This window comes from Bradyrhizobium sp. UNPF46 (genome assembly GCF_006658625.1).
GTDB lineage: Bacteria > Pseudomonadota > Alphaproteobacteria > Rhizobiales > Xanthobacteraceae > Bradyrhizobium > Bradyrhizobium nitroreducens.
This window is the reverse complement of sequence record NZ_LFJB01000049.1, coordinates 1-92,211: the sequence shown is the minus strand read 5'-3', so window position 1 is coordinate 92,211 and position 92,211 is coordinate 1. Positions and strand designations below refer to the sequence as shown.

Annotated in this window: 107 protein-coding genes, 2 tRNA genes and 2 pseudogenes; 62 read left to right on the top strand and 49 right to left on the bottom strand. The window is 63.8% G+C overall.

All coding sequences use genetic code 11. The features are described 5' to 3' along the window. The 7 genes from UNPF46_RS20935 to UNPF46_RS20905 all read left to right on the top strand — a co-directional run. A partial coding sequence (locus UNPF46_RS20935; protein WP_181770034.1) for a SufD family Fe-S cluster assembly protein occupies positions 1-576 on the top strand: 576 nt, incomplete at its 5' end. A 289-nt stretch (positions 577-865) separates the two neighbouring features. Further along, the gene (sufC, locus tag UNPF46_RS20930; protein ID WP_142251263.1) at positions 866-1,621 is read left to right on the top strand and encodes a Fe-S cluster assembly ATPase SufC; all 756 of its coding nucleotides are present in this window, start codon (positions 866-868) and stop codon (positions 1,619-1,621) included. A gap of 11 nt (positions 1,622-1,632) precedes the next feature. Then, positions 1,633-2,937 carry a Fe-S cluster assembly protein SufD gene (gene sufD / locus UNPF46_RS20925; RefSeq protein WP_142251262.1) on the top strand — a complete coding sequence of 435 codons (1,305 nt, stop codon included), beginning with the start codon at positions 1,633-1,635 and terminating at the stop codon, positions 2,935-2,937. Next, a complete protein-coding gene (locus UNPF46_RS20920; protein WP_142251261.1) occupies positions 2,934-4,181 on the top strand; it encodes a cysteine desulfurase in 1,248 nt (415 codons plus the stop codon). Before sufD ends, UNPF46_RS20920 begins: the two co-directional genes overlap by 4 nt. Further along, positions 4,178-4,549 (top strand): SUF system Fe-S cluster assembly protein, encoded by a 372-nt coding sequence (locus tag UNPF46_RS20915; RefSeq protein WP_100180412.1) that lies wholly within the window; start codon positions 4,178-4,180, stop codon positions 4,547-4,549. The genes UNPF46_RS20920 and UNPF46_RS20915 overlap by 4 nt, the downstream gene beginning before the upstream one ends. Before the next feature lie 63 nt (positions 4,550-4,612). Then, positions 4,613-5,023, top strand: coding sequence for a HesB/IscA family protein (locus UNPF46_RS20910; protein ID WP_100180411.1), 411 nt, complete (start codon positions 4,613-4,615; stop codon positions 5,021-5,023). Between the two features lie 159 nt (positions 5,024-5,182). Beyond that, positions 5,183-5,620, top strand: a complete 438-nt coding sequence (locus UNPF46_RS20905; protein ID WP_142251260.1) for a TfoX/Sxy family protein — start codon at positions 5,183-5,185, stop codon at positions 5,618-5,620. 123 nt (positions 5,621-5,743) lie between these two features. On the opposite strand, the gene fabA is transcribed toward UNPF46_RS20905, so the two are convergent. The 4 genes from fabA to UNPF46_RS20885 all read right to left on the bottom strand — a co-directional run bounded on the left by fabA (position 5,744) and on the right by UNPF46_RS20885 (position 10,375). Further along, positions 5,744-6,274 carry a bifunctional 3-hydroxydecanoyl-ACP dehydratase/trans-2-decenoyl-ACP isomerase gene (gene fabA / locus UNPF46_RS20900; RefSeq protein ID WP_142251259.1) on the bottom strand — a complete coding sequence of 177 codons (531 nt, stop codon included), beginning with the start codon at positions 6,272-6,274 and terminating at the stop codon, positions 5,744-5,746. A gap of 100 nt (positions 6,275-6,374) precedes the next feature. Beyond that, on the bottom strand, positions 6,375-7,442 hold the full coding sequence (locus tag UNPF46_RS20895) for a GGDEF domain-containing protein (RefSeq protein WP_100180409.1): 1,068 nt from the start codon (positions 7,440-7,442) through the stop codon (positions 6,375-6,377). A gap of 157 nt (positions 7,443-7,599) precedes the next feature. Then, on the bottom strand, positions 7,600-9,117 hold the full coding sequence (locus UNPF46_RS20890) for a DEAD/DEAH box helicase (RefSeq protein ID WP_100180408.1): 1,518 nt from the start codon (positions 9,115-9,117) through the stop codon (positions 7,600-7,602). A gap of 298 nt (positions 9,118-9,415) precedes the next feature. Then, positions 9,416-10,375 carry a helix-turn-helix domain-containing protein gene (locus UNPF46_RS20885; RefSeq protein ID WP_100180407.1) on the bottom strand — a complete coding sequence of 320 codons (960 nt, stop codon included), beginning with the start codon at positions 10,373-10,375 and terminating at the stop codon, positions 9,416-9,418. 201 nt (positions 10,376-10,576) lie between these two features. On the opposite strand from UNPF46_RS20885, the gene UNPF46_RS20880 reads away from it, so the two are divergent. The 6 genes from UNPF46_RS20880 to UNPF46_RS20855 all read left to right on the top strand — a co-directional run bounded on the left by UNPF46_RS20880 (position 10,577) and on the right by UNPF46_RS20855 (position 16,836). Further along, on the top strand, positions 10,577-12,091 hold the full coding sequence (locus tag UNPF46_RS20880; RefSeq protein ID WP_181770033.1) for a caspase family protein: 1,515 nt from the start codon (positions 10,577-10,579) through the stop codon (positions 12,089-12,091). Between the two features lie 148 nt (positions 12,092-12,239). Further along, on the top strand, positions 12,240-12,626 hold the full coding sequence (locus UNPF46_RS20875; protein ID WP_142251257.1) for a hypothetical protein: 387 nt from the start codon (positions 12,240-12,242) through the stop codon (positions 12,624-12,626). Between the two features lie 333 nt (positions 12,627-12,959). Next, on the top strand, positions 12,960-13,211 hold the full coding sequence (locus UNPF46_RS38315) for a hypothetical protein (RefSeq protein ID WP_246668704.1): 252 nt from the start codon (positions 12,960-12,962) through the stop codon (positions 13,209-13,211). A 444-nt stretch (positions 13,212-13,655) separates the two neighbouring features. Continuing rightward, positions 13,656-14,903 (top strand): FAD-dependent oxidoreductase, encoded by a 1,248-nt coding sequence (locus UNPF46_RS20865; protein ID WP_142251255.1) that lies wholly within the window; start codon positions 13,656-13,658, stop codon positions 14,901-14,903. Positions 14,904-15,082: 179 nt separating this feature from the next. Then, the gene (locus tag UNPF46_RS20860) at positions 15,083-15,856 is read left to right on the top strand and encodes an outer membrane protein (protein ID WP_142251254.1); all 774 of its coding nucleotides are present in this window, start codon (positions 15,083-15,085) and stop codon (positions 15,854-15,856) included. 260 nt (positions 15,857-16,116) lie between these two features. Then, complete coding sequence (locus UNPF46_RS20855; protein ID WP_142251253.1) at positions 16,117-16,836, top strand: outer membrane protein; 720 nt, start codon at positions 16,117-16,119, stop codon at positions 16,834-16,836. A gap of 166 nt (positions 16,837-17,002) precedes the next feature. On the opposite strand, the gene UNPF46_RS20850 is transcribed toward UNPF46_RS20855, so the two are convergent. The 4 genes from UNPF46_RS20850 to parE form a co-directional block, all read right to left on the bottom strand. Then, positions 17,003-17,773, bottom strand: a complete 771-nt coding sequence (locus UNPF46_RS20850) for an SDR family NAD(P)-dependent oxidoreductase (RefSeq protein WP_100180402.1) — start codon at positions 17,771-17,773, stop codon at positions 17,003-17,005. Between the two features lie 21 nt (positions 17,774-17,794). Then, complete coding sequence (locus UNPF46_RS20845) at positions 17,795-17,980, bottom strand: hypothetical protein (RefSeq protein ID WP_025036050.1); 186 nt, start codon at positions 17,978-17,980, stop codon at positions 17,795-17,797. A 424-nt stretch (positions 17,981-18,404) separates the two neighbouring features. Continuing rightward, entirely contained in the window at positions 18,405-19,187 is a 783-nt protein-coding gene (locus UNPF46_RS20840) for an outer membrane protein (RefSeq protein WP_174719227.1), read from the bottom strand. Between the two features lie 453 nt (positions 19,188-19,640). After that, positions 19,641-21,683: a DNA topoisomerase IV subunit B gene (gene parE / locus UNPF46_RS20835; RefSeq protein WP_142251252.1), complete on the bottom strand. Its 2,043-nt coding sequence runs from the start codon at positions 21,681-21,683 to the stop codon at positions 19,641-19,643. 273 nt (positions 21,684-21,956) lie between these two features. Here parE and UNPF46_RS20830 point away from each other — a divergent pair, with 273 nt between their 5' ends. The 5 genes from UNPF46_RS20830 to UNPF46_RS20810 all read left to right on the top strand — a co-directional run bounded on the left by UNPF46_RS20830 (position 21,957) and on the right by UNPF46_RS20810 (position 26,040). Further along, positions 21,957-22,487 (top strand): DedA family protein, encoded by a 531-nt coding sequence (locus tag UNPF46_RS20830; RefSeq protein WP_100180399.1) that lies wholly within the window; start codon positions 21,957-21,959, stop codon positions 22,485-22,487. Between the two features lie 225 nt (positions 22,488-22,712). After that, positions 22,713-23,381 carry an FMN-binding negative transcriptional regulator gene (locus tag UNPF46_RS20825; RefSeq protein ID WP_100180398.1) on the top strand — a complete coding sequence of 223 codons (669 nt, stop codon included), beginning with the start codon at positions 22,713-22,715 and terminating at the stop codon, positions 23,379-23,381. Next, complete coding sequence (gene argC / locus UNPF46_RS20820; protein WP_142251251.1) at positions 23,378-24,361, top strand: N-acetyl-gamma-glutamyl-phosphate reductase; 984 nt, start codon at positions 23,378-23,380, stop codon at positions 24,359-24,361. The genes UNPF46_RS20825 and argC (UNPF46_RS20820) overlap by 4 nt, the downstream gene beginning before the upstream one ends. A gap of 26 nt (positions 24,362-24,387) precedes the next feature. Next, positions 24,388-25,434 (top strand): N-acetyl-gamma-glutamyl-phosphate reductase, encoded by a 1,047-nt coding sequence (gene argC, locus UNPF46_RS20815; RefSeq protein WP_142251250.1) that lies wholly within the window; start codon positions 24,388-24,390, stop codon positions 25,432-25,434. A gap of 12 nt (positions 25,435-25,446) precedes the next feature. Further along, positions 25,447-26,040 carry a class I SAM-dependent methyltransferase gene (locus UNPF46_RS20810; protein WP_142251249.1) on the top strand — a complete coding sequence of 198 codons (594 nt, stop codon included), beginning with the start codon at positions 25,447-25,449 and terminating at the stop codon, positions 26,038-26,040. 43 nt (positions 26,041-26,083) lie between these two features. On the opposite strand, the gene UNPF46_RS20805 is transcribed toward UNPF46_RS20810, so the two are convergent. The 3 genes from UNPF46_RS20805 to UNPF46_RS20795 all read right to left on the bottom strand — a co-directional run bounded on the left by UNPF46_RS20805 (position 26,084) and on the right by UNPF46_RS20795 (position 29,243). Then, entirely contained in the window at positions 26,084-26,950 is an 867-nt protein-coding gene (locus UNPF46_RS20805) for a Rossmann-fold NAD(P)-binding domain-containing protein (RefSeq protein WP_142251248.1), read from the bottom strand. A 24-nt stretch (positions 26,951-26,974) separates the two neighbouring features. Beyond that, positions 26,975-27,373, bottom strand: a complete 399-nt coding sequence (locus tag UNPF46_RS20800) for an MAPEG family protein (protein ID WP_100180393.1) — start codon at positions 27,371-27,373, stop codon at positions 26,975-26,977. A gap of 64 nt (positions 27,374-27,437) precedes the next feature. Then, positions 27,438-29,243, bottom strand: coding sequence for a PHA/PHB synthase family protein (locus UNPF46_RS20795; protein WP_174719226.1), 1,806 nt, complete (start codon positions 29,241-29,243; stop codon positions 27,438-27,440). A gap of 252 nt (positions 29,244-29,495) precedes the next feature. On the opposite strand from UNPF46_RS20795, the gene UNPF46_RS20790 reads away from it, so the two are divergent. The 4 genes from UNPF46_RS20790 to glpX all read left to right on the top strand — a co-directional run bounded on the left by UNPF46_RS20790 (position 29,496) and on the right by glpX (position 33,716). Next, entirely contained in the window at positions 29,496-29,771 is a 276-nt protein-coding gene (locus UNPF46_RS20790; RefSeq protein ID WP_142251247.1) for a hypothetical protein, read from the top strand. Between the two features lie 216 nt (positions 29,772-29,987). Beyond that, on the top strand, positions 29,988-31,208 hold the full coding sequence (locus tag UNPF46_RS20785; RefSeq protein WP_100180390.1) for an LL-diaminopimelate aminotransferase: 1,221 nt from the start codon (positions 29,988-29,990) through the stop codon (positions 31,206-31,208). 29 nt (positions 31,209-31,237) lie between these two features. Then, a complete protein-coding gene (locus tag UNPF46_RS20780) occupies positions 31,238-32,554 on the top strand; it encodes a homoserine dehydrogenase (protein ID WP_100180389.1) in 1,317 nt (438 codons plus the stop codon). A 160-nt stretch (positions 32,555-32,714) separates the two neighbouring features. Beyond that, entirely contained in the window at positions 32,715-33,716 is a 1,002-nt protein-coding gene (gene glpX, locus UNPF46_RS20775) for a class II fructose-bisphosphatase (protein WP_100180388.1), read from the top strand. A 160-nt stretch (positions 33,717-33,876) separates the two neighbouring features. On the opposite strand, the gene UNPF46_RS20770 is transcribed toward glpX, so the two are convergent. Beyond that, on the bottom strand, positions 33,877-35,076 hold the full coding sequence (locus UNPF46_RS20770) for a hypothetical protein (protein WP_100180387.1): 1,200 nt from the start codon (positions 35,074-35,076) through the stop codon (positions 33,877-33,879). Positions 35,077-35,232: 156 nt separating this feature from the next. Between UNPF46_RS20770 and UNPF46_RS20765 the strand changes: the two genes are divergently transcribed. Continuing rightward, entirely contained in the window at positions 35,233-35,961 is a 729-nt protein-coding gene (locus UNPF46_RS20765) for a haloacid dehalogenase type II (RefSeq protein WP_142251246.1), read from the top strand. Positions 35,962-36,040: 79 nt separating this feature from the next. On the opposite strand, the gene UNPF46_RS20760 is transcribed toward UNPF46_RS20765, so the two are convergent. Continuing rightward, complete coding sequence (locus UNPF46_RS20760) at positions 36,041-37,024, bottom strand: MBL fold metallo-hydrolase (RefSeq protein ID WP_100180385.1); 984 nt, start codon at positions 37,022-37,024, stop codon at positions 36,041-36,043. Between the two features lie 328 nt (positions 37,025-37,352). After that, on the bottom strand, positions 37,353-38,018 hold the full coding sequence (locus UNPF46_RS20755; RefSeq protein ID WP_142251245.1) for a GntR family transcriptional regulator: 666 nt from the start codon (positions 38,016-38,018) through the stop codon (positions 37,353-37,355). Positions 38,019-38,136: 118 nt separating this feature from the next. Here UNPF46_RS20755 and UNPF46_RS20750 point away from each other — a divergent pair, with 118 nt between their 5' ends. From UNPF46_RS20750 to UNPF46_RS20725, 6 genes are all read left to right on the top strand, one after another. Then, positions 38,137-38,931: an enoyl-CoA hydratase/isomerase family protein gene (locus tag UNPF46_RS20750; RefSeq protein ID WP_100176843.1), complete on the top strand. Its 795-nt coding sequence runs from the start codon at positions 38,137-38,139 to the stop codon at positions 38,929-38,931. Positions 38,932-38,941: 10 nt separating this feature from the next. After that, positions 38,942-40,195 (top strand): CaiB/BaiF CoA transferase family protein, encoded by a 1,254-nt coding sequence (locus tag UNPF46_RS20745; protein WP_142251244.1) that lies wholly within the window; start codon positions 38,942-38,944, stop codon positions 40,193-40,195. Positions 40,196-40,260: 65 nt separating this feature from the next. Further along, positions 40,261-41,253: a Bug family tripartite tricarboxylate transporter substrate binding protein gene (locus UNPF46_RS20740; RefSeq protein WP_142251243.1), complete on the top strand. Its 993-nt coding sequence runs from the start codon at positions 40,261-40,263 to the stop codon at positions 41,251-41,253. Between the two features lie 164 nt (positions 41,254-41,417). Further along, positions 41,418-41,900, top strand: a complete 483-nt coding sequence (locus UNPF46_RS20735; RefSeq protein ID WP_100176840.1) for a tripartite tricarboxylate transporter TctB family protein — start codon at positions 41,418-41,420, stop codon at positions 41,898-41,900. A gap of 11 nt (positions 41,901-41,911) precedes the next feature. Next, on the top strand, positions 41,912-43,450 hold the full coding sequence (locus UNPF46_RS20730; protein ID WP_100176839.1) for a tripartite tricarboxylate transporter permease: 1,539 nt from the start codon (positions 41,912-41,914) through the stop codon (positions 43,448-43,450). Further along, positions 43,447-44,457, top strand: coding sequence for a 4-hydroxythreonine-4-phosphate dehydrogenase PdxA (locus tag UNPF46_RS20725; RefSeq protein ID WP_142251242.1), 1,011 nt, complete (start codon positions 43,447-43,449; stop codon positions 44,455-44,457). Before UNPF46_RS20730 ends, UNPF46_RS20725 begins: the two co-directional genes overlap by 4 nt. Positions 44,458-44,460: 3 nt before the next feature. Here the strand turns inward: UNPF46_RS20725 and UNPF46_RS20720 are convergent, their stop codons facing one another. After that, complete coding sequence (locus tag UNPF46_RS20720; protein WP_142251241.1) at positions 44,461-44,877, bottom strand: cupin domain-containing protein; 417 nt, start codon at positions 44,875-44,877, stop codon at positions 44,461-44,463. A 38-nt stretch (positions 44,878-44,915) separates the two neighbouring features. Further along, positions 44,916-45,659: an SDR family oxidoreductase gene (locus UNPF46_RS20715; protein ID WP_142251240.1), complete on the bottom strand. Its 744-nt coding sequence runs from the start codon at positions 45,657-45,659 to the stop codon at positions 44,916-44,918. Between the two features lie 32 nt (positions 45,660-45,691). On the opposite strand from UNPF46_RS20715, the gene UNPF46_RS20710 reads away from it, so the two are divergent. Continuing rightward, positions 45,692-45,922 (top strand): hypothetical protein, encoded by a 231-nt coding sequence (locus UNPF46_RS20710; RefSeq protein ID WP_142251239.1) that lies wholly within the window; start codon positions 45,692-45,694, stop codon positions 45,920-45,922. Positions 45,923-46,124: 202 nt separating this feature from the next. Here UNPF46_RS20710 and UNPF46_RS20705 read toward each other — a convergent pair whose 3' ends face one another. Then, positions 46,125-47,201: a methyl-accepting chemotaxis protein gene (locus UNPF46_RS20705; protein WP_142251238.1), complete on the bottom strand. Its 1,077-nt coding sequence runs from the start codon at positions 47,199-47,201 to the stop codon at positions 46,125-46,127. Between the two features lie 279 nt (positions 47,202-47,480). Between UNPF46_RS20705 and recJ the strand changes: the two genes are divergently transcribed. The 3 genes from recJ (at position 47,481) to UNPF46_RS20690 (ending at position 51,119) form a co-directional block, all read left to right on the top strand. Further along, a complete protein-coding gene (gene recJ / locus UNPF46_RS20700) occupies positions 47,481-49,322 on the top strand; it encodes a single-stranded-DNA-specific exonuclease RecJ (protein ID WP_142251237.1) in 1,842 nt (613 codons plus the stop codon). A gap of 91 nt (positions 49,323-49,413) precedes the next feature. Then, positions 49,414-50,223 carry an SDR family NAD(P)-dependent oxidoreductase gene (locus tag UNPF46_RS20695; RefSeq protein ID WP_142251236.1) on the top strand — a complete coding sequence of 270 codons (810 nt, stop codon included), beginning with the start codon at positions 49,414-49,416 and terminating at the stop codon, positions 50,221-50,223. Between the two features lie 98 nt (positions 50,224-50,321). Beyond that, positions 50,322-51,119, top strand: a complete 798-nt coding sequence (locus UNPF46_RS20690) for an aldolase (protein WP_142251235.1) — start codon at positions 50,322-50,324, stop codon at positions 51,117-51,119. Positions 51,120-51,196: 77 nt separating this feature from the next. On the opposite strand, the gene UNPF46_RS20685 is transcribed toward UNPF46_RS20690, so the two are convergent. After that, a complete protein-coding gene (locus UNPF46_RS20685; protein WP_142251234.1) occupies positions 51,197-52,426 on the bottom strand; it encodes a lytic murein transglycosylase in 1,230 nt (409 codons plus the stop codon). A gap of 124 nt (positions 52,427-52,550) precedes the next feature. Here UNPF46_RS20685 and UNPF46_RS20680 point away from each other — a divergent pair, with 124 nt between their 5' ends. Both UNPF46_RS20680 and UNPF46_RS20675 read left to right on the top strand, forming a co-directional pair. Then, on the top strand, positions 52,551-52,805 hold the full coding sequence (locus UNPF46_RS20680) for a hypothetical protein (protein ID WP_142251233.1): 255 nt from the start codon (positions 52,551-52,553) through the stop codon (positions 52,803-52,805). A 59-nt stretch (positions 52,806-52,864) separates the two neighbouring features. Next, entirely contained in the window at positions 52,865-53,116 is a 252-nt protein-coding gene (locus UNPF46_RS20675) for a hypothetical protein (protein WP_142251232.1), read from the top strand. A gap of 15 nt (positions 53,117-53,131) precedes the next feature. Here the strand turns inward: UNPF46_RS20675 and UNPF46_RS20670 are convergent, their stop codons facing one another. Continuing rightward, positions 53,132-53,653, bottom strand: coding sequence for a MarR family winged helix-turn-helix transcriptional regulator (locus UNPF46_RS20670; protein WP_142251231.1), 522 nt, complete (start codon positions 53,651-53,653; stop codon positions 53,132-53,134). Between the two features lie 54 nt (positions 53,654-53,707). On the opposite strand from UNPF46_RS20670, the gene UNPF46_RS20665 reads away from it, so the two are divergent. Together UNPF46_RS20665 and UNPF46_RS20660 are read left to right on the top strand one after the other, a co-directional pair. Further along, positions 53,708-54,187 (top strand): carboxymuconolactone decarboxylase family protein, encoded by a 480-nt coding sequence (locus UNPF46_RS20665; RefSeq protein ID WP_142251230.1) that lies wholly within the window; start codon positions 53,708-53,710, stop codon positions 54,185-54,187. A 21-nt stretch (positions 54,188-54,208) separates the two neighbouring features. Continuing rightward, positions 54,209-54,712: a cupin domain-containing protein gene (locus UNPF46_RS20660; RefSeq protein WP_142251229.1), complete on the top strand. Its 504-nt coding sequence runs from the start codon at positions 54,209-54,211 to the stop codon at positions 54,710-54,712. A 107-nt stretch (positions 54,713-54,819) separates the two neighbouring features. Here the strand turns inward: UNPF46_RS20660 and UNPF46_RS20655 are convergent, their stop codons facing one another. After that, positions 54,820-55,776 (bottom strand): Tle-like phospholipase domain-containing protein, encoded by a 957-nt coding sequence (locus UNPF46_RS20655; RefSeq protein ID WP_142251228.1) that lies wholly within the window; start codon positions 55,774-55,776, stop codon positions 54,820-54,822. A gap of 167 nt (positions 55,777-55,943) precedes the next feature. On the opposite strand from UNPF46_RS20655, the pseudogene UNPF46_RS38735 reads away from it, so the two are divergent. Further along, positions 55,944-56,070: pseudogene (locus UNPF46_RS38735) on the top strand (cupin domain-containing protein); the annotation flags it as partial. Between the two features lie 42 nt (positions 56,071-56,112). On the opposite strand, the gene UNPF46_RS20650 reads toward UNPF46_RS38735, so the two are convergent. The 3 genes from UNPF46_RS20650 to efp form a co-directional block, all read right to left on the bottom strand. Then, the gene (locus tag UNPF46_RS20650; RefSeq protein ID WP_142251227.1) at positions 56,113-57,099 is read right to left on the bottom strand and encodes a DUF808 domain-containing protein; all 987 of its coding nucleotides are present in this window, start codon (positions 57,097-57,099) and stop codon (positions 56,113-56,115) included. Between the two features lie 83 nt (positions 57,100-57,182). Further along, on the bottom strand, positions 57,183-58,805 hold the full coding sequence (locus UNPF46_RS20645; RefSeq protein ID WP_100176825.1) for a peptidase M23: 1,623 nt from the start codon (positions 58,803-58,805) through the stop codon (positions 57,183-57,185). Positions 58,806-58,828: 23 nt separating this feature from the next. After that, on the bottom strand, positions 58,829-59,395 hold the full coding sequence (gene efp, locus UNPF46_RS20640) for an elongation factor P (RefSeq protein WP_100176824.1): 567 nt from the start codon (positions 59,393-59,395) through the stop codon (positions 58,829-58,831). Between the two features lie 162 nt (positions 59,396-59,557). Between efp and epmA the strand changes: the two genes are divergently transcribed. The 3 genes from epmA to UNPF46_RS20625 are packed head-to-tail and all read left to right on the top strand — an operon-like array spanning position 59,558 to position 61,991. Next, entirely contained in the window at positions 59,558-60,610 is a 1,053-nt protein-coding gene (epmA, locus tag UNPF46_RS20635; RefSeq protein ID WP_142251226.1) for an EF-P lysine aminoacylase EpmA, read from the top strand. Beyond that, on the top strand, positions 60,607-61,701 hold the full coding sequence (locus UNPF46_RS20630) for a lysine-2,3-aminomutase-like protein (protein WP_100176822.1): 1,095 nt from the start codon (positions 60,607-60,609) through the stop codon (positions 61,699-61,701). Before epmA ends, UNPF46_RS20630 begins: the two co-directional genes overlap by 4 nt. Positions 61,702-61,739: 38 nt before the next feature. Next, positions 61,740-61,991, top strand: coding sequence for a hypothetical protein (locus UNPF46_RS20625; RefSeq protein ID WP_100176821.1), 252 nt, complete (start codon positions 61,740-61,742; stop codon positions 61,989-61,991). Positions 61,992-62,049: 58 nt separating this feature from the next. On the opposite strand, the gene UNPF46_RS20620 is transcribed toward UNPF46_RS20625, so the two are convergent. From UNPF46_RS20620 to UNPF46_RS20595, 6 genes are all read right to left on the bottom strand, one after another. Next, positions 62,050-63,135, bottom strand: a complete 1,086-nt coding sequence (locus UNPF46_RS20620; RefSeq protein ID WP_142251225.1) for a 3-deoxy-7-phosphoheptulonate synthase — start codon at positions 63,133-63,135, stop codon at positions 62,050-62,052. 235 nt (positions 63,136-63,370) lie between these two features. Further along, positions 63,371-63,949: an HdeD family acid-resistance protein gene (locus UNPF46_RS20615; RefSeq protein ID WP_100176819.1), complete on the bottom strand. Its 579-nt coding sequence runs from the start codon at positions 63,947-63,949 to the stop codon at positions 63,371-63,373. A gap of 70 nt (positions 63,950-64,019) precedes the next feature. After that, positions 64,020-65,060 carry a PrsW family glutamic-type intramembrane protease gene (locus tag UNPF46_RS20610; protein ID WP_142251224.1) on the bottom strand — a complete coding sequence of 347 codons (1,041 nt, stop codon included), beginning with the start codon at positions 65,058-65,060 and terminating at the stop codon, positions 64,020-64,022. A 514-nt stretch (positions 65,061-65,574) separates the two neighbouring features. After that, positions 65,575-65,817, bottom strand: a complete 243-nt coding sequence (locus tag UNPF46_RS20605; RefSeq protein WP_100176817.1) for a hypothetical protein — start codon at positions 65,815-65,817, stop codon at positions 65,575-65,577. A 202-nt stretch (positions 65,818-66,019) separates the two neighbouring features. Further along, positions 66,020-66,646 (bottom strand): PilZ domain-containing protein, encoded by a 627-nt coding sequence (locus UNPF46_RS20600; RefSeq protein WP_142251223.1) that lies wholly within the window; start codon positions 66,644-66,646, stop codon positions 66,020-66,022. A gap of 214 nt (positions 66,647-66,860) precedes the next feature. Beyond that, positions 66,861-67,631: a hypothetical protein gene (locus UNPF46_RS20595; RefSeq protein WP_246668702.1), complete on the bottom strand. Its 771-nt coding sequence runs from the start codon at positions 67,629-67,631 to the stop codon at positions 66,861-66,863. Positions 67,632-67,939: 308 nt separating this feature from the next. Here UNPF46_RS20595 and UNPF46_RS20590 point away from each other — a divergent pair, with 308 nt between their 5' ends. Both UNPF46_RS20590 and UNPF46_RS20585 read left to right on the top strand, forming a co-directional pair. Next, on the top strand, positions 67,940-69,391 hold the full coding sequence (locus tag UNPF46_RS20590; protein WP_142251222.1) for a bifunctional class I SAM-dependent methyltransferase/glycosyltransferase family 2 protein: 1,452 nt from the start codon (positions 67,940-67,942) through the stop codon (positions 69,389-69,391). Between the two features lie 61 nt (positions 69,392-69,452). Beyond that, positions 69,453-71,090 carry a hypothetical protein gene (locus UNPF46_RS20585; protein ID WP_142251221.1) on the top strand — a complete coding sequence of 546 codons (1,638 nt, stop codon included), beginning with the start codon at positions 69,453-69,455 and terminating at the stop codon, positions 71,088-71,090. On the opposite strand, the gene UNPF46_RS20580 is transcribed toward UNPF46_RS20585, so the two are convergent. Continuing rightward, a tRNA-Glu gene (locus UNPF46_RS20580) sits at positions 71,078-71,152 on the bottom strand. The two genes, UNPF46_RS20585 and UNPF46_RS20580, sit on opposite strands and share 13 nt — an antisense overlap. Before the next feature lie 217 nt (positions 71,153-71,369). Between UNPF46_RS20580 and UNPF46_RS20575 the strand changes: the two genes are divergently transcribed. The 3 genes from UNPF46_RS20575 to UNPF46_RS20565 are packed head-to-tail and all read left to right on the top strand — an operon-like array spanning position 71,370 to position 72,093. Then, positions 71,370-71,624, top strand: coding sequence for a PilZ domain-containing protein (locus UNPF46_RS20575; protein WP_100176812.1), 255 nt, complete (start codon positions 71,370-71,372; stop codon positions 71,622-71,624). Positions 71,625-71,680: 56 nt separating this feature from the next. Next, positions 71,681-71,926, top strand: a complete 246-nt coding sequence (locus tag UNPF46_RS20570) for a hypothetical protein (protein WP_142251220.1) — start codon at positions 71,681-71,683, stop codon at positions 71,924-71,926. After that, positions 71,926-72,093, top strand: a complete 168-nt coding sequence (locus UNPF46_RS20565; RefSeq protein WP_097662679.1) for a hypothetical protein — start codon at positions 71,926-71,928, stop codon at positions 72,091-72,093. The genes UNPF46_RS20570 and UNPF46_RS20565 overlap by 1 nt, the downstream gene beginning before the upstream one ends. A 126-nt stretch (positions 72,094-72,219) precedes the next feature. Here UNPF46_RS20565 and UNPF46_RS20560 read toward each other — a convergent pair whose 3' ends face one another. The 9 genes and pseudogenes from UNPF46_RS20560 to UNPF46_RS20530 all read right to left on the bottom strand — a co-directional run bounded on the left by UNPF46_RS20560 (position 72,220) and on the right by UNPF46_RS20530 (position 79,236). Next, on the bottom strand, positions 72,220-72,858 hold the full coding sequence (locus UNPF46_RS20560; RefSeq protein ID WP_142251219.1) for a glutathione S-transferase family protein: 639 nt from the start codon (positions 72,856-72,858) through the stop codon (positions 72,220-72,222). 370 nt (positions 72,859-73,228) lie between these two features. Next, the gene (locus UNPF46_RS20555; RefSeq protein ID WP_100176808.1) at positions 73,229-73,681 is read right to left on the bottom strand and encodes a VOC family protein; all 453 of its coding nucleotides are present in this window, start codon (positions 73,679-73,681) and stop codon (positions 73,229-73,231) included. A 301-nt stretch (positions 73,682-73,982) separates the two neighbouring features. Beyond that, positions 73,983-74,453, bottom strand: a complete 471-nt coding sequence (locus UNPF46_RS20550; protein WP_142251218.1) for a hypothetical protein — start codon at positions 74,451-74,453, stop codon at positions 73,983-73,985. A 406-nt stretch (positions 74,454-74,859) separates the two neighbouring features. After that, on the bottom strand, positions 74,860-76,461 hold the full coding sequence (locus UNPF46_RS20545) for a GmrSD restriction endonuclease domain-containing protein (protein ID WP_210248344.1): 1,602 nt from the start codon (positions 76,459-76,461) through the stop codon (positions 74,860-74,862). Between the two features lie 222 nt (positions 76,462-76,683). Continuing rightward, a complete protein-coding gene (locus UNPF46_RS38730) occupies positions 76,684-76,755 on the bottom strand; it encodes a CGNR zinc finger domain-containing protein (RefSeq protein ID WP_142251265.1) in 72 nt (23 codons plus the stop codon). A gap of 115 nt (positions 76,756-76,870) precedes the next feature. Further along, complete coding sequence (locus UNPF46_RS38725; RefSeq protein ID WP_502705495.1) at positions 76,871-77,329, bottom strand: tannase/feruloyl esterase family alpha/beta hydrolase; 459 nt, start codon at positions 77,327-77,329, stop codon at positions 76,871-76,873. Positions 77,330-77,416: 87 nt separating this feature from the next. Next, positions 77,417-78,301 (bottom strand): annotated as a pseudogene (locus UNPF46_RS38720) (tannase/feruloyl esterase family alpha/beta hydrolase); the annotation flags it as partial. 532 nt (positions 78,302-78,833) lie between these two features. Beyond that, positions 78,834-78,986, bottom strand: coding sequence for a hypothetical protein (locus UNPF46_RS37605; RefSeq protein ID WP_181770031.1), 153 nt, complete (start codon positions 78,984-78,986; stop codon positions 78,834-78,836). Between the two features lie 58 nt (positions 78,987-79,044). Beyond that, positions 79,045-79,236 (bottom strand): DUF3072 domain-containing protein, encoded by a 192-nt coding sequence (locus UNPF46_RS20530; RefSeq protein ID WP_142251216.1) that lies wholly within the window; start codon positions 79,234-79,236, stop codon positions 79,045-79,047. A gap of 95 nt (positions 79,237-79,331) precedes the next feature. Between UNPF46_RS20530 and UNPF46_RS20525 the strand changes: the two genes are divergently transcribed. The 4 genes from UNPF46_RS20525 to UNPF46_RS20515 all read left to right on the top strand — a co-directional run bounded on the left by UNPF46_RS20525 (position 79,332) and on the right by UNPF46_RS20515 (position 80,525). Next, complete coding sequence (locus tag UNPF46_RS20525; RefSeq protein WP_142251215.1) at positions 79,332-79,565, top strand: hypothetical protein; 234 nt, start codon at positions 79,332-79,334, stop codon at positions 79,563-79,565. Beyond that, positions 79,562-79,786, top strand: coding sequence for a hypothetical protein (locus tag UNPF46_RS20520; RefSeq protein WP_246668700.1), 225 nt, complete (start codon positions 79,562-79,564; stop codon positions 79,784-79,786). Before UNPF46_RS20525 ends, UNPF46_RS20520 begins: the two co-directional genes overlap by 4 nt. A 183-nt stretch (positions 79,787-79,969) precedes the next feature. After that, entirely contained in the window at positions 79,970-80,137 is a 168-nt protein-coding gene (locus tag UNPF46_RS37600; protein ID WP_181770030.1) for a hypothetical protein, read from the top strand. Positions 80,138-80,147: 10 nt separating this feature from the next. Then, positions 80,148-80,525 (top strand): hypothetical protein, encoded by a 378-nt coding sequence (locus UNPF46_RS20515; RefSeq protein WP_142251213.1) that lies wholly within the window; start codon positions 80,148-80,150, stop codon positions 80,523-80,525. Positions 80,526-80,580: 55 nt separating this feature from the next. Here UNPF46_RS20515 and UNPF46_RS20510 read toward each other — a convergent pair whose 3' ends face one another. Together UNPF46_RS20510 and UNPF46_RS20505 are read right to left on the bottom strand one after the other, a co-directional pair. Then, a complete protein-coding gene (locus UNPF46_RS20510; RefSeq protein WP_142251212.1) occupies positions 80,581-80,883 on the bottom strand; it encodes a hypothetical protein in 303 nt (100 codons plus the stop codon). Positions 80,884-80,995: 112 nt separating this feature from the next. Then, positions 80,996-81,487 (bottom strand): hypothetical protein, encoded by a 492-nt coding sequence (locus UNPF46_RS20505; protein WP_100176800.1) that lies wholly within the window; start codon positions 81,485-81,487, stop codon positions 80,996-80,998. A gap of 352 nt (positions 81,488-81,839) precedes the next feature. Between UNPF46_RS20505 and UNPF46_RS20500 the strand changes: the two genes are divergently transcribed. After that, a complete protein-coding gene (locus UNPF46_RS20500; RefSeq protein WP_018323108.1) occupies positions 81,840-82,136 on the top strand; it encodes an HU family DNA-binding protein in 297 nt (98 codons plus the stop codon). 49 nt (positions 82,137-82,185) lie between these two features. Here the strand turns inward: UNPF46_RS20500 and UNPF46_RS20495 are convergent, their stop codons facing one another. Beyond that, positions 82,186-82,593: a hypothetical protein gene (locus UNPF46_RS20495; protein ID WP_142251211.1), complete on the bottom strand. Its 408-nt coding sequence runs from the start codon at positions 82,591-82,593 to the stop codon at positions 82,186-82,188. Between the two features lie 263 nt (positions 82,594-82,856). Between UNPF46_RS20495 and UNPF46_RS37595 the strand changes: the two genes are divergently transcribed. After that, complete coding sequence (locus UNPF46_RS37595; protein ID WP_174718893.1) at positions 82,857-82,994, top strand: hypothetical protein; 138 nt, start codon at positions 82,857-82,859, stop codon at positions 82,992-82,994. A gap of 197 nt (positions 82,995-83,191) precedes the next feature. Here the strand turns inward: UNPF46_RS37595 and UNPF46_RS20490 are convergent, their stop codons facing one another. Further along, the gene (locus tag UNPF46_RS20490; protein ID WP_142251210.1) at positions 83,192-83,371 is read right to left on the bottom strand and encodes a hypothetical protein; all 180 of its coding nucleotides are present in this window, start codon (positions 83,369-83,371) and stop codon (positions 83,192-83,194) included. Positions 83,372-83,562: 191 nt separating this feature from the next. Here UNPF46_RS20490 and UNPF46_RS20485 point away from each other — a divergent pair, with 191 nt between their 5' ends. Beyond that, positions 83,563-83,784 carry a hypothetical protein gene (locus UNPF46_RS20485; RefSeq protein WP_142251209.1) on the top strand — a complete coding sequence of 74 codons (222 nt, stop codon included), beginning with the start codon at positions 83,563-83,565 and terminating at the stop codon, positions 83,782-83,784. A gap of 344 nt (positions 83,785-84,128) precedes the next feature. Beyond that, positions 84,129-84,326, top strand: coding sequence for a hypothetical protein (locus UNPF46_RS20480; protein WP_142251208.1), 198 nt, complete (start codon positions 84,129-84,131; stop codon positions 84,324-84,326). A 15-nt stretch (positions 84,327-84,341) separates the two neighbouring features. On the opposite strand, the gene UNPF46_RS38555 is transcribed toward UNPF46_RS20480, so the two are convergent. Continuing rightward, positions 84,342-84,464 carry a hypothetical protein gene (locus tag UNPF46_RS38555; RefSeq protein ID WP_142251207.1) on the bottom strand — a complete coding sequence of 41 codons (123 nt, stop codon included), beginning with the start codon at positions 84,462-84,464 and terminating at the stop codon, positions 84,342-84,344. Positions 84,465-84,542: 78 nt separating this feature from the next. Next, positions 84,543-84,773: a hypothetical protein gene (locus UNPF46_RS20470; RefSeq protein WP_100176796.1), complete on the bottom strand. Its 231-nt coding sequence runs from the start codon at positions 84,771-84,773 to the stop codon at positions 84,543-84,545. Between the two features lie 285 nt (positions 84,774-85,058). Here UNPF46_RS20470 and UNPF46_RS20465 point away from each other — a divergent pair, with 285 nt between their 5' ends. After that, entirely contained in the window at positions 85,059-85,346 is a 288-nt protein-coding gene (locus UNPF46_RS20465; RefSeq protein ID WP_100176795.1) for a hypothetical protein, read from the top strand. A 67-nt stretch (positions 85,347-85,413) separates the two neighbouring features. On the opposite strand, the gene UNPF46_RS37590 is transcribed toward UNPF46_RS20465, so the two are convergent. Then, a complete protein-coding gene (locus UNPF46_RS37590) occupies positions 85,414-85,578 on the bottom strand; it encodes a hypothetical protein (RefSeq protein WP_162832225.1) in 165 nt (54 codons plus the stop codon). A gap of 242 nt (positions 85,579-85,820) precedes the next feature. On the opposite strand from UNPF46_RS37590, the gene UNPF46_RS20460 reads away from it, so the two are divergent. The 6 genes from UNPF46_RS20460 to UNPF46_RS20435 all read left to right on the top strand — a co-directional run bounded on the left by UNPF46_RS20460 (position 85,821) and on the right by UNPF46_RS20435 (position 89,641). After that, positions 85,821-86,582, top strand: a complete 762-nt coding sequence (locus UNPF46_RS20460) for an SIR2 family NAD-dependent protein deacylase (protein WP_181770029.1) — start codon at positions 85,821-85,823, stop codon at positions 86,580-86,582. A 198-nt stretch (positions 86,583-86,780) separates the two neighbouring features. Next, positions 86,781-87,443 carry a cold-shock protein gene (locus UNPF46_RS20455; protein WP_174718891.1) on the top strand — a complete coding sequence of 221 codons (663 nt, stop codon included), beginning with the start codon at positions 86,781-86,783 and terminating at the stop codon, positions 87,441-87,443. 152 nt (positions 87,444-87,595) lie between these two features. Further along, the gene (locus UNPF46_RS20450; RefSeq protein WP_142251206.1) at positions 87,596-88,081 is read left to right on the top strand and encodes a DUF192 domain-containing protein; all 486 of its coding nucleotides are present in this window, start codon (positions 87,596-87,598) and stop codon (positions 88,079-88,081) included. Positions 88,082-88,155: 74 nt separating this feature from the next. Next, positions 88,156-88,232 (top strand) — tRNA-Pro (locus UNPF46_RS20445). A gap of 160 nt (positions 88,233-88,392) precedes the next feature. Next, on the top strand, positions 88,393-88,767 hold the full coding sequence (locus UNPF46_RS20440; protein ID WP_142251205.1) for a hypothetical protein: 375 nt from the start codon (positions 88,393-88,395) through the stop codon (positions 88,765-88,767). A 679-nt stretch (positions 88,768-89,446) separates the two neighbouring features. Continuing rightward, the gene (locus tag UNPF46_RS20435) at positions 89,447-89,641 is read left to right on the top strand and encodes a hypothetical protein (protein WP_100176791.1); all 195 of its coding nucleotides are present in this window, start codon (positions 89,447-89,449) and stop codon (positions 89,639-89,641) included. A 58-nt stretch (positions 89,642-89,699) separates the two neighbouring features. Here UNPF46_RS20435 and UNPF46_RS20430 read toward each other — a convergent pair whose 3' ends face one another. Then, positions 89,700-90,098 (bottom strand): translational machinery protein, encoded by a 399-nt coding sequence (locus UNPF46_RS20430; protein WP_142251204.1) that lies wholly within the window; start codon positions 90,096-90,098, stop codon positions 89,700-89,702. 169 nt (positions 90,099-90,267) lie between these two features. Then, positions 90,268-91,443 (bottom strand): OpgC domain-containing protein, encoded by a 1,176-nt coding sequence (locus UNPF46_RS20425; protein ID WP_100176789.1) that lies wholly within the window; start codon positions 91,441-91,443, stop codon positions 90,268-90,270. A gap of 255 nt (positions 91,444-91,698) precedes the next feature. Here UNPF46_RS20425 and UNPF46_RS20420 point away from each other — a divergent pair, with 255 nt between their 5' ends. Further along, on the top strand, positions 91,699-92,004 hold the full coding sequence (locus UNPF46_RS20420) for an ETC complex I subunit (RefSeq protein ID WP_014495449.1): 306 nt from the start codon (positions 91,699-91,701) through the stop codon (positions 92,002-92,004). A gap of 4 nt (positions 92,005-92,008) precedes the next feature. Here the strand turns inward: UNPF46_RS20420 and UNPF46_RS38120 are convergent. Beyond that, the coding region (locus tag UNPF46_RS38120) for a hypothetical protein (protein ID WP_210248343.1) at positions 92,009-92,211 on the bottom strand (203 nt) is incomplete at its 5' end.

Genomic DNA, 92,211 nt, shown 5'->3' with positions numbered 1-92,211 from the left:
GGCGACTGCCGCGGCGACCGCTCCAAGATTTCCTGGACTCAGGTCGAGACCGGGTCCGCAATCACCTGGAAATATCCGAGCTGCATTCTGCGCGGTGACAATTCCAGCGGCGAGTTCTATTCGATCGCGATCTCGAACGGCTTCCAGCAGGTCGATTCGGGCACCAAGATGATCCACCTCGGCAAGAACACGTCGAGCCGGATCATCTCCAAGGGCATCGCCGCCGGCAAGTCGCAGAACACCTATCGTGGCCTCGTCACCGCGCACCGCAAGGCGACCGGCGCGCGCAACTTCACCGCCTGCGACTCGCTGCTGATCGGCGACAAATGCGGCGCGCACACCGTGCCCTACATCGAGGCCAAGAACTCCTCGGCGACGTTCGAGCACGAAGCGACGACCTCGAAGATCTCCGAAGACGTGCTGTTCTACTGCATCCAGCGCGGGCTCAGCCAGGAAGAAGCGGTCGGCCTCGTCGTCAACGGCTTCGTCAAGGACGTGCTGCAGCAACTGCCGATGGAATTCGCGGTGGAAGCGCAGAAGCTGATCTCGATCTCGCTGGAGGGCAGCGTAGGCTAGTTGCGATGTTCCGAAATGTCCCGAGGCCTGTGCTGGTTGGACTGTTCATCCTGGTTCTGTTGCCAATGGGTGCCGGAATCGGATGGGGACTAGCCAGACTGCTCGAGCACATCTCGGGACTTTCGGTTGGATATATAAGTGCGGTCGTGGGGGGCGTTGTTGGCACTCTCGGGGCCGTTCTGTGGGGGGGCGGAGAGGCGGGCAATTTGCTGGGCCTCGGGATGATCTTCACCGAAATAAGGATCCCGCCGCGGCCATCTTGGCTGCCGCCCGATCAAAAGGAAGAATGATGACTGTTCTGCTTGAAGTGAAAGACCTCCAGGTTCGTGTCGAGGAGCGTGAGATCCTCCACGGGCTGACGTTGACCGTGAACGAGGGCGAGGTGCACGCGATCATGGGGCCGAATGGCTCCGGCAAGTCGACGCTCTCGCACGTCATCGCCGGCAAGCCCGGCTATGAAGTCACCGGCGGCCAGATCCTGTTCAAGGGCGAGGACCTGCTGGAGATGGCCGCCGAAGAGCGCGCCGCCAAGGGCGTGTTCCTGGCGTTCCAGTATCCGGTCGAGATTCCCGGCGTCGCCACCATGAACTTCCTGCGCACGGCACTGAACGCCCAGCGCAAGGCGCGCGGCGAGGAAGAATTCTCGACCCCGGACTTCCTCAGGAAGGTCCGCGAGGTCTCGAAGTCGCTGAACATCCCGCAGGACATGCTCAAGCGCGGCGTCAATGTCGGCTTCTCCGGCGGCGAGAAGAAGCGCAACGAGGTGCTGCAGATGGCGTTGTTCGAGCCGAGCCTGTGCATTCTCGACGAGATGGATTCCGGCCTCGACATCGATGCGCTGCGCATTGCGGCCGACGGCGTCAACGCGCTGCGCTCGCCCAAGCGTTCGATGGTCGTCATCACCCATTATCAGCGGCTGCTGAACTACATCGTGCCCGACGTCGTGCACGTGATGTCGAAGGGCCGTGTCGTGAAGAGCGGCGGCAAGGAACTGGCGCTGGAGCTGGAAGCGTCCGGCTACGCCCAGTTCGAGGACGCCGCATAAGGAATTTTGCAATGAACGTTGCTGTGGCAAAGACCGGAAAGGGCCGCGCGGTGAGCGATCTCTTCACCAGCGCCGAGGGCCGGCTGCCGGGTTCGCCCGCGATCACCGCCGTGCGTCGCGAGGCGTTCGAGACCTATGAGCGTCTCGGCCTGCCGCACCGCCGGATCGAGGAATGGAAATACACCGACCTGCGCGCGCTGGTCGGCGAGGTGCTGCCGCTGGCCGCCGCGCCCGATGCGGCCGCGCTGAAGCGCGCCGCGGACGCCGTAAAGGCGCATGCGATCGACGGCGCCCACAAGCTGGTGCTGGTCGACGGCGTGCTCGCGGCCGATCTCTCCGACGTGAAGGCGCTTGCTTCCGAGGCAGGCTTCAAGACTCTGCGAGAGACGCTGGAGAAGGACGCAGGTCTCCTGAAGACCGCGACCGTTGACGCCGTGATCGCGCTGAACGCGGCGATGGCGACCGACGGCGTCGTGCTCTCGATCGCCGACGGCGTCCAGTTGTCCGCGCCGATCCAGATCATTCACATCGCAACCGCCGCATCGGCCTCCGCGTTCAGCCGCTCGCAGGTCGCGGTCGGGAAGGGCGCGCGCGCCACCATCGTCGAGACTTTTGTCGCGGCGGGCGCCAGCGCCTACCAGGTCAACGACGCCGTCATCGTCTCGGTCGGCGACAATTCCGACGTCGCGCATATCCGCCTGATGGACGACGCGCCTGACGCGGTGAACGTGACCTCGCACTTCGTCACCATCGGCGCCAACGTGAAGTACAATTTCTTCAACATGACCACCGGCGCTGCGGTGAGTCGTCTGCAGGGCTTCATCACGTTGGCAGGCGAGGGCAGCGAGCTCTCGGCCAATGGCGTCAATTTGTTGCAGAAGACCGAGCATGGCGACACCACGCTGGTGGTCGACCACGCCGTGCCGAACTGCATCAGCCGCGAAGTTTTTCGCGCGGTGATCGACGATCGCGCTCATTCGGTGTTCCAGGGCCGCATCATCGTCCGTCCCGACGCGCAGAAGACCGACGGCAAGATGATGACCCGCGCGCTGCTGCTTTCGGATGAGGCCGAGGCCGACAACAAGCCCGAGCTCGAGATCTTCGCTGACGACGTCTCCTGCGGCCACGGCGCCACCGCCGGTGCGCTCGACGACAGCCTGCTGTTCTATCTGAAGGCGCGCGGCCTGCCGGAGAAGCAGGCCCAGGCGCTGCTGATCCAGGCTTTCGTGGGCGAGGCGATCGAGCAGATCGCCGACGACAATCTGCGCGAGCACGTGATCGGCATTGCCGAGCGCTGGCTGGAGCGGCGATCATGAGCACGCATCCGGCAGTCAAGAACGGCGCCTATGACGTTGCGCGCGTGCGCCAGGATTTTCCGGCGCTCGCCTTGCAGGTCTACGGCAAGAACCTGGTCTATCTCGACAACGCCGCCTCGGCGCAGAAGCCGAGCGCCGTGCTCGAGCGCATGACGCTGGCTTACACCAGCGAATACGCCAACGTGCATCGCGGCCTGCATTACCTCGCCAATGCCGCGACGGAAGCCTATGAGGGCGGCCGCACCAAGGTGGCGCAGTTCATCAACGCTGCCCGTACCGAGGAAGTGATCTTCACCCGCAACGCGACGGAGGCGATCAATCTCGTCGCCTCGTCCTGGGGCGGGCCGAACATCAAAGAGGGCGACGAGATCGTCATCTCGATCATGGAGCACCACTCCAACATCGTGCCCTGGCATTTCCTCAGGGAGCGCCAGGGTGCCGTGATCAAATGGGCGCCGGTCGACGACGAGGGCAATTTCCTCATCGACGAGTTCGAGAAGCTGCTGACATCGAAGACCAAGCTGGTCGCGATCACGCAGATGTCCAACGCACTCGGCACCATCGTGCCAGTCAAGGACGTCGTCAGAATCGCCCACGCGCGCGGCATTCCCGTGCTGGTCGACGGCAGCCAGGGCGCCGTGCATCTGCCGGTCGATGTGCAGGACATCGGCTGCGACTTCTACGTCTTCACGGGCCACAAGGTCTATGGCCCCACCGGCATCGGCGTGCTCTGGGCCAAGTACGACCATCTCGTCGCGATGCGTCCCTTCAACGGCGGCGGCGAGATGATCCGCGAGGTCTCGCGCGATGTCGTCACCTACGGCGATCCCCCGCATAAGTTCGAGGCCGGCACGCCGGCGATCGTCGAGGCCGTCGGCCTTGGCGCGGCCATCGACTACGTCAATTCGATCGGCAAGGAGCGCATTGCCGCGCACGAGGCCGATCTCACGGCCTACGCCCAGGAGAAGCTGCGCGAGATCAACTCGCTGCGGCTGATCGGCACGGCGCGGGGCAAGGGCCCGGTGATCTCGTTCGAGCTCAAGGGCGCGCACGCCCACGACGTTGCCACCGTGATCGACCGTCAGGGCATCGCGGTGCGCGCCGGCACCCATTGCGTGATGCCGCTTTTAGAGCGGTTCAACGTCACGGCCACCTGCCGGGCCTCGTTCGGCATGTATAATACGCGGGAAGAAGTCGATCATCTGGCACAGGCGCTGTTGAAGGCGCGGGATTTGTTCGCATGAGTGACACGGCCGAAATCAAAGCAAGTCCAATGGAGACCCATTCGGCGCTGCCGCCGGAGGAGACCGAGCGCTTGACCCGCGAGATCATCGCCGGGCTCAAGACCGTGTTCGATCCGGAAATCCCGGCCGACATCTACGAGCTCGGCCTGATCTACAAGGTCGAGATCAAGGACGACCGCTCCGTCGACGTCCAGATGACGCTGACGACGCCGAACTGTCCGGCCGCCGGCGAGCTGCCGACCATGGTCGAGAACGCCGTTGCCAGCGTGCCCGGTGTCGGCGTGGTCGACGTCAAGGTGGTCTGGGAGCCGCCGTGGTCGCCCGAGCGCATGAGCGACGAGGCCCGCCTCGTCCTCAACATGTGGTGACGCGTAACGCCTGCTTTGAATCCTCGGCATTGAATTCGCGCCGCAACGGACCACATCATTGACATGACCCAGATCTCCTCAGGCTCGACCCCAGCATCCGCCCCGAAGCCGCGGCGTCCGCGCCCGCAGGTGATGCGGCTGACGGATGCTGCTGCCCAGCGCATCACCGAGCTGACCCAGCGCGCCGATTCCGAGATCGTCGGCCTGCGCGTCGGCGTCAAGAACGGCGGCTGCGCGGGTCAGTCCTATACGGTCGAATATGCCCACGAGATCCGCCCGACCGACGAGGTCGTCGAGGACAAGGGCGTTAAGATCCTGGTCGACCCCAAGGCCGTGCTGTTCCTGCTCGGCACCGAGATGGACTACAAGGCCGACAAGATGCAGGCCCAGTTCGTCTTCAACAACCCCAACCAGATCTCCGCCTGCGGCTGCGGCGAGTCGGTCGAGCTGCGCCCGGCCAAGATCGACGGGTAAGCGGCTTCTCAATACTCTCGTGTCCCGGACGCGCTGCAGCGCCCTTGCGCTGCTGCGCAGAGCCGGGACCCACGTTATAGTCATCGGTGCAGAAGACTGGGCCCCGGCTCAGCAGCGCATCGTTACACGCTGCGCTGCGTCCGGGGCACGAGGGTGCCCATGGACCGCGAATTCCTGACCGATCTTTTCGCCGATTTCGGCCCCGTCACCATCCGCAAGATGTTCTCCGGCTACGGCATCTCCGCCGACGGAATCAATTTCGCGCTGTCGCTGCGCGCCGGCCTGTTCTTCCGCGCCGACGAGGCGACCATTCCTGATTTCGAGGCGGAAGGCTCAAAACCGTTCCAATATTCGACCCGCGCCAAGACCGTGGTGGTCAACTCCTATTGGGAGCTGCCGGCGCGGCTGTTCGACGATTCCGATGATTTCGTGCGGTGGGCGAGGGCGGCACTCGCCGCCGCCCAGCGCGCCAAGGTGAAGGCGCGGCCGAAGGCGAGGAAGGCTGCGGTGAAGAAGACGGCGAGCAGGCCTGCGAAGAAGATCACGCCGAAGAAGCCCGTAGCGAAAAAGCGGTCGGCCAAGAAGAAGGTCTCGTAGCGGTCGGCCAAGAAGGCAGCCAAGAAGAAGGTCTCGTAGGCTGGGCAAAGCGCAAGCGTGGTGCCCACCAATTGTTAATGTCGTGGGCACGGCGCTTCGCGCCTTTGCCCACTCTACGAGACCTTACTCCACGGCCTTCGTCAAACCGACCCTCATATCCTTGGCCGTGAATACGCAGACGCCATCCGCGAGCACGCGTCCGTCGGCAATTCCGAGCACCAGCTTGCCGCGCCGGACCATGCGCATTGCGACCTCATAGCGCACGCGGCGGACGTTTGGTGTGATTTCGCCCGTGCACTCGACCTCGCCGACGCCAATGGCGCGACCCTTGCCCGGTGAGCCCGACCAGCCGAGCCAATAGCCGACCATCTGCCACATGGCGTCGAGCCCCAACGTTGGCGGCATCAGCGCGTCGCCGCGGTAGTGGCAATCGAAGAACCATTGATCAGGCGCGATGTCGAGCTCGCCGACGACATGGCCCTTGCCGAATTCGCCGCCGTCCATGCTGATTTCCGTGATGCGATCCATCATCAGCATGGGAGGCGCCGGCAATTGCGCATTGCCGGGGCCGAAATAGCCGCCGTCGCTCGATCTCAGCAGCTCGTCCCGCGTGTAGGACGGTTGCGGCGAATGGAAATCGTGGGGGTTGGGCAAGACGACAGGTCCTCGCGGTCAGGCGCCGTGGGCGGCGAGGACCATGTCGTTCGTCAGGTTGGAAAGTCAAGCGCGAGCAATTTGCGGCGAGCTGCGTCCGTCACGCCACCCGGCTGTGGGTCTCGACTGCGTATTCCGGATCGGCTTCGCAGATCACGCGGTTGCGGCCGTTGCGCTTGGCGGCGTAGAGGCAGGCATCGGCGCGCTCGATCAAGGCGTCGGGGTCGTCGCCCGGCTTGAGCATGGAGACGCCGACCGAGATGGTGACGCGGCCGAGGATCTCGCCGGTGGACTTCTTCTTCAATTCCTTGGCCATCACCGCGCGGCGGATGTGGTCGGCCACCGTGAGGGCCTGACGCAGTGCGGTGTTGGGCAGCACGACCGCGAATTCCTCGCCGCCATAGCGTGCGGTGATGTCCTGGCCCTTGATGGTCTGCTTCAGCGACAGGCCGACGAGCCGCAGCACCTGGTCGCCGGTGAGATGGCCGTAGGAATCGTTGAACGACTTGAAGTGATCGATGTCGAACAGGAGCAGCGACAGCGGCTCGCCCGAGGCGAGCGCGCTCTGCACGGCCATGCCGATCATGCGGTCGAAATATTTGCGGTTGCCGAGGCCGGTGAGCGGGTCGGTCAGGCTCTCGGCGCGGATCGCCTCCAGGCTCTGCTGGAGATTGCTGATCTCGTTCTTCGACAGCGTCAGGCGGTCTTCCAGCGCCTTGTTGGTCTCGCGCATCTCGGTGGTGGAACGCAGCAGCGTTTCGACGATCGCCTTGATCTGTTCGCGGCTCTTGGCCGACGACAATTTCGCGGTCGCGCCGGACAGGCTGGCATCGTACGAGCCGGTCATGCCGAGTGCGTCGCTCAAGACCCTCATGACGTCGTCGATCTCGCCGATGACGCGCGCGCCGACCTTGTCGATGCGATCGGTGGTCTTGATGTGGGAGAGATAGGTCTCGTAGATCTGCTCGAGATCGGCTTCGGTCAGCTTGCCGCTGCGCGCCAGCGTCTCGTTGACGATCTTGTTGAGCGGCGCGTTGTAGCCGGTGGCGTAGACGTACCAGATCTCGTAATTGCGGGGAATCGCCGTCTGGCGAAGCGATCGGATCTGACCGAGCGCCACTTCGGCGAACGCCATCGTGCGTTCGTGTTCGTCGAGAACCTTGACCACGGAACATACCCCACAGCGGTCGGTGCGCCGACGACCGCAGCAATGCTTAAATTATGTTCGTAGGCTAACGGACGATCGTGAACGCCCCGTAAATATACGTTCACGAAGCGTCTAAAAACGTGTACTTCCCATTTCCGCAACTGAAACCTGGCGCGCGTCAGGCGCCGGCGGGGGACGAGCGCACGGGCCGGAGCAGGAACGCCGGCAGATGCGAATGATCGCCCGGCTCGGTATCGGCCTCGCGCTGGCGACGGGGCTCGGGACGGCCGATCGAGGGCACATGCGACGGATTGGCCTGCTGGCGCGCGCCGTGACGTGGCTCGGATGATTGCCTGGCTTCGCGGGTGGGCCTTGCCTCGCGCGCGGGCCGTGCTTCGGGGGCGGACCGTGCTTCGGCTGAAGGCTGGGCCTCGCCGCGCGCCTCGCGCGGCTCGTGGCTGCGCTCACGCCGCTCGCCGCGCAGCGGCTTGCCGCGTCCGCCGCGTGAACGTTCGCGGCCACGCGCCTCGCGCGGGCGCTCGGTTCCGTTGGAGGATTCAGTGTGGATTTCAAAATCGCCTTCGGCGCGCGGAATGCTCTGGCCGATCAGCTTTTCGATCGCCACCATCGACTTCTGGTCGAGTGGCGTCACGAGCGAGATCGCCATGCCGGTGCGGCCGGCGCGGCCGGTGCGGCCGATGCGATGGACGTAATCGTCGGCGTGATGGGGAACGTCGAAATTGAAGACGTGGCTGACCTCGGGAATGTCGAGGCCGCGGGCGGCGACGTCGGAGGCAACCAGCAGCGGCAATTCACCCTTTCGGAACTGTTCGAGTGCCGCCGTGCGGGCCGACTGGTCCATGTCACCGTGCAACGCGCCGACACTGAAGCCGTGCTTCTGCAGCGATTTGTGAACGATCGCGACTTCGCGCTTGCGATTGCAGAAGATGATCGCGTTCTTGAGGTCCTTGGCCTCGCGCAGCAGGCGGCGCAGCAGTTCGCGCTTCTCATGCGCCTCGCGCCCGGCAGGTACCTGGGCCTGCGTGACGGTGACGGCGGTGGTGGCGGGCTTGGAGACTTCGACTTTCTGCGGATTGTGCAGGAACGCTTCGGTGATGCGCCGGATTTCCGGCGGCATGGTCGCGGTGAAGAACAGGGTCTGCCGCGTGAACGGGACGAGCTTGCAGATGCGCTCGATGTCGGGGATGAAGCCCATGTCCAGCATGCGGTCGGCTTCGTCGATGACGAGCAGCTCGACGCCGGTGAGCAGGAGGCCACCGCGCTCGGTATGGTCGAGCAGGCGGCCGGGGGTTGCGATCAGCACGTCGACGCCGCGCGTCAGCTTGGCATCCTGGTCTCCGAAGGAGACGCCGCCGATCAGCAGGGCGACGTTGAGCTTCTGGCCCGCGCCGTAGCGGTCGAAGTTTTCCTTCACCTGCGCCGCGAGCTCGCGGGTCGGCTCCAGGATCAGCGTGCGCGGCATGCGTGCCCGGGCGCGACCCTTCTCGAGGATGGTGAGCATCGGCAGCACGAAGGCCGCGGTCTTGCCGGTGCCGGTCTGGGCGATGCCGAGCACGTCCTTGCGTGCGAGGACGTGGGGGATCGCCTGTTCCTGAATGGGGGTGGGGGTGGTGTAACCGGTGGCCGCCACTGCGGCGAGGACTTTTTCGGACAGTCCGAGATTTGAAAAGGACATTGAGCCTCTGGTCGAAACCGCCGTTCGGAATCGAGGGTAATAAGGCTGTCGCGTTCCACCCCGAAACGGCGCGCTCTCAAAGAAGCTGGGGGTGCTGACTCACGCGAACAAAGCGCCAGGCTCAAGAATCGGTCTTCGATCTGAACCGCGTCGACCCGGAACATAGGCGGGAATCGGCCAAAGTCAATGGAGCGGGCGCGGGAAGGCCCTAAAAAACCTGAGGTTTTTACCAAATAGCGGGCGCGACTGGGGTTTTCCGCCCAGCTCGGCGCCCCGCCCGGAGCCGCCAAAACGGCCGCTAGTGCCCCTCCGAGCCCTGCGCCCGAAAGTCACCGGGGGCCATGCCGTAGGCGGCGTTGAAGACCCGGTAATAGGTCGCGAGGCTCTCGAAGCCACAGGAGGCCGCGATATCGGCGATCAACCGCTCGGGCGCCTCGCGCATCAGGCGGCGGCTCTGTTTCAGCCGTTCGTCCGTCACGGTCTGCGAGAAGCTCTTCGCCGCGGTCTCGAACAGCATGTGCAGGTGGCGCACGGAAACCCCGAGCTCGTCGGCCACCGTTGCCGGCGCCAGATCCGGGTCTTGCAGGTGGCGTGCGATCAGGTGGCGGGCCTGCGAGAGGCGGGCGGTCCGCAGCGCGGCCTGTCCGCGCCGGCTGCCGGGCCTGACGATGCCGCGCTCGATCAGGGCGAGGTGGGCGAGGGCCTGGACGAGCGACGTCGCATCATGCGCGCCGTTATGCGCGGCCTCGTTGAGATCGGCAAAGCAGGCCCCGAGCAGGGGCGTCAGGGTGGGATCACCGAACGTCCGGGGCGAAAGCTCGCGCACCCGCTTGTCCTGCGCCGGAATGCTGCTCACGGGGATCTTGAGGATGCGCAGGTGGAAGCCCCCGGCGCCCAGCGGCGCGGTGCGGTAGGGCAGGTCGGTATGGCTGGTGGCGAAGCTGCCGTTGGCGATCGCAAAGTCGCTCCCGCGCATGCCGCCGAACCAGCCGCCGCTGCCGAGCTGCTGGTAGACGCAGATGGCATCTCCCGGCGCGTAGGCGATGTCGGAGATGCTGCGCTCGACCGTGTAGGACGAGGCCTTCAACTCGACGAGGCCGGCGCCGCCGAGCTGGCGCAGCGAGAATTCGCCGAAGAAGTCCGCGCGCCGTTCGCGTTCGAGCTCGGCGGTGACCCCGAACAAGCCCTTGGAGCGCACTTCGCGCCAGTAGTCGAAGCGATCTTTCGGCTCGACCTCGTCGGTACACCAGCGATACACGGCAGCCCCCGCTTGCAGCGCAATTGCCCTAGAAAGAGCAGATTCCGCGGGAATCTGCCATAGCCAGATCATGGAACCGGAGCCGCGGGTCCCTTGAACCGCCGTTACGTCTGGGCCGACTATCACACAGCGGCAGGGGGTCCAATGAACTGCCGTTCGAAGGATGCGGCCTCTCCGCCGTTCTGCAACGGGAAACTTGCGATGACGCGTCGGCTTTTCAGAATTCTGGCGGCCCTTGGCCTCGCGGCGAGCCTCGGCGGCTTTGCGCTTCCCGCTCATGCCGAGAAGCGCGTCGCGCTCGTCGTCGGCAACAACGATTACAGGAACGTTCCAAAACTGCTCAAGGCGGTCAACGACGCTCGCACCATGGGCGATACGCTGAAGCAGCTCGGCTTCTCGGTGATGGTGGCCGAGAACCAGAGCCGGCAGCAATTCTCCGAGACGCTGCTCGCCTTCGACAAGGCGATCGAGCCCGGCGATACCGCGTTCTTCTTCTACGCCGGCCACGGCTTCGAGATCGCGGGCCAGAACTATCTGCTGCCGACCGACGTGCCGGCGGCGACGGAAGGGCAGGAAGAGCTGGTGCGCGACGCTTCCATCCTGGCGGATCGCATCATCGAGCGCCTGCAGAACAAGAAGGCGCGGACCTCGATCCTGGTGTTCGACGCCTGCCGCAACAACCCGTTCGAGCGCAAGGGCACGCGCGCGGTCGCCGGCGCCGGCGGGCTCGCGCCGATGACGCAGCTGCCTGAAGGCGTGTTCTCGGTGTTCTCGGCCGGTCCCCGCCAGACCGCGCTCGATCGTCTGTCCAATGACGACGCCAATCCCAATTCGGTGTTCACGCGCACCTTCGCCAAGGAGCTGCTCAAGCCCGGCGAGAACCTCGTGCAGGTCGCGCAGCGTACCCGCCGAGCCGTCAGTGAGATGGCCGATACCGTGAAGCACAGGCAGGTGCCGGTGTATTTCGACCAGATGGTCGACGACGTCTTCCTCAGCGGGGCGGCGAAGGATGCCGCCGCGCGGCCGGACGATCCGCCGCCGCAGAAGCTCGCGGCGCTCCCGCCGGTGTCGGTGCCGAAGATGCCGAAGGAGGAGGCCACCAATGCGCCGATCGCGAGCTTCTCGCGGCACAATGGCGGCTGGAGCGTGGTGTTCTCCTTTGCCGACCCGACGCTCGGCATTTCCTGGCGCATGGCCGGCAAGGGCGATTTCCGCGAGACCGGCTTCATCGACACGCTCGATCCGCGCACGCGCAAGCGGATGCCGAACCCGTCGATCGAGCTGCCGCCGGATGCGCAGGCCGGCACCATCGAGGTCCGCTATGTCGATCAGTCCGGCGACATGCAGGGGCCGTTCCCGATCCGGTTCGATCCCGAGGCCGCATTGATCCGCGACCAGCGCAAGATCCTGGACATGACGGCGACGAGCTGGCTGTCGTTCCGCGAGTTCAACGGGCTGCTGGTCTACTACACGCACCTCGTGTCCTATCGCTGCGCCATCCGCGAGGTTCGTATCGGTATCGACACCGCCGTGCCCAACCAGGTGCTGAAGATGCCGCCTTGCGACATGCGCGACCCCAGCGCGATCACCGCCGACATGCCGCTCTACATGAAGCTCGCCCCGAGCACCCAGTCCGTCTCGGTGGAGCTGACCTATCGCGACGGCAGCGTGTCGGAGATCAAGAGCTTCCGCAGCGCGAACCGCAGCAACAATTGAGGGCGTTCGGTATCGCCTGCGTCGTGGCCGTTAGAGCGGTGGGGTGATCCAATGAGGTGACGCTCTCCTGACGAGGGTGGCCCTCTGCCTCGAAGGGCGTGGACGGAATTAGATCGCACGGCTTCATCGGCTCGTGCTAACGGCAGGGATGAAGATGATCCAATCGCCTCACTTTTTCTCTTTTGCCGCCATGCTGCTCGCGACGACGCCGACGGTCGCCGCAGAGCAGATGACTGTCGAATTTTCATTCCGGGGATCGCGGGGCTGCAGCAGCCTTTTCCCAAATCCGGAGCTGCGACTGCACAACGTTCCGGCCGGCACGAAGTCGATCCTCATTCAATTTCGCACAGGCAATCGTGAGATGGGGGGCCAGAAAATTGCTCTCCCACCCAAGGGCGTCGTGCCACAGGACAGCATCCGGACCTTTGGCCCATGCGCTCCGGGCGTCTATACCTACGACGTCATCGCCCAATCCGCGACGGGCGAAACGATCGCCAAGGCAGAGAATTCGGAGCCTTTTCCGTTTATGCAATGACCTTCGGTTTCCGAAGCGCGTGAATATTTCGATCTCTGGATTTGGTCCGCACGTCGTTGCGGGCCTTTTTGCTGCCCTGAGAGGGAGCCCACGGGCGAAGGAACAACTCCTTGGTCACCTGGTTTGTTGGTCAAACCAGGGAGACGATCCATGATCCGCAAGTCCATCCTCGTAGCCTTCACATGTGCCGCGCTTTCGACAACCGCTCTTGCGCAGGGAGGCGGTGGGGGCGGAGGAGGAGGCGGTGGTGGTGCGGGCAGCGGCGGCGGTGCCAGTGCCGGTACGGGCACCGGCGGCGCCAGCGCGGGATCTGCGGCCAGCTCAGGAGCCGGAATGGGCACATCACCGAGCAGCGCCAATTCCGGGCCGTCGGCTCCTTCAGGGATGGGGATTCATGGCACCACCACGGGGGCCAACGTCAATACCAACAACAGCCAGAGCAACCCGAACGTTCAGCCGCCGATTGCGAACGGCACGTCGCCGACAGCGGCGCAAGCTGAGCGGAATGCCGGTGTCGGCCATGCGTCCAACGGCTTGCCGATCGGCAGTCCGGGCACCGGGACCAGCAATGAAGATCAGAAATAGCCGGGCGTGTTTTCCACGAAAGGCCCGCGCAGTGCGGGCCTGTTTGTGGCGTGAAGATAGCAATCGGGCCATCCTGAATGGATTGGCCCGATCCGTTCGCCGGTCGCCGCAGGCAAAGCTAGGCCCGCGGCTCGCTCTCTTCCGCGTCGCGGCTCCGGCGGGTGCGCAGATAGACCAGCGCGATGTTGATGGCCAGCCAGGCGGCCACGCCTGCAAGCAACCATGCCACGTTGAACGTTCCCTCTGATTGCCCTTCTGGGTCGTATTCCTCCTTAGCAACAACCGACCGCAGGATTTATTCCCGGGATCGGACCCGCCGGCTTGATCCGAGCTGCCGGCCGGCGTCGGACGTCGCGTATCCAAATTCAGGCGTCAAACAAACGGAATTGGCGCTACGTTGCCTGCCGTCGCATGATCGATACTCGCATCGCGGATCTTGACTGCATGACATCCGACCAACAATCGAACCGAACCAAACGGGTCCGCTGCTGCATCGTCGGCGGGGGACCAGCCGGCATGATGCTCGGCTATCTCCTGGGGCGGGCCGGCATCGAGGTGGTGGTGCTGGAGAAACACGCGGATTTCTTCCGCGACTTCCGCGGCGACACCGTGCATCCCTCGACGCTTCAGGTGATGGACGAGCTCGGCCTGATCGACGGCTTCCTGAAGCTGCCGCATCAGCGCCTGCAGAAGATGGACGGACTGTTCGGCGGTACGCCGGTGCGCATTGCCGATCTTTCCCGGCTCCAAACCAAGTACCCCTTCATCGCCTTCATGCCGCAATGGGATTTCCTGAATTTCCTGCGCGAGGCAGGGCGGCGCTTTGCTTCGCTCGAGGTGATGATGAATACCGAGGCGGTCGATCTGATCCGTCGCGGCGAGACCATCGCCGGCGTGCGGGCAAAGACGCCCGACGGCATCGTCGACATCGAGGCCGATCTCACCATCGCCTGCGACGGCCGGCATTCGACGGTGCGCGAGCGCGCGGGCCTCGCCGTCGAGGAGATCGGCGCGCCGATGGACGTGCTGTGGTTTCGCGCCGGCCGCAAGGCCGACGAGACGGAGAACGTGTTCGCGCGCGTCGAGCCCGGCAAGATGATGATCACCTTCGATCGCGGCGATTATTGGCAATGTGCCTATGTCATCGCCAAGGGACAGCACGAGGCGGTGAAGGCGAGGGGACTGCAGGCTCTGCTCGACGACGTCGTGCGCATGGCGCCGATCCTCAAGGCAGGAATCGCGGACGTGAAGAGCTTTGACGACGTCAAGCTGCTGACGGTTGCGATCAATCGCCTGGCGCGCTGGACGCGGCCGGGCCTGCTGTGCATCGGCGATGCCGCGCATGCGATGTCGCCGGTCGGCGGCGTCGGCGTCAATCTCGCCGTGCAGGACGCGGTCGCGACTGCCAATCTGCTGGCGGACAAGCTGCAGCACGGTTGCCCGTCCGAGGACGAACTCGATGCGGTCCGCCGCCGCCGCGAGTTCCCGGTGAAGATGACGCAGCGCATGCAAAGGGTCGTGCAGAACAACATCATCAGCGGCGCCCTGTACGGCGGCGACCAGCCACTGAAGGTGCCGCTGATCGTGCGCCTCATCACCGCGCTGCCGTGGCTCCAGGGCATTCCTGCGCGGCTGATTGGGCTCGGCGTGCGACCCGAGCACGTGCAGTCGAAGGTAGCCGCGAGATCGTAGCGTCGCAATTTGGTAGGGATAACGCCGCGTTAAATCGCGCGTCCGGCGTTGCGCGTTGGCAACAGCGCCGACGCATCTGCACGTCGGTGCGGGCCGATGCGCCGCGTTAACTCTGTTGATTCCAATTTTAGTAACGTGCGTCTGTGACCGTGCGCCCATCAAAGGACACGGGGTGTACCATGCGTAACAAATTGATTGCCGCCTTCGCCTGCACGACCGCTCTGGTTTCGACGGGCGTGGCCTCCGCTGCCGATCTCGGCACGCGTTACACGAAGGCGCCCGCTTATGTCGAGCCGCTGTTCAACTGGACCGGTTTCTATGTCGGTGGCCACATCGGCGGCGCATGGACCAACGAGCAGTTCATCAACAACGGGAATACGTCGACCTTCGGCGACCTCGGGCCGGGCCAGGGCTTCCGTCAGCGCAACTCGGGTGTCATGGGCGGTGCCCAGATCGGCTACAATTGGCAGGCCAACAACTACGTGTTCGGCATGGAAGGCACCATCTCCGGCCTCGACAACAAGGGCTCGTTCACGAACACCGTATTTGGCCTCGGCCTTGACGATCAGTTCAGCTGGCGCGCCAACGTGCTGGCGACCATCGTCGGCCGTGCGGGCTTCGCGGTGCAGAACAACCTGTTCTACATCAAGGGCGGCTACGCCGGCGTGAACAACCGTCTTTCGGTCGTCGACAACGTGCCCAACCCCTCCACGGGCTCCGGCGGTCAGACTCATTGGCACAACGGCTGGACCCTCGGCGCCGGCTGGGAATATGGCGTCACCCGCAACTGGATCGTCGGTCTCGAATACAATTATGCGGCCTTCGGCAGCCAGACCTATCAGCTCGGCGGCACCTCGGGCAGCTACACCTTCGACACCAAGCCGCGCGACATCCAGTGGGCCGTCGTGCGCGCGAGCTACAAGTTCGACGCACCGGTCATCGGCCGCTACTGAGCACGTCGACGAACGACCAAGCACCAACAAAAGACGAGGACTGCCAAACTTCGAGAGCCCCGGCTTCGCCCGGGGCTCTTTTTTGCGTTCGGGAAACGTCAGGCTGACGGACCTTTGCGTGATTCAAATACCACTTTGTCCCGAATAGCGCACGGGAACCCGCGAGGCGGGCGGATTGGGCCTCGCAACCCGACGGGCGCGACGTATAGAATCATGCTGGACAATTTCAATTTCTTGCATCTTTTTCTGGAGCAACACCGATGAAAAAGGCTTTGGTTTTCGCAGGAGTGATGTCCCTTCTGGTCGGCGCGCCCGGCATCGCGACGGCAGCCGACATGGCGGTCAAGGCCGCGCCCATCGCACCGCCCGTCGCGGTGTATAACTGGACCGGCTTCTACATCGGCGGGTTTGGCGGATATGGCTGGGGCAATCACGATCGTCTCAACGACGCCGGTTTTGCCAATAGCTACAGCTCAAGCGGGCCCATCGCCGGCGGCCTCGCCGGCTACAACTGGCAGATCAGGAATTTCGTGCTCGGTGTCGAAGGCGATCTCGCCTGGGCGGACATCAAGGGCGACGACAATTTCGTGGGCGGCACCCGCGACGAGACCACGCTGCGCTGGGTCGGCACCATTCGCGGCCGCGCCGGCATTGCGTTCAATAAATGGTTGTTCTTTGCGACGGGCGGCTGGGCCTATGGCGAGCAGCGCCACGTGAACACGAATCTCGGCGTCGGCATCGACGCCTTCTCGTCGAACACCAGCGGCTGGACCGCGGGTGCGGGCGTGGAATATGCATTCGCTCCGAACTGGCTCGGCAAGGCCGAGTATCGCTACTACGATTTCGAGCGCTACTCCCGCGGCGGCGCGCCTCCGGCAACGCCCAACGGCAATGTTCCCTACAGCGTCGCCAGCCAGTACCAGACGGTCACGGTCGGCGTCAGCTACAAGTTCGGCGGCCCCGTGATGGCGAAGTACTGATCGCGCGTAGCAAGAGCGTGCGCGCATGAACAGAGCCCCGGCATCCTTGCCGGGGCTCTTGCTTGCTAAAGCGCGATGAGATTTGGATGAAGCGTCATCGCGCTCTAGGTTGTTGTTTGCGCATGATCCTTCCGGAAAACCGCTTCGCACTTTTCCGGATCATGCTTTAGGCCATCACCGAGAAGCCGCCGTCGACGGGGATCGCGGTGCCCGTGACGAAGTTCGACGCGGGTGATGCCAGGAATACGGCGATGCCGGCGAAGTCGTCGATGTCGCCCCAGCGCCCCGCGGGCGTGCGCGCCAGCACCCGCTCGTGCAATCCCGACACCTGCTGCCGCGCGCCGCGGGTGAGATCGGTGTCGATCCAGCCTGGCAGGATCGCGTTGACCTGGATGTTGTCGGGCGCCCAGGCGTTGGCGCAGGCGCGCGTGTACTGCACGATGCCGCCCTTGCTCGCCGCGTAGGCTGTGGCGAAGCTCGCACCGAAGATCGACATCATCGAACCGATGTTGATCACCTTGCCGTTGCCGGACGCCTTCAGGTGAGGATAGGCGAGCTTCGAGCACAGGAAGGCGCTGGTGAGGTTGGTCTCGATCACCTTGTTCCACTCGTCGAGCTCGAGTTCGTGCGGCGGCTTGCGGATGCTCATGCCGGCATTGTTGACGAGGATGTCGATGCGGCCGAGATCCTTCACCACGCGGGCAATCATGGCTTCGATCGCGCTCTTGTCGGTGACGTCGGTCGCGACCGCGAGCGCCTTGACGCCGCGCTGCCTGAGATCTTCGACGGCCGCCTTGGACTTTGCCTCGTTGCGTCCGACCACGGCGATGTCGGCGCCTGCGTCGGCAAGGCCGCGCGCCATGCCGAGGCCGATACCGCCATTGCCTCCCGTGACGATCGCGACCTTGCCGCGGAGATCGAACCGGCTGGATGTCATGCTTGTATGTCCTGGTTTCTTCTATTGGTTGCTCTGCCAGATCAGCACCAGCCCGAAACCGGCCATGGCGGCGCCATAGCCGGCCCATTGCAGCTGGTTGACCATGAAGCTCGATCGCGGCCAGGGAACGGTGCCCGTGCCCTGGCCGATCCAGAGCAGGCCGAGGGCAGTTGCAAACAGGCCTGCGACAAGCAGAAATCTGCGCATGCGTTCCTCCCCATCGGTCCGCTTCCGTCACGGTGCGGCGATGAAGGATCACCGCCGCCGCGAAAGCTTGGGCCCACACTAGAGCGTTTTCGTGCGAAGTGGATACCGGTTCGCGTCAAGAAAACGCGTCAAAACCAGAATCGAGAGCCCCGTTCCGATTCCATCGGAACGGGAGAAGCTCGAGCCGTAGCTTCGGCCCGGATACAATGGCGGCGCCAGCCGCAAGCCGTCGTGCGGGGAGAGAGTCCTCGTCCCCAGGCGAGGAATCGAAGCAGGAGCGATCAGAGATGCTGATGGGGTTTGCGCGAAGCGCCCCTCGCCGAATCGTAGCAGGCCGCGTGAAGCTCAGCGCCTGCTGCTGACGGGCACATAACGAAAAAGCCCCGGCAATGCCGGGGCTTTGACGTTTGATCGTGAGATCAGATCAGTACTTCGCGACGACCGGACCGGTCCAGTTGAAGCGGTAGACCAGCGAGGTCGAGATCGTCTGGTTCCAGCTGTTGGCGCGGATGTCGCGACCGACCAGCGCGTTGGTGCCGTCGACCAGCTCGTTCTGGGTCTTGGCGTTGTAGAAGGACGAACGATACTCGGTCTTCATGAACCAGCCGGGCGAGGTGATGCCGAAGATGTTCAGGCTGTTCTCGACACCGCCACCGATGAACCAGCCGTTACGGTTGTAGCTGTTCAGGTGAATGCCGGCCGGCGTGCCAACAACGTTGGTGAAGTTGGTCTGGCCGAAGTGGGCGCCAGAGTAACCGCCGTTGACGTAGGAGAGAACGTTCGGAGCGACCAGCCAGCCGAGGCGAGCGCCCGCGGCCCAGGAGGTTTCCAGCTTCTGGTTGCCAGTGAGGCCGCCGATCGGATCCTGGATGGTGGCGCGGATGCTGCCGAACTGACCGTCAGCGAAAATACCGGCGACCCAGGTGCCGCTGAACTGCCAGTCGTAACCGGCGCCGACCGTACCGAACCAACCGGAGCCGCCCTGGCGCTGGTCGATCGTCAGCGCGGTGTTGGTTCCCGTGGTCTGGACATGCTGGTCAGCGTTCGAGAGGCCACCGCCGCCACCGCCGAAGACGTAGAAGCCGGTCCAGTTCGCGACGGGCGCCACGACCGGAGCCTTCACGTAGGGACGGGCAGCGAGATCGGCCGCCGAGGCCGAACCGGTCATCGCGGCAACCGCGGTCAGAGCGAGCAAAACCTTCTTCATGTCAAAATCCCCAACCTTGGTCTGTCGTAGCAGGCGCGAGCGCACTGAAGTTCGTTTCATCTGATGAGCGGACTATAGACGTTTCCCGCCGAAATGCTGTTGCCGGGCAGGCACAGTCGCCGGAAAACGCCGGCGGGCGCCCATTTGATGTGCGGCTGCCGGAAACGAGAATAATCAAATAAAATCAAATGGATGAATGATATTTGAGGGATCCTCTTTCGGGTAAGTTTTCATTAGGAAATACCGCTCTGTCCGGAATGGAGGCATCCCCCCGTCCGGCCGGACGCCGTGAGTCGTTGGCCAAGTCGCGGCAACGGGCCGGAGAATCGCCAGTCTTGTGGGTGAGGGCAGGCCTCGACGGCCAAGGCAAAACACAAGGCGGCATCGCCAAACAAAAAAGAGCCTCGGCTCCCCGCCGAGGCTCTCTAACCCGATACGACGGCAGTGGAGACCTTAGACGTCCAGCAATTCGTCGCTGGCGAACTCGGCCTTGTCCGAGATGAAGGCGAAGCGCGCCTCCGCCTTCGTGCCCATCAGCCGCTCCACGGAATCGGCCGTGGTGTCGCGATCGTCGGGCAGCAGCACCACCTTGAGCAGCGTGCGCTTAGCTGGATCCATCGTGGTTTCCTTGAGCTGCGCCGGCATCATCTCGCCGAGGCCTTTGAAGCGGTTCACCTCGACCTTGGCGTTGGCGTTGAACGCGCTCTTGATCAGCTCGTCCTTGTGCTTGTCGTCGCGGGCGTACACCGACTTGGAGCCGTGGGTCAGCTTGTAGAGCGGCGGCACCGCCAGGAAGAGATGGCCCTGGTCGATCAGCGGCCGCATCTGCTGGTAGAAGAAGGTGATCAGCAGGGAAGCGATGTGGGCGCCGTCGACGTCGGCGTCGGTCATGATGATGATGCGCTGGTAGCGCAGATCCTCTTCGCGATATTGCGCGAGCATGCCGCAGCCGATCGCCTGCACGAGGTCGGAGAGCTGGGCGTTCGCCGCCAGCTTGTCCTTGCCGGCGGAGGCGACGTTGAGGATCTTGCCGCGCAGCGGCAGTACGGCCTGGGTCTTGCGGTCGCGCGCCTGCTTGGCGCTGCCGCCGGCCGAGTCGCCCTCGACGATGAAGAGCTCGGAGCCTTCGGTGCCGGCGTCGCTGCAATCGGCGAGCTTGCCGGGCAGGCGCAGCTTCTTGCCGGCGGTCTTGCGCGCCGTCTCCTTCTCCTGGCGGCGGCGCAGCCGCTCCTCGGCGCGGTCGATCACGAAGTCCAGCAGCCGGTTGGCCATGTTCGGATTGCCCGACAGCCAATGGTCGAACGGATCCTTCATCGCCTGCTCGACGATGCGCTGCGCTTCGGCGGTGGCGAGGCGGTCCTTGGTCTGGCCCTGGAATTCGGGCTCGCGCACGAACACCGAGAGCATCACGGCTGCACCCACCATCACGTCTTCCGAGGTGATGGACGAGGCGCGCTTGCCCTGGCCGACGCGCTCGGCGTGATCCTTCAGGCCGCGGAGCAGCGCGCTGCGCAGGCCGGATTCGTGCGTGCCGCCATCGGGAGTGGGGACGGTGTTGGTGTAGGAGGACAGGAAGCCGTCGGCATCCGCGGTCCAGGCCACCGCCCATTCGCAGGCGCCGTGCGCGCCGTTGCGGCCCGACTTGCCGGAGAAGATGTCGGGATGCACCAGCGTGTCGGCGTGGATTGCGGCGGCGAGATAATCCTTCAATCCGCCGGGGAAGTGGAACGTCGCCTCCGCCGGCACGTCCTCGACGCCCTTGAGCAGTTCGGGCGCGCAGTTCCAGCGGATCTCGACGCCGCCGAACAGATAGGCCTTGGAACGCGTCATCTTGAACAGGCGCTGCGGCTTGAACGCGGCCTTGGCCCCGAAGATGTCGGTATCGGGCTTGAAGCGCACGCGCGTGCCGCGGCGGTTGTTGATCTTGCCGAGATCCTCGAGCTTGCCCTTGGGGTGCCCGCGCTCGAACGTCATGCGGTAGAGCCTCTGGCTGCGCGCGACCTCGACCTCGAGCAGGGAGGAGAGGGCGTTCACCACGGAGATGCCGACGCCGTGCAGACCGCCCGAGGTCTCGTACACCTTGCTGTCGAACTTGCCGCCCGAGTGGAGCGTGCACATGATGACTTCGAGCGCCGACTTCTTCGGGAATTTCGGGTGCGGATCGATCGGAATGCCGCGGCCGTTGTCGGTGACTGTCAGGAACCCGTCCGCGCTCAGCTCGACACCGATGAAGGTCGCGTGGCCCGCCAGCGCCTCGTCCATCGAGTTGTCGATGACTTCGGCGAACAGATGATGCAGCGCCTTCTCGTCGGTGCCGCCGATATACATGCCCGGACGGCGCCGTACCGGTTCCAGGCCTTCGAGGACCTCGATGTCGGCCGCGGTGTAATCGGCTTCTCCGCCGCTGCCGCGCGGTGCCGCCTTGGCGGCGCGGGGCTTCGGCTCGTCGCCACCGAAAAAGTCGTCTTTTGCTTTGGGTTTCAACTGCTTGGACATGTATCTTGATGCGTTCCGAGGGCCGCAGGAGCGGCGAATCGATTGGGCCGACTATGCCACTTCTGACCAGGAAAGGTTATCGCAGGGCGGGCCGGGCGGTGTGGTTGGGAGCCAATCCCGGCGATTTTACGCCGCAGGCCCAGCCATTCCCGGCAATTTGACGTCCTCGCCCGGGTCGTGTCGGGTTTTGTGACTTGATGTCACACAACCCCTTGGCTTACCAGTCCTTTTCATCGAGCAGCACCTTGAGACGGGGCGGGAAGGCTATTTTTGATGGAGCAGTTTGCGCACGCCCTGGCCGATTTCGTGCGCGCTCACCAGACTTGGGCGGCTCCGGTCGTGTTCCTGCTCGCTTTCGGGGAATCGCTCGCCTTCATCTCGCTGCTGGTCCCCGCCTGGGGGGCGCTGGTGGCGATCGGTGCGCTGATCGGGGTGAGCGGCATCAGCTTTTATCCGGTCTGGATCGCCGGCGGCCTCGGCGCGGCGCTGGGCGACTGGGTCTCCTACTGGTTCGGCTATCGCTACAAGGAGAAGGTCGCCGAGATGTGGCCGCTCTCGCGCTATCCAGGCCTCTTGCCCCGAGGCGAGGCTTTCGTGCGCAGCTGGGGCATCCCCAGCATCTTCATCGGCCGCTTCTTCGGTCCCTTGCGCGCCTCGGTGCCGCTCGCGGCCGGCATCTTCGAGATGCCCTATTGGAGCTTTCAGGCGGCTAATTTCATCTCCGCCCTGGTGTGGTCCGCCGTGCTCCTGCTGTTCGGCGATGTGCTTGCCAAGATCATGGAATGGATCTGGCGGGTGATCTGACGCTCCAAACCTTGACGAAGACCAGATCCGGCCTTATAGCCCCGCGCCATGATCAACGCCGCGACCATCCTGTTCGCCCGTCGCCGCCGCCGCAGTCTTGCGGTTTGGGCGGTCGATCGCGTTTGAGATCATCGTCTTTGCCGCTGGATCCGATCCGCGGCATTCTCTCTCCTGTCAGCGCGATCTGATCCGGCGGCCCCCTAGGAGGCCCAGCAGGAGACCACGATGTACACGCCACCCCATTTCAAGCAAGACCGCACCGCGAGCCTGAAATTCGCGGAAGAGCGCGGCTTCGGCACCATGTGTGCCTTTGACGGCAACAAACCGGTTGCCTCGCCGCTGCCGTTCTATCTGACCTTTGCCGCCGACGGGACGCCGCAGGCCGCCTTTCACGTCGCCCGTCACAATCCGCTGCTAAGGCTGGCGGGCGGCGATGCGTCCTGGCTGCTCGCGGTCAACGGCCCCGATGCCTACGTCTCGCCGGACTGGTACGTCTCGCCCGATCAGGTTCCGACCTGGCTGTATCAGGCGGTGCATCTGAGCGGACCGGTGCGGTTGTTGTCGGATGCTGAGCTGGCGGTGCAGATCGACACGCTCAGCGACAAGTTCGAGAGCTGGCTGCTGCCGAAGAAGCCGTGGACGTCGGGCAAGATGACCGCCGGCCGGCTCGAAGCCATGAAGAAGGGGATCGTGGGGCTGGTCATGACGGTTGAAGAGGTCGAAGGCAGCTTCAAGCTCAACCAGCACAAATCCGACGCCGATTATATTGCGATCGCCAATGCGCTCGGCGCGCAGCCCGCGGCCGATGCCAGAGCGATTGCGCAGCTGATGCAGGACGTGAGGCCGGAAGCCTTCGCGGCCGAAACCAACAAGCTCGAAAGGAGCGTTCCATGAGCCTCGCGGACACAACCAAAGCCCCGGCCACCAGCGCGGCCAAGAAGCCCGCCACCGTCTTCGTCGACGGCGGCTCCGGCACCACCGGGCTCGGCATCAACGAGCGGCTGAAGCACCAGAACGACGTCGTTGTGAAGACGATCCCTGACGACAAGCGCAAGGATCCCGCGGCAAAGAAGGCGCTCATGGAGGAGGTCGACCTCGTCATCCTCTGCCTGCCCGACGATGCAGCAAAGGAGACGGTCGCGCTCGTCGACAGCATGGGCGCCTCGGGCCCCAAGGTGCTCGACGCCTCGACGGCCTACCGCGTCGCGCCCGACTGGGCCTACGGCTTTCCGGAACTGACGCCGGACCAGGCCGGCAAGATCAAGGCCGCGAGAAAGGTCTCCAATCCCGGCTGCTATCCGACCGGCGCGATCGCGCTACTGCGGCCGATCGTCGATGCCGGCCTGCTACCGTCCGACTATCCCGTCACCGTCAACGCGGTGAGCGGCTATTCCGGCGGCGGCAAGTCGATGATCGCAAGCTTTGAAGACGGCAGCGCGCCGTCCTTCGAGCTCTACGGTCTCGGCTTCGAGCACAAGCATCTGCCGGAGATGCAGCTCTACTCGAACCTGACGCGGCGGCCGATCTTCATTCCCTCGGTCGGCAACTACCGACAGGGCATGCTGGTCTCGGTGCCGCTCCAGCTCGACACGCTGCCGGGCAAGCCTGTCGGCGCCGACCTTCAGGCTGCGCTGGCCAAGCGGTATGCCGGCTCGAAATACGTCAAGGCGATGCCGCTCCAGAACGAGGCTGCCAAAGCCGGCCGGCTCGAGCCGGAGGCGCTCAACGAGACCAACATGCTCGAGCTCTACGTCTTCGCCAGCGACAAACATCACCAGGCGGTGCTGGTCGCCCGGCTGGACAATCTCGGCAAGGGAGCCTCGGGCGCGGCCGTGCAGAACATGCGGCTGATGCTCGGGCTGGCAGAGGCGTAACCGATCCAGCGCTGAGGGAACGTCTGATGAGCACGAAGAGAATCGGCATTCTCGGCGCCTCCGGCTACACCGGCGCCGACGCGGTGCGCCTGTTGGCGCGGCATCCGAATGCCGAGATCACCGCACTCACTGCCAATACCCATGCCGGCAAAGCCATGAGCGAGGTGTTTCCGCATTTCTTCATGCTGGAGCTGCCTAGGCTCGTGGAATGGGAAAAGGTCGACTGGAGCAAGCTCGATGCGGTGTTCTGCGGACTGCCCCACGGGACCACGCAGGACATCATCGCCGCGGTCCTGAAGGCAAATCCTGATATCAAGGTCCTCGACATGTCCGCCGATTTCAGGCTTCGGGACAAGAACACCTATGCGCAATGGTACGGCCATGAGCATCGGGCGCTCGAATTGCAGGGCGAGGCGGTCTACGGTCTCACCGAATTCTATCGCGAAAAAATCGCGTCGGCGCGGCTCGTCGCCTGTCCCGGCTGCTACCCCACGGCGGCGCTGCTCGCGCTGGTACCGCTTGCGAAGGCCAGACTGATCGACGTCGACGACATCGTCATCGACGCGAAATCGGGCGTCACCGGCGCCGGACGCGGGCTGAAACAGAACACGTTGTTCAGCGAGGCGGGCGAGGGGCTTTCGCCCTATTCGGTCGGCACCCACCGGCATGCGCCCGAGATCGAGCAGGAGATCGGCCTCGCCGCCGGCTCTGCGGTCACGGTGAACTTTACGCCGCATCTGATCCCGATGGCGCGCGGCGAGCTCTGCACGTCCTACGTAAAGCTCAATGGCGCGACGCCCGACGATTTGCGGGCCGCGCTCGAGCAGGCCTACGTCAACGAACCCTTCGTGCATGTCGCCAAAAAGGGCGTGCTGCCGCAGACGCAGAATGTCCGCGGTTCCAACTATGTGCAGATCGGTGTCGTCGCCGACCGCATCAAGAACCGGGCGATCGTCATTTCCACGCTCGATAATCTGGTGAAGGGCTCGGCCGGGCAGGCGATCCAGAACATGAACTTGATGTTCGGGTTGCCCGAAACGATGGGGCTGGATCAGATCGCGCTGTTCCCGTGATGTGAGGCGACAGTGGACGAAGAGACGCTGCAATTCTACCGCGGCAACGCCGAGGCCTATGCTGGGCGCGAGATCACCTCGCGCCAGGCGCGGCTGGCGGCGTTTCTCGCCCGGCTCGCGCCGGGCGCTTCCATTCTCGAACTCGGATGCGGCGCCGGCGGTGATACCGCGGAAATGCTGGCGCGCGGCTTCGCGGTTCGCGCGACCGATGGATCGCCTGAAATGGCCGAGGTCGCCTCGCGCCGCCTCGGTTGTCCGGTCGAGACCCTGCTGTTCGAGCAGCTCGACGAAACCGAGGCCTATGATGCCGTCTGGGCCAATGCGTGCCTGCTGCATGTGCCGAGACCCGAACTCGCCGGGGTCCTTGGGCGGATCTGGCGCGCGCTGAAACCGGACGGTTTCTTCTACGCCAGCTACAAGGCGGGCGAGGCCGAAGGCCGCGACACGTTGAACCGCTATTACAACTATCCCTCGCCGGACTGGCTGCGGGCGACCTACGCCGAGGCGGGCCGCTGGAGCGGGGTGACGATCGATACCGGCGAGGTCAAGGGCTTCGACGACAAGGCCGCATCGATGCTGTTCGTCGTCGCGCAGAAGAGCGGCTGAGCGCGGCGCGCGCTCATACCACCTTGAAGATCGCCAGCGCCAGCTATTCGGCGACCCATTCCAGAAGCGCGTTCTGCGCGTGGAGCAAATAGGCCTTCGCCAACGTGCTCTGACACGTGGGATGGCTCATCGCATCGGCGCTGACCTCTTTGCCTCGGGTCACCGGAGGGCAGGGTAGGAATATAACGTCGGAACGGCATCGGTCGAGGAGGGATGCCGATACCTGATATTCGAAGAGTTGATCAGCAGACCCGCCATCAGGCCAGCAATCCGTGATGATCACATCCGCATCGCGCAGGCTTTCCAGACTGGCGCTCGCGGTGAAGTTCGGGCTCGCGATATCCTTGATATGCCAGTCTTCCTGATAGACCTGCGTCACCTGGATCGGCAGCGAGATCGAGGCTTCGACCCATGACCGCAGGATATTGCCGTCGGGGGCAATGCCAACGGCCTTCAGACCCTCCAGAGATTTGCGCTTGCCAGCGATATAAGCGAGATCGCCGAGTGTCTCGCACGGGTGATTTGACCGCGTTCTCGCATTGATGACGGGGGCCTTAGCGCTCGACGCGAGCTCGCGCAAGGTCGGCAACTCCCGAGTGCGCACGACCAGGATGTCGAACCAATTGTCGAGATATCCTGCGAGATCGGCCGTCCCCTCACGGACATTGAATCTGATCGGGGGCTGAACACAGATGCCGCCCATGGCCCTCACGCCGAGATCGAAGGCCGTTGTATTCCGCCAGCCGCCATCGTCTGCGATGAGGGCGACACGCCTGCCAGCGAGGCTCTGCGGCATGTCGCGGTCAGTCCACGCGGCCGCCAGCAACTGCGCGCGGCCGATAATGGACAGGATCGTCTCTGCGCCGAGGTCGTGGAACTGAACGAAGTCCCGATTGGCTTCGCTACGCATTGGCGCACCTTGGGGGGCGAGCTCTCAAACCACCTTGAAGATCGCCAGCGCCAGCACGGCCTGGGCGAGGAAGCCGACGGTGAAGGCCAGCGTGCGGAACACCGGGATGCCGATCGCATAGACGATCAGATGCGCGACGCGGGACCAGAAATAGACGGCGCAGGCGAGCACGGTCCATTTCGAGGAATAGTCGATCGCATTCAGGATCAGCACCAGCGGCGCGAAGATCACGAGGTTCTCGACCGCGTTGTCATGCGCGAACATCAGCCGGTTCGCCCAGTCCGCTTGCGGCTTGTCGTTGCGCGAGGGATTGGCCATGGCGCCGGAAAGGCCACGAACCTGGCAGCGGTTGATGATGTAGGGAATCCAGAGGATCCCGGTCAGGATCACCGTCAGTGTCAACCAGAACAATTCGCGCGTCATGGTGCGGTCCCCTCTGTCGTCGCTGTGATGAGCGGAAGTCTATACGAAAGCACAGCCGATTCCGCTATGCGCGAACCCTGACATAGCTGCCAGGCGCGTCCTCGATCGGCGGGAATGCTTCGTTCCCCGGTACGCGCGCCGGGACCTGCTCCGGATCGAGCTCGCCCAGCCATTGGCGCCAGTCCGGCCACCACGAACCCTTGTGCTCCACCGCGCCCTTCATCCACTGCGCGACGTTGACGTCCTTGATGTTGTCGTTGGTCCAGTACTGATACTTGTTCGAGGCTGGCGGATTGACGACGCCCGCGATATGGCCCGAACCCGACAGCACGTATTTCACCGGGCCGCCGAAGAACTGCGAGCCGTACAAAACCGATTCCGCCGGCGCGATATGGTCCTCGCGCGTGGCGAGGTTGTAGACGGGCACCTTGACCTTGGAGAGATCGAGCAGCGTGTTGTCGAGCACCATCGTGCCGGTGGAGAGGCGGTTCTCCAGATAGCAATTGCGCAGATAATAGGAATGGTTCGATGCGGTCATGCGCGTCGCGTCGGAATTCCAGTGCAGCAGGTCGAACGCGCTCGGCTGCTGGCCCTTCAGGTAGTTGCTGACGACGTAGGACCAGATCAGGTCGTTGGAGCGCAGCATGTTGAAGGCCATCGCCATCTTCGAGCCTTCGAGCACACCGGCCGCCTTCATGTCCTGCTCGAGCGATGCGATCTGGTCCTCGTCGACGAAGACGAGGAGATCACCGGCATGGGTGAAGTCGACCTGCGCCGCAAAGAACGTCGCCGACGACACGCGCTGGCGGCGCTTCTCGGCGAGCCAGGCCAGCGTGGTCGCGAGCATCGTGCCGCCGACGCAATAGCCGGCGGTGTGCACCTTCATCTCGCCGGTCAGCTTCTCGATCACGTCCATCGCCGTGAGCGGGCCTTCCTTCATGTAGTCTTCCCAGCTCTTGTTGCCGAGCCGCTTGTCGGGATTGACCCATGAGATCACGAATACGGTGATGCCCTGGTCGACGCACCACTTGATGTAGGATTTCTCCGGCTTGAGATCGAGGATGTAGAACTTGTTGATCCAGGGCGGCACGATCAGGAGCGGGGTGCGCAGCACCGTCTCCGTGGTCGGCGAATACTGGATCAGCTGCATCATCTCGTTCTGGTAGATCACCTTGCCCGGCGTCGTCGCCATGTTGACGCCGACGACGAGGTTGTCCGGATTGGACTGGCGGATCTTCAGCATGCCCTTTCCGGCTGCGATGTCCTCGGCCAGCATGGTCAGGCCGCGCGCGAGGTTCTCGCCGCTGCTGGCCACGGTCTCGCGCAGCACCTCCGGATTGGTCAGCACGAAATTGGACGGCGACAGCGCGTTGGCGACCTGCTGGACGTAGAACTCGGCCTTGCGGCGGGTGTGCGGATCGAGCTCGGCGTCGCGCACCAGCTCCTGCGCCCATTTGGTCGTGAGCAGATAAAGCTGCATCACGAAATCGAAAAACTGGTTCGACTTCCATTCCGGGTCGGCAAAGCGCTTGTCGCGCGGCGAGGGCGCGATCGCAGGGGGAGCGTCCTGGCCGGCCATGCGACGCGCGGCCGAGCCCCAGAGGTCGAGATAGTCCTTGGCAAGCTTGGTCTGCAGATCGGACGAGCGGGAGGAATCCGACAGCCAGTATTCGGCGACCGAGGTGAAGGTCTTGACCACTTCCGCAAGCTCGGCCGGCGGGCGATCCTGCACCTCACCGCTCTCGCGGGGCTTGAGATAGGCGGCGAGCGCCTTGCCGCCGCTCTCCATCGCCCGCGCGACATTGATCGCGAAGGCTTCCGCATCGAACTTGGTCTCGGGTTTGGGCGTGTCGGTCGTGGCCATACTCATGAGCAGAACAGTAACGACTCATTCCGTATTCGTCACCGCGAAGCTCGCATGTTTGGCGTTAAACCCGCTCCAAGATGTGCTGCACTGCGACAAAGCTTCTTGGTTTTGTCACAATCGCGGTGCAACCCTTCGACCGTGGGCCTTGGATGTATTCTCGCTCGTACCATTTGTGGGCAGCAATGGTTTGAGCTTGGGCAGGTTGTCGGGTTAGTGTGCGACAGCTTGCATTGGGACGAGTAGGGGATTTCCCAAGTGTCGGCATTGAGGGACCTGCAAAAGTCGCTGCTGATCTGCGGCACGCTGTTGAGCGTGGCATTCGCGTTGGGCGGCTGTTCCAGTCAGCTGGCGGACATGACGCCTGCGGATGCGCAGGCGCATCCCCGGGAGCCCGGGAGCTATTTGCCGGTGCACGACCTGCCGCCGGATCGCGATCAAGCCGTCATCTCGCCGGAGCAGCGTGCCAAGATCGAGGCCGAGCTTGCCGCCGCGCGCGATCGTCAGGCCGTCGCGGCCAAGGAGGGGAAATGAGGCGCTGCAAGGTAATCGCTGGCGCCCCCGTCTTGCCGTGCTAAAAGACCTCGGTTCAGCCGACAGTCAGGGCGAACGACTTCAGCTTTCGTTGTCGATCATTGCTCTAAGCATTTGATTTTGAGCGATTTTTGTAGCGAAACTGAGCCCCTTTCCGGGCCGCTGTCCTGTTCTGTCGATTCTGTCCTGACCGGTTGCCCCGGAGCCCAGAGAGCCATGGAAGAATTTTACCGCATCCGCCGCCTTCCGCCTTACGTGTTCGAGCAGGTCAACCGGGCCAAGGCGGCCGCGCGGAATGCCGGCGCCGACATCATCGACCTCGGCATGGGCAACCCGGACCTGCCGGCGCCTGCGCATGTGCTGGAGAAGCTGAAGGAGACGCTGGGCAAGCCGCGCACCGACCGCTACTCGGCCTCCCGCGGCATCCCCGGGCTGCGCCGGGCCCAGGCTGCCTATTACGCCCGCCGCTTCGGCGTGAAGCTCAATCCGGACACCCAGGTCGTGGCGACGCTGGGGTCGAAGGAGGGCTTTGCCAACGTGGCGCAGGCGATCACGGCGCCCGGTGACGTCATCCTCTGTCCGAACCCGAGCTACCCGATTCACGCCTTCGGCTTCCTGATGGCGGGCGGCGTGATCCGCTCGGTGCCCTCCGAGCCAACGCCGCAGTTCTTCGAGGCGGTGGAGCGGGCGATCGTGCATTCGATCCCCAAGCCGCTCGCGCTCGTCGTCTGCTATCCCTCGAATCCGACCGCCTATGTCGCGAGCCTCGATTTCTACAAGGACCTCGTCGCGTTCGCGAAGAAGCACGAGATCCTGATCCTGTCCGATCTCGCCTATGCCGAGGTCTATTTCGACGAGAGCAACCCGCCGCCATCGGTGCTGCAGGTGCCCGGCGCGATGGACTGCACCGTCGAGTTCACCTCGATGTCGAAGACCTATTCGATGGCCGGCTGGCGCATGGGCTTTGCGGTCGGCAATGAGCGCGTGATCGCCGCGCTCGCCCGCGTCAAATCCTACCTCGATTACGGTGCCTTCACACCGGTCCAGGTCGCGGCGACCGCGGCGCTGAACGGCCCGGACGATTGCATCAAGGAGATGCGCGACACCTACCGCAAGCGCCGCGATGCGCTGGTGGAATCGTTCGGTCGTGCCGGCTGGGAGATCCCGCCGCCGGAAGCCTCGATGTTCGCCTGGGTGCCGCTGCCGGAGGCCTTCCGCAGCGTCGGCAGCATGCAGTTCGCGACCCTGATGGTGGAGAAATCCGGCGTTGCGGTCTCGCCCGGCGTCGGCTTCGGCGAGCATGGTGAAGGATATGTCCGCATCGCCATGGTGGAAAACGAGCAACGGATCAGGCAGGCCGCGCGCGGCGTGCGCCGCTTCCTTGAAAGCGGCATCGAAACGTTGCACAACGTCGTTCCGCTCGCCAATCGGCGTTAAGTTCTCTTCGGCAGGTTTTCTAAGACATCATGGTTGCACCCCTGAAAGTGGGCATAGCGGGGCTCGGCACCGTGGGCGCCGAAGTGGTCCGTTTGATCGAAACGCAAGGCCGCGTGCTCGCGGCCCGCAGCGGCCGCGGCATCCGCGTCGTTGCCGTCACCGCACGCTCGAAGGCCAAGAAGCGCGGCATCGATCTGCGCGGCGTCGAATGGGCCAAGGATCCGATGGCGCTGGCGACGCATCCCGGTATCGATTGCTTCGTCGAGCTGATGGGCGGCGCCGGTGATCCCGCGCTCTCGGCCGTGGAAGCCGCGCTGGGCGCCGGCAAGTCGGTGGTCACCGCCAACAAGGCGCTGCTGGCCAAGCACGGCCTCAAGCTCGCCAAGGCGGCCGAAAACCACGGCGGCGCGCTGAATTTCGAGGCAGCCGTCGGCGCCGCGATCCCCGTCATCAAGACGTTGCGCGAGGGGCTTGCCGGCACCGGCATCAACCGCGTCTACGGCATCCTCAACGGCACCTGCAATTACATCCTGACGCGGATGGAGCAGGAGGGACTGTCCTTCGCCGAATGCCTCAAGGACGCGCAGCGGCTCGGCTATGCCGAAGCCAACCCGTCCTTCGACGTCGACGGTCACGACACCGCGCAAAAGCTCGCGATCCTCGCCAGCCTCGCTTTCGGCACGAAAGTTGCTCAAAGCGCGGTGTATGTCGAAGGCATCTCATCCATCGCGCCGGAAGATCTGCGCGCGGCGTCCGATCTTGGTTACCGCGTCAAGCTGCTCGGCGTTGCGGTGCGCACCGCCAAGGGCATCGAGCAGCGCGTGCATCCGACCATGGTGCCGAAATCCTCCTCGATCGCGCAGGTGATGGGTGTCACCAATGCGGTCACGATCGACGGCGAGGGCATTCCGCCGATCACGCTGGTCGGTCCCGGCGCCGGCGGCGCGGCGACGGCATCCGCCGTGGTCGCCGACATCGCCGACGTCGCGCGCGGCATCCGCGCCAATCCGTTCGGCCGGCCGATCGCGCAACTGCGCGACACCAAGAAGGCGCCGATGGAGCGGCATGAAGGCGGCTACTACATCCGCCTCCTGGCCCGCGATTTCCCCGGCACAGCCGCCGCGATCGCGACCCGGCTTGCCGAGCAGAAGATTTCGATCGAGTCGATCGTGCAGCGTCATCCCAACGGCGGCGTTGCCCCCGCAAACGGCAAGGCGGTCCCCGTGCCCGTCATCCTGATCACCTACGCCACGCATGAGGACGCGGTGCGCCGTGCGCTCGCCGCCGTGCAGAAGGACAAGGTGATCAGTGGACGGCCGCAGGTGATCCGGATCGAGAAGAACTGAGCATGACCCGGACCCGGAGGGCCGCGCTAGCGCAAAGTGCGAAGCGGTTTTCCGGAAAGGTCATGTTCCAACAATAAGACACGGTTCGAACGAACTGTGGGTGTCACGAGTTGATGCGGGCGGAAATGCCCGCCCCAAACTGTTTCGAAGGAGTTAGCCGATGTCGACCCATATTTCAGTCCCGCCGCAAGCATTGCTCGAGCGCATCTTGACGCTGGAGATCGTGCGCGTGACGGAGCGGGCAGCGGTGTCGTCGGCGCGGCTGCGCGGGCACGGTAACGAGAAGGCGGCCGACCAGGCTGCGGTGGATGCGATGCGCCGCGAGCTCAACAAGCTCCCGATCGAGGGCACCATCGTGATCGGCGAAGGTGAGCGCGACGAGGCGCCGATGCTCTTCATCGGCGAGAAGGTCGGCATGAACGCGGGCCCACAGGTCGACATCGCGGTCGATCCGCTCGAAGGCACCACGCTGTGCGCCAAGAACATGCCGGGCTCGATTGCCACCATGGCGATGGCCGACGGCGGCACGCTGCTGCACGCCCCCGACGTCTACATGCAGAAGCTCGCGATCGGCCCCGGCTACGCCAAGGGCGTCGTCGAGCTCGACGCCTCGCCGGCCGAAAACGTCCGCCGTCTCGCCAAGGCCAAGGGTGTGCAGCCCGACGGCATCACGGTTCTCGTGCTCGATCGTCCGCGCCATGCCAGCATCATCGAGAGCGTGCGCTCGACCGGCGCTGCCGTGCGCCTGATCACCGACGGCGACGTCGCCGGCGTGATCCATTGCGCCGATCCTGACAACACCGGCGTCGACATGTATCTCGGCACGGGCGGTGCGCCGGAAGGCGTGCTCGCGGCCGTGGCGCTGCGCTGCATCGGCGGCCAGATGCAGTGCCGGCTGATCCTCGATTCCGGCGAGAAGATCGAGCGCGCCGCCAAGATGGGCGTCAACGATCCCAAGATGATCTACGGCATTGAGGACATGGCGCGCGGCGACTGCCTGTTCGCCGCCACCGGCGTCACGACCGGCTCACTGCTGTCGGGTGTAAAATTCCGCAAGGACGGCGTGATCGAGACCGAGACGGTGGTGATGCGCTCCGTCACCGGCACCGTGCGCTACATCAAGGCCGAGCACCGCGAGCTCGCCAAGTTCCATCTGGACTGAGCGCTGCCAATTTGCGCGCGGCCTTGGCGAATTGGACCATCGCCGAGATGCACAGCCGTTCACTCAAAGAGGGCGCTTCGGAAACGATCTGAGGCGTCGGACTTGATATTCTATCAGGTCGGGGAAACGCTCGAACGTCGCTGCTGCGAGGCCGGACGCCTCAGTGAACGCCTCCGCCGACGAACTGAGGCGGAGCGGGAACGAAAAGATGAATGTCGCGCAGGTGAAGCCCCAATTGGCATGCCTGCAACAGCGTATCCACTTTCTTGCCCCAAGGCTCAAGCAGGGACCTGGCAAGTGCCATATCGCGACGCGCCAGTGCGCGGCGTGCGTCGGTGTCAGCCTCGCCATATCCTTCGACCGTCATCATAGTCGTCAGCGCCTTCGTGAGCTCGTCGTCGAGCAGGGCCACCCGGACCTCCGAGATGTAATGATCGGGACGAAGTCGGACCAGATTTTCGGGCTGGGCGGGATCGAAGAGCCCAAGCTGGGCGAGCAGGATGAGGAGCGGGTGATTGCTCGCGATCGATCTTGGGATGATCGGGTAGACTTTGGTTGTCGCCGGATTGAGTGGGGAGGAGAAGGAGATCACGGGCCTGGCGCCAAATCGCGACATGCGGTGCCATAGGATGAAGTTTCCGAGTTCGCCGTGATCGCGGTAGACCTTACCGTCTTCTGTATTCTCGTCGATACCATTCGCGATCAGATAGGATGCAAACGCGTCGACACGTCGGGCGATGGCTTCCTGGTCCAGGCCGTCCACCTCAAACTCTATTTCGCGACCGATGAAGGCGGAGAGCCCTTCCGTGTAGGCGCCCAAACTGTTGCCGCTGCGATAGAAGATGGTTTCGATCCAGAGCTCGAACGGATGGTCGGGAGCCGGGGCGAACGCGCGGCGCGAGGCTTCCTCCCAATGCGCCGAAGATCGTGCGACTTTCCCCTGCCACAACACACCCAGGCAGGCCGGTAGGACCTCGATCAAGCCGCCGACGGCGGCGGTGGTCAGACGCGCGTCTTGCATCACATCGAGCGGCGGCTCGGCCCCTTCCGAGGCCGAGCCCAGCGAAGAAACGACCAAATGGGCCTGATGGGATGTGACGGCCTCCAGGGCTTCTGGCCAATGCCGGGTCGCCCGTTGCCAATCCTGAAGATCGATGGGGATCGGCGCGGGCAGCGACATGACAGCCATCAGACGATCACCGGCGCGAATGAATATTGCCTCGTCAGGGCGCCGGTTTGATTGGGCTGTGCTGCCGGGATCCCAGGAGAGGTCTGGGTGACGGCGTCGCAGGGTGTCGACCAGTACCATTTCGTCCGGCAGAACGGCCTCTTTGAGGATCACGAATGCAGGTGTTGGCATCTGCCGCGCTCCGACTGATTGAAACCGTCATTCTGCTCATCTTGAACGCGCTTCGCCAGTCCGCTCTGCGCTGTTGTTGCATGGGAGCGATCATGCTTTAAAGCCCTCGATTTCGGCCGGAGCCAACCGGGCGCAGGAAAATCCGCGGAGCGAAACATGACGCCAGCATCCGATCTCACCACCGTCAAAGCCCTTGTCTTCGACGTGTTCGGTACTGTCGTGGACTGGCGCACCAGCCTCATCACCGACTTCATGTGGTGGAGCAAGCAGCGCGGCATCAGCGCCGACTGGACCGCTCTGGTCGACGGCTGGCGCGGCATGTACATGGCCTCGATGGACGACGTGCGCAAACATCCCGAGCGCGGCTATGTCATGCTCGATGATCTGCACCGCCGCTCGCTCGAAAAGCTGGTCGCGCAGTTCGCGATCAAGGGCCTCACCGAGGCCGATCTCGACTATCTCACCAAGGGCTGGCATCGGCTCAATCCGTGGCCGGACAGCGTCGCGGGCCTGACGCGGCTGAAGACGAAATTCGTGATCGCGCCGCTCTCCAACGGCAACGTCGCATTGCTCACCAACATGGCGAAGTTCGCGGGGCTGCCCTGGGATCTCATCATGTCGGCCGAGCTGTTCGAGCACTACAAGCCCGATCCCGAGACCTATCTCGGCGCAGCAAAGCTGCTCTGCCTCAAGCCGGACGAGGTGATGATGGTCGCTGCCCACAACGGCGATCTCGCGGCCGCCCAGAAGAACGGTTTGAAGACGGCCTTCGTGGCGCGGCCGACCGAATACGGTCCGTTGCAGAAGGTCGATTTCGAGGCGACCGGCCAGTGGGACATCGTCGCCAAGGATTTTGGCGGGATCGCCGCCAAGCTCGGCTGCTGAGCCGGCTTCTCGATCGGATGTGCGCGGCCGGCAATGAACCGGGCGGCACGCGCGCCGCCCGGGCCCGATTTGCGATGGACTACAGCGTCATCTGCATCGGCTGGGGATAGTAGTGGAAGCCGTCACCGGCCTTGGCGACATGGCCGTAGCCCGGCCAGGCGAAGTGATACGACATCACGGGGATCTTGTTGGCGGCGAGCATCGTCAGCAACTTCACCCGCGATTCCGCCGCCTGCTTCGGATCGGTGTCGTAGGAGAACTCCATGCGCGGCCGCTCCAGCAGCAGCACGGAGTGGTGCGAGAGGTCGCCGAGGAAGGCGAAGGACTTGCCGGCCGACGACACCATGAAGATGGTGTGGCCGACGGTGTGACCGGGCGCCGAGATCGCCTGCACGCCGGGCAGGAATTCCTCCCCGTCCTTGAAGAACTTGATCCGCTCGCGGACCGGCAGGAGGTTCTTGCGGGCGTGCACGACGAAGTCCTTGGCCGGGCTGCCGAGCTTGCCTTCGTCGGTCCAGAAATCGAAATCGGTCTGGGAGATGTAGATCTGCGCATTCGGGAACAGCGGCTTGTCGTTGGCATCCACGATGCCGCCGATGTGGTCGATATGGGCGTGCGAGCAGACCACGGCGTCGATGTCCTCCGGCTTGATGCCGGCCTCCGCCATGCTCTTCTGCTGCCGTCCGGTGCTGGCGCCGAACATCTTGGATGAGCCCATGCCGGTATCGAACAGGATCAGCTTGTCGCCGGTGTTCACGATCGGCGAATTCTGCTCGAGCACGACGTTGTCCGGCGACAGGAAATTGTCCGCCAGCATCTTCTTGACCTCTTCCTTGGGAACGCCGGTAAACGTCCCGGAGGGATCGCCGAGCGGCAGCGGTCCGTCGGACACGACGGTCACCTCGGCATCGCCGAGGACGAAGCGGTGCCAGTACGGCGTCTGGGTGCCGAGCTTGGGAGCCCGCGCCATCGCGCTGCTGCCGAGCATGGCGCTGGCACCAAGGCCAGCTCCGAGGCTGGCTCCAAGTGCAAGTAGGGATCGACGGGAGACATCGATTGTCATGCGTTTCCTCCGCTTTTGTCTTTTGTTTTGCGCGATTGTTCGCGCGTTGGCGCCGGCTTGAACGGCCATGCGGCCGCAGGTCGGCAGAGAAGTATGCTGCTCCGGCCGCGACAAGCTAGCAAGTGGAATTAGAGCGTTTTCGAGCGAAGTGGACACCGGTTCGCGTGAAGAAAACGCGTCAAAACAAGAATCTAGAGCCTCGGTTCTGATTCAATCAGAACCGAAAATGCTCTGGTGCGCAGATTCACGCGGAGCGAGAACGAATTACGGAGCGGGAAGGCCGCGTGTGGATGCACTCTGCGCAACCCAGGACAACACGAATTGCGTCTTACGCAATTCTCAGCGTGAGGTCGTTCGCTTCAGTCTCGGCAAAGCCCGCCTGCAGCACCTCTTCGCGCTTGTGGCGCAGATGCGCGCGCAGAATATGGGAGAGTCCGGCGCCATCGCGCCTCTGCAGCGCGTTCAGGATGGCTTCGTGCTCCCTCACCGCGAGCGCCCAGCGCTGCGGCGTCATCGGCGTGACATAACGCGCGCGGCGGATGCGCGCCGTCACGGATGTGTAAAGCCCCGCGAGCACGGGGTTTCCGGCCGCCGTGACGATGGCTTCGTGGATGGCGCGGTTGCCGCGATAGTACTGGATCAGATCACCCTCGCGATAATGCTGCACCATGTCTGCATGCGCCGCGGCGATCGCGTCGATCTCCGCGTCGGTGATGCGTTCGCAGGCGAGCTCGCCGGCGAGGGCTTCGAGACCCTGGCAGACCTCGAACAGGTCGCGCATGTCCTTGTCGGTCAGTTTCGCCGCGCGCGAGCCGCGATGCGGCAGCAGCTGCACGAGACCCTCGGCGGCCAGCACCTTGAGCGCCTCGCGCAGCGGCGTGCGGGAGATCTCGAGCCGCTCGCACAGCTCGCGCTCGGGAATTCGCGCGCCCGGCGGGATCTCGCCGTCGAGCAGGATGGTGCGGATACGTCCGACGACCTCCTCATGCAGCATGGGATCGGCACTCCAATTTGAATGCAAAACGTGGAGATTGGTCTGAAATCTGGAAGTTCCAACTTGCTAATCGCAAATTTTGCATTCAAAAATGTAAAAAACAAGAGGATATGAGGAAATGGACCTGGCGGCGGAGGCGGACGACCTCGTTTTTGAATGCAATGACGGTATCGGGCGGGTCACCTTCAACCGCCCGCAGGCGCGTAACGCCTTCACCTTCGCCATGTATGAGCGGCTCGCCGCGATCTGCGAGGAAGCCAATCGCGACCATGCGATCAAGGTGCTGGTGCTGCGCGGGGCCGGCGACAAGGCTTTCGCCGCCGGCACCGACATCAATCAGTTCCGCGAATTCAGGACGCCCCAGGATGCGATCGACTACGAGAACCGCATCGATCGGATCCTGACCACGCTCGAACAGTGCCGGGTGCCGACGATCGCTGCGATCAACGGCTTCTGCACCGGCGGCGGGGCCGGAATTGCCGCGGCCTGCGACCTGCGCATCGGCACGAAGAGCGCGAAGATGGGTTTTCCCATCGCGCGAACGCTCGGCAACTGCCTGTCGATGTCCAATGTCAGCCGTCTCATCGCGCTCATTGGTGCCGCGCGCGTCAAGGACTTGATTTTTACAGCGCGTCTTGTTGACGCCGCCGAGGCCGCCAGTGTCGGGCTGCTCGGCGAGGTGGTCGAGGATCTCGCCGCGCTGGACAAGCGGGCTGACGAGGTCGCCCGGCTCGTCGCCAGTCACGCGCCGCTGACGCTGAACGCGACCAAGCAGGCGGTCGCCCGTCTGCAACAGCGGCTGACGCGGGACGAGGGCGAGGACCTCATCCTGATGTGCTACACGAGCCAGGATTTTCGCGAAGGGCTCGATGCTTTCCTCAACAAGCGCGCGCCGCAATGGCGCGGCCAATAGGACGCCCCTGATGCAAAGCCCGCCATCCACCTCTCGCCATCAGGGACCGCTCGCCGGCCTCAAGGTCATCGATCTCACTCACGTCATGGCGGGACCGACCTGCACCCTGATGCTCGCCGACATGGGCGCCGACGTCATCAAGATCGAGAAGTCGCCGAACGGCGACGACACCCGTCATTCGGTGCCGCCGAAGATCGGTGATGAAGCGGCCTCCTTCCTGATGATGAACCGCAACAAGCGTGGCATCGTGCTGGACCTCAAGACCGATGGCGGCAAGCAGGTGCTGCGGCGCCTGATCGCGGATGCGGACGTGCTGGTCGAGAACTTTGCGCCGGGCGCGATGGAGCGCCTCGGCTTCGGTTATGAAGAGCTGCACAAGCAATTCCCGGCACTGATCTATTGCTCGCTGTCCGGTTTCGGCCGCACCGGTCCCTACAAGCACCGCCGGGGATTCGACCTCGTCGCGCAGGCGATGAGCGGCATCATGAGCTTCACCGGCGAACGCCCGGACGGCCCGCCCGTGAAATGCGGCCCGCCGCTGTCCGACATCACCGCCGGCCTGCTCGCGAGCATGGGCATTCTCGCTGCCTACACGCACCGCCTCAAGACCGGGGAAGGGCAGTGGGTCGAGACCTCGCTCTACGAGGCCGCGCTGGTGCAGACCTATTGGCAATCGACCATCGCGCTCGCCGCGGGTACCGCGCCGCGCGCGATGGGCTCGGCCCATCCGCTCAACGCGCCGTACCAGGCCTTTGAGGCCTCGGACGGCTGGCTCGTGGTCGGCGGCGCCAACAAGAAGCATTGGCTGTTGATGCTGGAGGCGCTCGGCGCCGGCGAGCTCGCGGCCGATCCGCGCTTCGTCAATGGTTCCGACCGCATGGCCAACCTGAAGCAGCTCGAAGCCGTCCTGAGCGAGCGCTTCCGCACCAAGTCGCGGGCACACTGGCTCGCGGCGCTGGACGAGAAGGGTGTGCCCTGCGGCCCCGTGCATGACATGCTGGAGGCCCTGAGCGATCCGCAGACGCTGGCGCGCGAGATGGTCGTCGAGGTCGAGCACTCCACGCTCGGCCCGGTGAAGACGATCGGGCTTCCCGTGAAGTTTTCGGAGACCCCAGGCAAAGTGCTGTCGGGCGCGCCGGTCTATGGTGAGCATACGCGCGAAGTGCTGGCGGAGCACGGGTTCGATCAGACGCAGATCGAAGCGCTCGAAAAAGAAGGCGCAATCGTCTCGGCCCTGGAAAGACGCGAGGAACGCGTCGCCTGACCGGACGTCGATGCGACGAGACCAAACAGAAAAATACAAAAGACAAAAATCAGCTGGAGGAAATCATGGGTCGGACGTCAACATTTCTGCTCTCCGCAGCCGCGACCGTGCTCGCCGGCACGATGCCGGCGCTCAGTGCCTGGCAGCCGCAAAAGCCGATCGAGTTCGTCGCCACCGCCGGCCCCGGCGGCGGCACCGACAACCTCGCGCGCGCCGTGCAGAACATCATCACCAAGCACAAGCTGACGGAGCAGCCGATCGTCGTCGTCAACAAGGGCGGCGGCAGTGGCGCCGAAGGCTACGTCTACGGCAAGGCGTCCTCGGGCGATCCCTACAAGGTGATCTTCGGCACCTCGAACGCCTGGCAGCAGCCGCTCGTTTCCAAGGTCGCGTTCAACTACACCGATCTTACCCCGATCGCGGCGATGGCTCAGGACGAGTTCCTGCTCTGGGTCAAGCAGGATGCGCCCTACAAGAACGCGGGCGACTATCTGAAGGCGGCCGCGTCGGGCGAATTCAAGATGGGCGGCGCGCAGTCCAAGGACACCGACGAGGTGCTGACGCGCATGATCGAGAAGGCCGGCAAGGTCAAGCTGACCTACATCCCCTTCAAGAGCGGCGCCGAGACCGCCGTGCAGCTCGCCGGCGGACATCTCGACTCCCACGTCAACAATCCCAGCGAAAGTCTCGGCCAATGGCGCGGCGGCACGCAGCGCCCGCTCTGCGTCTTCAGCCCCAAGCGCCTGCCGCAGGGGCCGAAGGTCACCGCGAGCGAGGGCTGGAGCGACGTTCCGACCTGCATCGAACAAGGCCTCGACATCAAGCAATATGAGCAGCCGCGCACGGTGTGGCTGCCCGGCAAGGTCACCCCGGACCAGGCCGCGTTCTATGTCGACCTCATGAAGAAGGTGCAGGCAACGCCGGAGTGGAAGGACTACATCGAGAAGACGTCCCAGGTCGACACGTTCCTGACCGGTGCCGAGTTCGACAAGTTCATCAAGGAGGACCTCGAGCACGTCAAGCAGGTCGCGAGCGAGCAGGGCTGGCTGGTCAAGTGAGGCGGGGTTATTGCAACGACGGGGACCGGTTGGGCAGAACCGCGCCACAAATGTCGTCCCTGCCTAGCGCGCAATTGCGCGCGGAGGCGCAGGGACGACGGCGAACCCGGGGGAAGATGCGTGCCTACAGCCGGCAATTGCCCGACGTCTGACCGGAGCCCTCCATGATCTCGCGCCGCGCCCTCGAGCTCGCGACTGCCGTTCTCACCGGCGGCTTTGGTGTCGCCGTGGTGGTCCAGAGTCTCGACAACGGCATCGGCTGGTCCAGCGCGGGCGTTGACGCCGGCACGTTTCCGTTCCTGACCGGCATCATCATCGTGCTCGGAAGCCTCTACAATCTCGCGCGGGGCGTGCTGCCGGTTGCGACATTGGCAAACGTCCCCATCGCGATCACGCCGATCGAGCTGCGTCGGCTCGCCGGCTTGTTCGTGCCGGCCGCGATCTTCGTCGCCGCGATTCCGCTGGCGGGGATGTACGTCGCCTCCGCGCTCTATGTATTTGCGGTGCTGGCGATTCCGCGGCACCAATCCTTGCCTCGAGCCCTCGCCATGGCGGGGGCAACGGCGCTCGCGCTCTACGTCGTGTTCGAGCGCATGTTCCAGGTCAGCCTGCCGCACGGCGCGCTCGCCGCCGCACTCGGCTTCTGAGGGCGAGTCCGATGGACAATCTCGGGGAACTCCTGCACGGCTTCAGCATCGCGGTCACCGTGCCGCATCTGGTGCTGATGGTCGTCGGCGTGCTGCTCGGTATTCTCGTCGGCGTGCTGCCGGGGCTGGGCGCACCCAACGGGGTCTCGCTGCTGCTGCCGCTGACCTTCGGCATGCAGCCGGTCTCGGCCATCATCCTGCTCTCCAGCATGTATTGGGGCGCGTTGTTCGGCGGCTCGGTCACCTCCATCCTGTTCAACATTCCCGGCGAGCCTTCGTCGGTCGCGACCACCTTCGACGGCTATCCCATGGCGCGCGACGGCCGGCCAACCACGGCGCTCGCCACTGCCTTCGGCTCGGCCGCATTCGGCGCGCTGGTCGGCGTCATCCTGATCACCTTCCTGGCGTCCTGGGTGGCGCAGGTCGCGCTTGCTTTCGGTCCGGCGGAATATTTTGCGGTCTATTTCCTGGCATTCGCCAGCTTCGTCGGCATGGGTGGCGCCGCGCCGATCAAGACGGTCGTGGCGCTCGCGATCGGCTTCGCCATTGCCGCGATCGGAATCGATACCGTCTCCGGCAGCGTCCGCCTCACCATGGGCGTCGACGAGCTCGTCAAGGGCGTCAGCTTCGTCGTTGCCGTGATGGGCCTGTTTGGAATCGGCGAGCTCCTGGTTGCCGTCGAAGAGGAATTTCATGCCCGTGCGGTCTCCTCCAAGATCGACTGGGCCGAGGTGTTTCGCGCCGTCGGCCGCCTGCCACGCCATGGCGTGGCGCTGCTGCGGAGCGCTGCGATCGGATGCTGGATGGGGATCACGCCGGGCGGTCCGACCGCGGCCTCGTTCATGAGCTATGGCATCGCCCGCCGTTTCTCGCGTCGCGGCCGCTATTTCGGCACCGGCGAGGTCGAGGGCATCATCTCGCCGGAGACCGCCGATCATGCCGCTGGCACCAGCGCGCTTCTGCCGATGCTCTCGCTCGGCATTCCCGGCTCGGCGACCGCGGCCGTCATGATGGGCGGCTTGATGATCTGGGGCCTCAATCCCGGGCCGATGCTGTTCGTGGACCAGAAAGATTTCGTCTGGGGCCTGATCGCCTCGATGTATGTCGGCAACATCGTCGCCGTCGCGCTGGTGCTGCTCACCGTCCCGGTCTTCGCCGCGTTGATGCGGATCCCCTTCGTGGTGATCGCGCCGCTGATCGTGATCATCTGCGTCGTCGGCGCCTATTCGGTGTCGAACTCCTATCTCGACGTCGTCATGATGCTCGGCTTCGGCGTCATCGGCTATCTCTTCAAGAAGCTGTTCTACCCGCTGGCGCCGCTCGTGCTCGCCATCGTCATCGGCGACAAGGCCGAGGATGCGTTCCGGCAGTCGATGCTGATGTCGAAGGGATCCCTCGGCATCTTCTTCGCCAACAAGCTGGTGACCTGCCTGATCGTGGCCGGCATCGCGCTCTTGCTGCTGCCGCTGGTGTTGCAGCTCGCGCGCCTCTGGCGCAAGCCCGCAGTCCCCGCGGCCGACACAACAGCCCAGGAGAAGGTGATCATATGACCGCAAAGCCGCTCATTGCGTTGGCAATGGGAGATCCCGCCGGCATCAGCCCGGAGCTGACGGCGAAGCTCACGGTGCAGCAAGATATCCGTGCGAGCTGCCGGCTCGTCGTCATCGGTGACCGCCGCGTCTTCGACGAGGGCGCGCGCATTGCCGGCGTCAAGCCGGAGCTGACCATGGTGGAGCAGGGGACCGACCATCGCGCGGCGCAGGGCGATGCGTTGTTTGTCGATCTCCGCCACCTCGATCCCAGAGACGTCGAGCCGAAGACCGCCACCCTTGCCGGCGGGAAGTTCGCCCTGGCCAATTACAGGCACGCGCTCGAGCTTGGTCGCGACGGACGTGCCGATGCGGTGTGCTTCACCCCCTTCAACAAGCAGGCCATGCGGCTCGCCCGCGCCGAGTACGACGACGAGATCGCATTCTCCGCGGAGGTGGTCGGCCTCAAGACCCCGGCGAGCGAATTCAACGTGCTGGACCGGCTCTGGAACGCACGCGTCACTTCGCATATCCCGCTCAAGGACGTCGCCGAACGACTGTCCAGCGACCGCATCCATCGCGCGCTCGAGCTGACCGACGTCTGCATGCGCAAGGCCGGCTTCGCGCGGCCGCGCATTGCAGTTGCCGGTCTCAATCCGCATGCCGGAGACGGCGGCAATTTCGGTCGCGAGGAGATCGACGTCATCGCGCCCGTGGTCGCGGCCGGTCAGCGCGAGGGCATCGCCGCGGAGGGACCGTTCCCCGCCGATACCGTGTTTCTGCGCGCAAAGAGCGGCGCCTTCGATGCGGTGCTGACGATGTATCACGACCAGGGTCAGATCGCGATGAAGCTGATGGGCTTCGATCGCGGCGTGACGTTGCTCGGCGGCTTTCCGTTCCCGATCTGCACGCCCGCGCACGGCACCGCCTACGACATCGCAGGCCAAGGCATCGCCTCGATCGGCGCCAGCCGTGCGGCGGTATTGCTGGCGGCGGAGATGGCCGCCGCCGGAAGGCGGCTTGGGTGAACGCTACTTCGCGATCGGCGTCGTCAGCTCCTTGTCCGTCGTGTCGACCACGAAGACGGCAAGCAGCTTCGCAGGCTCGGTATCGCTGGCATTGGCGCTGACGGCATGGCGGTCACCGGGCCTTTCAGAGAAGTTCTCTCCCTTGTGAAAGACTCTTGCTGGACCGTCATTGACCTGACTGCGGATCGCGCCTTCCAGCACCGTGGCGTAGATGAAAGCGGAGGGCGCGTGGATGTGGGCCGGCGACGAGCCTCCGGGGCCGTACTCGACCAGCACGCCCTTCATGCTCTTGCCGGGAACGTTGGGCAGTAGCTGGTCGAACACGACCGTGACTTTTGCCAATGGCGCCGCCGGCTCGGCTGCGTGGGCCGTCAGCAATGAGGCGGCATAAATCGGTATCGCGGTCAGCAATCTGCGCATGGGAGCTCCTTTTCTGTGGTGTCTTGTGATCATCAGTCTCAGAGGCGCGCGAGCCATGTTGCGAGCGGGGTTGTTCCGAGCCGTGCCTCGCCGAGCGGGACCAGCGATGTGTCGTCAATCGGGCCGCCGTAGTACGGCGCCTTCGGGTCTCCGACCACGGGTCGGGCGTCGCCGGATGCCTTCAGGCGGCGTGCGATGAATTCATTGAAGGGAGCCTTCTCAGGACCTGCGATGTCGATCGTGCCGTTGAGCGGCCTGGCTGTTGCGACCTCGGCGAGGCGGGCGGCGACGTCGTCGGCCGCGATCGGTTGAAACATTGCCGAGGGAACGACGATCTTGCCGTCAGTCGCGCCCATTTCGGCGATGGCGCCGAGGAATTCGAAGAACTGGGTGGCGCGCACGATCGAGTAGGGGATTGTGGCAGCCTTGATGATTGTCTCCTGGGCGAGCTTGGCACGGAAATAGGCGTTGTCGGGCGACCTTTCGGTTCCGACAATCGACAGGGCCACGTGATGCTTTACGGCCGCCGCAGCTTCTGCCGTGACCAGATTCTTGCTCGAACGCTGGAAGAACTCGAGCACGGCGTCGGGCTCCCAGGACGGCGCGTTGGCGACATCGACGACAACATCCGCGCCCGCCAGCGCCGCAGCGAGGCCTTCCCCGGTCACGGCATTCACGCCTGATTTCGGTGAGGCGGCTACGGCCTCGTGGCCTTGCTGTCTGAGCTTCGCCACGAGCTTGGATCCGATCAACCCGGTTCCGCCGATCACGACGATCTTCATGGCCTGTCTCCTTGGTATGTGACGAGCGCGAGATGGCCAATGCCAGTGCGAATTCGCGCGCTCACGTCGATGAACGTGATGCGAAGCGACTCTATTCGAACAAGGGCGCCGGGCTCTTGCCCGTAACGGGCGCGGCTTGCCGGAAAATGCTTCAGAAGGCGGGGTGTGATTTCACAAAGCCGCCAGAGCGTTTTCGAGCGAAGTGGACACCGGTTCGCGTGAAGAAAACGCGTCAAAACAAGAAGCTAGAGCTTCGGTTCTGATTCAATCAGAACCGGAAATGCTCTAGGGGCATCCCCTCGTGCCGCAACACACTCTGCGATGATGGCAGATTGCCAGTGTTTTGCCCGTCGTGTCAAAATGTTCGGAAAATCAGGCGGAAATTTCAGCTGAAAAGATCAATGAAAACAACCCTCTGGCTACTGTGCATGGGGTTGTTTTCGCATTTTTTGCTAGCCTGCCGCGTCACGCCCCGCAGATGATCACGCCGTACCAGCCCAGGCCCCGATAGGTCTCGTAACCCGGCGTCGCGTGGAAGGCGACCAGCGCGCCCGTGCGGTCGTGATAGAAGCCGGAGCGCTGGCCGTTCAGCGAGATCGAGATGCGCTCGCTGAGGATGCCCTGGCCGTCGGACGCCGCGATGACGCGCAGATTCGAATCCACCAGCAGCACGCGGGCCTTGTCGCTGTCGCCGACGCGCACGCCCTGGACGATGGCGCGGGCCTGCGGTTCCCAGTCGAAATGGATGGCGAGCACGCCGATCGGGGCACCGCTCGCCTGGCCGCCGGCGCGGACGCTGGCGCAATAGGTCGCGACCTGCGCGTTGCCGAGCAGCGGCTGGTTCTCCACGTCGCCGGCGACGTAGTCGTCGCCGGAGCGCAAGGTCTTCGCCTCGCGGAACCATTTGGTGTGGGCGACGTTCTGGCCGACGACGCGGAAGCGGTCGGCGCGGCCGTTGGCGATGACGTTGCCGTCGAGGTCGCAGAGCCAGAGGTCGAGGTAGACCGTGTAGGCGCCGAGGATCACGCCGAGGCGCTGCGACGCATAGGTCACCGCGGCCGGCGCCGGCGAGGCCGCGCATTCGACCACGGCGGAATCGGTCGCCCACCAGCGCACGTCGCAGGTGCGCTCATAGAGGTTGCGGTCGATCAGCTCGACCGCGTTCAGCGACAGGTCCATCATGCGCTCGCCGCGCGAACGCTGGCTCATGCGCTCGATCGAGGAGACGAGGTCGCCGGTGCGCTTGGTCAACTGGGTCTCGAGCTCGCGTGCGATGGTCTCGACCTGCTGGCCGACGCCGCGCACCTCCTGGGCCACCACCGCAAAGCCCGCACCTTGCGCGCCGGCGCGCGAGCTCTCGATCAGCGCGTTCAGCGCCAGCATCTTCATCTGGTTGGTGATCTGCTGGATCGACTTGGTCTTGTCGACCGCGATCTGGTTGACCTCCGCGGTGAGGCGATTGATCAGCGCGGAAATGTCGGAATCGTCGTCAGCGGGTTCGGTGGCGATCGGCTTGGCCTTCAGACCCAGCGCAGCAGACATCGGGGATTTCCCTTTGGCAATGAGGTCTGATCTGCAATGAACCCGGAACCAGAAATTACAGATCGAATACGATTCTTTTTCGAGGATTCCACCTAACGCCTGCTTAATTTGCTGTTCTGTGGAATGCCTAAATGATAGTCAGTCGGCGCCGCAAATCAGCAATCCACCGCTTTGTGCGGCGCGGAGATTGCAAATCCCTGGGGATTCCGGGTCAATCGTCCTGCAAGCCGGACCGACGCGATCCCGTCGATTGCGGGTTCCTCAAACCAACTGCAACCCATGACGCCGCCTGCAACCGCCTTGCCCGTCGAAGCGCCCCAGGCGTTTCTCGGTGTCGCGCGCTCGCTGACCGACAAGCTCTGGCGCGACCGGCTGGACGCCCGCGGGGCGGCCCAGGCGCTTGCCATCGTGCAGCGGCACCAGCTGCCGGAACTGCTGGCGCGGGTGCTGGCGGGCCGCGGTGTCGACATCGACGCGGTGCCCGACTTTCTCGATCCGACCATCCGCAAGCTCATGCCGGACCCGTTCACGGTGACGGAGATGGAGGCCGCGTCGAAGCGGATCGCGGATGCCGCCGTGAAGGGCGAAAAGGTCGCGATCTTCGGCGACTATGACGTCGACGGCGCCACCTCGGCCGCGCTGCTCGCCTGGCACCTGCGCCATTGCGGGCTCGATCCGCTGATCCACATTCCCGACCGCATCTTCGAAGGCTACGGGCCCAATGTCGAAGCGGTTCGCGGGCTGGCCGCAAAGGGCGCCACGCTGCTTGTCACGGTGGACTGCGGTACCACCAGCATCGAGCCGCTCGCCGAGGCCAAGCGCCTCGGCATGTCCGTCGTTGTGATCGACCACCACCAGGCCGGCACGGAGCTGCCGGAGGTGGACGCGCTGGTCAATCCGAACCGGCTCGACGATCTCTCCGGCCTCGGTCATCTCGCCGCTGTCGGCCTCGTGCTGGTGACGCTGGTCGCGGTCAACCGCGAGCTGCGGCAGCGCGGCTTCTGGAGCGCGGAGATGCCCGAGCCGGATCTGCTCGGCATGCTGCATCACGTCGCGCTCGGCACAGTTGCCGATGTGGCGCCCCTGATCGGCCTCAACCGCGCCTTCGTCGCCAAGGGCCTGATCGCGATGCGGCGGCGCGACCATGTCGGCCATACCGCGCTGATGGATGTGGCGCGGCTCAACGGGCCGCCGGAGGCCTGGCATCTCGGATTCATGCTGGGGCCTCGCATCAATGCCGGCGGCCGCATCGGCCGCGCCGATCTCGGCGTGCGGCTCTTGCTGGAAGGCGACAGTGTCGAGGCCGCCCGGATTGCCGCCGAGCTCGACCGCCTCAACAGCGAGCGCCGCGTCATCGAGCAGGCCGCCGAGGCGCAGGCCGAGGCCGAGGCGCTGGCCTCGATCGGGCTGGAGGACAAGCTCGGCGTCATTGTCACGGCGTCCGAAGGCTGGCACCCCGGCGTCGTCGGCCTCGTGGCCTCGCGCCTCAAGGAGAAGTTCTCGCGGCCCGCTTTCGCCATTGCGCTCGAGCCCGGCGGCATCGGCACCGGCTCGGGGCGCTCGATCGCCGGCGTCGATCTCGGCAAGGCGGTGCGGCAGGCGGTCGCCGACGGCATTTTGCTCAAGGGCGGCGGACACGCGATGGCCGCGGGCGTGACGCTGCGCAAAGAAAAACTCGCCGAATTCCGCGCCTATCTCGAGAACGCGCTGGCGCAGGACGTCGCCGAGGCGCGGCACGTCAACGAGCTCTTCATCGACGGCGCGGTCTCCGCGCGCGCGGTGACGACCGAGCTTGCGGCGACGCTCAATCGCGCAGGTCCCTTCGGCAGCGGCAATCCGGAGCCGGTGCTGGCGCTGCCGGCGCATCAGCTCGTTTTTGCCGACGAGGTCGGGCAGGCGCATCTGCGTCTGCGCTTCAAGTCGGGCGACGGCGCGATCGTCAACGGCATCGCATTCCGCTCGATCGGCCAGAAGCTCGGCAATGCGCTGCTCGCCAATCGCGGCCAGCAGCTGCACGTCGCGGGCTCGCTCTCGGTCGATCGCTATCAAGGCGCAGAGCGCGTGCAATTCCGCGTCATCGACGTCGCGCTGCCGGACCAGGGGCCATCCGTGATTAGATAACGCAAGATCCCTCGCGACAAACGCGGTACGCGTTTGCGCGGAGATCATGCCTCGACAATAGATCGCGCAAACAACAAAAAAGGGAGTCAACATGGCAGGGCAGGTTGAGGGCAAGGTCGCGCTGGTCACGGGCGGGGCCTCCGGTATTGGCGAGGCCATCGTCGAGCTGTTCGCGCGCGAGGGCGCGACTGTTGTCATCACCGACATCGACGAGCTGCGCGGGCCCGAGCTCGCCACGCGCGTGACGAAAGCCGGCAACAAGGCGATCTTTCTCGAGCAGGACGTCACCAGCGAGGAGCGGTGGATCGAGATGGTCGCCGAGATCGCCAAGCGCTATGGCCGGCTCGACATTCTCGTCGCCAATGCCGGCATCGGCATTGCCGTGCCCTCGATCGTCGACATGACGCTCGGCGACTGGCGCAAGCAGAATGCGATCAATCTCGATGGTGTGTTTCTTTCGGTCAAGCACTGCCTGCCCCTGATGCGCAAGACCGGCGGCGGCTCGATCGTCATGATGTCCTCGCTCGCAGGCCTGCGCGGTTCGCCGGGCCTCTCGGCCTATTCGTTGACCAAGGGCGGCGTGCGGCTGTTTGCCAAATCGATTGCGATGGAGTGCGCGGCGGCGGGCGACGGCATCCGCGTCAACTCGGTTCATCCCGGGATCATCGACACGCCGATCTGGGGCAAGATCCCGACCGGGGCGACCGGCGCCGGCCAGAACGCGCCGATCGATCCGGAGGAGCGGGCAAAGCTCGTAACCCCGCTCGGCCGCGCCGGGCAGGCCGCGGAGATCGCCAGCGGCGTGCTGTATCTGGCCTCCGATGCCTCGCGCTACGTCACCGGCAGCGAGCTCGTCATCGACGGCGGCATGAATGCCGGCGGCGTGCCAAGGCGGGCCTGAGCCGCGCAGGGTAGGGTGGCAGGCGCGGGGGCTGACGCGCAGGCGTCGGCCCTGTAGAACGCGGGGGAGCTTTCCGACCGACAGAGGTGTCCTTCGCCATGGCGCACAGCCTTCACGCTTCCTCACCCGCGTCAGCGCCATTCCGCTCGAACCGCCCGGACCTCGCCAGTGAGGCGATCCGCACCGCGCGGGAGGATTTGGCCGCCTGCTTCCGCATGGCCGCGCGCAACGGGTTCGAGGAAGGCATCTGCAACCATTTCTCGGCCGTCGTGCCCGGCCATGACGATCTGTTTCTCGTCAACCCCTATGGCTACGCCTTCCGCGAGCTCACGGCCTCGAAGCTCTTGATCTGCGATTTCCACGGCAATGTGCTCGACGGCGAGGGCGTGCCGGAGGCGACCGCGTTCTACATCCACGCCGAGATGCACAGGTTGCTGCCGCGCGCCAAGGTCGCGTTCCACACGCACATGCCCTATGCCACGGCGCTGTCGATGACCGAAGGCGAGCCCTTGATCTGGGCCGGCCAGACCGCGCTGAAATTCTACGGCCGCACGGCGGTCGACCGCGACTACAACGGCCTCGCGCTCGACAACCAGGAAGGCGCGCGCATCGCATCCGCCGTCGGCAATGCCGACATCATCTTCATGAAGCATCACGGCGTGATGGTGCTGGCCCCGACCATCGCGGAAGCCTGGGACGATCTCTATTATCTCGAGCGCGCCGCCGAGGTGCAGGTGCTGGCGATGTCGACGGGGCGGAAAGTCCTGCCGGTCGATCCTGCTGTCGCGGCCGAAACCTACCGGCAAATGCGCGAGGGCGATTGCGAATCCGCGCGGCTGCATCTCGCCGCGATCCGTCGGCAGCTGGATGCCGAGGAGCCGCAGTACCGGCATTGACCACGGTGTCATTCCGGGGCGCGCCACTTGGCGCGAGCCCGGAATCCATTCTTCCGCGTCGCTATGACGGCCGCGGCCTACGATCCCTGCCGCAGCTTCGCCAGCACCTTCAGTCCGCCATAACCGTCCGCCGGTGTGATGCCTGCGCGCTGCTGGAAATCCTTGACCGCCTTCATGGTGTCGTTGCCGACGCGGCCATCGGTGCCGCCGGTATCGAAGCCGGCCTTGGTCAGGCGTGTCTGCATCTCCTGCACCTCCGCCAGCGTCAGTGCGCGCTCGGAGCCCGGGAAGGGCTGGATGAAAGGCGGCGCTCCGAGGCAGCGGTCGCCGAGATGGCAGATCGCCAGCGCATAGTTCATGGAAGGATTGTAGCTCTTCACCGAGTAGAAGTTCGGTCCCAGCAGAAACGTCGGTCCGCCCGCGACCGGCGTCCACATCTGCGCGGATGCATTCGGTTGCGGAAAGGGCTGGCCGTCGGCGCGGGTGACGCCGGCCGCCTGCCAGGCCGCATAGGTCCGGCTGCCGCTCATATTGCCGGCCGCGCGCACCTCGTAGCCCCAGTGCTCGCCGCGATGCCATTTGCCGCGATTGACGAGATATTTGGCCGTCGATCCCAGCGCGTCGTCGGGCTTGCCGAATGGCGACACCTTGCCGTCGCCGTCATAGTCGATGCCGACATTGAGCCAGACTTCCGGCATCCATTGCGAATGGCCCATGGCGCCGGCCCAGGATCCCTGCATCTGCTCCGGCGTGCTCCAGCCCTTGTCGACGATGCGCAGCGCGTTGATCAGCTCGGTTTCCCAATAGGCCTTCCGGCGCGGCTCGTTCCAGGCGAGCGCGGCGAGCGAGGGAAACACCGGCGTCATGTGGTTCTGTTGCACCAGGGGATCGCCATAGGCGGACTCGACGCCCCACAACGCCAGCAGCGTGCCGCGCTCGACGCCGAAATCGCGCTCGATGCGTGCGAGCAGCGCCTCGTTGTTCTTCAGGGCAATCTTGCCGTTGATGATGCGCCAGTCGGAGACGCGGCGATTGATGTATTGCCAGACCTGCTCGTGGAATTCGGGCTGGCTGCGCATCTGCTTGAACACGCTCATGTCCGGCTCGACCCGCGCCATCGCGCGCTGCCAGGTCGCGGCCGAAATGCCCTTGGCCATCGCCCGTGCGCGAAAGGCCTCGCGCCATTCGTCGAAGCCTGGAGGCGCGGCGAGGACGCGGGCTGGTGAGGCGAGGACAGCGGCCGCGCCGAGCACGGACTTCAGCAATGTGCGCCGCGTGTGATGGGCCGAGGAATCAGCTTGTTTCATGGGTCCAGTCTAGCCGGAAACATGACCGGTGTGAGCCGGTTCCGGGTACGCCGGAACAGGCCGTTCATGCGGAACAAAGTGTCGCAGTCCTGCATTCCCTCCCCACGACAACGAGGAGGACAAGATGAGGAAATATCTGTTTGCCGCCGCCATGGCGACCGTCATTGCGGCCCCTGCATTCGCCGATGAAGTTGGTGTTCACGTCGGCCCGGTCGGTGCCGGCGTCACGGTCGGCCAGTCGCCGGACTATCGCGTCCGCGAGCGTGACCGCACCACGGTCATCCGGGAACGCGAGCCGTCGAGCCGCACCACCGTGATCAAGAAGGAAGACGAGTACGGCAATCGCAGCAAGACCGTGATCCATCACGACAACGACTGACGGATTGGCCCCGGCACGAGCGCCGGGGCCGCTCCCTTTCATCGAGAACTCGGGGTGGAATGAAGATACGCGCGCATGCGGAAAGCCACGTGGTCGAGCTCGACGACGGGTCGCAATGGCAGATCTTTCCCGGCGATCTCGCGATCACGCTGAGCTGGAAGCCCGAGACCGATTTGCACCTCGAGCAAAGCGGCGACCGGGTGAGTTCGCATGTGCTGGTGAACGGCGCCGACCAAAGCCGCGTGCGAGTGATCGCGGCGGGCGAAGCCTGGCCCGACGGTGAAGTCGAAAAAGCGTTGAAGGGCGGCTAGCCCACTCCCCAACATCTACTCCTCCTGCAGCTCCGTCGCGACGTTGGCGAGCCAGCGGCGAATGCTCGCCTCGGCCTTGGCGTCGAGGCCGCTGGCCAGCCGCTTTTCCAGCGCGATCACGCGTTCCCGGCACGCAGTCAGCAGCGCCGTCCCCCGTTTGGTCAGCGTCCATTGCTGGATGCGGCCGTGGACGGGATGAGGCGTCATCACAATCGCGCCGTCGCGTTCGAGGTTGCGGATGATGACCCCGACCGTCTGGGGGGTGAGGAAGGTGAGGCGGGCGACGTCGGCGCCCGATAGGCCCGGATAGGCGTTCAGCATCGTCAGCACGGCAAATTGCGGCGAGGTCACGCCGAGATCGGCGAGTGTTCGCTCCATCGTCAGGCGAACCGCGGCGTGGGCCTGGCGCAGGAGATAACCGAGATAGCCGTCTTCGCCGCGCTTGCCTTCGCCCGGGGCGGGCACGTGCACGGCCTCCGGCCCGGCGGGTTTGCCCCGGGATTTCGATCTCGTGATGGCGGACGCCTTGCGCAACATATAAGTGCTCTTATAAGATGTAAGTAGTCTTATAATAGCACGAGGTGAACGGCAATGTCACACGCCCGCAGCGAGTACGAGGATTTCAAACGGATCGCGCCCGATGCGTACGATGTGGTGCTTGCGCTGGGCCAGCTTGCGGCCAAGGCCGGCCTCGACAAGCAGTTGCTCGAGCTCGTCAAGCTGCGCGCCTCGCAGATCAATGGCTGCGCCTTCTGCGTGCAGCATCACATTCTCCTCTCTGAACGCATCGGCGTGCCCGTGGACAAGCTCAATCTGGTCGCGGTCTGGCGCGAGGCACCGCTGTTTTCGCCGCGCGAGCGGGCCGCGCTGGCCTGGGCCGAGGCCCTGACTTTCCTGCCCGACGGCGTCAGTGACGAGGTCTATGCGCAGGCTGCCCGCGAATTTTCCGAGACCGAGCTGATGTACCTGACCTCGGCGGTCGCCTCGATCAACGTCTGGAACCGGTTTGGTGCTGCATTTCGCTGGACGCCGGCGGCCCGGCCGGTGGCCGCGAATGCCGTGGCATCCTGATCGGCACGAGGGGAGGTCGTCATGACAGCAATGAGCCTGGCCAATCCGCAACGCCCGGTGCCGTCGCGCGCGATGGCATTGGCCGCTGTCGCGGGGCTCTCCTGCGCGCTTGCGATCGGCAAGGCGCTGCCCGTGACCATGGATGCGATATCCAGTGCGTTGGTCCCACTCTGTGCCACAGCTGCGGAGAGCTCGCCTCTCGACAAGGTCGAGCCGATCGGCTCCTACGCGCTGCCCAATGTTCCGGGCAAGCGCGTCACGATCGTTCGCGTATTCTACGGACCGGGCGGATTTTCGCGCCCGCACCGTCATGCGGGATCTGTTACCGCCACCATCACCAAGGGCGAGATCCGCTCCCAGCTCGGCGGCGGCCCCGTCGAGACGTTCGGCGTCGGCCAGTCCTTCTTCGAGCCACCGGGCTCGACGCATCTGGTGTCGGCGAATGCAAGCATGACGGAGCCGGCGGAATTGATTGCAGTGTTCGTTGCGGACGAGGGCGCGCAACTGACGACGCTTTTGGAATGACTTGGAAACGAAACAATATAACAAGCCTGATTTGTATAGGACGATGTGCCAACTCGCGAGCGGATAAGGGAGACACTTATGGGCCCTCATCCTCTCGTGAGCGTCGCTCAGTCACGACAAATCTCATCTGGGCCGATCTTGCCCCACGATCCGCAGTAAAGCTCCTTTGGGCGCTTGTCCGACGCGGGAACGTCACAGCCCGGTCGTTTGCCTGTTCTTTTGTCGAATTGGCATTCCACCGCCGTGCGAGCCATTCCTACAGCCATAGGAGTAACGGCGTGCTTGAAGTTTCCTCGCGGGATCGTGTCAACCGGATAGTGTCGATACGACGACGTTTCGGCGTCCGACATCAAGAGCCGCTTCAACCATGTGAGTTCGTCGCCCCGTTCATGAAGAAGGACTATCTTCGGAGCGTAAGGCTCGCGTAGTCGATACCGATTTACCACGGGAGAAGTATCGAAAACCACCGCCGCGACGCAGGGAAACGCAAACGCCAAGTGCTGGGCGACCCCGCCGCCCAGCGAATGACCTGTTACAACATATGAGATCGTATCACCCTTTGCGATTGCCTCGACTTCGCGTCGAATATCGACGAAAGCTGCGCGCGCACTATCGTAGGAGGAGGGAATTGGAATAATCGCCGTAAACCAGGAGAGATTAGCATACCAATCGAATGCATTTGGACCCCGCGTTCCACGCACTGCGACGAGTACGGATACCCCCTTTTCCCTTCTTGCGTAGTAATCCACGGAAAGTCCGGTAGACGCTGCCTTTGTTCCGAGTTTCTTCCAGCGGCCATCATATTTTTGGACGTCAAACCCTCTCACGTCGACGTCCTCGTAAGCGTTCATGCTTGCGGTAGCGTAAAGTAGGTAGTCAGCATCCGCGACCTCTTGGTTGTATTTTGCGTTCTCGTATGTCGGCAGGTCTGGTGCCTGACAGTTGTCGGCGTTGCGTATGCCGAGATCTGCTCGGCTCACTGAACTGAATATCAGGAGCCTCCCGAGCAGGAATGCCAGCACGAGTACAATAGTGACCAGTATGTAGTGTCTCTTTAGGACCATTGTCCCTCTGCGCAATGTTTTGAGTATCCTCATCCGTCGAGCTGAAATAACTTTAGATGGTATGGATAATATAATTCAACTACTGAGCTGTCGGCAAGTTGCACCTCGCAGCCACCGAGGTCAGCTGCGGCGCAAATCTGCCAACCCTTTCGAGCTCTTATTCTGCGTCCGACCTCGGCGGCGGCCCGGTCAAGACGTTCGGTGTCGGCGAATGCGAGCATGACGGAGCCGGCGGAATTGATCGCAGTGTTCGTTGCGGACGAGGGCGCGCAACTGACGACACTTCTGGAGTGATCGGTAGTCCGGATGGAGCGAAGCCGGTGGGCTTCGCTCCTTTCAGGCCGAACGCGATCGCCTGAGCCGTTTCCAGGCCGGTGCGAGACCGTACTCGACGGCCGGAATCGCAAGCGCGCCGATGATCAGTCCGAACACGCCTGAGATGGCGGCCTCGACCGACCATTCGACGATACCAGCAATGGAGGGAAGTGCGTGTGCCGCAGCCTCGGTCGTGGCGTGGACCATGCGGCCGACCACCGGCGGGCCGTATTTTTCGATGCCGTGCAGGATGATGCCGCCGCCGACCCAGATCATGGCGGCCGTGCCGATGGTGCTCAGCACGGTCAGGAAGGGAGGCATGCCGCGAACGAGCGCGCGTCCAAGTGCGCGGATCGCGGCGCCAATGGCTGAGGCACCCTCATAGCGCGCAAGGGCCAGCCCGGCATCGTCCGCCTTCACGATCAGAGCCACCACGCCGTAGACCCCGACCGTGATGCCGAACCCGACCAAAGCCAGCACCAGCGCCTGCATCCAGATGCTGCCCGACGGGATTGCCGCCAGCGTGATCGCCATGATCTCCGCCGACAGGATGAAATCCGTCTTGATGGCGCTCGCGACCTTCTCGTCCTCGACCGTCCCGGCATCCGCCGCAATCGGTTGCGGTTGAGCTGCGTGGGCGTGCGCATGATGCGGCATCACGGCTTCGAGCACCTTCTCGGCGCCCTCGTAGCAGAGAAAGGCTCCGCCCAGCATCAGCAGCGGCGTGACCGCGGCGGGAAGGAAATAGCCGAGCAGCAGGGCAATCGGCAGCAGGATCAGCAATTTGTTGCGCAGCGATCCGATCGCAATCTTGCCGACGATGGGCAGCTCGCGCGTCGAGGCAAAACCGATGACGTAGTTCGGCGTGACGGCCGCGTCGTCGATGACCACGCCTGCGGCCTTCGTGCCCGCCTTGGCAGCCTGGCCCGCGACATCGTCGAGCGAGGCTGCCGCCACCTTTGCAATCGCCGCGACATCGTCGAGGAGACCGATCAATCCGACACTCATCAACCCGGTCCCTTCTTGGTTCGAGCTGGCGGTGTCCGCGACTGTCCGCGCTTGCACCGCCCTTCATTGGAGCGTGCAAGCGCTCAGTTCTCCTCGCCGCTCGCTCCCTCGCGCAGGTCCGGCTTGATCACGTCGTCCGGCAGCGCATGGGCGACCGGCTGGGCCGTGACTGCCATCTCCGGGCCGACCTCGCGGCCGCGGGCGTGGATCAGGCGTTCATAGGCGGAGACCAGGGTGACGTAGGGGCTGACCCAGATCCAGCCGTCGCGGGTGAACACCTGCACGTCGAAATGCAGATGCATCGACGTTCCCGCGGGATGGTCGAGATAGTTGGAGATCACGCCGATCTTCTCGCCTTCGGTGACAAGGCGGCCATTGAGCACGCCATCGGCGTTCATCGCCTGCGGGTTCATGTGCATGTAGCGAAAGCGGATGTGCTCGGTGCGGCTGTTGACGTGAAGCGTCGCGGCCTGGTCCTTGGCTCCGCGGATCACGATCGCGTCGCGCACGGCGACGACGGCACGCTGCTTGGGATCGCAGGGCTCGCGGCCTTCGCCGGGGGGCGGGCAGTCCGCGGCGCGGATGTCTTCGCCCTGATGGCCGTAGCCTCCGCCACATTGCCAGACCTCGAAACTGCGCGACTCGCAGAAATTGTCGCGCCAGGGATAGGCGGTCGGACCTTCGCTCTTGTCGCGCTTGCCGTAGGATTGCGAGCGCACGAAGGCCGGAGCCTTTTCGAGCGGAAAGCGGATCTGGGCATAGGCCATCACGTCGGGATGACCGCCTTGCTTGCGGTAGCCGGTGTTCGGGATGATGTCGCCGCTCGGCCGGTAGCTGAAGTCGGCTGAACGCTCCGCCGGACGATCGAGGATGTTGGAGGCGATATCCGCCAATGGCCGCATGCGCTGGCCGCCGGCGACGCGGAGCGCCTTCAGGAAGCGCTCGGCAACCGGATAGGCTTCCTTGCAGGCGAGCCGCCGCGGCTTGGCGACGCTGTCGAGGCACTGGATCGAGACCACATAGGCAACGCCAAAGCGCGTGAAGGCGTAGCGTACATAGCCCTCGCGGATGAACTTTCGCAGGTCCGGATAGAGCGCCGCGAGCGGCTTGACCTGCTCGCCCTTGCCCCCCGAGGGATCGGCGATGTCGTAAACGAGCGCAGAGCCCGTGATCTGCACTTCGACCGGCCTTGCGAACACCCGGGCCGGCATGCCGTCGCCGGCGCCGGGCTCGAGCGAGAAGGTCGCGCTGTAGCCGGCGGGGCCGGCATCGAACATATCGACGGGATTGAAGTCCGCCTGGTAGCGCGAGAGTGCAAGTATCGCCGGCGCGCCGCTGCGCTGCGCCTCGAGGTAGGCGGCGGCGTCGAACGGCAACAGCACGGGCACCGGACTGCGGGTGATGCCCGTGAAGAAACGCGAGGAGACCGCGTTGAGCTGCACCAGTGCGGGCGTCGCGCGCGGATCGTAGCGCGGCACCGACCGGCGAGGTACGAAGGTGAAATCCTCCGCGACCCGGGGACGGCTGCCGATCTCGGTGCGGAGCTGGTCGAGCGCTGCGCGCCAGTCGACGCGCAGGGCTGTGAGCGAGGGGCTGCGGAATTCATCCGCAGCGAGCGGAGAGGCCGTGAGGAGCGAAAGCAACGCCAGAACTTGCGAGACGAAGCGGAAACCCTTCCCAACCACTGTCTCGCCCCCCGGCGCTATCTGTGCGACCGCTCTGTTCCCCGTCAGTCCTTGGCGCGCTCGGAATAGGAGCCGTCTTCGGTCATCACCACGATGCGGGTGCCGACCGAGATGTGCGGCGGCACGGTGGTGCGCACGCCGTTGGACAGCACCGCGGGCTTGTAGGAAGACGAAGCCGTCTGGCCCTTCGTCACCGGCTCGGTCTCCACCACCTCGAGCGTCACGCGCTGCGGCAGTGCGATCGACACCGGGTTGGTGTCGTGCATCGACAGCTTGACGGTCATGTCCGGCGCAAGATAGGCGGCGGCATCGCCGACGACGTCCTTGGAAACCTGGACCTGGTCGTAGGTCTCGGGGTTCATGAAGTGGAAGCCGTCGCCATCTTCATACAGGAAGGTGTAGTTGCGTTCCTCGATCGTGGCCTTTTCGACCTGGTCGGTGGTCTTGTAGCGTTCGGAGATCTTTACCCCGTCCGAGATTCGGCGCATTTCGATCTGGCTGACGGGGGTGCCCTTGCCGGGATGGATGTTCTCGGCGCTGACGACGACATAGAGCTTGCCGTCTTGCTCGATCACGTTGCCCTTGCGAATAGAACTGGCGATGACTCTCAAAGCTGTATTTCCTGCTTGCTTGGCCCGGCACCGGCCAGGACGTGATCAATTCGATGGGGGACTTGGGGCCTCAAATCGGACCTCGGCGCCCGTTTCGGGCCGCAACATACTGATTTTGCCGTTAGATGCCAGCGTTTTGCGTGGGGCTGGGGCGGTGGGTTAATGGCTGGGGACAAGCCCATTTCACCGTTCTGGTCGCCCAACCGGCACCTCGACCGGCGGCCTTTCCTGAGGGCGCGGGGGGCCATTATTGCAGCAATACGGGGCTTTTTCGCCGAGCAGGGCTTCGTCGAGGTCGAAACCTCCGTCCTCCAGGTCTCCCCGGGCAACGAAACCCATCTGCACGCCCCCCGAACCGAGCTGATGCGGCCGGACGGCAGCCGGGTCAGCCGCTATTTGCGGACCTCGCCGGAATTCGCCTGCAAGAAGCTGCTGGCGGCGGGCGAAACGCGCATTTTCGAGCTCGCCCGGGTGTTCCGCGACCGCGAGCGCGGCGACCTGCATCTGCCCGAATTCACCATGCTGGAATGGTACCGGGCCGGCGCGCCCTATGACGCCATCATGGCCGATTGCGTTGTCGTCATCGCCCGTGCGGCGCAGGCGACCGGCATCGGGACCTTCTCCTTCCGCGGCCGGACCGCCGATCCCTTCGCCGAACCCGAGCTCCTGACGGTCGCGGGCGCCTTCGAACGGTTCGCCGGCATCGACCTGCTGTCGACAATCAGGGGCGGGGAGGGTAACCGTGCCGCGCTCGCCGAGGCGGCCTGTGGCAAGGTCCGGGTGGCCGGGGACGACACCTGGTCGGATATCTTCAGCAAGGTCCTGGTCGAGCATGTCGAGCCGCATCTGGGGCAGGGGCGTTTGACCATCTTGTTCGAATACCCATCTCCGGAGGCGGCACTGGCGCGGGTGACGACGGCGGATCCCAGGGTCGCCGAGCGCTTCGAGGTCTACGCCTGCGGCGTCGAGCTCGCCAACGGCTTCGGGGAACTGACCGATGCCGAGGAGCAGCGAAAGCGCTTCACGGACTCGATGACGGAGAAGCAGCGCCGCTACGGCGAGGCCTATCCGCTCGACGAGGACTTTCTGGCCGCGGTCGCCGCAATGCCGGAGGCGAGCGGCGTCGCGCTCGGCCTCGACCGGTTGGTGATGCTGGCAAGCGGCGCATCGCGGATCGATCAGGTGGTGTGGACACCGCCTGCGGGTGAGAAATGACGAAGAGTAGTCTTGCACGGACATTGCGCGAGCCGGCCGAGCTCGTGGCCGAAGGTCTGGCGCCGGCGGCTGCGCTGCCCGCGCTCGAGCGCGTGGCCGCGCGCTATGCGGTGGCCATCACGCCGGCACTGGTCGAGCTGATTGATCCGTCCGACCCGGACGATCCCATCGCCCGGCAGTTCGTTCCGACCGCCGCGGAGCTGGAGATGCAGCCGGGCGAGAACGCCGATCCAATCGGCGATCACCCGCACTCGCCCGTATCCGGCATCGTGCACCGCTATCCCGATCGCGTCCTGTTCAAGCTCGTTCACGTCTGCGCGGTCTATTGCCGCTTCTGCTTCCGCCGCGAGATGGTGGGCCCGGGCAAGGAGAACGCGCTGTCGGATAGCGCCTATCGCGCTGCGATCGATTACATCCGATCGCATCACGAGATCTGGGAAGTGATCCTGACCGGCGGTGATCCGCTGATGCTGTCGCCGCGACGGATGGGCGAGATCATGACCGAGCTCGCTTCCATCGATCACGTCAAGATCATCCGCCTTCACACCCGCGTGCCCGTGGCCGATCCCGCGCGCATCAGCGACGAGATGGTCGCGGCGCTCAACGTCGAGGGCGCGACCACCTGGGTGGCCGTGCATGCCAACCATGCGCGCGAGCTGACTGGGCCGGCGCGCGCCGCCTGCGCGCGGCTCGTCGATTCCGGAATTCCGCTGGTGAGCCAGTCCGTGCTCTTGCGCGGAATCAACGACAACATCGCCGCTCTCTCGGATTTGATGCGAGCTTTCGTCGAATGCCGGATCAAGCCTTATTATCTGCATCACGGCGATCTCGCCCCGGGCACCGCGCATCTGCGGACGACGCTGGCGGAGGGGCAGGACCTGATGCGGCAGCTGCGCGGCCGCGTGTCAGGCTTGTGTCAGCCGGACTATGTCATCGATATTCCCGGCGGCGCCGGCAAGTCGCCGGTGGGGCCTAGCTATGTGTTGGCGGAGCAAAATACCGCAGCCGATGCACGTGAAGCGGGAGCGAAAACGAGCTATCGTATCGTCGATTATTGCGGCGACGTTCATCTCTATCCGCCCGAGACGTGAGCGGTGAGAAGCGCCGGTTTGAGAATGGAGGATCGGACATGAAGAAGATCATGCTGGCAGCATCGCTCGTGGTCTTGCTCGGCGGCACCGCGATTGCGCAGACCGGCGCCAAGGGATCGACGTCGAGCGGTGCGAGCTCCGGATCCTTGCCGCAGGCTCCCGTGGGCCATCGTCAGCCGCGCGCCTCGGACGTGCCGAGCGAGAAGAATTTGACCGATCCGAACGATCCGCTCAGCAAGGAAAACCAGGCGCTCGACAAGAAGATCAAGAGCATCTGCCGCGGCTGCTGATCCATGATGGTTGCGGGCAGGGCGCCACGACTCGCCCCGCCCGCATTTGCTTCCGGCCTTATGCCGACCGCTCGTGCAGGCCGGCGCGCCGGACGTTGCGGCGGACCTCGACCGCGTCGGCGAGCTGCTCGAGTACGGTCGCCGTAGACGCCCAGTCGATGCAGCCGTCGGTGATGCTCTGGCCGTAGACGAGCGGGTTGCCGGGCACGACGTCCTGGCGGCCGGCAACGAGATTGCTCTCGATCATCACGCCCATGATGCGGTTCTCCCCGGCGGAGATCTGGCTGGCGATGTCGGCCGTCACGAGCGGCTGGTTCTCCGGCTTCTTGCTCGAATTGGCGTGGCTCGCATCGACCATCACCAGCGGTGCGACGCCCGATTTGGTCAGCTCGTTGCAGGCCGCCGTGACGCTTGCCGCGTCATAGTTCGGCTTGGCTCCGCCGCGCAGGATGATGTGGCAGTCCTCGTTGCCCGCGGTCGAGGCGATCGCCGAGCGGCCGAGTTTTGTGACGGCCATGAAATGATGCGGGTGTGAGGCCGACTTCACCGCATCGGCGGCAATGCGAACATTACCGTCGGTGCCGTTCTTGAAGCCGACCGGACACGACAGCCCCGAGGCGAGCTCGCGATGGATCTGGCTTTCGGTGGTGCGCGCCCCGATCGCGGCCCAGGACACGAGGTCGGCGATGTACTGCGGCGTCGTCATGTCCAAGAACTCCGTGCCGGCGGGCAGGCCGAGATTGTTCACCGCCGACAGCACATTGCGCGCCAGCCGCAGGCCCTTGTTGATGTCGAAGCTGCCGTCGAGATCGGGATCGTTGATCAGGCCCTTCCAGCCGACGGTGGTGCGCGGCTTCTCGAAATAGACCCGCATCACGATCTCGAGCTGATCGGCGAGATCCTCGCGGAGCTTTGCGAGGCGCTCGGCGTAATCCAGCGCAGCCCGGGGATCATGCACCGAGCAGGGACCGACGACGACCAGAAGACGGTCGTCCTGGTTGTTCAGGATGGCATGGATGGCGTTGCGTGCGGCCATCACGACGCGCGTGGCGGTGAGCGTGCGCGGGACCTCCCGCATCACCTCTTCCGGGGTGCTCAGTTCTTTCAGTTCGCGGATGCGAAGATCGTCGGTCGTGCTCAGCACGGCGGGCTCCTGTCAATTTGAGAACCTGCCGGCCAATAAAAAAAGCCGCCAGGTCTGGCGGCTTGTTCGGACGTTTGCTTCAATATTCAGATTGAGCGCGATCCTCCTGCCGCCAGCGAGCTGTCGTAGCTAAAGTACCAAAAATAGCTGGTGGCGACGGTGATCATGGCAGGCCATATAGCGCGCCATTGGCGGCTTGTCACCCCCCCATCGGCGCGGCAGGCGACGAGGTGCCTCAGGTGTTGCTGTTGCGCGCCGCCAGCGCCATGCCGATCAGGCTGGCGCCGCCGAACAGCAGATTGATACCGACGAGGATGCCGATGGCCCATTCCGCCGAGCTCGGCAGCCCCGTGATCACCATGAACGAGATCGCGATGTCGACGAGGCCAGAGATGAGCAGCCACGACCAGCGGCTGCTCAGCTCGCGGCGGTGCTCCAGTGCGTACATGATGGTGGCGACGCCCTCGGCGAGGAAGTAGGCGCCAAGCACGATGGTCAGCGTCAGCACGGCCTGGATCGGGCGGGCCAGCAGCAGTATGCCGGTGAGCACGGCGAGCGCGGCCGAGATCAGCGACCACCAGAAGCCCGGCGTGCTGCGCGCCCAATAGGTCACGATCAGCCCGCCGATGCCGCTGATCAGGAACATCCAGCCGAGGAAGATCGCGATCGCAAGACTCGCGAGCGGCGGCAGGATGAGCGCTGCCACGCCGAGAACGACGAGCAGGATGCCTTCGAACAGGAAGGCCTTCCAATGCGTCTTGACCGTCCGGCTCATGACGGATTGCAGCCGTGAGAAATCATCGGGCGAGGTCATAGGCAGGCTCCAGGTCGAAAGGTCGACGCTCAATCTACTATGCGCGCGGCGCGCTCACCATCCCGCGAGCTCACCCGCTGCCGGGCGCCGAGGAAAAACCTTCCGCGCTGGTGCGGATGCGGTTGCGGCCGAGAATGTAGATCGCGGTCGTGACAACCAGAAGCGCGAGGCCGAGCAGGATCGACACGAAGCCGATCGGAATCAGGGCCAGCGTCAGGTTGCGCTCGGGATTGATCAGCCAGTGATGGATCGAGGTCAGCACGAAGGCGAGGCCGAGAAAGCCGACCCCGCCGCCCGCCAGCAGCAGCGCCCACATCCGGCGGAGCTGGCTGAGCCGCTCCCGCGCAATATCTGTCCGGGGCGCGTGGTGGCGGGCGACGCGCCGGACCAGGCGGATCGCGAAGGCGATCGAGCCAAAGCCGACCAGCAGGCTCGCAGCCCCCAGCCACATCCGCAACGTCGGATCGAGATCGGGCATTCTTTGCAAGGTCAGCAGCGGAAAGTCGAAGGCCGAATGCAGCGCGAGGGGGCCGGCGAGCATCAGGAGGCGGCTGGAGAGGCGGGCCCAATCGCGATGGTGGCGGTTCGCGCCGAGCGCCGTGCCGGCGCGCGCGATCGTGAGGTAGGCGCCGGCGATGATGCCGAGCGCGCCGTGGAACGGCACGGTCAGCACGCTGCGCAAGGCGGCCAGCGAGCGCCACATCTCGGCGTGCTGAACCAGATAGGCGAGGTTCTCATAAGCGGCGAAGCCGAGGCCGACCGCGGCGCCATAGACCACGGTGTCCATCGGATTGGCAAAGGTCCGCCGCTTGGTCGAGGAAATCAGAACGATGGCGATGACCTTGACGGCTTCCTCGGGCAACGCGACGCCGAAGATCGAATGCATGGCCAAGGCTGCCCAGGGGTTGTCGGGTGCGGCGACCATCTTGGCGAAGGGGGCGCGGGCCAGGCCCAGCAGCGAGATGCTGGCGGCGCCGAGCAGGAAGGCGGTCCAGACCTGGGCGGGCGGCCCCGGGCGTTCTTCGGCGGCGATGACGAGCCACAGCATCAGCAGCGCCGGGGCGATGGCAGCAGTTCCGATGACGGTGGGCAACGCTTCAATCAGGTACATCGGCGCCGAAAATAGGTTCCATTGGTCCGCTTATCTACATTTTACCGATGCGACCATGTGTCATGCGCCGGCTGTCGGCTCGCTTAACGCGCACGACAGCTTCCGTTCATCTGCCGTCGCCGCGAAAACGTAGAATACAAGCGCAATCAATTGCATGACAGAACTCGTTCGTCATCCATGGCAACGGTCGCGCGACGTCCGTTCGGGCGTGATTGGTAAGTCAGATCAAGGAAGTGCAGAGGTTTTTTCGATCTGTCGCTTAGATGTCTCTTCGAGGCAGCCAACGCCGGATTGGCCGGCTAACGGCGGGCCGTTGGGCGCCCAGGGGGTGGCGAGGCGATCCGGCGCATCCGCGCCTGCTCGAGCTCCCAGAAGGCGCGCACGAGGCACGTGCCAAGGCAGAACACGATGAGGAGCAGCAGGAAGGCTTGGTCGACGGCGGGGATGTGCATCATGGGATTGACAAAGCAACCCGCATGCCATGCGTTCCCGCAATGGAAGCCGCTTTCCGCCGTCAGTGGGCGGTGAACGGCGGCGGCGCGCCGGGGGCGACGTCGAAGGCACCGAGATGGAATTCCTCGCCAAGGGATGGATCCGGCTCGCCCGGTTGCGCCAGCAGCGTGAAGGCGGCTTCGGGGTAGAGCTTCCAGATCTCGAGATCGCCGGCGGTGATGGTGAGCCAGCCGAACGTGTACATGTAACGCCCGGGCTCGGAGACCCGGCCGACCCTGTCCCAGGTAATCTTGTTGACTGCCATCCGGTCCCCCGATCGCAAGTCCGCAAATCACGTCCGGCGTGAGGCCCGGACGTGCAAAAGCTGATCCTGCAATGGGGCCGCGATAGGGCGGCGATGCGGAGGCCAGACGGCCGGGCGGCGGCCGCTGCCTGCCGGCTTAGTCTAGCGCGCGAGGGACCTCACCTTCGGCGTTCGGTTAAGAAAGAGTCGAGGCTGACCCGGTTCAGGCCGACTGCTGCAGCGGCGAGCGCACAATGAGGCGCACGAGGTCGTCTCGAGACTGCTTCTCGGCGAATTTGACGGCAAAGCCATTGTCGAATTTGCGGATGACGCGCCCGACACAGGCGCCGACGGCAAGCGCGGTTCCCACCGGCGGGTCGTACTCGCAGGATATGGCGACGCCGGCCGTCGAGACGTCGATGATGAAGCAGGGATGGACGCTGCCGTCGGCGAGCGTCAGGAGGGTGTGCGAGACTTGGGGAACGAAACGGGCGTCGCGCCGCAGTTCCTTGACGCTGTCATCCTTCTGCTTCTTCTCGAGCCAGGTGAGCTTTTCCGACATCCAGGCACGCCGCGCCCGCGTCATGTCGAGCTCCATCAGGAAGCCCGATTTCAGCGTCGCGCTGATGGTGCACTGGAATTCGCCGAAATCCTGGAAGTAGGAGGTCAGGCGTTCGCCGACCTTGCCGACGACAGGGACGTCCACGATCATGCGGAAGGGCGAGACGCGTTTGGTGCGACAGGCAAAGCTGCGCAGCTTGCCCTCACAATCGTACCAGCGCGGCAGCGAGTAGCTGCCGTTCACGCTGACGTCCACTGCGCGCTGCCTGAGGAACTCTGCGACGGACATGAGGTGCCAATGATGTTCGGGATCGCTTCCGTATTTCCACGGTAGCGGTCAAATTCTAAGTAAATGATACCAGCACTCAAAAGCGGGGGTAAATTTCCGGTAAACGCGCGCCTCGGCCACGCACCGAAAAGCGCGGCATTTGGACCCTTTTCGCCAGAGGACTGCTCACAACATCGTCATCCTGGGGCGATGAAGCGACCGCACAGCGCGACGTCTAGGGAAATCCGGACAGCACCAGCAAAGCGAGCGCGCCAACGGCCATGGCGAACTGGATCATCGCCCATGTCAGGCCGTTCGGGCTGATCTCCACGCCCAGCGGCGGCAAGGCGCGTCGCATTCCGAACGCCGTGAATGCTTCGACGACGGCGAGCAGAAGGCCAATGCCGGCGAGGGAAGACCAAGACTCCGCCGGAGGCATCCAGGGTGCGAGCCAGGCGGGGACGGCACCTCTCAACAGGCCGAGTAACGCGAACCATCCGAACCAGAACGGGAAGCGCTTGACGATGTCGGCGCCGATCGTTTCGGGCTCGAGCCGGATACCGATCATTGCGAGGACGCTTTCAATGCGCTCGCCGTCGGTCAGGAAGACAAACGCGCCGAGATAGAGAGGAACGTGCGACTGGAAGATCAAGGCGACGACACCGAACAGGATGAAGTGGCCGACGACATCGCCGAGAATATCCTTGGCGATCTTGCCTGACGTTGCAGCCGCGGCTGGCGCAAGATCTGCCCGACGCTGCGGACGTGATCTGACGCGCGCCATGTGCTCCAGCATTTTGGCGCGCCGGTCCGCCGAATATGGTGCCGTGCGGCGCATCCATGCCGGTGGCGCGGTCGTCACGGAGGGGAGGCCGGACTGACTTTCCGGGGCCGACTTGCCTTGCTCCATGGCCAACCAGATCCCCTTCAATCCGTGATGCCGATCGTGGCGGGCGACCCGGCTTCTTTCGGACGTTGGTCGGAGGTGAGGGCCGGGAAGGTTCATGCCGGGTGGCGGATATTTGCCGCTGGTCGCCCCTGGCCGAGCACGAGTTGGCGCCCGATTTCCGCAAATCCGCAAGGGCTGATTTCGTGCCGCTCCGGAAAGGTCCTCCTTCATGGGCCCGATGCCAGACATATCCAGCTTGTCGACGATCTTCCTGTTGCTCTCGCTCCCCAGTTGCGCTTGAGTGCCGACAGGTCTGGGGGGACCATATTGATGTCTGATTTCTTGGCTGCGGCGACTTCGGCCGCCGCGATATATTTTGCGGTCGATTTCAGTTCCGGCAGGCTCAGTGCGACCTGTGTCTTGCCATGGATTTGACCGTCATGTCCGGCTGCCTGTCTCCGCGGAAAGCAGGTATTCTCGATCACGCTGATCGCATGGCCACGGATCGCGTGGCATGGCGCGGGAAGAACAGCTTTTTCCACGCCGAGGATGAACGCTATCTCCGGTTTCTGATTCCGCCGGGAAGTCGCGTTCTCGACATCGGCTGCGGCATTGGCGATACGCTCGCAAGCCTCGCGCCATCACATGGCGTCGGGGTCGATTTCTGTCGCAGGCAAATCGCGATCGCGCGACAGCGCCACCCCGATCTCACTTTCGTCGAAGGCGATGCCGAGGATCCCGCCACGCTCGACGCGCTGCAAGGTCCGTTCGACTATATCCTCGTCCTCGATACGATCGGCTCGATGGAGGATTGTCAGAAGTTCATCGCGCAGCTGCATCCGTTCTGCACGCGGGATACACGGCTGGTGATCGGCTATTTCTCGCATCTGTGGTATCCCCTGCTGAAATTCGCGGAGCTCGTTGGCCTGCGGATGCCGCAACCGGACCAGAACGTGCTGTCGCCGCCCGATCTGCGCAACCTTGCCAGGCTTGCGGATTTCGATCCGGTGAAGTCGGAGCAACGTGTGCTCTCGCCGGTCCGGATGTTCGGGCTCGGGCGATTTCTCAATCGTTTCGTCAGCGTGCTGCCGGGAATCCGCCAATTGGCGCTTCGGCATTATCTGGTCGCACGGTCCAGCCGCAGGGCGAGGGAAGACTTTGCCTCGGCTACCGTCGTCGTCCCGGCGCGCAACGAGCGCGGCAATATCGAGCCTGCGGTCCTGCGAATTCCGGACTTCTGCAACGATGTCGAGATCATCTTCGTCGAAGGCCACAGCCAGGACGGCACCTTCGAGGAGATGGAGCGGGTCAGGCAGGCCTATCCATCCAAGGACATCAAGGTGATGCGCCAGCCCGGCAAGGGCAAGGCCGACGCCGTCTTCGCCGCGTTCGACGTGGCGCGCGGCGACGTGCTGATCATTCTCGACGCCGACCTGACCATGCCGCCGGAGCAGATTCCGAAATTCGTCGAAGCGCTGCTGGCGGGCAAGGGCGAGTTCGTCAATGGCTCGCGGCTGGTCTATCCGATGGACGATGGCGCGATGCGCTTTCTCAATCTGATCGCCAACAAGATCTTTTCCTACCTGTTCTCCTGGCTGCTCAATCAGCGTTATACCGACACGCTGTGCGGCACCAAGGTCCTTCGCCGCAGCGATTATCAGCGCCTGAAGGCCGGCAAGGCCTATTTCGGCGATTTCGATCCGTTCGGTGACTTCGACCTGATCTTCGGCGCATCGAAGCTCAACCTGAAGTCGGTGGATCTGCCGATCCGCTACGCCGCGCGCACCTATGGCGAGACCCAGATCTCCAGGTTTCGCCATGGTTGGATGTTGCTGAAGATGGTGGCTTTCGCCTTCCTCAAGATCAAGGCGATCTAGACACGGAAGCCACGGTTGGGCGACGATGATCTCAGACCATTACTGTTTTCCCGACGCCCGCGTGAGCGGAAGGATCAGAACGCTGCTGATCCTCATCGTGCCGTCGCTGTATCTGGCGGCGACGCTGCTCTATTCGGCCCATCAGGCCGTCTGGGGCGTCCAGGTCGATCCGGAATCGGCGTACACGATGAACGGGCTGGCGGCGGCGGCGGGATACGGCTCGCTGAAATTCGATCATCCGGGAACGACCACGACCCTGCTCGTCGAGCTGATCGTCAGGGGCTGGGCCGTGATCGCCCGGGCCGAGGATATCGTCGCGTTCGGGCTCGAACATTACGACGCGATCACACGGGCGGCGCGCACCGGCGAGGCGCTGGTGCTCACCGGCGCGCTGCTGGCCGGAGGGCTCGTCGTCGGTCGGACGACGCAGAGCGCGATCGCCGCGATGCTGTTTCAGGCCGGCGCGTTCGTGCATCCCGATGCGTTTCACTTCCAGACGGTGCTTGCGCCGGAAAGCCTGATGGCCGCAATCGCCCTGTTCGGCATGGCGATCGTGATCAAGGCTACGCTCGATGCGCATCCGCCGGCGACGAATATCGGCGTCGGGTGCGGGATCATTTTCGCGCTCGGGTTCTCGACGAAATATCTCTATCTGCCGCAGGGGCTGCTCGCGGTGTGCCTGCTCAGAAACAGGCGCGCCTTCGTCGCTGCCGTGATCACCGGGGCGATCGGGTTCGTCGGCTTCAGCCTGATCTTCAATCCGGGAACGGTCACGCGCGGGTTCGGATGGCTTGTGCAGATCGCCACCCACAAGGGAAATTACGGCGAGGGCGAGCCGGGGTTCATCGATTTCGGAATATTCTGGTCGAACATGGCCGAGATCGTCAAAGCCGCGCCGCTCGTGCTCGGCGTGTACATCGCAGCGGCGGCCGTGGCGCTGGCTTGGTGCGTCAAGAACTGGAGCTGGCGGGATCCGAACAGCCTGACGCTCTGTGCTGCCACTCTCATCTATGCCGCGCATCTGGTGGCGACATCGAAGCACTACGCGCTCCATTACATGATGGCGCCCTGGGTCCTGACCGGCGGCGTGCTGGTCCTGGTCGTGGTGCAGCTCAAGCGGCTGGCCCCGGCCGTTCCGTCGACCGTGTTGAGCTTGGTTGCGGGCGGCCTTTGCGCCGCCATGAGCGCGACGACGCTGATCGACGCCCATGCCGCAGCGCTGCATGCGTTCCGCGCGAATGAGATCGGGGCCCGGCTTTCGAAGGCCGTGGCCGCGGCGGGTCCCGCCTGCGCCAATGTCTCCGGCATGTTCGTGCGCGCGCCGGAGAACGACATGAATCACGGCTGGGACATGACGGTGCAGCTCTGGGGCGACCAGGCGATGCGGGAGCGGTTCTCCACGGCCTATGCGAACGCTTCTCCGGCCCGGCTGCTGGACCACAACACCTACACGCACGTCCTCAAGAACAACTTTCGACCGTACAGCTATGCGACTCTCGGTGCGGACTATCCCTGCATCGTCGTCCGCTCGGCCGTGGCGCTCGAGGCCGACAATGCGATCGGACTCCTGGCGCTCAATCCGGACCATTGCGTCATCGAGGGGATTCACGTCTATACCGTCGGGCTTGCCTGCGCGAAGGTGCGCAGCAGCTTTCGGGAGCAGCGGGGAGGGGAACCCGGGCCGGGTGGCGCTCCCTAGCGGAATCGAACCGCTCTCTCCACCGTGAAAGGGTGGCGTCCTAACCGATAGACGAAGGGAGCAACGCAGGGCCCCGCCGTTCCCCGGCACGGCCACTGGCCGGCCGAACAGGGCCCGGCGGCTTGCAGCGGGCGAACGTATAGTGGCCTTTCCGCCTCCGGGCAAGCCGTTCGGGGCGGTCTTTTGGCGCCGGTGGATAGTGTTCCCCCGGGATGATCTGGGGGCGATTTCAACGGTTTCTTAGGGTTCCGTGAGTAGCGCTGGACTGGGAGATTTCCAATGCCACCGCCGAAAAAGCGCGCAGCCCGCAAGCTGCTGTCGCAGCACGCCTGGATCACGCTCGACGGCGGCTTCGCCGCGCGGCATTGCCTGGTCCAGGACATTTCAGCTTCGGGCGCCAAGATCACGCTGGACGAGGATGCCGGCCAGCTCCCGGGCGTGATCCGGCTCGCCTTTGCACGCGACGCGCGCACCGGGCGGAGCTGCCAGGTGGTATGGCGCCGCGGCAAATCGGCCGGCATCAAGTTCATCTGATCGCGGCCGCGGAAGGCCCGATGGCGCGCGATGTCCGTCCGGGCTAGAACGCCGCCATGCGTCTGCCGCTTCTTATCCTGATCCCGTTGCTCGCCGGATCCGCTGCCGCGGCCGAGGCCCTGCGTCTGCCGCCTGCCGAGCGGCCCAAGCCGGGCACGACCGTGCCGCTGAAGGGGGAGGCCGGCAAGGCCCGCGCCGGCTCCTGCGCCTCCTATGGCCCGCGGTTCGTCATGGTCGAGGGCACCGGCACCTGCGTCAAGGTCGGCGGCTCGATCAGCGTCGACACCACCACGAGGCGCTGATGCCGGCGGATCTGCTGCGCCTCGACCTCATTGTCCCCGTCCTGATGTACTGCGCGCTGCTGTGGTGGGTCGGCCGCGGCCTCAGCTGGACGGCGCGGCTGGCGACCGCGGCGGTGACCTTGGTGCTGATCGTCTGCGTCCTTCTGGTCGAGCGCGGCTGGCGCTGAGCCAAAACAAAAAACGCGAAAACAACCCCATGCACAGTAGCCGTCAAGCGCCGACGTGACGCACCCGGCTTGCGCCGAAACACGGATTCATCCCGCGCTCAGCACAGCTTACGCCGCGGCGCCGGTTCACGACATCGGCGGTGCGACATGTTGTGCAAAGCCGGGCCGTTTGCCGAGCTCGGCGAGCCAGCGCGTCAGATGCGGCTGCGCCGGCCGGGTGATGCCTTCGACGCCGAGCCAGCGCCGCGCATAGGAGCCGAGCGCGATGTCGGCGAGCGTGAACGCATCACCCTCCATGAAGCGGCGCGAGGAGAGCAGGCGGTCGGCGATCGCCCAGACCTCGGCGGCGGCATCGGCATCGCGCTGCACCTGGATCATGTCGCGCTCGGCGGGCGCCGTGCGCACGATGCCCCAGAACACCGGGCGGTCGACCGGCTGCACCGTCGACAGCGTCCAGTCGAGCCAGCGGTCGACCGAGGCGCGGCTCTTCGGCGCCTCCGGATAGATCGGCGTGCCGCGTCCATGCGCGAGGCAGAGATAGCGCATGATCGAATTGGATTCCCACAGCACGAAGTCGTCCTCGACCAATGTCGGGATTCGCGCATTGGGGTTCATCGCCAGATACGCGGCCTCGCGCGTCCTGCCGTAGCTCATGCCGGCGTCGATGCGCTCGTAAGCGAGGCCGAGTTCGGTCAGGCACCACAGCACCTTCTGCACGTTGACCGAATTGGCGCGGCCCCAGATCGTCAGCTTGGTATCCGGCATGAGGTGTCTCCCGCGGCATTGTCCGGTGTCGTAGCCTGGATGGAGCGAAGCGCAATCCGGGGCCGGCGCCCCCGCATTCCGCTGCGCTCCATGCGGGCTACAAATCCATGCCGCGGGTGATAGCGGAATTCGGCGCGCCGCGCGATGCGATTGCGGCGCGCCTCTCATGCAAAAAGCTCCGCACGCGGCGGAGCTTTCGTTGCAAGATCGAAACTGACGTCAGCGGCCGAAGAACAGCCACAACAGAATGATCACCGGGATCGGCACGCCCAGCAGCCACAGCAGAATTCCACGTCCCATGATTTCCTCCTCCAATCGCATTGTCGGAGGGTGAACGCAGGGGACGAGGGCTTGTTCCAGCGTCCGCAGCCTACCAGTGGCCGGTGTTGGGCATCGACAACCACGGCTCCTGCGGCGGCTTCGGGTCGCCCTTCTGCAACAGCTCGATCGAGTGCAGGTCCGGCGAGCGGACGAACGCCATGTTGCCGTCGCGCGGCGGGCGGTTGATGGTGACGCCGGCCTTCTGCAGCCTCTCGCAGGTGGCGTAGATGTCGTCGACCTCATAGGCGAGATGGCCGAAGAAGCGGTCCTCGCCGTACTTCTCCTCGTCCCAGTTGTAGGTGAGCTCGACCAGCGGCGCGCCGCGCGTCGGCGGCTGCTTCTTCAGCGCCTCGAGATCGTCCGCCGAGCACAGGAACACCAGCGTGAATCGCCCCTTGTCGTTCTCGATCCGCCGCACCTCCTTCAGCCCGAAAGCATCGACATAGAATTTCAGCGCGACATCGAGATTGCGCACGCGCAGCATGGTGTGGAGGTATCGCATGGGTGGGGCTCCCTTTGGACAGACGGGTTTTGCTTTGGGCCGGGACGGCGGGGGTAGGAGATAGCAGGAAAGTGGAAGGAGGGGCAGGGGGATCGGGACGGTGAGTGGACCGCGAAGAATGTGAACCAAGGCCACTCGATTGACGCTTGGCTCCGAGCGTGGATCAAGTCTACAGGACGAGCAGGTGACGATTAATTCAGTGCACCGTCACCGCAATAGCGTAATGATAATGTCAGTGACGGCAGGGCAGGGATGCAGTCCAGCCCAACACCGCAAAATCATAAATTACAAGATCGTCCTTCTAGGTCATCCTCAGGGGATTGAAGACATGAAAGCCCGCGGCGGCGACTATCATCGCCAACATTAGAGTTCCTTCCAAGACGGACGCTCGGAATCTCCGCGGCCGGGGTATATGCGGATTACCGCTAATATCCAACCCGGCCAATCGAGACTGAGCCATTCGATAGCCGAACCACCCTCGAAGGTTCTCTGCGACCATCAACAGTGCGATTAACGTGATAAACGCAACAAGCGCGTCTGCGAGAGCAGCGAATTGCTGAAGTCGCTCGGACGACGGCCCGTTAGGCATGATGCTCAGGTAGGCTGAGCCGCCGACTACCAGTGTAATCAACTGAATGTAGAGCTTGAATGCTTCCATTATTCGAGCATTGTGCTCTTTTACTTGCGACGAGACGAACTTGTATTCTTCATCAACGCTGACACGAGACTTCGATGAGCGCGGGCCGGCTAAGTTGTCAAGTTTGAAGCGCATGAAAGACCCCCTTTGGGTTGGTTTTCCGTCGTTCTACGTAGCAGCTCGTAGGGTGGGTAGGGCAATTGGTGACAGTGCACTTAATTGCCGCTGTACGTTAAGCGTAGCCCGAAGCCGCAGCATCAGTAGGGCGTCAATTTGCGAAGGAATTGAGTGCACTGAAGACCATCTAGCTGGCCTTCGCGACCAAGAAGGCGGTGGAGCTAAAGTGAGTTCGAAGTGACCGTAATTCCCGTTGCAATCGCAATCCACCACATGATGAAAGCAAAATACGGTGACAGTGCACTCAATTCGGCACTGTCCAACAAGTGCGGCCGAAACCGCGAAGCCGGTAGGACAATCGTGGCAAAAGTTTTGTGCACTGTCACGGTAACCCAGGGAATGGCGCGCGGAGCGGATCAGATATTCAAGCGCCTTTCTTCTTCTTAGGCGTCGTGCCGCCGTCGAGTAATTCCTTGGCGTAGTCAAACAGAAGGGTCGCGCGGGCACTAACGAACTGTTCGAAATCATCTTCCCAAGTCGAAGGTGGTAAAAAGTTGGCGGTTTCGATGTCGTCGATATCCTCGCCCAGCTTCTTTCGGTACTCGCTCGGGGCGCTCCCGGAAATCGTGTTATTGTCGCTCCGAGAGAGGAAACACATATTCGCTAGGCAGGAGTCGTCCAGCTTCGAATTCTTCGACGTCTTCAGAAAGCTCCTGGGATGTATGTGATGAAACTCATTCCGATTGTATTCCTTGAGGGCCTTTCTCAGGTCGATTTTGTTTCCGCTAATGAAAGACCTCGGGCCATTCTGAGCAAGCAGAAGGATAAAGGTTCTTGAGACAACCGAATTCAAGCGAAACGTGTTGGTAAGAAAGAAAAGTGGGGTAAAGGAATTTGCGGGGTGAGTGAGTTTTGTTAGGCTGCCTTCTGCAAGTTTTGCAAACTCAACCACGTCCTCCCGAAGGCTCTTGATGGGCTGGCTATTGTATTTCCTGTGAATGCAGGTATGCCAAAACCAGCGAAGTATTTCTTTGCGTTGGTTGTTTGTAACCTTCTTCTGCTTGGACGGCTCGCCGGCAAAAAACACGGTGAGAGGGACGAGGAGATTGTTGTAAGGAAGGTTATCTAGGTTCTCGACGTGAAGGTTCTTCCGCAGAAAGTCGATTGCGCCCTTTATTCCGGTTACTACGTGGTCGAAGTCCTCTCTTACCTTCGAGCCATTGAGCGAAATCAGGGAGTCCGGCGAAGGGTCGCGCACCATAACGGCGCTGCAACATCTCAGAAGGAGGTCTTTGTCGCCTCCAACATCCTTGAAGCCAAAGGGCGTCAGGTCATTCGCCAGATCCTCAAATCGTTGGTTGAGGTCGAAATCGCCGCTCCACGTCCAGGCACTTAAGAGCTGGACGGTATCGAGTTCAACGCCACGCTGGTTGACTCGTTCGAACACGATAGCAACGGCGGTCTTGTCCTCCGTTGTGATGGTCTGGACCGGAATGAGGGCTTCCTTGAACCGGGCCTGTATCTTGTCGAGCCGAGCAATGGTGGCATCGTCATAGTCGGCCGTTTCCTTCCGGTAAAGGACAGGGTCGAACAGGTATCCGATGGGGAAATACCTTTCTGAGACTTCGTTGTCCTCAAGAGCTGTAAACGAGGACTCTTGCGCATTCTCGCTGGCCTCCATGTCGTAGTAGATTTTGGCCCACAACGGTTTTTGGGGCAGGGTTATCTCGGTCTGGAACACTCCAAAAATGGACGTGATGCGCTGCTGGCCGTCCAGGATGTAATCTGTCGGGTACTCGGGATCGTTCTGAGGGAGCTCGAAGGGTCCTAAATCGCGTTCGTGGGTTAGCTCCTGCTTGGTTCGCCAAAGCAGGATGGAACCGAAGGGATACCCCTTGTAGATGCTATCCATGAGGTAGGCGACCCGCTCCGGGTCCCACACGAAGCCCCGCTGGAAGTTCGGGACGCGCATTCGCCCGGCCATAAGTTCTTCGATGATTTTACGGATATTGAGCGGCTCAGCCAACGCGAATCCCCCTGGTTCTTGACGTAGAAGTTGCAGGGATGAGAGGCAGAATCAAGGGTTGGGCCAATGCAAGCCTCAGGGCTGCGGCACGGGGTTGATCGCACTTGTCGCTGTCACGGCCAATTCTCTTAAGGCTCAGCCTTTCTTGCCGAGGCCCTTCGCTCGGCGCTTTGCGTAAGCGGTTCGTGCCTGCTCGCGATTTCCGCAGATTTCGCTTGAACACTACAGGTGAGTTCGGTTTGGGCTTTGATCGACATAGAGCCAGCCGCAACGGTCGGCTGGGCAGCAACCGATGCGGAGTTACGGTGATGGTGCACGAAAATGGCGCCCATCGGGCGGCCGTAGAACGATTATGGCGAACGAGTTTGATGCACTGCCGCCGTAATCCCACCGTGATCGCCCATCGCCCCTACTTGCACTCAAAGCTCGCCGCGCTCTCCGGATCGCCTTGGCCCTTGTACTGCGCATGTTGCGGATAGGCGCACAGCGGCCGGCTGCGACCGGGAAAGGCCGGTCCCGTCGCGACCACCGCATCGGGGGCCTTGCCGTCTTCCACCCAGTTCACGACGGCGCTGAGGAGATCGAAACGGTCGAGCGTTGCGCCGCTCGAGCAGTGGCCCATGCCGGGGACGAGGAAGGCCCGGCTCGATTTCTCCCGCACCAATTCCATGCCGCCGGAATCCGCCGCCATGCGCTCGTAGTAATTCACGGTGTCGTTCGCCGAGAACCAGGGATCGCTCACGCCGTGGTAAAACAGCAGCTTGCCGCCATGGCCGAAGTAGCTCGACAGGTTGGTCCAGTAGGCGGTGTTGGTGAGGCGATCCATCCCGCTCGCGTTGACCCGGTCTTCGAGCTGATCGACGTTGATGCTTTCCCAAACCGGCGGTCCGACCGGACTGCGCGCGCCTGTTGTCAGGATGCCGGGAATGGCAACGCCTTCGGCGGCTACGCCGCTGTCCCACGGGAACGGCGGGTAGACCTGCGTGCCGCGTGAATTCTTCGGTCCGGCAAAAGCTTTCTTCAAGGCGTCGACCTGCGGCGGCGCCAGGCAGGAATCGGTCTTGTCGCCGTTGCAGGTGAGGACCGCGGGATCGAATTGACAGGCCTTGCCGTCGAAGATCAGGCCATCCTTGACGCCGTCCTTGGCGTCGCAGGCATCGAGGATCGCCTTCGTGATCAGCTTGCGCTCGTCTGCGGAAAACGTCTTGGCGGGCTCCGGCTTGCCGGACGGATCTTTCGGCGCGATCTGGCTGAAGGCCGCGTTGGCCCAGGCGAGACCGATGTTGGAATTGCCGGTGCGCATCGCAGGCGCGCCGGCGACAATGCCGTCGAATTGTTCGGGATAGCGCGCTGACGCCAGCATGCCTTCGCGGCCCCCGGTCGAGCACCCCGTGAAATAGGAACGCTTTGCCGGCTGGCCATAGTAGTGCGCGACGATCGCCTTGGCGGCCATCGTTACCTTGCCGACGGATGCATTGGCGAAGTTGAGCGCGGCTTCCTGGTCCTTCAGGAACGAGGCATCGAACACCGCGCCCTGATGACCGCTATCGGTCGTAACAACGGCAAAGCCGCGCGCCAGCGCCGGCACCTCGCCGGCCGCCTGGTAACCCAGCGGCGGCCGGATCGAGCCGTTCAAACCGCCGCCGCCCTGAAACAAGAACCGACCGTTCCAGCGATCGGGCAGGGCAACGGCAAAGCCGATCGCGTAGGACTTGCCCTCGACGCCGACGCGCTGATCGATCACGCCATCCGCGCGGCAGTTCGGTGGCAGCGCCACAGAGACGGTGGCCGGTGCCGGCGGCGCCGGCTGCACGGTCCCCGCCGGCGCCTCCGGCACCATTTCGGCCTTGATGACCGTTGCCGTCGATCCCGGCATCTTCCAGCCGGTCAGGTCAGCGCATTTGAGCGCGGGCGGTATGTTGGCTGAATCGTCGGCGCTCGCCGGCGCGATCGCCATGACCATGATGGCCGCGACCAGACCCAGGCCAGCCATCGCATCATCAAGCGCCACGTTTCCTTTTCGCCGCATCGTTCCTCCCTGCCGCCTTCTGAATTTTATTGTGGTGCACTTAACTCACGCCAGCCGCCGGCCGAGCCGCTGCACTGAAACAATCTTGTGTTATTCGGGAGGTGCAGTCCAGCGGCGGGACTCGTTCCTAAGCAAAACGATCGCCTTCGGCTTTGCGCGAGCCGAGCGCACGCCTCGCCCTTCGAGACGACCGCTTTCAGCGGTCTCCTCAGGGTGAGGCCAAGCAGCAATTGTGTCCGTTGAAACTGGTGCTGCGCACCCGGTCCTCGTCCTGAGGGCCCGCCAGCGGCGGGCATCTCGAAGGATGGCCGCAGGCGAAATCGCTCGCCTATGCGGCGGTTTCTCAGGCCGCCTTCTCACCACTCTTCGCAACGATCTCGACTTCGAAACAGCCCATGTCGCGAAGCTCGGCGGCTTTCTTCTCGGCCGCTTCCCTGGTCTCTCGCTTCAAGACGATCTGCCCGGCACCGTCGCGGGCGCAAACGAAATAAGGCATTCTCGATTCCCAATTTCGTTTGCATACACACGACGCCGTGCTCCCGCAATTGAACGGGTCACTCGTCCAGCCCGGCCTTTTGCCGCATCTTGTCGATCAGTTCCGAGGCCTCGGCCTTGGTCAGTTCGTCCTCGGGCGGGTTCTCGTGCGCCTGCTCGGCGAGGGTCTTGAGATAGGATTCCTGGGCTCCGGTCATCGGATCGTCCCCGGAAACCCAGTCCTTCGGGTCCTTCTGACTGTTGTAGGCCATCGCAGATCTCCTTTCCGTCTCCGTACAATGTCGGACTCGACTTCTCGTTCTGTTTTTGTTCTCGTGCCCCCAATCTAAAATTCGCGAGGCGGAACATGCCGGACCTGGACTATCTCAGGCGGGAGATCGAACGGATGCGCATCCAGATGGGCAGGCAGAGGAAGGAAATCCTCCAGCTGCAGCGGGCCGGTATCGGGACCGCGTCGGCCGAGGCACTGCTGTCGCGGATGGGGGCCAAGGTCGAGAGTCTTTGCGCGCAGCGCGACGCGCTGAAGGCGGCGCAGCCGCGTGCGGCCAAGGGCAGGGTGCTCGGCGGGAGGACATGGTGAGCAGACGGTGGTTCGACGACGAGAAAGAGCTCTCGCCCTTCCTGACCGCGCTCGAGGACGTTCGCCGCAGGGCGACGCGGGAAGGGTGGTGCTATGCCCACGTCCAGGCCATCATCGTGGCGATCGACCAGTACGCGGAAGCCGCGACCGGTAACCGTGAGTACTTTTTGAACAAGCCGGTCTCGATTGGTGACAGCCGCAAGGCCGAGGGGATTGTTTGAGCGGACGCCGCGCGTTGCTTCAGCCAATCATGATGCCGGTCACGGCACCGACACGTCGATATCGGCCGCTCCCGACGAGAGAAGTGCGTCATGCGATCGTGCTGAGGGGCCGACGGAGTAACCAGACTCCGTGATCTGCAACGACGCGGTTGAACCCCAACTCCGCCGGCACGACCAATTCTCATGCTTCAAGCCCTGCTCAGCGCGATCGTGGAAATTCTGCTGTCGGCCGCATGGAGCGCCGTGGTCAGGTTCTTCGGTCTGGAAAACGTCGTCGAGATCGCGACGGCCATCTTCGGCCTTGGCTGCATCGTGATCGGCTCTGCGGTGTTGCTGCTGGGCCACGGATGAGGAAAGCGCCGTGAAGACGATCACGCTGCTTGCCGTGGCGGCCATGCTGCTGCTTGAGGTCTTCGGCCCGACGTCGAGCGTCGGCGGCTCGATGAGCTTCATGCTGGTCTTCGTCGTCGTGACGCTGGCGGTTGCGGTTGACGAGGCGTGGTCGAACGGGCGCGGGGCGTTCGGATGGATCGTCAATGTCTTTGCGTCAATCTTTGGCGGCCTGACAACGATTGCTCTGGTCGGAATGGGGATGGAGGCGATCCTGACGTATCTCCACCTCGAAGGCTCGCTCGCCTCGTCGCAGCAGCCGCTGAAATACGTCGTGGTCGCCGTGATTGCGATCTTGATGGTGGCCGGATCGTGGATCCCGCTCCAGATCGTCAACCGGCTCCGCTGACAAGGCGCTCGGCAGCCCACGGAGACAGCCAAGGCCGAACCTTGGCCGCCTGCAGTTACGCCGCAATCCGCTGTTCGACCGGAGCCGTCAGGATCTTGAGCGCCTGGGCATGCTGCAGGTCGGGGACCGCGACCGCCGTATGGCTGTAGACCGCATGCGTCCTCGAATTTGCAATCGTGTCCAGGATCTGTTTGCCCTTGATGACATGGAGGCCCATGCCTTCGTCGGTGGGGAAGATCGCCAGCACCACGTCATAGGCGGCGATGATGGCTCTGAGCGCTTCGGCCTTGTCTTCGGCGAGCTCGACAAAAACACGAACATCGGCCGCGAGTTCACGCAGCTCGTCAAAATCCAGCACTGTGGGGGTACTCCAACGCAACGAGACTGGTTGGAGCTTGGCGGCGTTGGGTTACTGAAGTGTCAACAAGACGGGCGGAGCCACAAGTTTCACGACGAGGTGACGTCACATGCTAGCGTTTGGCTTCCGTCTTGCGAAGCCGGGCCTCGGCGGCCTCGTCGACGAGGTCCAGGGCGAGGCCGTCATAGCTCAGCTTGAGCCCGCGTCCGACGATCCACATCCAGCCCTCTCGGTCCTTGATGGCTTGCGCGTTGAACTGCTCGGAGATCGATTTCACGGCACTCTCCTGCGACCCCGCATTCTTCACCGTTGCATTGACGCGCCAGATCGGGCGTCTGGCGTCAGTCCCGTCGCTGTCGACAGTGACCTTGGCGCCGTTGATGTCACATTCGAGGGTGTCCGAACCGCGGCCCTGGCGGCAGAGATAATGGCGTTGACTGACGAGCTTGCTGGTCTCGTCGAATGTCATCCCGGGCGAGAAGCCGAAGATGTCGGACTTCTTCACGAGGGCGAGGGAGGCAGGCTTCAGGAAGCTCGGCTGGAGCGCGACGATGGCTGCGACAGCAACGACGATCAAGCCTGCAATGACGATAGCGACCTTCATGAGCCCCCCGCGAGAAACCTTCAGACCATTACAGGCCGCCGGGGCGTTCTGCCATGCCCCGAAAGCGAAAACCCCGCCTGGGGGAAGCGGGGCTCTCTGGTGGGGTGAAGCTTAGGGACTTCATGAGTAAGACGCGTCAGCGGCAAAATGGTTCAAAAGGAAATTGCGTGTCCCTGCGGCATCTTGCACAGGAAGTCGGGAACCCCGGGAGAACCCCTGCTTGCGTTTTGAGCCTCGATAGGCTCTAAGCCCGGTCACTTCATGACCTCTGGCATGAATCAGAAGCGCGCCTCCGCGGTCCGGCCGCGTCACGGCAGAGTTGTTCGCGCGCACCCTTCAAAGGAATTCAGACATGGCGAAGATGACGAAGACCCAATTGATTGATGCGATTGCCGAGGGCACGCAGCTTTCGAAGAACGACGTGAAGTCGGTGATCGAATACATGGCCACCGTCGGCTACAAGGAGCTCAACGAGTCCGGTGAGTTCGTCATTCCCGGCTTCGTGAAGATGTCGGTCGTCAACAAGCCGGCGACCGAGGCCCGCATGGGCGTCAATCCTTTCACCAAGGAGCCGATGCAGTTTGCGGCCAAGCCCGCGAGCAAGTCGGTGAAGGCCTCCCCGCTGAAGGTTGCCAAGGACGCCGTCTGAGGCGCAGACGACGTCGCTGCCGCGGCTTTTTCGCGAGACGGCGCAACGATCAACGGCTGAAGAACAGGTGGTGCCCGGCGACGGCGATTCCGAACATCACCACGACGATCAGGATGAACCACAGAGAGCGCCGGTCGGCCTGTCCGGGCGCGCTCCGTGGTTTTCCGCAGGCCGGGCAGACCGAAAGCCCGATCGGGATGTCGGTCTCGCAGAATTCGCAGATCATCGGTGCCTCGAGCGAGAGGCGCGACGCGCGTAGTTTCGCCCAGCTGACGCGGCATCGCGGGACGGGAAGCCGCGCTTCATTCGGCCACTGCCAAAGAGGGAAAGTTCGTTCCCGAAGCCACGGCCCGCCGCGCCATTCAGCCGACCACGCCTCAAAAGAAAAACCCCGCGCTTTCGCACGGGGCTCTTCTGGCTGACGGCGTTGGGATTTCAGCGCCTGGCCGTCAGCCATCTCTAACAAGAAATCTGGCTCTAACTTAAGGTTGAAAATCCAAAAGGCAACAGCGCCGCGATGACGGAATATGTTCGTCCACCGCGGCGCTGCCCTGTGACTGGGCGCTGAAATCCCCAGCTTGCATGGGTCCGCGACGCGCCGAAAAGGTTCAAGGCGACATCTCCGGAGGAAATCGCGCAAAGGGCTGGACTTTTTGTTCTCATTTTGTTCTAATGAGTTGCTCTGGTAATCCCTTTCTTATGTTCCCTTGGAGGCTACTCATGACCGTCGAGAAACAGCGCGAAGTGATCAGGCTCTGGAACGAGCTGAGAAAGCTCGAGGGCCCGGCCGCAGAGGAGCTTCGCATTCAGATCCTGGAGTGCTTCGCGAAAGAGGGCAAAGCGAAGCGGGCGGCCTGATCTGCGCCAGCGAATGCCGACGACGTCCCCGGCACGCGCGGTCTCCTTCTTGAGCAGCGCTTGAGCGGCGTTAAAGGGGGGCGCGGGGAGGCACGACATGATCCATCCGAGGCCAGCTCTGGCCCGTGTCGTTGGTCGGCCGTAGCCATTCGCCACCGATCACTGAGGAGCGAACGTGCAGGAACGAACACGTGTCGTCAGCGTTCGGCCTGCATGACATGCCCGCGATGCGCCCAGCCGATGACGGCGATCTCCGCCAACAGCTTTCGATGCGAACCCTGCCGCGAGATCGTCATCGCGTTTGCGGTCGTGTCGAAATTCCTGTCGCCGAAGATTGTGCCGACGACCGCTGAAGACGTTGCGTCGCGCGCCTTCATCGATCGTTAGGAATCGCCCAGCGCCGATTTTTTCGACTCCGATTCGTTCTTCGAGAACGAAATGGAGTCGGATGCAGAACAAGTCGCGCCTGTCGGCGACGAAGTGGCGCCGTGCGTCAGAACGAGCCAGCGTGAGGCTTCGCCAGTCTCGTCCACGTCTCTTCGTTAAGGGGTGAGGCGAGGAGAGCGACATGGATGCGTGCTGGTTTCTCGCCGAGATCGCGAAAGTGTTTTGGTACGACCGGCATCCGCGCTTGCGCAGAGGCAAGCCGTCGGTGCCGCAAGTGCCGGCGCCCGCGTCGACGTCTCCGGATGCCAAATCTTCCGACGCCAGATCTTCCAATGCCAAATCTTCCAAGGCCAATTCTTCCAAGGCCAATTCTTCCAAGGCCAGGTCTCCTGATGCAACGTGATGGGATCGCTGCGTGCTCCGCATGTTTTGTTAAGAACTGCTCCGCACCGGTTTCCTGAAGTCCGATTCGTTCTGCGAGAACGAATGGTGTCGAAACTGGAACAAAGCCGGTCGGCGGGCCGCGGACCGCCGCAGCCTCGGCGTCGTGCAACTCGGCATCGTGCAATATGAAGGCGGATCGTCGCGATCGATAGGCGCCGCAAAACACCTAACGATTGTTTGCGCGGAAGCCGATAACCCTATTCGGTTAGGTTAAAAGCCCAATCGCGTTGCGCTTGCCGCGGCTTGCGGTAGGTGTCTGGCAAAGACAAGCAAGAAGCGACTTTGCCAAGAAGCCATTTTGTCATGACACCTTTTTCAGAGCCGTCCTTCTACCAGGGCGACCGGCACACCTATCGCCGCGTCGCCATCGTCGGCACGCTGTTCTGTCTCGCTTTCGTGGTGATCAGCTTTTCGCTGCGACCGCAGATCGAGGACACGCGCATTGCGGTCAAGGCCGACCGGCTGGTGCGGACGGCGAGCCAGGCGCCGCACGCCAATTAGCGCGCTGCACGCCGCTCAGCGCTCGCCGCAGACGTGATCGTCAGCCGGCGTCTGAGGGCTCGCGGTCCCGCGCGAGGCGAGCGCCACGAAGCCGGCATAGCCGGACAGGTTCGGCAAGACTTCGAGCCACGCGGGCATGTCGGCCTCTTCCGATCTGCGCGAAGAAGAATTCAACGTCCGCGCGCAATCCGGGGTTCCTTGCTCCCGCAAAGAAGCTCAAACCGGAGAGGACGGGTCGAGCCGACGCCCGAGGGTCGCAACGGATTCGCTCGACGGCTGCTCTCTCAGGAACTCGGCGATGGCCCGCGCCAGCTCGCGGTCGCTCATCGGCGTCGGCGGCGGGTGCAGGGTGCCGACCCCGAAGCTGCGGACGATCTCGTCGTAATGCCGATCGTCGGATCTGGGAACCATCCTGCGGATACGGGCCAGCAAAGCGGATAAGGGCAAGGCTTCCTCCTCCTCGATATTCCGCCCCGCTGGCAGCCGTCGGTTTCTGCTGCCACGCGTTCCCGTGAAACTGAAAACCCCGCCAGCATCGCGGAGATGCTGACGGGGTCTTCGTGCTGTTGCCTCAACCCGGATGGCGGAGGCTCCCGCACTTGGAAAGTCAATCTGCGCGGAGCGACTTCGTTCCGCAGGCCGCGAACTTTTTTCCAGGGGCCGGTTCCGCACCATGCGCGCAACCATCGCAGGTGCTCGTCGTTATCTCCAGGAGACGCGAAGGAGGAGAGCATGAAGAAGACACTGGCAGTTCTGGCCACCGTCGCAGCCGTCGGCGTGACCGCGGTTGCGGCCCCTGCGCCTGCCGAGGCACGCGGACGCGGCATCGGTCCGGGTCTCGCATTCGGCCTCGCCGCCGGCGCGATCACCGCGGGCGCGGTCGCAGCATCGCATCCTTATGGCTACGGTCCCGGCTACGGCTATTATGACGGCCCCGGCTACTATTACGGGCCCGGCCCCTACGCCTATTACGGCGGCGGACCGTACTACCGGCACCATCACCACTGGCGCCATTGGTGACGACCAGCAAGCGAAAAGCCCGGAGCGATGCTCCGGGCTTTTTTCATGCGCGTTGATCAGAGGTGTCTTACGGCCAAAGCGAGGGCCGTTCGACCTTGCGGGCGTTCTCGAGCGTCGACACGAAATACTCTTCGCGCTCGCGCTTGAATTTCTCCTGCGTGGCACGGAAGGCGGCGACACGGGCGGCGATCTCGTCGCGCTCACGGGCTTTGCGTTCTTCGTCTTCTGTCATGGCCATCCCCTCGGGTTTACTTAACTACCTCAAGCACTGCCGCCGCATCATCTTGAGTCGCATTCGCACATCCATTGGTGCTCCTGAATGGGGCGTCAATGGGGAGGAGGCATTGCAGGATTGTGATATGCGAAGGTCGGAAAAAATTGCCGAGCGCAACGCGTTAGCGCTTGATAACAGCGTCAACAATCTTGCCGCTTGCGCATGTTGCTGTCAGGCAAAACGAATCGGGAGACCGCAAATTGATTGCATCGGATCTGCAGAGCGGGGTCGAACGGCTCGGTGAGATGATCGCCGAGGCCAAGGTCATCGTGCCGTTCACCGGCGCCGGCATCTCGACCGAATGCGGTATTCCCGACTTCCGCTCGCCCGGCGGAATTTGGACACGCAACCGTCCGATCGAGTTCGGCGAATTCGTCGCGCACCAGGAGGCGCGCGACGAATCCTGGCGTCGCCGCTTTGCGATGGAGGAGGTGTTTGCGGCGGCAAAGCCCGGTCGCGGCCATCGCGCGCTGGCCTCGCTCTATCGTGCCGGCAAGGTTCCCGCCGTCATCACCCAGAACATCGACAATCTGCACCAGGCCTCCGGCTTCGCCGGCGAGCACGTGATTGAACTTCACGGCAATACCACTTATGCGCGCTGCATCGGTTGTGGGCAGGTCTATCCGCTCGATTGGGTGAAGCGTCGCTTCGACGAAGAGGGCGCCGCGCCCAACTGCACGGCCTGCGACGAGCCGGTGAAGACCGCCACGGTCTCCTTTGGACAGATGATGCCTGACGAGGAAATGCAGCGTGCGACCGCGCTGTCGCGGGCCTGCGACCTCTTCATCGCGATCGGTTCCTCGCTCGTGGTCTGGCCGGCGGCGGGCTTTCCGATGATGGCGAAGGACGCGGGCGCGCGTCTGGTGATCATCAATCGCGAGCCGACCGAACAGGACGACATCGCCGACCTTGTCATCCATCACGACATCGGCGAAGCGCTCGGCCCCTTTGTCGGCAATTGAGGCATCAATTTGATTCGCGGCTGTGCAAGCTGTTCATAGGTTCCGGCGAATCTCTTTTTTGTCTATGCCTCGCAACCGGGAGTGTTATCTTTTGAGTCGAAAGATTCGCGTCGCGTCCAATTGAGAACATTCTCTTAAGACGCGTGATTCGAGCGCCGCCGATGTGGCGGGTTGCATGGCAGTGTGGGGTCCGGGGTTATGGGGTCGTCGGACGGATTTGAGTCCAAAAAGCTCGGGGTTCCCGGGCAGGGGGTATCGTCCGGGCGGATCACGCCGGGCGAACACGGCGGTGCCGGTCGCGAGAGCGGACTCAGTCCTTTCAGCGGGCTCGGCGAGGCAAGCGCCAATCTCGTCGAAGTCCACGGCGTCATCAAGTGGTTCGACGCCTCCAAAGGCTACGGCTTCATCGTGCCCGACAACGGCTGGCCGGACGTGCTCCTGCACGTTACCGTGCTTAGGCGCGATGGCTTCCAGACCGCCTATGAAGGCGCCCGCATCGTCGTCGAGTGCATCCAGCGCGCCAAGGGATACCAGGCGTTCCGCGTGGTCTCGATGGACGAGTCGACCGCGATCCATCCGGCGCAGATGCTGCCGCCGCGCACCCATGTCACGGTCACCCCGACCAGCGGGCTGGAACGAGCCCAGGTCAAATGGTTCAACCGGCTGCGCGGCTTCGGCTTCCTGACCTGTGGCGAGGGGACGCCCGACATTTTCGTGCACATGGAGACGCTGCGCCGCTTCGGCATGACCGAGCTCAGGCCCGGCCAGTATGTCCTGGTCCGCTTCGGGCCCGGCTCCAAGGGCATGATGGCGGCCGAGATCCATCCCGAGACCGGATCGCCGGGATTGCAGTCGCACTAAGTGCGAAGAGACGCCGCGCGTCCCGACGACGCTCGAGTTACCAATTCCCGCAATCGTGAGCAGAGGCGCGTCGGCAGGCCGGCGCGCCTATGGCTTTTCCGGCGATCGCCGCGTAAGGACTGGTTCCTGTCCCACGCCTCGAGTGTTCCGCCATGAATCCTGATCGAAAGGCTGTCTGGTCCGCTCTGAAGGGTTGGCTTGCCGCCGTCCTCGTCATCGCCGGTCTTGCCGTCGGCGGCATGCCGGCCCGCGGCGCCAGCTTCCAGCCGCTGGAGATCGTCACCAAGAACGGCGTGCAAGTGTTCTCGGTCGAAATGGCGACGACCGAGGAGGAGAAGCAGACCGGCCTGATGTACCGCAAGGAGCTCGCGGACGGCAAAGGCATGCTGTTCGACTTCAGCCCCGAGCAGGAGGTGTCGATGTGGATGAAGAACACCTACGTCTCGCTCGACATGATCTTCATCGGCGCCAATGGTCGCATCCTGCGCATCGCCGAGAACACCGAGCCGATGTCGACCAAGATCATCTCGTCCCGGGGGCCCGCCCGGGCCGTGCTGGAGGTGGTGGCGGGAACGGCACAGAAATACGGCATCCGCCCCGGCGACCGCGTCGGCCACCCGCTGTTCGGCAGCAAATAGGGGCGCCTTCCGGAGGCGTTGCCAGCCTTGCTGGCGCCTTTGGAAGCGTGTATCGACGGGGCTCGCCGGACATTCGGGGTATAGCGCAGCCTGGTAGCGCGGCAGTTTTGGGTACTGCAGGTCGTTGGTTCGAATCCAGCTGCCCCGACCAGTCCCGGCGATGAATCCCTTTCATTCTCCTCGTGATTTCGACCTGTCCGGTATTCCGGGCGAGGGCGCAGATTCCTGCGCCTGCTTGGCCCGCCTGCCGCGTTGAAGGAGAGGGCGCACAACCGGCGCTGCGCCCGATATTTCCTTCAGGCGAGGTCTTCATGTCGATCAGTCCGATTGCTTCAGCCAGTGCGACCGCGACGGCGTCCCCGTCGGCCGCCACGACGTCGGCATCCCCGACGTCGGCAGCTTCATCGACGTCAGCGGCGTCGGCGACATCGGAGACGTCGTCCTCGCAATCGGCGGGTGGCAGCGCCGGATCGGGCGGCAGCGGCGCGGCCAAGACCATCGTCAGCGAGGTCTCCATCACCATCGACGGTGTCACCACCACGACGATTACCTATTCCGACGGCACCACCGAGGTGCAGACCTCGGCGAGCGCGCAAGGCAACCAGGGCGGTCAGGCGGGACAGACCTACGACGCGCAAGGCGTGCTTCAAGCCAATGGCCAGGCAGCGTCCAGCGCCGGGGTCTGAGCGAAGCCGGTCAGAATGACCGAAGCGTCATCGAACCTTTGGCTGTCGCCGTAGACATATGTGTGTTGGGGATTTCAGCGCCCAATGTCTAAACGGACGCCGCCAAGCGATGATATTCCGCTTGCGCGGCGTTGCGCTTTTCCGGCGTCATTTCGGGAAAGATCCGGCCAATCAGGCCGACGCGTGCCAGCCCGCCGGAAACGGGACGAACGGCCAGACCAAATGGTTGTCGTTCGCGGCTTTCGGCCGCTCTTGCGCCGGCGTCCTTGCGACCGGCGCAGGCGGCGTCGATCGCAGCGCCAGGCGCAGACGTGCACATTCCAAATTCATTGTAGTCGCCCCGACGAGTCTTCTCGAAAATTCAATCGCAAAATTAGGCGTCAGCTCAATCAATAATCCCGCCCCCAAGCTGGCGCGGCCGCTCTCAAATCGTGCCTACACTCTAGAATGGATCGGCACCGGCTTTCAACCGCTCCGCGGACGTTGGCCACGGGAAGTAAGGTTGACCGGTTAGGTTAAGGACGAGCGGTCGTTGCGGCCGCTCCGGCGATCGGTATCAGATTGATCCCGGCTCCCGACGGGGCCTGCAATCCGTGCTCGCACGAGATCGCAATTCATCGCGGCCTCCGCGCCAATTGAGTTCTGCGCAAGTGAGTTCTGCGTCAGTGAGTTCTACGCCATGTCCATCGATCGCAATCTCCGAACCGCCGGTCCGCAATCGACCTGGAGCGAGGTCTGGCACCTCTGGACCGTGATCGTGCCGCGCCGCTCGATCAACGGTCGGCTCGTGTACGGCAAGGTCTGGCGCCGCCACGACGGCCGCGACTGGATCTACAAGAAGTTCACCGAGTTCGACGGCGAGGAAGCGGCTTGAAGCGCGATGATCGGGGCGTGCCCCATCATCGCGCCTGGGTCTTTGCCGACGCCGCGGCCTACCCCGGTGCCTGCACGCGCGGCAGCGGCAGTTTGAAGTGACGTTTCGCGTAGGCGATGATTTCGGCGTCGGAAGGATGATCGGCCGCCTCCACCGCGGCAATCCGCTTGGCGATGTCGGGGGCGTGCGCACGAAGGTGGCTGGCCAGCTCCGTCTTCGCGCTCGCCGGACCGATGATGAGGATCTCACCGGCATCGGCGAGGGCTTTGCTCACCTCGGTGTAGAACGCCTTGTCGGGGGCGGCATGGCCGCTGCCGACCACGTTGGCCTTGTGATGAAGGTGACGCGTTGCCAGTTGCGGATGCAACGTGACTTCGTCGGAGCCGCTCAGGCCGAGATGGAAGATTTTGGCCTGCGAATGGTCGATCCATACTACGGCGTGAAAATGAGAGGGCATGTGCTTGGGCCTTGTCCGAGGGGAGGCCGCCGACATCTGTGAGGCGGCGCGTGTCGTGACGACACATTAGGCCGGCCTGCGCCACGCCTGGTTGACGCAAGTCAATCGATTATCGCCCGAGCCGCCAAGGCGATTGCCCGGCGCGCTCCGAATGTCGGTCTTTCCCGGCTCAGGCAGCCTTCGCCGCACTGGCCGCAGGCTTGGGCGGCGGGGGCTTCAGCGGCTTGTCCTGCTTCTTCGACCACGAGATGTAATAGGCCACCGTCGTCATGATCGCGATGCCGGCGATGCTGACGAAGATCTGCGCGAACAGCGACCCCGAGCTCATCGACAGCTCGAAATGGCCGACGAAGGACAGGAACACGCCGACGCAGAACACGGCGAGCGATTGCTGGCCGCAGACGATCAGGGGATCGAACACCTTCCATTCGAGCCCCGGCCATTCCTTCGGCACGAAGCGGATCACCAGGATCACGATCACGACGAAGTGGATGAAGCGATAGGGCGCAAGGTTGGTCTTGTCGTTCGGGTTGAAGGCCGAGAACAGCCACTCCGGGAACATGCCGCCGAAGGCGGGGAAGCGGCCGGCCATGGTCATGACCAGCGCGAACAGGAGATAGCCGAGACAGAGATAGAGCGTGATCGGCGCGTTGATCAGCGTCATCGATCGCCGCGCCCCGCCCATCGCGCACCAGGCGCCGAACACGAACAGCACCTGCCAGCAATACGGGTTGAAGTACCACTGGCCGGCCGGATAGGCGTTCAGATTCCAGCCGAAGTGACGCGCCGCCAGCCACAGCACGATCGCCAGCACCATGGTCAGATCGGGCTTGCGCAGCATGAACCACAGCACCGGCGGAAACAGGCCCATCAGCACGATGTAGAGCGGCAGCACGTCGAGATTGAGCGGCTTGAAGCGCAGGAACAAGCCCTGGCGCAGCGTCTCGGTGGCGTTGTCGACGAGGCCCGCGACGTTGAACTCGTTGATCATCTCGCTATCGCCGAAGCGCAGCGCCAGATAGCTGATCGAGGCGATGTAGATCACGAAAAGGATGATGTGGGCGACGTAGAGCTGCCAGACCCGCTTGGTCAGCCGGGTGGCGCCGACGATGAAGCCGCGGTCCAGCATCATGCGCGCATAGACGAACGAGGCGGTGTAGCCGGAGATGAAGACGAACAAATCGGCGGCGTCGGAAAAGCCGTAATTGCGCGTCGTGATCCAGTTCACGACGTTGTCGGGGATGTGGTCGAGGAAGATCGCCCAGTTCGCGACGCCGCGAAACAAATCGAGCCGGAGGTCACGGCCTTTTTCGGGGAGCGTGGCGTTGATGTTCAGGAAGGCCATGCGAGGGGAGCTCTCGGAAGGGGCGGACACACTGAGGTCGGGGAGGCCGTGCCACCGGGCGGGATCCCGGCGCAGAAGGCGGGTACGCAATTGTCACCGTGCAGCATAATGACTATACCGTCGCAGAGGCTACGGGGGCCGGAATCACCAATCAGTTCCCAACCGGTGTCTCTATACTATCCCCGAGGTTTGCACCAACTGCCACCCTGACGCATCGAAATCGAACGAAAAGACGAAAAACGAGGCCCGGCCCCCATGACCGCACGCATTTTCAAGCCCGCAAAGAACGCGATGCAATCCGGCCGGTCCAAGACGAAGGAATGGCAGCTGGACTACGAGCCGGAGCAGCCGCGTTCGGTCGAGCCGCTGATGGGCTGGACCTCGTCGGGGGACATGAAGCAGCAGATCACGCTGCGCTTCCACAGCAAGGAGGAGGCGGTCGCCTATTGCGAGCGCAAGGGCATCGCCTACCAGGTCATAGAGCCCCAGGATTCGATCCGCCGCCCGGTCGCCTATGCCGACAATTTCTCGTTCCGCCGCGGCGAGCCCTGGACGCATTGAGGCCTTACCGAACCGTCCCTGACCGGTCGCGCCGCCAAGCGAAGACACGTATCCGCCCCGGGCTGGAAGGCAGCCAGAAGCCAATCTCACCCGTCTTGAAGGGGGCATGAGGCTCGCGCTCGAGCATTTTCGGTTCTGATTGAATCAGAACCGAAGCTCTAGATTCTTGTTTTGACGCGTTTTCTTCACGCGAACCGGTGTCCACTT

Bases quoted from the DNA above. Each gene is read 5' to 3' on its own strand.
- sufC (WP_142251263.1), top strand. From the start codon at position 866: ATGACTGTTCTGCTTGAAGTGAAAGACCTCCAGGTTCGTGTCGAGGAG.
- sufD (WP_142251262.1), top strand. From the start codon at position 1,633: ATGAACGTTGCTGTGGCAAAGACCGGAAAGGGCCGCGCGGTGAGCGAT.
- UNPF46_RS20920 (WP_142251261.1), top strand. From the start codon at position 2,934: ATGAGCACGCATCCGGCAGTCAAGAACGGCGCCTATGACGTTGCGCGC.
- UNPF46_RS20915 (WP_100180412.1), top strand. From the start codon at position 4,178: ATGAGTGACACGGCCGAAATCAAAGCAAGTCCAATGGAGACCCATTCG.
- UNPF46_RS20910 (WP_100180411.1), top strand. From the start codon at position 4,613: ATGACCCAGATCTCCTCAGGCTCGACCCCAGCATCCGCCCCGAAGCCG.
- UNPF46_RS20905 (WP_142251260.1), top strand. From the start codon at position 5,183: ATGGACCGCGAATTCCTGACCGATCTTTTCGCCGATTTCGGCCCCGTC.
- UNPF46_RS20890 (WP_100180408.1), bottom strand. From the start codon at position 9,117: ATGTCCTTTTCAAATCTCGGACTGTCCGAAAAAGTCCTCGCCGCAGTG.
- UNPF46_RS20880 (WP_181770033.1), top strand. From the start codon at position 10,577: ATGACGCGTCGGCTTTTCAGAATTCTGGCGGCCCTTGGCCTCGCGGCG.
- UNPF46_RS20875 (WP_142251257.1), top strand. From the start codon at position 12,240: ATGAAGATGATCCAATCGCCTCACTTTTTCTCTTTTGCCGCCATGCTG.
- UNPF46_RS38315 (WP_246668704.1), top strand. From the start codon at position 12,960: ATGGGCACATCACCGAGCAGCGCCAATTCCGGGCCGTCGGCTCCTTCA.
- UNPF46_RS20865 (WP_142251255.1), top strand. From the start codon at position 13,656: ATGACATCCGACCAACAATCGAACCGAACCAAACGGGTCCGCTGCTGC.
- UNPF46_RS20860 (WP_142251254.1), top strand. From the start codon at position 15,083: ATGCGTAACAAATTGATTGCCGCCTTCGCCTGCACGACCGCTCTGGTT.
- UNPF46_RS20855 (WP_142251253.1), top strand. From the start codon at position 16,117: ATGAAAAAGGCTTTGGTTTTCGCAGGAGTGATGTCCCTTCTGGTCGGC.
- UNPF46_RS20850 (WP_100180402.1), bottom strand. From the start codon at position 17,773: ATGACATCCAGCCGGTTCGATCTCCGCGGCAAGGTCGCGATCGTCACG.
- UNPF46_RS20845 (WP_025036050.1), bottom strand. From the start codon at position 17,980: ATGCGCAGATTTCTGCTTGTCGCAGGCCTGTTTGCAACTGCCCTCGGC.
- UNPF46_RS20840 (WP_174719227.1), bottom strand. From the start codon at position 19,187: ATGAAGAAGGTTTTGCTCGCTCTGACCGCGGTTGCCGCGATGACCGGT.
- parE (WP_142251252.1), bottom strand. From the start codon at position 21,683: ATGTCCAAGCAGTTGAAACCCAAAGCAAAAGACGACTTTTTCGGTGGC.
- UNPF46_RS20830 (WP_100180399.1), top strand. From the start codon at position 21,957: ATGGAGCAGTTTGCGCACGCCCTGGCCGATTTCGTGCGCGCTCACCAG.
- UNPF46_RS20825 (WP_100180398.1), top strand. From the start codon at position 22,713: ATGTACACGCCACCCCATTTCAAGCAAGACCGCACCGCGAGCCTGAAA.
- argC (WP_142251251.1), top strand. From the start codon at position 23,378: ATGAGCCTCGCGGACACAACCAAAGCCCCGGCCACCAGCGCGGCCAAG.
- argC (WP_142251250.1), top strand. From the start codon at position 24,388: ATGAGCACGAAGAGAATCGGCATTCTCGGCGCCTCCGGCTACACCGGC.
- UNPF46_RS20805 (WP_142251248.1), bottom strand. From the start codon at position 26,950: ATGCGTAGCGAAGCCAATCGGGACTTCGTTCAGTTCCACGACCTCGGC.
- UNPF46_RS20800 (WP_100180393.1), bottom strand. From the start codon at position 27,373: ATGACGCGCGAATTGTTCTGGTTGACACTGACGGTGATCCTGACCGGG.
- UNPF46_RS20795 (WP_174719226.1), bottom strand. From the start codon at position 29,243: ATGAGTATGGCCACGACCGACACGCCCAAACCCGAGACCAAGTTCGAT.
- UNPF46_RS20785 (WP_100180390.1), top strand. From the start codon at position 29,988: ATGGAAGAATTTTACCGCATCCGCCGCCTTCCGCCTTACGTGTTCGAG.
- UNPF46_RS20780 (WP_100180389.1), top strand. From the start codon at position 31,238: ATGGTTGCACCCCTGAAAGTGGGCATAGCGGGGCTCGGCACCGTGGGC.
- glpX (WP_100180388.1), top strand. From the start codon at position 32,715: ATGTCGACCCATATTTCAGTCCCGCCGCAAGCATTGCTCGAGCGCATC.
- UNPF46_RS20770 (WP_100180387.1), bottom strand. From the start codon at position 35,076: ATGCCAACACCTGCATTCGTGATCCTCAAAGAGGCCGTTCTGCCGGAC.
- UNPF46_RS20765 (WP_142251246.1), top strand. From the start codon at position 35,233: ATGACGCCAGCATCCGATCTCACCACCGTCAAAGCCCTTGTCTTCGAC.
- UNPF46_RS20760 (WP_100180385.1), bottom strand. From the start codon at position 37,024: ATGACAATCGATGTCTCCCGTCGATCCCTACTTGCACTTGGAGCCAGC.
- UNPF46_RS20755 (WP_142251245.1), bottom strand. From the start codon at position 38,018: ATGCTGCATGAGGAGGTCGTCGGACGTATCCGCACCATCCTGCTCGAC.
- UNPF46_RS20750 (WP_100176843.1), top strand. From the start codon at position 38,137: ATGGACCTGGCGGCGGAGGCGGACGACCTCGTTTTTGAATGCAATGAC.
- UNPF46_RS20745 (WP_142251244.1), top strand. From the start codon at position 38,942: ATGCAAAGCCCGCCATCCACCTCTCGCCATCAGGGACCGCTCGCCGGC.
- UNPF46_RS20740 (WP_142251243.1), top strand. From the start codon at position 40,261: ATGGGTCGGACGTCAACATTTCTGCTCTCCGCAGCCGCGACCGTGCTC.
- UNPF46_RS20735 (WP_100176840.1), top strand. From the start codon at position 41,418: ATGATCTCGCGCCGCGCCCTCGAGCTCGCGACTGCCGTTCTCACCGGC.
- UNPF46_RS20730 (WP_100176839.1), top strand. From the start codon at position 41,912: ATGGACAATCTCGGGGAACTCCTGCACGGCTTCAGCATCGCGGTCACC.
- UNPF46_RS20725 (WP_142251242.1), top strand. From the start codon at position 43,447: ATGACCGCAAAGCCGCTCATTGCGTTGGCAATGGGAGATCCCGCCGGC.
- UNPF46_RS20720 (WP_142251241.1), bottom strand. From the start codon at position 44,877: ATGCGCAGATTGCTGACCGCGATACCGATTTATGCCGCCTCATTGCTG.
- UNPF46_RS20715 (WP_142251240.1), bottom strand. From the start codon at position 45,659: ATGAAGATCGTCGTGATCGGCGGAACCGGGTTGATCGGATCCAAGCTC.
- UNPF46_RS20710 (WP_142251239.1), top strand. From the start codon at position 45,692: ATGGCCAATGCCAGTGCGAATTCGCGCGCTCACGTCGATGAACGTGAT.
- UNPF46_RS20705 (WP_142251238.1), bottom strand. From the start codon at position 47,201: ATGTCTGCTGCGCTGGGTCTGAAGGCCAAGCCGATCGCCACCGAACCC.
- recJ (WP_142251237.1), top strand. From the start codon at position 47,481: ATGACGCCGCCTGCAACCGCCTTGCCCGTCGAAGCGCCCCAGGCGTTT.
- UNPF46_RS20695 (WP_142251236.1), top strand. From the start codon at position 49,414: ATGGCAGGGCAGGTTGAGGGCAAGGTCGCGCTGGTCACGGGCGGGGCC.
- UNPF46_RS20690 (WP_142251235.1), top strand. From the start codon at position 50,322: ATGGCGCACAGCCTTCACGCTTCCTCACCCGCGTCAGCGCCATTCCGC.
- UNPF46_RS20685 (WP_142251234.1), bottom strand. From the start codon at position 52,426: ATGAAACAAGCTGATTCCTCGGCCCATCACACGCGGCGCACATTGCTG.
- UNPF46_RS20680 (WP_142251233.1), top strand. From the start codon at position 52,551: ATGAGGAAATATCTGTTTGCCGCCGCCATGGCGACCGTCATTGCGGCC.
- UNPF46_RS20675 (WP_142251232.1), top strand. From the start codon at position 52,865: ATGAAGATACGCGCGCATGCGGAAAGCCACGTGGTCGAGCTCGACGAC.
- UNPF46_RS20670 (WP_142251231.1), bottom strand. From the start codon at position 53,653: ATGTTGCGCAAGGCGTCCGCCATCACGAGATCGAAATCCCGGGGCAAA.
- UNPF46_RS20665 (WP_142251230.1), top strand. From the start codon at position 53,708: ATGTCACACGCCCGCAGCGAGTACGAGGATTTCAAACGGATCGCGCCC.
- UNPF46_RS20660 (WP_142251229.1), top strand. From the start codon at position 54,209: ATGACAGCAATGAGCCTGGCCAATCCGCAACGCCCGGTGCCGTCGCGC.
- UNPF46_RS20655 (WP_142251228.1), bottom strand. From the start codon at position 55,776: ATGGTCCTAAAGAGACACTACATACTGGTCACTATTGTACTCGTGCTG.
- UNPF46_RS20650 (WP_142251227.1), bottom strand. From the start codon at position 57,099: ATGAGTGTCGGATTGATCGGTCTCCTCGACGATGTCGCGGCGATTGCA.
- epmA (WP_142251226.1), top strand. From the start codon at position 59,558: ATGGCTGGGGACAAGCCCATTTCACCGTTCTGGTCGCCCAACCGGCAC.
- UNPF46_RS20630 (WP_100176822.1), top strand. From the start codon at position 60,607: ATGACGAAGAGTAGTCTTGCACGGACATTGCGCGAGCCGGCCGAGCTC.
- UNPF46_RS20625 (WP_100176821.1), top strand. From the start codon at position 61,740: ATGAAGAAGATCATGCTGGCAGCATCGCTCGTGGTCTTGCTCGGCGGC.
- UNPF46_RS20615 (WP_100176819.1), bottom strand. From the start codon at position 63,949: ATGACCTCGCCCGATGATTTCTCACGGCTGCAATCCGTCATGAGCCGG.
- UNPF46_RS20610 (WP_142251224.1), bottom strand. From the start codon at position 65,060: ATGTACCTGATTGAAGCGTTGCCCACCGTCATCGGAACTGCTGCCATC.
- UNPF46_RS20605 (WP_100176817.1), bottom strand. From the start codon at position 65,817: ATGGCAGTCAACAAGATTACCTGGGACAGGGTCGGCCGGGTCTCCGAG.
- UNPF46_RS20600 (WP_142251223.1), bottom strand. From the start codon at position 66,646: ATGTCCGTCGCAGAGTTCCTCAGGCAGCGCGCAGTGGACGTCAGCGTG.
- UNPF46_RS20595 (WP_246668702.1), bottom strand. From the start codon at position 67,631: ATGAACCTTCCCGGCCCTCACCTCCGACCAACGTCCGAAAGAAGCCGG.
- UNPF46_RS20590 (WP_142251222.1), top strand. From the start codon at position 67,940: ATGGATTTGACCGTCATGTCCGGCTGCCTGTCTCCGCGGAAAGCAGGT.
- UNPF46_RS20575 (WP_100176812.1), top strand. From the start codon at position 71,370: ATGCCACCGCCGAAAAAGCGCGCAGCCCGCAAGCTGCTGTCGCAGCAC.
- UNPF46_RS20570 (WP_142251220.1), top strand. From the start codon at position 71,681: ATGCGTCTGCCGCTTCTTATCCTGATCCCGTTGCTCGCCGGATCCGCT.
- UNPF46_RS20565 (WP_097662679.1), top strand. From the start codon at position 71,926: ATGCCGGCGGATCTGCTGCGCCTCGACCTCATTGTCCCCGTCCTGATG.
- UNPF46_RS20560 (WP_142251219.1), bottom strand. From the start codon at position 72,858: ATGCCGGATACCAAGCTGACGATCTGGGGCCGCGCCAATTCGGTCAAC.
- UNPF46_RS20555 (WP_100176808.1), bottom strand. From the start codon at position 73,681: ATGCGATACCTCCACACCATGCTGCGCGTGCGCAATCTCGATGTCGCG.
- UNPF46_RS20550 (WP_142251218.1), bottom strand. From the start codon at position 74,453: ATGCGCTTCAAACTTGACAACTTAGCCGGCCCGCGCTCATCGAAGTCT.
- UNPF46_RS37605 (WP_181770031.1), bottom strand. From the start codon at position 78,986: ATGCCTTATTTCGTTTGCGCCCGCGACGGTGCCGGGCAGATCGTCTTG.
- UNPF46_RS20530 (WP_142251216.1), bottom strand. From the start codon at position 79,236: ATGGCCTACAACAGTCAGAAGGACCCGAAGGACTGGGTTTCCGGGGAC.
- UNPF46_RS20525 (WP_142251215.1), top strand. From the start codon at position 79,332: ATGCCGGACCTGGACTATCTCAGGCGGGAGATCGAACGGATGCGCATC.
- UNPF46_RS37600 (WP_181770030.1), top strand. From the start codon at position 79,970: ATGCTTCAAGCCCTGCTCAGCGCGATCGTGGAAATTCTGCTGTCGGCC.
- UNPF46_RS20505 (WP_100176800.1), bottom strand. From the start codon at position 81,487: ATGAAGGTCGCTATCGTCATTGCAGGCTTGATCGTCGTTGCTGTCGCA.
- UNPF46_RS20500 (WP_018323108.1), top strand. From the start codon at position 81,840: ATGGCGAAGATGACGAAGACCCAATTGATTGATGCGATTGCCGAGGGC.
- UNPF46_RS20495 (WP_142251211.1), bottom strand. From the start codon at position 82,593: ATGGCTGACGGCCAGGCGCTGAAATCCCAACGCCGTCAGCCAGAAGAG.
- UNPF46_RS37595 (WP_174718893.1), top strand. From the start codon at position 82,857: ATGACCGTCGAGAAACAGCGCGAAGTGATCAGGCTCTGGAACGAGCTG.
- UNPF46_RS20490 (WP_142251210.1), bottom strand. From the start codon at position 83,371: ATGAAGGCGCGCGACGCAACGTCTTCAGCGGTCGTCGGCACAATCTTC.
- UNPF46_RS20485 (WP_142251209.1), top strand. From the start codon at position 83,563: ATGGATGCGTGCTGGTTTCTCGCCGAGATCGCGAAAGTGTTTTGGTAC.
- UNPF46_RS20480 (WP_142251208.1), top strand. From the start codon at position 84,129: ATGACACCTTTTTCAGAGCCGTCCTTCTACCAGGGCGACCGGCACACC.
- UNPF46_RS38555 (WP_142251207.1), bottom strand. From the start codon at position 84,464: ATGCCCGCGTGGCTCGAAGTCTTGCCGAACCTGTCCGGCTATGCCGGC.
- UNPF46_RS20465 (WP_100176795.1), top strand. From the start codon at position 85,059: ATGAAGAAGACACTGGCAGTTCTGGCCACCGTCGCAGCCGTCGGCGTG.
- UNPF46_RS37590 (WP_162832225.1), bottom strand. From the start codon at position 85,578: ATGACAGAAGACGAAGAACGCAAAGCCCGTGAGCGCGACGAGATCGCC.
- UNPF46_RS20455 (WP_174718891.1), top strand. From the start codon at position 86,781: ATGGGGTCGTCGGACGGATTTGAGTCCAAAAAGCTCGGGGTTCCCGGG.
- UNPF46_RS20450 (WP_142251206.1), top strand. From the start codon at position 87,596: ATGAATCCTGATCGAAAGGCTGTCTGGTCCGCTCTGAAGGGTTGGCTT.
- UNPF46_RS20440 (WP_142251205.1), top strand. From the start codon at position 88,393: ATGTCGATCAGTCCGATTGCTTCAGCCAGTGCGACCGCGACGGCGTCC.
- UNPF46_RS20435 (WP_100176791.1), top strand. From the start codon at position 89,447: ATGTCCATCGATCGCAATCTCCGAACCGCCGGTCCGCAATCGACCTGG.
- UNPF46_RS20430 (WP_142251204.1), bottom strand. From the start codon at position 90,098: ATGCCCTCTCATTTTCACGCCGTAGTATGGATCGACCATTCGCAGGCC.
- UNPF46_RS20425 (WP_100176789.1), bottom strand. From the start codon at position 91,443: ATGGCCTTCCTGAACATCAACGCCACGCTCCCCGAAAAAGGCCGTGAC.
- UNPF46_RS20420 (WP_014495449.1), top strand. From the start codon at position 91,699: ATGACCGCACGCATTTTCAAGCCCGCAAAGAACGCGATGCAATCCGGC.